The sequence below is a fragment of the Bacillus sp. AFS031507 genome, from assembly GCF_002584635.1.
GTDB lineage: Bacteria > Bacillota > Bacilli > Bacillales > Cytobacillaceae > Neobacillus.
The window spans coordinates 230,685-346,027 of record NZ_NUOW01000025.1 but is presented as its reverse complement, the minus strand read 5'-3'; the positions used below and the strand labels follow the sequence as shown (position 1 = coordinate 346,027).

Genomic DNA, 115,343 nt, shown 5'->3' with positions numbered 1-115,343 from the left:
TTTTCAAACGTTTGCTGTCCCAGAAGGTCAACAGGCGATTGACGAAATTGGGGATTTTGTTCAAAAGCATTTGGAGTATTAGTTTTCCTTCAATTCATTAACTTTTTAAGAATATAGCAAGTTCCATCTTCGGCAAAAAATAAAGATTCCCCTTCTTTCACGTTGAAATTAACATTTTTTTTGTCATAAATCAGTTTTGCTAATTTTTCAAATTTCTCAACGACTTCTTTTGATGGGTTTACAATGATATCTTGTTTTCCATGTGTCGTAACAAATCCTTTCGGGTTATATTTCCTTTCGGGCTTTAATTCTGTACTCCAACTGCCATCTAGAAGAACGGAACATGCGGTAAACTTTGTTTTTCTGGTTTGAACAGACCAAAGCTTTCGACAATTACAACGATGTATTTTGAATTTCATCACCCAATACCCTCTTTCAACTGAAAAATTCAAAATATGATTATTGTAAATTGTATTCCCGCAGTTTAATAATTATTTATAGTAGTCTGATTGAAGATAGGTCCTCCAAAGAATTTGATATTGTTCCAGTTAATGGTATAATTGCCATTGAAGTTTATTACAAAGGGGTTATCGCAAATGTCAGTTGATGTTTATCTTAATTTTAATGGAAACTGTCGTGAGGCAGCAGAGTTTTACGCGGTGGTTTTTGGTACAGAAAAACCACAAATTATGACTTTCGGGGAAGCGCCTCCAAACCCAGAATATCAACTTCCAGAAGAAGCAAAAAACTTGGTTATGCACACACGACTGAACATTGATGGAAGCAACGTCATGTTCTCTGATGTTTTTCCTGGAATGCCTTTTGTAGCTGGTAACAACATAAGCCTTGCTATTGTAAATAAGGACTTGGATAAAATTAAATCTTATTTTAACAAACTTCAAGAAGGCGGCACGGTAGTCATGGAGCTTCAAGAAACATTCTGGAGCAAATGCTACGGCTCCCTAAAAGACAAGTTTGGAATTGAATGGCAATTTAATTACGATAATGGCGAAAGCGTAATGTAATTGGGTTTAATAAGGAAGACCGGGCAAATTTGCCCGGTCCTTTTTTGTTTATTTTGAATTTTTTATAAGGGCATCATACGCTTCCTAAGGGTACCATTAAACCTCGATTTGCTGACTTACTTTTGATTGCTCTTCGTCTTGTCCCCACCCTTTGCAAACATCAATCCATTCTTTAGCAAATGAATACTGATATAATTCATCTTTCGTTAATTCGATTGCAGAGTTCGTGCTGCCACAAGCGGGGAAAACTGTCTCGAAGCGCTGCATTGATACATCCAAATAGACTTCAAGCTCATTATTAAGCCCAAACGGACAAACACCGCCAATGGCATGACCAGTTTGTTCGAGAACTTCATCTGGTGAGAGCATCCTTGCTTTGAATCCGAATTGATGACGAAACTTCTTATTATCAATTTTTGCATCACCTGCAGCAACAATTAAAATAGCTTTTTCCTCGCTCCCTCTAAAAGATAAAGTTTTCGCAATTCGAGCTGAAGCTACTCCGATGGTCTCGGCAGCCTGTTCCACTGTGGCACTTGAGGTGTCAAATTCCATTACATCTCCATCACGATCCCATTGTTTAAAATGGGCCATCACACTTTCCAATGACATCTTATACATCCTTTCCCTAACGTATTATTAGAATAATATCATACTTTAAAGGGATAAAGCGAAAAGACGTCTTGTACCAGTAAGTTAGGTAATGTTTATATTTTTATTACCAAATTTTATATTGATTTTCAATATTGTCAAAATCAATTCTTCCTTTTTTCATCTTTGGAGGACAAATCGAGTTATATTTCAGGATTATTTCATTAATGGCATCTATCAAGTTCATTATTTCAAATTCAGCGGATTCTAGTTCTTTTAATGATATGGCTTTAGAAATCTCATATCTGATTTCCTTTTGTAAAATTACAAATGGGGGGAGATAACCAGCATCGCTAGCTGTGTTGAGGAAATTGGAATAGACATCCCCAGAAAATAGAAGGGATGGAATGGGTTTGCCGAATCGCGGGTGCTTTTTGATTTCCTCATCTAATTGGGAATCACTTACTATTTGATCCATCAAATCTGCATGACCAGCTTTCTTATAGACCATAAATTCTCTTCTCCTCTCAACTTCAAACATATATTTTCTTTATTCGCTACTCCCCTCATATAATCCTTTCATTAAAAATGATTTTTCCATAAGTTTTTTAAACTAGTTTCCTAAGAAGTGTTATAATCATTGTTATATTTAAAAGATTAGGATATTAGTATTGGTTCATAACGGAGGGATCAAATGAATTCGCAAGTAGCAGTAATGTCCTCCCCAAGGATAAAAGGCATTTTTTTAGTGCTGATTGCTGCGACATTATGGGGTGTTTCAGGAACTGTCGCTCAATACTTATTTCATCAACAAGGATTTAGTACCAACTGGCTAGTTGTTAACAGGCTGATTTTTTCAGGTTTTGGTTTGTTATTTTTTTCTCATACGGTGGGGAAACAGAATATCTGGACCATTTGGAGAAATAAACAGGATATCTTCCGCCTAGTAATCTTTGGTGTTATTGGCATGTTTGGCGTACAATATACGTATTTCGCTGCCATCGAACAAGGAAATGCAGCAACGGCAACCGTTTTGCAGTACCTTGCACCAGTGATTATTGTCTGTTATTTAAGTTTTCGTGCAAAGGAATTACCCAAAATACATGAAGTAATTGCGATTGGATTAGCCATCTTCGGAACCTTTCTACTAGTGACGAAGGGTAATATCCATTCACTCTCCATTTCATCCTCTGCCTTTACATGGGGAATTCTATCTGCTTTTGCACTCGCTTTTTATACACTCTATCCTGGAAGTTTGTTGAATAAATGGGGGTCGCTTCTTACTGTTGGCTGGGGAATGATGATCGGTGGGATTGGCTTTAGCTTAATTCATCCTCCATGGAAGTTTCAAGGCCATTGGAGCTTAACGTCCTTTCTAGCTGTAGTTTTTGTGATTATTTTCGGTACTTTAATCGCCTTTTTTTGTTTTATGGAAAGCCTTAAATACATTTGTGCTTCTGAAGCTAGTCTTCTCGCTTGTGTCGAGCCATTATCAGCGGCCTTTTTAGCCGTAGCCTGGCTCCAAGTATCATTCGGCCCTGCCGAATGGATTGGGTCCATTTCAATAATTTCAACTATTTTTATTTTATCTGCTGTTAAACGGTAATCATAGCTTTAAAAATGGTGCCTGACACCACTAAGTAAATAAAAGAAGCAGACNNGTCTGCTTCTTTTATTTACTCACCTAAATCAACGTTATGGTACACTTGTTGAACGTCTTCTAGGTCTTCTAATACATCAATCATTTTCTCGAATTTAGCTTGTGCGTCTTCAGGAAGGTCAATTTCATTTTGCGCAAGCATCGTTAGTTCAGCCACAGTAAAATCAGTAATCCCCGCATTTTTGAATGCTTCCTGCACGGCATGGAATTGTTCTGGCTCAGCATAAACAATCACCGACTCATCTTCTTCAATGATGTCACGTACATCAACATCTGCTTCCATCAACAATTCAAGTACATCGTCCGCCGTTTTTCCTTCGACGCCGATAACAGCAGTTGCATCAAACATATAAGCAACTGATCCACTTACTCCCATGTTTCCGCCGTTTTTACCAAATGCAGCACGTACATCGGAAGCCGTGCGGTTCACGTTGTTTGTTAGGGCATCAACAATAACCATCGACCCGTTTGGACCGAAGCCTTCATACCGAAGTTCAGAATAGCTTTCCTCAGAACCGCCTTTAGCTTTTTCAATTGCTCGGTCAATAATGTGTTTGGGTACATTGTATGTTTTTGCACGCTCTAATACGAATTTTAAAGATTGATTCGATTCAGGATTTGGTTCACCCTGTCTAGCAGCTACATAGATTTCAACACCAAATTTCGCATAAATACGGCTCGTATTTGCATCCTTTGAAGCTTTTTTTTCTTTAATATTGTTCCACTTACGTCCCATTATGAACACTCTCTTTCCGCTTTTGAATCTACACAAAATTATTAATATGAAACTAGATCTACTTCAAGACATGTTCCAAATAATAATTAAGTGTTCATTACTTATTTGATTGTTTCTATCATTGACAAATAATATTATACAGTAATTGCATCATTTGTTAAGAGTCTATTACTTAAATTCAGTTAAGAAATTGCTTTTAGTATAGATTAAATGACAAAAAGAGGTCGAAACCGATGAGTTTCGACCTCTTCATAGTATTAGATAACTAAACCAGCATTTGAAACAGCGTACTATCTTTATTGACTTCGCGATATAAAAAGCCCTTCGCTTTGATTCGTTCAATTAATGGTGTGTAGTCTTCCTTATCCTTTAGTTCAATTCCAACCAAGGCTGGACCTGTTTCTCGATTATTCTTTTTCGTATATTCAAAATGGCTAATATCATCGTTTGGTCCAAGGACATCATCCAAAAACTCACGTAACGCACCCGGGCGTTGCGGGAATTGAACAATAAAATAATGCTGCAGTCCTTCATAAATTTTTGAGCGCTCTTTGATTTCCTGCATCCGACCAATATCATTGTTACCGCCACTTACGATACAGACAACCGTTTTGCCCTTAATTTCATCTGCATACATATCCAAGGCTGCTACAGAAAGGGCTCCAGTCGGCTCCACAACGATGGCATTTTCATTGTATAACGATAATAATGTCGTGCAAACCTTTCCTTCCGGAACAACAAGAATATCATCAACGATTTCTTTGCAAATGCTAAAGGTCATTGATCCCACCGTCTTCACAGCTGCACCATCCACGAACGGGTCAATTTCTTTCAATGAGGTAACTTCCCCTTTTAAAAATGATTCCTTCATACCAGGTGCACCTTGTGGCTCGACACCAATTAATTGCGTTTCTGGAGAATAGTGCCTTAAATACGTGCCTACCCCAGATAAAAGCCCGCCTCCGCCAATTGCGGCAAACAGATAGTCAATTTTTTCAGGGCAATCATTGAGCAATTCAACGGCAACCGTCCCTTGTCCAGCAATCACATCGGGATCATCAAAGGGGTGAATAAATGTCCGATTTTCCTCTTGACTGCATTCCCTTGCTTTTTCATAAGCATCGTCAAAGGTATCCCCAACCAAAACAATCTCAACATCATCTTTACCCCAAAATTTAACTTGTTTTACCTTTTGCTTTGGTGTTGTACTTGGCATAAAGATTTTCCCATGAATATTTAAGAGATGACAAGAATAAGCAACCCCCTGCGCATGGTTTCCTGCACTTGCACAGATAATTCCATTCTTTAACTCATCTTCATTTAGTTTCTTAATTCGATTATATGCGCCGCGGATTTTAAAGGAACGAACGCTTTGTAAATCCTCTCGTTTTAAGTAGACATGGCAGCCGTATCGTTCTGACAACAAGTGATTGTATTGCAGGGGAGTTGGTGAAATAACATCCTTAATGGTATGGCTGGCAATAATAATATCCTCCACATTAAACACTTTCTTATCAACTTGTTGATTCATCTTCCTTTTCCCTCCTAATTTTTTGCATCCATAAAGAAATTTTCATTAGAATAAATACATTTTTTAAACACAAAAAACTCGCCCCCAATGTATAGGGACGAGTTAACTCGCGATACCACCCTACTTCCGCAACAAACAAACACTGCGGCTCTCGATTAACGTACCATTCTAAGTACGTGTTCCATTGTAACGGCGGAATTTCCGGTCTAGCTTACTTAACAGTTTCAGCTACACATCTCCGAGATGATCTTCGAATACGTCCTGACATCGACTTTCAGCAACTGTCGACTCTCTGTAGAACAAGGGCTTAATCTACTTTTCTCATCATTGATTCATCTTCAATTTTTATAAGGTTACCACTGAAAAAATAACCTGTCAATATTTTTTGACTATTTTAATTATTTAGTTAATTATAAAGCGCTTACATCGTTTTTAGGGTTCTTTCACCTATTTCATTCCCTTAAATTTTATATTTTATTTCGCCATCGATGATCGTCATTTCAATTTCAGTTTGGAGTAGATCATCAGGATTCTCCATTGTAAATAAGTTTTTAGAATAAACCGTTAGATCCGCTAGTTTTCCTCTTGAAATCGTACCTTTTTGATTTTCTTCATTGGTGGCAAATGAGCCCCCAACTGTAAATAACTTAACGGCATCAATCATCGAGAGCTTCTCTTTGGCGTTCCAGCCTTCATGATGATCCCCAGGAGTTCTACGAGTTATCGCAGCATGGATGCCAAGCAGAGGGTCTATAGGTTCAATTGGTGCATCGGACCCGCCAGCACATAATACGCCCGAATCAAGTAACGTTTTCCATGCATATAAATATGGCTCCCTCTTTTTGCCTACTCTTTCTTTCACCCATGGATAATCACCCACCACGAACCTTGGTTGAATATCAGCAATCCGACTCGAATCAACTAAGCGGTGAATTAAATCATTCCGAACCAGGGATGTGTGAATAATCCGATCACGATATTCCACTCTTGGCAATTGATCAAGTACATCTAGAACATTTTCTAACGCCTTGTCACCAATCGTATGTACAGCTAGTGGCATGGAGTAATCTCGTACCTCTTTTACCACTCTATAAAGGGTTTCTTGGTCAAACATGGCATCCCCAAGCTGGTTTGGCTCATCGTGATAGGGTTCTGAAAGTAGCGCAGTTCTTCTCCCAAATGCTCCATCAGCAAAAATTTTTATTGCTCCTATTTGTAATTTCTCATTTCCATAGCCTGCATACAATCCTCTTTCTTTCAATTGATTAAGATAGGGGTAATCAATGAGCAGATTACAGCGTAAGCCTTGGGCTTCATGGTTAATTAATTCATCATACATTTTATACGTTGATTCCAAACCGCCTAAATAAGCAGGATCATTGGTATGTACACTTGTTAAACCCTTCTTCACTGCAAATTGCATCGCTTGTTGCAAGCCATTCTTTAACTCTTGATATGTTCGTACCGGTATGTATTTTGTTATCAGCTGGGAAGCCGATTCGAGCAGCATCCCTGTCGGCTTTTTGGTAATCGGATCAAGTACAACTGTTCCGCCAGTTGGAATATTAATCTCCGGATAATACTGGCTCATTTCAAGTGCCTTGCTATTCACTAAAAAGGCATGGTGACAAATCCGTTTTAGATAAACAGGACAGTGTGGTGCAACAAAGTCTAACTCTCCTATTGTAGGAATAGTTCCTCCTTTAAAAAGGTTTTCATCCCAGCCCATACCGACAAGCCACTTTCCAGGCGCAACTTTATTCGCCTTCTCCCTAATTTTATCAAGCATTTCGCTTTTTGATTTTACACCCGTTAAATCAAGGTCTAAAAAGTTGAAAGCTACACCTGAAAGATGCAGGTGGCTATCAGTCAATCCAGGTGTAACCATTTTCCCCTGTAAATCAATTATGTTTGACCCTTTTCTACCCCATTGTAGGATCATCTCGTCGTGAGAACCTATATCTACAATTCTACCTTTCTCAACAACCACAGCTTCCACTACCGGCTGATTCGTTTCCAAAGTATAAATTGTTCCATTTGTAAAAATTGTCTTTGTCATCAAAACCCTCCTACCTAAATAGAACTTATCTCCTATTATAATTATGAGCGATTATATTATTTTTATAATTAAACGGTTGAACCCTTTTAGTATACAGCAAAACAAATTTTAAAAAAATTCATGAAAAAATTATCGCAAACATGCAAAAAAACTCTTTCCGGTCGAATGGAAAGAGTTTTTTAACAGCTTATCGAGTTATTTAATCAGATCCTGTAATTAACAAATCATCTTGGATGGTTGCTAGGGCTGTTTGAGTAGTAACTTCTTGGCCCTTCTTAATAGGTATAGATGTGATATACCCGCTGATCCCGATCGAAATCTCTTCAATTCTACCATTCTGGGTTTTTATTAAAAACAGTTTTTCCCACTCATATACATGGTCGTTTTCCTCTGTTAAAACAGTTTCCACGGTCCCAGAACATGGACTGAAAATAACTTCTTCCACTACTACTGACAATTTTCGTCACTCCTTTTTTAATTTCGTACAGTCATAGAACAGATAGAGATTTTTCCGTCCATCCTTGTAGGGAGATTTCAATCATTTAAAGGTTACTCTACTCCTTTTAAACCCATCCTCTGAAACGAGAGGCCTCCGCAACTTTCTTTATTCCAACCATATAAGCTGCTAAACGCATGTCTACTTGATGTGTTTTAGAAGTTTGATAGATAGTATCAAACGAGCTAACCATTACCTTCTTCAGCTTTTCTTCTACTTCTTCCTCAGTCCAATAATAACCTTGATTATTTTGCACCCATTCAAAATAAGATACAGTTACCCCGCCTGCGCTTGCAAGGATGTCAGGAACAAGAATAATACCACGTTCCGTTAGTATCTTTGTTGCCTCGATTGTTGTCGGACCATTCGCTGCTTCCACAACAATCGCTGCTTTAATATTGGCAGCATTTTTGGCTGTGATTTGGTTCGAGATAGCTGCAGGCACTAGAATATCACACTCTAATTCAAGTAGCTCTTGGTTTGTGATCGTATTTTTAAATAGTTGCGAGAAGGTGCCGAAGCTATCCCTTCGATCAAGCAAGTAATTAATATCAAGTCCGTTTGGATCGTATATAGCGCCATACACATCGGATACAGCAACAACCTTAGCACCTGCATCATGCATAAATTTGGCCAAATAACTTCCCGCATTCCCAAAGCCTTGAATGACTACACGGGCTCCTTGCAACTGTTTCCCTATTTTCTTGACTGCTTCTTCAATACAAATTGTTACACCACGGGCAGTCGCTGTTTCACGGCCTTGAGAACCTCCAAGGACGATTGGTTTCCCAGTAATAAATCCTGGTGAATCAAATTCACGTAAACGGCTGTACTCATCCATCATCCATGCCATAATTTGTGAATTCGTATAAACATCCGGTGCTGGAATGTCTTTTGAAGGTCCTACGATTTGGCTGACCGCACGAACATAGCCGCGGCTTAAACCTTCCAGCTCTCTAAAGGACATATTTCGCGGATCACAAATGATACCGCCTTTACCGCCGCCATAGGGAAGATTCGTGATTCCACACTTTAAGCTCATCCAAATGGACAACGCTTTTACTTCTTCTTCATCCACTTCAGGATGGAAACGGACGCCGCCTTTAGTTGGGCCGACCGCATCATTATGCTGGGAGCGATAGCCCGTAAATATTTTGACAGAACCATCATCCATTTTTACGGGAATACGGACTGTTAACAATCTGATCGGTTCTTTTAGTAATTCATACATTTCGCTATTATAGCCCAATTTTGATAATGCTTGTTGAATAATCGTTTGGGTTGAATTGAATAAATTTAATGATTCTTGTTCTTTTTGTTGTTCTTTTTCCATTTCAGTTACTATCGCTTTAACAGACATGACTTACACCCCGTCGTATAATAGATTATTAGCTTTTTTATTTAGGCTCTGTTATATTTGGCTGTTGATTTCCGCTCCAGGCGCTTCGCTTTCCGCGGGCGGTCCGGGGAGCCTCCTCGGACCCGCCCTCCCGCAGGAGTCTTCGCGCCTTCCGCTCCAATCAACATGTGCCAAAATCAACAATAAGCTTTAACATAGCCTTTATTTAAAAATTAACTTAAAACTGTTTTGATTTTTTCAAAAGCCCAATCGATTTCTTCTTTTGTAATAGTAAGCGGTGGAGCAAAACGAATAACGGTATCATGTGTTTCTTTACATAATAAACCTTTTTCTTTTAACTGCTCACAATAAGGTCTTGCAGCTTCTGTTAGTTCTACTCCGATAAATAATCCTCGGCCTCTTATTGTTTTAATTTTTGGATTATCGATAGATTGTAATTGTTCAAAGAAGTATTTACCTAATTCAAGTGAACGTTCGGCTAGTTTTTCTTCTTCAATTACATCCAAGGCTGCAAGCGATACTGCGCAAGCAAGTGGATTTCCCCCAAACGTTGAACCGTGGGAACCTGGATTGAATACGCCTAATACATCCGAATTGGCAACAACACAAGATATTGGGAACACACCGCCGCCTAGTGCTTTACCTAGTATCAACATGTCAGGGTTTACATCTTCCCAATCACATGCAAACATTTTTCCAGTACGTGCCAAGCCTACTTGAATCTCATCAGCAATGAATAATACTTTGTTTTCTTTACATAAATCAGATGCCGCTTTCAAAAATCCTTCTGGTGGTAAAATAATTCCTGCTTCACCTTGAATTGGCTCAATTAAAAATGCTGCTGTGTTTGGTGTGATCGCTGCTTTCAATGCTTCGAGGTCACCGTAAGGAATTAAGTTGATTCCAGGCAGCATCGGACCAAAACCACGCTTATATTCCGGATCAGATGATAAGGAAACGGCACCCATTGTACGGCCGTGGAAATTCCCTACGCAGGCAATAATTTCTGCTTGATTTTCAGCAATCCCTTTTACATCATAACCCCAGCGACGTGCTGCTTTTAGTGCTGTTTCAACAGCTTCTGCTCCAGTATTCATTGGGAGTGCCATATTTTTATTGGTTAACTGACAAATTTTCTCGTACCATGGACCAAGTTGATCATTATGAAATGCACGGGAAGTAAGCGTTACTTTATCGGCTTGGTCTTTCAATGCTTGAATAATTTTTGGATGACGATGTCCTTGGTTAACAGCAGAATAAGCGCTTAGCATATCCATGTAACGATTACCTTCTGGACTTTCTACCCAAACTCCTTCTGCCTTTGCAATAACGATTGGCAGTGGATGATAGTTATTTGCACCAAATTTATCTGTTTGTTCTATGATTTGATTTGTTTTAGTTGTCTCAGTTACTGTCATTATAGTTCCTCCTTCAAATTTCCTCGACAGGTTGAGTAAAACCCACCTCCACCTATCGAGGCATCTAAGCTGTAGTTTTTATAGTGTTTCAGATGTTGTTTTTGCCTGCATGTGAAGCAGTAAATATTCAGGACCGCCTGCTTTGGAATCTGTACCCGACATATTGAAGCCGCCAAACGGTTGATAACCAACAATCGCGCCGGTACAGGTGCGGTTAAAATAAAGATTTCCAACGTGGAATTCGTCACGTGCTCGTTCAATATGCGCACGATTATTTGAAATTAATGCACCTGTTAATCCGTAGTCAGTGTTATTTGCAATGGTCATCATATGATCAAAGTCACGTGCTTTACTAATACCAAGAACTGGACCAAAAATTTCTTCCTGCATGAGGCGTGCATTTTCATCTAAATCAGCGAAGATTGTTGGTTGGATGAAGTAACCTTTAGAATCATCGCCTTCTCCGCCAGTCATAAGCCGGCCTTCTTGCTTCCCAACTTCAATATAATTCATGATTTTTTTGAAGGATTTTCCATCAATAACAGGTCCCATATATGTATTTGCATCTTCAGGGTTGCCAAGAGTTAGTGTTCTTGTTAAAGCAACCACCTTCTCAAGTACGACATCATAGACATCCTGATGTATAACTGCACGAGAACCTGCCGAACATTTTTGACCTGAAAAGCCGAAAGCGGAATAGACAATGCTTGCTGCCGCTAACTCTAAATCCGCATCATTATCTACTACTACGGTATCCTTACCGCCCATTTCAGCAATAACTCGTTTGATCCATTTTTGGCCTGGATGAACCTTGGCAGCACGTTCATTAATGCGGCAGCCAACTTCACGAGAACCGGTAAAGGATACGAAGCGTGTTTTTGGATGATCAACAAGGTAATCCCCGATTTGCGCGCCGCTGCCTGGAACGAAGTTTAGAACTCCTTTTGGAAGTCCTGCTTCCTCCATTAACTCAACGAATTTTGCTGCTACTACTGGTGTCGAGTTAGCTGGCTTTAGAAGAACTGTATTCCCAGAGACGATGGCTGCTATTGTTGTTCCTGCCATAATCGCTAATGGGAAGTTAAAAGGTGAAATGATAATCCCCACACCTAGTGGAATATAATTATATTGATTGTATTCTCCGTCACGGCTTTGTACTGGTGAGCCCTCTTTCAATCTCAGCATTTGACGGCCATAATATTCGATGAAGTCAATTGCTTCTGCTGTATCGGCATCTGCTTCTTTCCATGGCTTTCCGGCTTCCTTGACAAGATAAGCAGAAAACTCATGTTTCCGGCGGCGCATAATTGCTGCTGCCTTGAACAAAATGTTGGCACGATGTTCCGGCTTCCATGTTTTCCACGTTTCGAATGTGGTTAATGCGGCATGCATAGCCTTTTCTGCTAACTGTTGATCAGCCATGGAAACTCTACCAATGATTTCTTCTGTATTTGCTGGATTAATAGAGATAATTTTTTCATCTGTTGTAATTGATTCCCCTCCAATTACAACTGGATAATCCTTTCCTAACTGCGATTGAACGTAGTCAAGAGCAGCTTGAAAAGCTAGTTTATTTTTTTCATCTTCAAAGTTTGTAAATGGTTCATGTGTATACGATTTCAATTGTTTGTTCCCCCTTGTCATTTGTTACAGTTAATTATAATGCAAGTTCCGTGCCAACATTAATTTTGCATGAATAAAGGATTTCTTGTTCAATATGTGCCAAAATATTTTGCGCAAAATATATAATTAATTGAAAACAGCAAAAAAATTTTGCATTTTAAAAAATCAATACTAAAATAGGTGCATACAGATTGTTTTAATCGAAGGAGCAAAAAAGAGTTCATAGGAAATGAATAAATACATATAAGACATCTTGTCTTTGATTTCATGATATATTTAGATTAATAGAAAGATAATTCAGTTATTTAAAAGGAGAGATTTATATGATTATCCCCTACAAAGGAATTTCCCCAGATGTTCATGAATCAGTTTTTGTGGCACCTGGCGCTTATTTAATTGGTGATGTGAGAATTGGAAAGGATTCATCTGTCTGGTTTAATGCGGTATTACGTGGCGATGACGGGCCAATTATCATCGGTGAACGCTGCAGTATTCAAGATAATTCAACGATTCATTTATTTGAAGGATTCCCAGTCGAAATTGCTGATGATGTGACAATTGGACATAATGTTATTTTGCATGGCTGTAAGGTCGGCAATCGATGTATTATTGGAATGGGTTCAACGCTTTTAGACAATGTAGAAGTTGGAGAGGATTGTATTATTGGAGCCAATACGCTGCTATCTGGAGGCATTAAAATTCCCCCTCGCTCACTTGTGTTGGGTTCTCCAGGAAGGGTGATCCGCGAAATTACTCAGAAGGACCTGGACTTGTTACAAATGTCCAGCGAGCACTATGTCCAAAGGGGAAAAGAGTTTAGGGAAATACTTAAATAAACCAACCTTAAGAATAAAAAAGTGGTGCCTGACACCAACAATTGCTGGGTGTCAAGCACCATGAAGTTTAAAACTATTTACTCTCACTTAAAGCAGTTGTTTTAGCTGGAATGACAAAGCTGAGTACAATCGTAATTAAGCTCAAACAAAGGGCATAAAGAAACACGTTTTTCATTCCAATAACGATGCTTGCTGCCTGATTGATGATGAGTCCCATGATGGTAACCCCAATCGATGTCCCAATGTTTTTTAGAAACATTTGAAGCGAAGTGGACATGCCTCTGATATGGGATTCAGCAAATTCTTGGGAAGCGATCGTTCCAACCGCAAATAATAATCCAAAGGAAACTCCTTGGATAGTTAAGATTAGAAACAGGCCGAGATAAGATAAATCAGTGATGAATAGGTATAATACTAAGCCTGAAGCAGTTGTGATGAAGCTTCCGATAATAAATAAGCTTTTATAACCATAGCGTATAATCCACTTCCCTGCCGGGGTACTGCCAAACATCCAGCCCACCGCAATACTGAGAAGAATTAGTCCACTTTTATAAATACTCATATCATTTCCTTCTTGGAGATACAATGGAATAAAGTTGGATGTTCCAAAAAAGGACAGACAGTAAAATAACATGAAAAGGTTAGTCATTAGGATTCCTTTGTTTTTAAACAATGATACTGGAAGGAACGGATGTGCTTCTTTCCTCTCCACCAATATGAAAACAATCAAACCGGTAATCCCAATGATAATGTACCAAATAGAATTTTTTACATTCGTAGATAACAATAATAGCGTAATCGAAATCCCAAATAAGAAGAAACCTTTGTAGTCGATATGTGTCTTTTTAAATTCGATTTTTTCCTTATAAGGAATCATACAAAGAACCGTTGCAATGCCAATGGGAATATTGATAAAGAAAATCCATCTCCACGTTAGTGCTTCAACAAAGAAGGAACCCAATACAGGTCCAACAATGGATGAAATTGCCCATATGCTGCTAAAGACCGCTTGAATTTTCCCGCGGTTTTCTATTGTAAACAAATCACCTACGATGATCATGGAGAGAGGGATCATCCCGCCTGCCCCTATTCCTTGAACACCTCTAAAAATAATCAGCGTACTAATGGAATTGGCCATTCCACAGAGAATCGAACCTAGGGTAAATATTGAAACAGCGATAATTAACAGCTTTTTCCGACCATACATATCAGATAATTTCCCGTAAAGCGGGACCGTAACCGTACTTGCTAACATATAGACAACAAATATCCAAGCAAACAGCTCCATCCCTCCGAGCTGTTTCACTATGGTGGGACTTGCCGTTTGCATAATATTTGCATCAAGTGCTGATATTAGGGTAGATATTACAAGACCCCAAAACACATACCTATTCTTTTTCATACATTCCTCCGACACAGTTTAATTAAAATTCCTAATTCCTTTGTTGAACATAACCAAAATAGATATAACTACTATTACAATACTAAAAGTAACTAAGGTGAAGATTTCACCGATCCCTTCAGCTAACCACCCCGTAACTAAATAACCAACAGGCAGTAAGGAAAAGGACCCCAGCATATCTAAACTCGCTACCCGTCCGAATTTGTCTTCGGGAACAAGTTCTTGAAGACTAGTTTCCCAGATCAATCCAAATAACATAATCCCTGCACCCTCTAGAAACATACATAGCATCAATAAGGGGATGCTCGACACGAATGGCTTAAACAGTAAGGCAAGACCGCTTATCGCCACACCAACATATGCGAGCAATCCTCTTTTCTTCCATTCTTGCCGTATTCCAAAGACAAGCCCGCATACGATGGCACCAGCCCCTGAAGCGGAAAGGACCAAGCCATACACAACTGGTTCAAATTCATAATATATATTAATGAGCCATGGAATTAAGATTCGAATAATCCCGCCTGAAAAAATATTAATTAACGAGAAAGCCAGAATGGTAATCCAAAGCCATGACTCCTCCTTCAGTACCACGATCCCTTCGAAAAAATCTTGTTTAAGAGAATTTTCTTTCCAAGCATCTCTGTGGGTTTTTGAAAAGACAAAGAACGCAGGCTAAATAAAAAGAACAAAGAAATTATATATGTTAGCGCATCAATACCAAAACCCCAGGCCGCTGAAAAAGAGGTGACAATCAATCCACCAATGATCGGACCAAATATTCGTAATGCCTGCACACTTACTTGAGTCATGGAGTTTGCAGCATTGCGAATATCCTGGGTAAACACCTTCGCTCTTACTGCAGAATACGCTGGCTGAAAGAAGCTATCCATTGTTCCCATAATAAACATTAAGACAAAAAGATAAATCATATTTAGCTGATCCAAAATAGCAAAAATAGCTAAAATCATCATCAGAAAAAAACGAACAATATCAACAACAAACATAATTTTGACTTTGTTCATTTTATCGACAAGTACACCTGAAAATGGGAGAAGAATAACAAATGGCAGCATATAGATTGCCATGACAGTACCCATCATCGCCGTTGATTTTGATACTTGAAGGACTACAATCGGGAGAATCACATTTGTAATCGAACTTCCTAACAATGAAAAAATTTGGCCAAAAAGCAACGCGGTAAAATGTTTAGATTTCCTAAATATTTGCAAATAAGAAACCTCACGAAGCATCTGTTTAGTTTGTAACAAACCCACAACCCCCCTCCTAATCTCTTGAATCATCTCTGTCTATTATGATATTTTATCATTTTTTCAAGTAAATAGAATAAGCCATTCGTTATGAATGGCTCACTTCCATCTTCAATAATGGCTGAGTAATTGTTGGTAAAATTATTTCAATGGTGGTTCCTTCGTTAATTTTACTATAGATGTTTAGTTCCCCATTATGGCCTTCGATAATTTTGTAGCAGGTCATTAAGCCAAGTCCAGTTCCCTTTTCCTTCGTAGTATAAAAAGGTTCCCCTAGAGTAGAGATCCGTTCCTCCGGAATCCCAACCCCCTGATCAATGATTTGTACCGAAATTTTCCCATCTTCTTTTTTCATAACGTATACATTAATATTTCCGCCTTTAGGCATTGCTTCAATCGCATTCTTAAGTAGGTTTAGAAAAACTTGTTTTAGTTGATTTTCTTCGCAGCTAATCAACGGCAAATCATTGTCATATTCAACAAAGATTAGAACATTATTTAAAAGAGACTGGTTGTTAATTAAAGTGACAACATCCTTTAATAATATCCTTATATCCTTTGAAATGTAAACGGCAGCTGTCGGTTTGGCAAGCACGAGGAACTCCCCGACGATATCATTGATCCGGTCAAGCTCTGTTAACAGAATATCAAAGTATTCCTCTTTCCTAGTGTTGGTCCTTAGGAGTTGGATAAAACCTTTTATAGATGTGAGTGGATTTCGTATTTCATGGGCTATACCTGCCGCCATTTGTCCTAATAATGCCAATTTTTCAGACTTTTGAAGGAGACGTTCTGTTTCTTCCATTTTTTCAGTAATATCCTTGCCAATGGACAACACCGCCTCTTTTCCCCCAAAAACGATAAACAAGGAAGATACTTCAAAGAAAAATGGTGTTCCATCCAAACGTTTTGCTTTGTATTCGATTGTGTTTACGGGCTGCTTTTCTTTCTTTATTTGTTTAAAACGTTCAAACAAACGACTGTTATAGTCTGGAATAATAAATTCAAAAATGGATTTCCCCATTACATCTTCTAGTTTGGTAGCACCAATCAAGTTCATGGCAGCCTTATTTACATATAAAAACCTATGATTACTCGTAATATAGACGGGTGCAGGCAATGAATCTATTAACTTCTTATAGCTCTCCTCACTAGCACGTGCCTTTTTTTCATAATAGCGTGCTTTATCATATTGCCAACCCACTATCCATGCAATAAGGGTAAAAAGAAAAAAGTCTATCGAAAAAAAAGGATGATGATCGTAAATCTTTTGGTAACTGCTATATACAACCGAAATCAGCACCAGGATAATTTGACCAGATTTATTCATTATTCCGCCCTCTTAATCAGGTATATTTACTTATGCTATTCGACATAATTCTATTTAATCCTCCATTAAAATTTATTAATTATAGTTATTATTATGGAGAGAAACAGAAAAAAATCCACCAAATTTCAAGGACAATGATTTTTAGTTCGACGATTTTCGAATTTTTTCTGATTGTAATATCATATTTTATCACAAAAAAAGAGTCTATAATATTTAACTATAAACTCTTACAATCTCATTTTTTTATATAAGTATCTTTTCTTTGATTCTTTCCGGAAACCAGGATAGTTTTTCAGATAGTTTGACAACTTCTCCGATGACTATCATGGCTGGATTTGTGATTCGATTTTCATTTACAACTTCAACAATCGTCTCAAGTGTACCGACAACTGTCCGTTGATTTCCTGTTGTCCCTTGTTCAATTACAGCTATAGGTGTTTGAGACTCCTTTCCACAGGAAATTAGTTGGCTGCATATAAAAGGAAGATGTTTGATACCCATATATATGGCAAGTGTATCGACACCATGGGCTAGATGGTCCCACCGAATGTTTTTAGGTTTGCCACTCAAACAGTGCCCTGTAATCATAGCAAACGATTGACTCCATTCTCGGTGAGTGACAGGAATTCCCGCATAAGCCGGGGCAGCAATACCAGAAGTGATCCCAGGTACAATTTCAAATTCGAGCCCATTTTGAACAAGCACTTCCGCTTCTTCACCGCCTCTGCCAAAAATAAATGGGTCTCCCCCTTTTAATCGAACAACTGTTTTACCTGCCAAGGCCTTATCTACTAATATTTGATGGATGGATTCTTGGGAAACACAATGGTTTCCCGGCTCTTTTCCGCAATAGATGAACTCAGCGTCGCTCTTACCGTATTTCAGCAACACCGGATTAACTAACCGATCATAAAGAATAACGTCTGCCTGTTCAAGACATTTCGCTGCTTTAACCGTAATTAAATCAGGATCACCAGGACCAGCTCCAACAATATAGACTTTCCCCTTTGTTTGAATCATAAAGACCTCCATTTTACTGAACTAATCGATTAAGAGAAATACTTCTTCCCCTTCTATTCTGGTTTTATAGGTTTTCACACAGCCTGCATCCGGCTCTTGTACCTTCCCATTATCCAAACATATTTTCCAATCATGCATGGGACAGAAAACAAATTCGCCGCTTACCATTCCTTCGCTCAAAACCCCGCCTTTATGTGGACAGCGATTTTCAACGGCACGCACGCTACCATTTAATAATTTAAATACAGCCACTTCTTTATCCCCGACACAAACAGTCTTTCCTAATCGTTCTGGAAGATCCCGTACAGAACCGATCGACACCGCTTCAACACTTTTCTTTGTCATTTGACTATTTCCTCCTTTAAATGTAAGTACTTACGACATTACTACACTCTCAAACAATTCTTTTCTTACTTTTTCATCCTCTGTTATTGTCTTCCATGGGTCCTTAATTACAGATAATGCGTCATCCATACGTTTATTTAATTCTTGACGTTTTCCCTTATCATCAAGAACCGTTCGTACATGTGTTAACCCCACACGTTCAATCCATGCCGAAGTACGTTCTAAATAGTTGGCTGTTTCACGGTAATATTGAAGGTACGCACCGGTAATTTCCATCGCCTCTTCTGATGTTTTCACGGTGTATAGTAAATCTCCCCCGCGTACATGGGTTCCGCCGTTCCCGCCGACATAAAGTTCCCAGCCCCCGTCAATTCCAATAAACCCAATATCTTTAAACCCCGACTCCGCACAGCTTCTCGGACAAGCAGAAACGGCCATTTTCACTTTATGAGGTGTTTGTAGTCCTTCAAATTTCTTCTCGAGGTCGATTCCCAGCCCCATGGAATCTTGGGTTCCAAAACGGCAGAACTGTTCACCGACACATGTTTTCACTGTACGTAGTGATTTTCCGTAGGCAGATCCTGAAGGCATATCCAAATCAGTCCATACTTTTGGCAAGTCTTCCTTTTTTACCCCGAGTAAGTCAATCCGTTGTCCTCCTGTTAGTTTTACTAATGGTATTTCATATTTATCTACCACGTCAGCAATCCGGCGTAGGTCTTGTGAATTCGTTACACCACCGTACATTCGTGGTACAACAGAATATGTTCCATCCTTTTGTATATTGGCATGCATCCGCTCATTGACAAACCGGGACTCTCTTTCGTCCGTATATTCAATCGGATGGACCATCCCTAAATAGTAATTCAAAGCAGGGCGGCATTTTGAACAACCTTCTTCAGTACTCCACCCAAGAACATTCATCACTTCTTTGATATGGGTCAAACCTTTGGTTTTAATCTCTTCCACTATTTCATCTCTCGAAAAATGAGTGCAGCTGCAAATCGCTTCTTTCTGTAAAGTGCCGTCATACGCTGACCCAAGTGTATGTTGTAACACTTCTGCCACAAGTGGCTTACATCCCCCGCAAGACCGAGAAGCACTGGTACAAGCTTTGATTTCATCAACTGATGAACAACCCTGATTCTGTATCGCTTGGATAATAGTTCCTTTGGTTACACCATTACATCCGCAAATAATGTCCTCCTCACTCATGGAAGCTACTAAACTGCTCCCGAAATCATCATTTAGTGGCTGTAAAAGTGATACCTTCGTGGTAAAGGAGACATCTGCTTGCTTTTGAATCATCGAAAAAAGGCGATTTCCATCACTGCTATCACCAAACAGCACGGCGCCAACAATTTTATTGTCTTGAATCACGATCTTCTTATAAATGCTGTCATTTCCATCAAAGACTTTAATGGCTTCCTTTCCTTCACCTTCCATAAAATCTCCGGCAGAGAATACCTCGACCCCAGAAACCTTCAGTTGTGTAGACAAAACAGAACCATGATAGCCATTGGTCTTCGCTCCGCAAATGTGATGAGCTAATACTTTTCCTTGGTCAAACAATGGTGCTACAAGACCGTATACCGATCCGTTGTGTTCGGCACACTCTCCTACAGAGTAAATATTAGGAACACTCGTTTGTAGGAAATCATTCACGACAATACCGCGATTAATAGCAATACCACTTACTTTGGCCAATTCGATATTTGGCTTAATACCAACAGCCATCACGACTAAGTCTGCATCAAGGACCGTTCCATCGCCAAACCTTACACCTTCTACGCGGTCATCTCCAACAATTTCTTGCGTTTGTTTTTCTAATAAAAACTTCATTCCTTGTTTTTCTAATTCCGACTGTAATAGTTTCCCTGCCTGCGGATCTAATTGTCTTTCCATCAAATAAGTGGCGAGATGTATAACAGAAACATCCATTCCTAGGTTTAAAAGTCCTCTAGCAGCTTCGAGCCCGAGTAATCCACCGCCAATTACGGCCGCTTTTTTATACTTCCTCGAGGCCTCAAGCATCACTTCGGTATCCCTGATATCCCGAAAAGCTGTCACACCGATCTTTTCAGCTCCTGGAACCGGAAGAATAAATGGGAGTGACCCTGATGCAATGATCAACTCATCATACGGTTCGATTCTTCCTAAGTCAGTTACAACGACTTTCTTCATCGGATCAACTTTGATCACTGTTTCACTTGTAAACAACTGAATATTGTTTTCTGTGTACCAATCCCAGTCATTAAGCGTAATGTCTTTTACCTCCGTATCACCTTGTAAAACCTTTGAAAGCAGTATTCTATTATAATTCGGATGTGGTTCGCTTCCAAAAATGGTAATCTCAAATAACTCCTTAGATAGTTTTAAAATCTCTTCAATGGCTTTAACTCCCGCCATTCCATTACCTACAAGAACCAACTTTTTCTTATTCACGTTAGGTTTCCTCCCTTAGAATGTTTCTTAAACTATAGCACAGAGCATTCAATAACTAACTCAATGTGTAAGGTCTTCTAACATAGAAATTTTAATTTAGGAAATCCTTTACTGGACTTACCTTTACAACACTGACTTTAAATCCAGGCATTTTACAGGAAGGATCCAATTCTTTTGAAACGAGGAGATTAATATTTTGTGAATCTGCCCAGTGAAAAGGAACAAAAATGGTATCATGACGAATCGTTTCCGACCATTTGCTTCTAACCACTATACTTCCTCTTCTGGATTCAATTTTCACTAATGATTGATCATGGATCTGAAATTTCAATGCGGTTGCAGGGTGAATTTCCATAAATGGTTCCACGTTCCTTGCCGCTAAGGCTGGACTTTTTCTTGTTTGCACTCCTGTTAAGTAGTGTGACATGACTCTTCCTGTTGTTAAATAGAGTGGAAACTCTTCAGATAGTTGTTCTTTTGGAACCTCAGGGATGTTCGGTACAACCACCATCGCTGCCTTTCCATCTGAATGGGCAAAGGATGTCTCAAACACTCTTTTCGTACCTCTATGGTCAGGAGCTGGGCATGGCCATAATATTCCGCCTTCCTTTCTAAGACGTTCATATGTCATTCCAAAATAATCAGCATTACCCCCACAGCTTGCCATTCTTAATTCAGTAAAAATTTCCTCAGCAGATGAAAAGGAAAAATATTTTTCTTTTCCAAGCACACGGGCAATTTCGCAAATGATTTGCCAATCATGCTTCACTTCTCCCGGACAAGGATAGCTTGCTTCCCGTAATGTTACCCGCCCCTCTACATTCGTCATCGTTCCTTCATCTTCTAGGTAGGAAGAAGCCGGCAATATTAAATTGGCTAATCTTGCTGTTTCTGAAACAAACAGCTCCACCGCGACAAAAAATTTTAATTTTTTAATTGCCTCTTTGACGAAGTGGGCATTTGGATTGGAGACCATCGGATTGGAACACATCAGGAACAAGCCCTGAATTTCACCTTCATGGATTTTCTCGATCATTTCATAGGCAGAAACCCCTTTACGTGGTAAATCGTCCTTGTTAACTCCCCAGACACTGGCCACATATTCTCGATGTTCTTCATTCTCAATCGAACGGTATCCAGGCAGTTGGTCTGCTTTTTGGCCATGCTCTCTCGCCCCTTGGCCATTTCCCTGTCCTGTAATAGCACCATAACCGCAGCCCGGTTTGCCGATTTTCCCAGTTGATACCAGAATATTTAGGAAATTACGGACAGTCATCGAGCCATTTGTGTGCTGCTCTACCCCTCTCGCTGTAAATATCATTCCTGTTTCTTCTTTACCAAACCTTACTGCCGCTTTGCGAATGAGTTCAATTGGAACGCCGGTTATCTCTTCAATTTCCTCTAAATTAAGGGATAATACATACTCTCTAACTTCTTCAAATCCGTTCACGCGTTCTTGAATAAAATCCTTATCAACATAATTTTCTTCAATGATAACTTTCAATAACCCATTAGCTAACACAGCATCTGTTCCCGGTTTAGGTTTTAAATGCAAGTCTGCTATTTTCGTTGTTGCTGTTTCCCGAGGATCGATAGCGATAATATAGGTACCATTATCTTTCGCTTTTTCAAAATAAGGCATAATCGTTGGCTGACATTCAGCAATATTCGTTCCGGCTAATATAATGCAACGAGTCGATGGAATTTCTGCCAAGCTGTTCGTGAATCCTCGGTCCAACCCAAAGGTTTGACTTGCCGCTGAAGCAGCAGCAGACATACAAAGGCGTCCATTATAATCAATGTATTTTGTTTTTAAAGCAACCCGGGCGAATTTACCCAATAAGTAAGCTTCTTCATTTGTGATTGACGCGCTCCCATAAACTGCTAAGGCATTCAGTCCAGATTCTGCCTGGATTTTAGTAAAGTTTTCTTTAATTTCATTCAAGGCCGTCTCCCAAGAAACACGAACAAATTCTCCATTTACTTTTAATAATGGATATTTCAAACGGTCCTTATGAAATGCATGTTGATGGGCGTTCATACCTTTAATACATAAACGCCCCTCCGAGGTTGGATTCTCTTTACCAATGGTTATATATTTTTTTCTCGTAACAATCGATTGTTCAATCAATTGCATTTTACATTGCATACTGCAGTATGGACATTGAGACTCGTATTTTTTTTCTGATTTCACTTCTTGTTCCTTTGTACGAAAATACTTTAAAAATGCTTCCGTCAAAATAGCTCACCCTTTTCTCGCTTTTTTCGTAATAGTTAACTTTAACGAACGTTCCTTACAGGACGGTTGATGACCTGGAACTTTTTACTAAAAGCTTTTTTCGTAAGAAACGATCTTTCTCTAACCGCAGCAATAATTGCTGGCGATGTTCTAAGTCAAAGAGAATTTCGCGCACATGCACTAAACCAACTCGTTCGATCCATTGCCATGTACGTTCAAGGAAATTGGCCGTTTCACGGTAATATTGAATAAAGGCACAAATAATTTCGATCACATCATGATTCAATGATTCAAGGCATAATAACTCTCCTGCGCGTACATTTCGTCCGCTGCTGCCACCGACATAAATTTCCCAGCCAAGACCTGTTCCAATTACACCAATATCTTTCGTAGTTGAACCTGCACCATTATGCATACAAGCAGATATGCCCATTTTCACACGGTAGGGCGTGGTGAGAAATTCCAATTTTTTTTCGAGACTGACAGCCAGTTGAATCGATGATTGTTTGTCACATCGGCAAATATGTTCACCGATACTTGTTTTAATATTTTGAACTATATTTCCATAAGTCGAACTAACATCCATGTTCAAATCAGCCCAAACATCAGCCAGATCCTCTTTCTTCACCTCCATCAAATGAATTCTTTGTTCACTTGTTATCGCAACATTAGAGATTCTATATTTCTCAGCAACATTGGCAATCGTTCGCAATTGTTCTGCTGTCGTTTTTCCGCCGTACATCTGTGGGACAACGGTGTAAGTACCATCTTGTTGAACAATTGCATTCATTTGTTCGGATACAAAAAGTGTTTCTTGTTGGCTCTCATACTCCGGATAGATCATTCCTAAATAATAGGCCAAGGCAGGACAACAGGTAGTACATCCTTCCTTACTTTTCCAATCAAGCACCTCCATTACTTCTTGTACCGTAGTGCAGCTTTGCAATTGCATCTCATAAACCACTTCATCCTCTGTTAATGATGTACAAGGGCACATCGATTTTTGTTCAATGACCTCATCAAATTCATCGCTCTGGATATAGGAAAGAAGATCGGATACTAACGGTTTACAGCCGCCGCACGAGCTGGACGCCTTGGTGCACTTTTTTACTTGTTCCACGGTCGTTAAACCATTTTTTAGAACCGCTTCAATAATTGCCCCTTTCGGCACTCCGTTACAATTGCAGATCATTTCACTATGTGCCATAGAAGCGATGGAATCTCCACCTCCGCTTAAAGATTGAAACAAAGTAACTTTCTCTACGTCCGACACATCTTGTTTTTTCATGATCATATCTAGCAATCTTGTACGATCCCTTGTATCGCCAAATAAAACGGCGCCAACTATTTTAGAATCTTCAAAGACAAGCTTTTTATAAACGCCAGCTAACTCATCATGAATTTCAATTGATTTAAGACCATCATCACAAGTAAACTGACCAGCTGAAAACACATCCACACCCGATATTTTTAATTGAGTGGAAAGAATAGTTCCTTCGTATCCTTTAGATTCCAACCCGCAAAGACGTTTGGATAAAATCTTCCCTTGGTCATAAAGAGGTTTTACCAATCCATAGACAATTCCTCGATGCTCCACACATTCACCAACAGCATAAATATTCGGTATATTCGTTTCCATATAATCATTAATGAGGATGGCACGGTTAGTTTCGATTCCACTTTCCTTTGCTAACTGTATATTCGGTCGCACCCCTACTGCCATTACAACCAAATCAGCTTCTACTTCGGTACTGTCCTTAAATGACACTTTTTCCACGCGCTTGCGTCCCCAAATCTCTTTTGTTTCTTTTTCAAAAAGAAAATGAAATCCTTGCCTTTCTAACTCTGTTTGCAACAATTTCGCTGCGCCTTCATCCAGTTGTCTTTCCATTAAATATCGGGCATTATGAATCACTGTTACTTCCATACCAAGATTGAGCAAACCTTTGCCAGCTTCCAAACCTAAGACTCCACCTCCAATGACTACCGCTTTTTTATGTTGCTTCGCTGTTTCAATCATTTTCTGACAATCTTCCATGGTACGAAACGTGATGACTCCTTCTTTATCAACACCTGGCAGAGGAAGCTGAAATGGAACAGAACCTGTTGCGATAATTAGTCGGTCATAAGGAACCTCCTGATTTTTATCCGTCTTAACAAGTTGTTTTTCGGTATCAATTATTTTCACCGTTTCTCCGGTAAACAGTCTGATATTCTGTTGGTTATACCAATCTCGATCATTGATTGTAATATCTTTAAACGATGTACCACCCTGCAAGACGGCTGATAATTGGATCCGATTATAGTTAGGGTGTGGTTCGCTTCCGAAAATCGTAATGTTAAAGGAATCAGGTGAATGCTTTAAAATCTCCTCAATGCACCGCACCCCTGCCATTCCATTACCTATCAGTACGAGTTTTTGCTTATTCATTCTAAAAGCCTCCGTATGTTCGATATTTGGGTAACTGCAACGATAAATATCACCTATTATTCCATAAAACTCATCAAAAGAAATTCAATGTGTCACATTTTCTAACACAATAAGTTTTATGTTAGAGTTCCTTACACGCTATGAGACATCTCCTGTTTCAATACGTTATTGTTTAACAAAGCAAGGGAAACACAAATACCAACAATGTTAAGGAGGGAAAGTGATGAAAAACAATATCGGTTTATTTTCATTCTTGGTTTTACTAGTAAGGGTCATGTTTTCAAAAAATAGCTGTTTTGAATGGTAATAAAAGTAAAAATGTATATTGGAAGTTAACTATGATACAAATTGAAGGGAGAACAACATTATGAGGTTATCAGATCTAAAAAAAAGCGGGCATACGCCATCATTAGCAGCGTCATTTTTATATTTTGATGTTAGTTTCATGATTTGGGTGATTTTGGGGGCACTAGGGGTTTATATAACAAAGGATTTTGGACTATCTCCCGCTCAGAAGGGTTTCATCGTAGCTGTTCCAATCCTAAGTGGATCGTTTTTCCGGCTCATCCTTGGAGTCTTAACGGATCGTATTGGTCCTCGAAAAACAGCAATAAGCGGGATGCTCGTCACTATCATCCCGCTAGCTTGGGGCTGGTTATTCGGACAGACGTTAACCGAACTTTACTTGATAGGAATCCTACTCGGAGTAGCTGGAGCAAGTTTTGCGGCTGCCATACCAATGGCAAGCCGTTGGTACCCGCCACACTTACAAGGACTAGCGATGGGGATTGCAGGTGCTGGGAATAGCGGAACACTTTTTGCTACATTATTCGGTCCGCGTCTTGCAGAAAATATTGGCTGGCATAATGTAATGGGATTAGCTATTATTCCTCTTTTGATTGTATTTATCTTGTATATTCTTCTTGCGAAAGATGCACCTTCACAACCAGCAGCAAAACCGGTGGTTGAATATTTGAAAGTATTTAAACAAAAAGACACATGGTTTTTTTGTTTGCTTTATAGTGTTACCTTCGGAGGATTTGTCGGTTTGTCCAGTTTCTTAAGCATCTTTTTTGTGGATCAATACGATTTATCAAAAGTAAGAGCAGGTGATTTTGTCACTCTTTGCGTAGCTGCAGGAAGCTTTTTCCGGCCGGTTGGGGGTTTCATAGCCGATAAAATCGGCGGCGTACGTCTTCTGACCTTTTTATTTATCGGGGTAGCTCTTACTATGTTCGGCGTGAGTCAGCTTCCATCTTTGGCTATTGTGACAACCTTATTGTTTTTCGGAATGCTCTGCCTTGGAATGGGAAATGGTGCAGTCTTTCAATTGGTTCCACAGCGCTTCCAAGAAGAAATTGGAATGATTACCGGGATTGTCGGAGCAGCTGGCGGGGTTGGCGGATTTTTTGTACCAAATATTCTTGGATCACTTAAGGAAATTACCGGAACGTACGGATCTGGATTTATCGTTTATACAGGGGTTGGAATCACGGCTTTAATAGTGTTACTTATTGCACAAATGTCATGGCGAAAAACCTGGTCGCCAAAGGAAGCTTCCATAAAAAATTAGAGATAATTTTTTATGGACAGCTACTAAATAGTATTAAATAGTAAGAGAAAGAAGCAGAACCTGAAGAAGGCTATTCTTGAACCTAACTGGGTCCTAGAATAGCCTTCTTCAATTTAACTGCTTCTTTGCATATGATGCCTTCTTCAATCTTCTAAAATCTAGGTTGTGGGTTAGCGCTTGTAAGATGCGCATCAAACATATCAATAATTTCAAGAAATCTATCAGCCTCACGAAATACATGGTCTGCTAATAGTGGATGGATGATACTCTTTATTTTACATTGCTCAATTAAATCACGTGCCGTTTTCTTGAAGTCCCGTAGAGAGGAGACCGACACACGATTCTGATCCAGGAATTGATCTAAAAGAGGAACGGTTTGAGATTGTGGTTTCATAGATTCTAAGTCTCTTGCTTGATACATCAATTGATCAAAGTCATTGCTGAAATTTTGGGCTATATCAATTAACTTCCTTTCGGATGGATCTAGTAGATGACCAATAAATTTAGCATGGTCTGCCATAATTCTTAGGAAGAAGACATTTTCCTTTATTATGGCATCTGGAAGGGGTTTTAATTTACCTTCGTTTAATTCCACTAATCGTTTTCTAAAATAATTAGCTTCTCTACTTGTATGATCAACTAATAGTGGAAAATTATTTGCCCCCGGCAATTTACATGTAAGTATTAAACCTAGTACTTTTCGTTTAAATGCAAAAATGCTGGTTGCAGCTTGTTGTACTTCCGAATTAAATCTTCTTATTTGTTCAGGATCTGCTTGATTGGAAGTGGAATGTGCAGTTTGTTCGATGCGTTCAAACAATTGATAAAATTGATTAGCCTCTTGGATTAGTTGAGTATCCTCTGCTCTAAAGCCTAATCGAAGAAATAAAGAATGCTCTTTCATGATCCTAGACCAAAAACGTATTTCATTTAACGATCGCTCAACAAACATTCCGGATGTAACACCTGTATCAGGATGTTGTAAGTTTTCATTCCCATTCATTCAAAAACCCCCCAGTAAATACTTCATTCGTTCTATTCTTATTAATAAATTCATATAAATATACCGCAATAAAAGGTTCAAAAGTTTCCTCCTTAAAACATAATGAAATAAAGCGGAATTTCATGGATTATAAATGAAGTGAACATACATATATTTATTATTGTAGAAATGGGAAATTAGGGGGTATAATAATGGGTTTTTATTGGGTTGGCCTTGTTTTTGGTTGTTAATTGTACATATTCCTTTTTTTCTTCTCATAAAATGGACAAGGAGTGATAGTCCTGAGGAGGTATTTATGTGGAAGTGAAAAATACAATTGATATGGTTTATTTCTTTAAACAATGAAAAGAACTTATTTAACCTATTTCTGCATTTTATTTGGGGCTACCCTTCAGGGCATGTCGATGTCCTTGTTTTTATTTCCTCACTCCATCCCTTCCGGCGGGGCAGCAGGACTTGCGATCTTGGTAAATCACTGGTTTCATTTATCTCTTGGTTTCTCTTTATGGCTATCTAATATTGTTTTTCTACTTTTCGCTTTAAAGTATTTTGGATACACCTGGACCATTCGAACGATTCTTTCGGTAGCTATTACCTCCACGACCGTAACTTTTCTAACAGCCCTAGTTCCACATATTCATATCCATATTATGGTGGATATACTATGTGGAAGTGTTTTCTTTGGTATTGGTGTTGGATTATTGATTCGAGCGGGGGCATCCAGCGGCGGAATGGTCATTCCAGCATTAATGATCGCTTCCTATAAGAAATGGAGTCCTGGAAAAGTAATGATGGGAATAAACTTTTTGATTTTTTTATTAACCGCCCTTGTGATTGATTATAAAATTGTTATTTTCGCGGTTATTTGCCAATTCTTTTCGACGAATATTATTGATTTTATTTTTGAATTAAAATTACAAAAAATAAGATTCCTAACGACAAATTGGAGAAAAAGATAAGAAGATCCTAAAGAATCTTCTCTTCCTTTAAATAGGCTAAAATTTTTTCAACTGATTGATCAAGTGTCATTGTATTAGTTTCAATCATGATTTCTGGATCAATTGGAACCTCATACGGAGAGGATATTCCCGTAAAGTCAGGGATTTCTCCATTTCTTGCTTTTTTATATCAGGCCGCATCTATTTCCCATTTCATCTCCCCTCTATTTTCTACAAATGGTTCGACTTAAGGGGTCTCCAAACGGCGGGTTTCATCTAAGTAAGCTTCTTTCATTCCTTGGATTAGAATTTCGACCACTTCAGGCCGGCTAAATTCCTTTGGCGGCTGTTCCCCGTTTTTTAACATACCTCTAACCTTTGTACCTGATAAAATTACGTGTTGCTGTGAATCATGAGGACATGTTTTTTCAGAGGCCATGTTTTCACATTTTTTACAATAAAAGCTATGTTCAAAAAAGAGCGGTTTAATGCCGAGTTCTTCGTCAGTGAAGTGACTAAATATTTTTTGGGCATCATATGTTCCATAATAGTTTCCTACTCCGGCATGATCTCTCCCTACTATAAAATGAGTACATCCATAATTCTTCCGGACGATGGCATGAAAAATAGCTTCCCTAGGTCCAGCATATCTCATCGCGGCAGGAAAAACAGAAAGGAACACCCGATCTTTCGGGTAATAATTTTCGATTAAGACTTGATAGCTTTTCATACGGATTTCACCGGGAATATCATCCGATTTGGTCTCACCCATCAACGGATTTAAGAAAAGGCCATCGACAGTCTCTAATGCTGTTTTTTGAATATATTCATGGGCCCGGTGCACGGGATTTCTAGTTTGGAAACCAACTACCGTATTCCAACCTAATCTCCTAAACTGCTTCCTTGTTTGGATGGGGTCCAAATAATAGCTTTCAAACTTACTTTTCTCAGGTGTTTTTATCAGGGTAATGGGACCTCCGAGATAGATATCCGGTCGTTCTAACAGCCTTTTAACCCCTGGGTGATGAATATCGGTTGTTCTGTATACCATCTCAGCTTCAAACTTTTTATCAGGGATAAATAATTCCTTCACATCCATTACACCATACACAGTGCCTTTATGGATTAGATTGATCATCTCACCGGTTTTAAGTTCCTTCGCTTTATCTTTGTTGATAGCTAATGTAATCGGTAACGACCACGGGAGTCCATCGGACAATCTCATATTTCTAACGACTGAATTATAATCAGATATGCCCATAAACCCTGTAAGCGGACTATAGGCACCATTTGCAATTAACTCCAAATCACTTAATTCAAAATTTCCTAGTTCTACATAATTACGAGTGTAATCAATTGGAGTATTTAGGTTGATCCTATTTACCAATTCACCCCCATGGGGGACACTTTCACTCATTTTGCTCCCTCCCTAATCTCTTGAATTTGCCTTTGTGGCATATTATGTTTCATGTAGTCCGCATTCAGTTTTCGATTGACCAGCCCACCGTCCGGAACGGGAGTCTCTTGAATCTGCGACAGGCTTTGTACAGGGAGCACAGCCAATACTTGGGTACCCTTTATCGTGTAAGGGATTGTAGGGTAAATGATTTAGATGAATATAAGTCATAATGTCTTCCCATGACCAGTGAATGAGGGGGCAAATTTTTATTTTCTTAAATTTTTCATCCTTATTTATATATTGGGTGTTACTCCTTGTGGAGGATTGATCTCGCCTTAGACCTGAGATCCATGCTTCAACATCCTGTAATGCTTCCTTAAGAGGAACCACCTTTCTTAAATGACAGCACAGATTGGGGTTACTCTGCCACAATTCGTCTCCATACCATTTGGTTTGTTCATCCAACGATATCCTTGGTTTAATAAGATCGATCTGCAGCGATGGGTAGCTGTTCCTAACTTCCTCAATTAATTGGTAAGTTTCTGGAAAGTGGAGGCCGGTATCGAGGAAAATTATTTTCGCATGTTTATTTACTTTATGAATTAAATCGATTAAGACCATTCCTTCAGCGCCAAAGCTGCACGAATAGACAATTCTGTCTCCATAATTTTGGTATGCCCATTTTAATATATCTAGAAAATCACGAGGATGGTCCAAAAGGGTACCTACCTTTTTTTCATCCCAATTTTCATACGTCAACAGATCAGACAATTAAGGTCACCTCTACTTTCTATTCACGAAGATTGGAGTTCAATGCGAGTGTAATACAGGCATTGTTTTCGACAATTATTTTATTCATGTGATTAACATCGCCAAACTGCGAATAAGAAATCATTGCCCTAATCCACGATCCATGGCCAAACACTAAAATATTGGACAACTTTTTATATTTTTCAATAAACAAAACAACCCTATCTTCTAAATTCTTAATACTTTCTCCTAAAACGAGATCTTTTGGATTATGAATCCAAAGCTCACGATATTTCTCGAAAAGTTCTTCCTTTGGACGCCCTTCAAATGGACCAAAATCTAATTCATCTAATAAATCCTCTGTTTGGTATACGTGGCCATACAACTGAGCTGTTTGATGAGTTCGTTTCAGGGTGCTGGCCAAAACAAGTTCAAATGGTGCTAATTGTTTTAGCCGCTGCGCATTCTCTTCGATTCCTAAATATAATTCATCTGTTAATGGGGATAGTTCTATATCTCTCCTGCCTTGCAGCCAGGTTTTTTTATTCCATTCTGTGGGAAGATGTCTGATTAGCGTTATTTGCATTCATTTCCCTCCAAAAAAAATGTTTCACTTCTAAGACCACAGCGTTGCGCTTCTAATATTAGAACATCTCGTATTTTCACATTTCCTAAATTGACATTCGGTCCAATTTCTTTAATAAAATACATTTGATGTTTTGCCGATGGTGCTTCAAAGATGATTTTTTTGCTGTCAACATCGCTGACCAACTCTTGTATTAAATCGGACTTAAGATCACCACATTTTTCATAAATACCTGATGTCCCAGATTCCCTCCCTTCTGTAATCACATATTCACATCCGGCTTCTAAGCAGATCGATATTTCTTCTTTCCACCCAGAAATAGACATTTCCTGATTAGGATCTTTGGAACCAACCTCGGCGATGATATGAAAGTCATTTTTTAATTGTGAAATTAAACGAAGGCGTTCATTTATCGGAATATCTAGTGTCCCATTAGATATTTCAAGCCATTCAATCCCTAAATCCTGTAAAAAGGATAAGTATTCAGGAATTTTTTTTTGGTAAAAGCATTTTTCAAATAATGTACCGCCACAATAAGTCCTAATATGATATTCCTTGTAAAGCTGAACCTTTTCCTTTATGTTTGGCGTTACATATGCTGAACCAATCCCGATCTTAGCTATATCAATAAAGCTGCCATAATCAGCTAAGATATTCTTTAATTCACCCAGCGGGGTCCCCAAATCGATCACAGATGTTAGACCGTATGATCTACTTCCTGAAGTCCTTTCAGGAATGGTTAAAAAACTCATAGGGAATGCGCCTCCTCTATTTTTCTAGAATAGATTATTCGAAAAATGGGTGAATGTGTATATAATGGGCATTATTCCTAGGAAGTAAGCAATTGCGATTGTATAATCTGCTGTCTCATTCCAAACAATAATAGGGCTTAATTTTACAGTTAGGGGTGTACATACATTGCCGAAGCAAAAGCATAAAGGCTTGACGATTACTGCAATCAGTTCAATCCCACTTATTTTGGTGTTAGGAAACTCAATGCTAATCCCAATTCTCCCAAAAATGAAATCAGAACTGAATATAACTCAATTTCAAACTAGCTTAATTATCTCCGTATTTTCGATTGCAGCGGCAATATCTATACCTGTATTAGGATATTTATCTGACCGATTTTCACGTAAAGCGATTATTATCCCAGCACTTATTTTATATGGCAGCGGAGGCCTTTTAGCTGGAGCTGCAGCTGCCTGGTTCTCCAATTCTTATACATGGATTATAGCAGGGAGGATTTTGCAAGGAATGGGTGCTGCTGGTACGGCTCCAATTGCCATGGCGTTAGCAGGCGATTTATTTAAGGGTGGAGAACAAAGTAAAGTTTTAGGTTTAGTGGAAGCGTCGAATGGATTCGGGAAGGTAATCAGCCCAATTATCGGTTCGCTACTAGCCCTTCTGTTTTGGTACGCAGCATTTTTTGCCTTTCCAATTTTTTGTGCCCTATCAGTCCTCTTTACCATCTTTTTTATCAAGGAAAAGAAAGCAGAGAAAGAACCTCCCCCTTTAGGGAAATATGTAAAGGGCCTTGTTTCTGTTTTCAAAACAGAAGGACGCTGGTTATTTGCCGCTTATTTCACAGGTTCCTCCTGCCTTTTTACACTATTTGGGATTTTGTTTTATATATCCGATATTCTCGAGAAAGATCATCAGATTGATGGTTTACTAAAAGGTGCCATTTTAGCGATCCCCCTTTTATTTATGACAACAACCTCATATTTTACAGGCAGTAATATTGGGAAAAAAATGAAGGTAATGAAAAGATTAATCGTCATTGGCTGTTTATTAATGACTGCTTCCTTTGCATCATTGGTCTTCTTTACGAATTTACTGCCATTTTTTGCTGTTTTAGTCATAAGCAGTATTGGAACTGGGCTCGTTCTTCCATGTATCAATAGCTTTATTACTGGTTCCGTACCGGCAGACCGGCGTGGATTCGTTACCTCCCTCTATGGATCCGTTAGATTTTTAGGTGTTGCCATTGGTCCACCTATTTTTGGGGCATTAATGGAATGGTCCCGTTCAGGGATGTTCTTATCTACAGCAGGTTTAACATTATTATGTGGATTGTTTTCCATGATGCTCATCCATGTTGCTAAAAAGGAGCCTTCAGAAGAAAGTGATTCCTTGTTTGAAAAATTATCTTTCACATAAAATTGAAAAAGGTCCGTTTAGGAGAGGTTACTTGACAATGGAGCAAGATAAAAAGGAGTAGATGTCATTGCAAATTTATTTTTCTCCTGAGGTAATCACACCGCAGTTTCAGGTATTAAATGTGGTGGATGGAAAAAACAAAGCAGTAGGAAACGTGGCTCTTCTATTTGATGAAAAAAAGCTTTATGTTTATGGAATTTTAGAAGAAATAGAAGTTGGAGCGGATTTTAAGGATTTAGTCACACCTTATATAAAAGGATTAGCTAAGGCTCGGCCCGGATTAGATATTTTCTCTTGTTTATATGTCGGATGTAAAAAAATAAATTTGAATGATGAAGAAAAAGATAAATAATGATTTAGGTGGACTCCAAGCTGGGTCCACTTTTTTTTTGGCATACCTTCCATGTCACAGGTGTCTAACTCTTTCATATTTTAATGTTATAAGTCAACATTAGATTAGATATTCGGGGTGTGCGTGAATGAGCATGGGGATCATTGTAATGGGTCTTTTAATTGGCTTTATGGTCGGATTAACAGGTGTTGGAGGGGCCGCTTTGTTGACACCAATTTTAATTTTATTAGGTATCAGCCCTTCAATTGCGGTAGGTACTGATCTTGTTTATAACTCCATAACTAAACTTTTTGGTTCAATTCAACATTGGAGGCAGAAGACGATAAACTTCAAGTTAGTAAAGTATCTAGCGATTGGGAGTATTCCAAGTGCGATCTGTGCAGTAGGAATTCTCCATCTTTTTGATTCTTTTTTTCATAATCAAGAAGTGGTGATTAAACACGCATTAGGTTACGTTTTAATATTGGTAGCATTGACTACCTTGTTTAAAACATTTATGAAAAATAAATTAGAATGGAATCATTTTCAAAAGAAGCCGATCCATGAAAAACGTAGCTTAACTATTCTGATTGGTGCTATATTAGGTTTTATTGTAGGCTTGACATCGATAGGATCTGGTTCATTGTTTGCATTAGCTATGATTTACTTGTACAGATTGAGAACTCCAGAATTGGTTGGAACCGATATCGCTCATGCCTTTTTATTAGTCTCCGCAGCAGGGATTATGCACGCAGGAATCGGCAATGTTGATTATCTATTAGTGTTTAACCTATTAATGGGGTCAATCCCCGGCGTTATTTTAGGAAGCACCTTATCCTCTAAGTTACCCGCAAAACCTCTAAGAACAATTATGGCACTGATGATTTTGATTAGTGGGTTTAAACTAATTTAATATAAGCAATTAACTTCTGTAACAGCTAAAAAGTCTATCAAATTTGATAGACTTTATTTTTATTGCCTTGTTCTATCTTGTGGCGTTAGGATTGCAGCCCTTGTATTATTAAGCGGGATGGGCGTCCGAGAGAGCATTATCCGAAAATCTCGTGGATTAAATGGAATAAACGGATACAAAAAAGGTGTATTCATGCTCTTAGTTACAACAAGGAGCATGATCCATAACGTTATTCCTATGATCAACCCTGGAACTTTAAATAAAGCAACCATGATTAAAAAGAAAACCCGAAAAAGTCGATTGGCAAGGCTTAACTCATAACTTGGTGTGGCAAAAGTTCCAATTGCAGCAACAGCCACATATAGGACGACCTCATGAGTAAAAATCCCTACCTTTACAGCTACATCTCCAATGATAATTGCAGAAACGATACCAAGTGCTGTAGCAAGGGCATTCGGGGTATGAATAGCTGCCATTCGCAAAATTTCGATTCCGACTTCAGCAATGAGAAATTGCCAGATTAAACCAATCTCCCCTTGATCTTCTACACCGATAAACTTCCATCGATCGGAGAGTAATTGTTCATTGGTCGCATAAGTATACCAAAGTGGTAAGAGAAATAAAGAGGATAACACAGCGATAAATCGTGCCCATCGTAAAAAAATCCCAATTACCGGCTTTTGACGATATTCCTCAGCATGCTGCAGGTGATGCCAATAGGTTGCTGGACAAATCATTACACTTGGTGACCCATCCACCACTATTAATACATGGCCTTCCATTAAATGAACGGCACTTGTATCTGATCTTTCTGTGTATCGAACTAATGGATATGGATTATAATTTCGGCCAAATACAAATTCTTCAATCGTTTTTTCCGCCATAGGAATCCCATCTATGGATATTTTTTCAAGTTCATTCCTTAACATTTTTACATTATCCGGGTCAACAATGCTATCTATGTATACTAATGCAATATCTGTTTTGGATCGCTTTCCTACTTGGACGTATTCCATTACAAGGGATCGATCCCGTACACGCCTGCGAATTAACGCTAAGTTAAATACAATCGTTTCAACAAAGCCATCACGGGGTCCCCGTACAACCCGTTCAATATCGGGTTCCTGAGGAGAACGGATTGGATATTCACGTGAATCAATCAGGATTACTTGTTTCCCGCCTTCAACGACTACTGCAGTTTGTCCTGCAAGAATTTGGGCAATTGCCTCTTCTAAATCCTCTGAAGTAATCACCTCTACATGAGGAATAAAACTTTTAAATAGCTTATCAATGGGATTATTTCCAAAATCCTCTGGTTTCCGTTTCTCAATTTCCTTCATAATTAAAAGTAAGAGATTAGCTGAAGCAAACCCATCTATCAAAAACATCCCGAACCGGAGTCCTCCGTATTCCAACGGTCGATGAATCACATCAAAGCTTTTTCCAATTCGTAATTCTTTTATTAAGTATTCTATATTATCTTCAAACTTTTCCTTAACCGGAATTTGAGTCCCCTTTTTTCCCAAACATGCCAACTCCTAAATTTTCATTATTGGTATTTTGCAACATGTTTGAGGTTAATATTCTCTTTTCAATATCATTAAGGAGTTCTCTACATTAATGTTTAATGATTCGGATAAACTATTTTCGTGCTGTACTTAAAGAAAGGTGGCACTTGGAGATGAATAAAATTTCTTATACACTAAGGAGGGCAACAATGGGAATTTTAAGTGGAAATCCTAAGGAAGAACCTTTACATTACGGTGAAGTCTTTGATATTTGGGCTTCTCAACTAGTTGGAAATAGTATGATAGCTGGTTATCAAACGATGTTAAACCATACCGGGGACGATGATTTAAAAAAGTTATTAGTTGAAGCTATTGAAACCTGCCAGCAACAAAAGAAACAAGTGGAAGAACTTTTAAAAGAAAATGGTATTGGATTACCACCTGCAGCACCTGAGCCGCCAGAAGCATGCCTAGAAGAGATCCCGGTTGGAGCAAGAATCCCGGATCCAGCCATTGCCGCTACACTTTCAGCAGATTTAGCTGCTGGTTTAGTTGCTTGCAGCCTGATTATAGGTAAATCCATTAGAGAAGATGTTGCCATGATGTATGGTCAATTTCATATTCAAAAGGCAGCACTCGGAGCTAAAGCCCTTCGCTTGAACAAAGAAAAAGGCTGGTTAATCCCACCTCCACTGCATCTAAATAAACATCATGATTGTTAAACAGTGTTTTAAGAATACGAGTTACAACATTCAATAATTAATTCAAAAAATCCACCATGTCAAATTCAGGTGGATTTTTTTGTGCATATTTCAAAAATCATGTTATTACCCAACTTTTATCCAATGATCTGGAATTCTTAAAGCAGATGGTAATTTGGTAGTACTATCTCCCAATGCCGAATTGACTTGTGCTTGTGTGAGAAAGATACTTCCGGTGAGATCAGCACCACGTATATCAGCATCTCTAAAGTCTGCACCAATCAGATCTGTTACTCTCATATCAGATTTCCTGAGATCCGCCGCAATTAGCAACGCTCCTCTTAAATTAGCTCCCTTTAGGTCAACACCTTTTAATTTTGCACCAAAAAGGTCTTTCCCCCTTCTTATGTCTTTCTTAGGTGAAACTTTAGCACGGACAAGTTCACTAGTGCGGAGAAGTAAATCATTAACGACCACTCGATGCGCTTGTACATTAAGCTCTATGATAGATTTTGGATTCAGATGGGTAAGATGCTCCGTTTCTTCTAGTACTGACTGCAAATCTTTATGGATAGGCTGTGCATCTTCTAAGCTAAGCGCTTCATTTAAGTAACAAAGCATCTCGTGAAGTTGTTGCATAATTGGAAATACATTAAACATTTCTTTAGCTATGGCTGGGTCATCCCGCCAATCCCTTCCATCGAATGTCACTTGTGATACCTTTTGACCTGCACCAAAGCATTCATATCCAACACAGCCTCTAAATCCTTCTTTTCTGAGATTTTTATGGATACCACAGCGATAATCTAATTGTAAATTGGGACAAGGAGTACCTGCTTCTTTATCAAATGCAAAATCAGCCGATTTAGCATAGGGCAGCGCAACACAGCATAATCCAAAACAATTTTCACAGTCCGCACTAAATTTTTTAAGATTAGTGTTGTTTTCTTTTATTTGACTAGACATTCCTTCACATCCTTTAATGTAAATCAGCTTTGCGCCAAGTTATTTATAAATCTTCTATACTTCTAATTAAACACAAAATACCCTCTTATCCGCAATAGATAAGAGGGTTTATGACCAATGAATCATTCAGGAAAGTGCTTTTCTCTTTAGCGCCCTACTATTTAAATTATTACCATTCCAAAAAGCCATACTGGTAGCAATTAATAATAAGATACCTGTTACAATAAAAACACTTTGAACCGGGAACATTCCACCGAGGAACCCTCCAATCATCGGCCCAATCATCCCGCCTAGTTGGTTAGCAGTTTGATTCAAACTAAATGCTCTGCCACGGAAATCCTCTGGGGTCGACTTTACAACGAGCCCATTTAACGCTGGGAAGACTGCACAGAAAAATATCCCAAATACAAAGCGAATGAACGAAAATCCCCAAATCTCACTAAATAATACTTGAGCAATGGTTCCTAATCCGCCGCCCAATAACCCGATAAATAAAACACGATGAAATCCAACTTTGTCCGCCCATTTCCCCCATATTGGAGCAAAAAGAGCACTAGCGATTCCAGGCAAAGAGAACACTACACCCGCTAATAATGAGGCATTTTCAGACGACCCACCCAGTTTCACGATATATAAGGGGAGCACGGGCTCAATCGTCATTACGGAACAACTAGTGAGAACAGTTAGAATAAGGACGAGTAAAAAAGGGCGATTGGACAACGCTACTTTAAAGTCAGTCTTAATAGAACCCCGAACCTTACTTGGAGTGAAATTTTCCTCAACTACCCAAAAAATGATGAGGAGGGTGGCAATGAAAACAATCATACCCGCAGTCGCAAAGGCCCAGCGATTTCCGACTAAATGAGATATCCCCCCACCTAACAAGGGACCAAGAATCGTTCCTGATGCTGATGCGGTAGAAATCAAGGAAAGGGCATACCCTACCTTATTATTAGGAGTATTGGTCCCTATCAAAGCGATTGAACCAGGAATGAATCCACTAAGTAATCCTTGCAAAATGCGCAGAACTAATATTTCATAGGGATTCGTAACAAAAGCCATTAACGTATAGATGACAAAGAGAACAAATCCTGCACGGATAATCATCGGTTTTCTTCCATACTTATCTGCCATCCTCCCCCAAAACGGGGATGCAATCGCCCCTGCAAAAAAGGCGGAACTAAATAATAACCCTGACCACATTTCCGTATGTTCGTGCACACCAATTTGCAGAAGAAAAATTGGTAAAAAGGGAATGACCATGGAAAAGCTTGCGGCTGTAAAAAAGACCCCAACCCAAAGTACCCATAAATTCCGCTTCCAGTTTAGCATGCATTCCATCTCCAATGTTTGATCAAATTAGTACCAATTTTCTTCCTTACCAATGATCATTTTATTTTGGTTAATAATAACATACTGTTCATTTATTTTCACTTCCGAAATATTTGAATACAGAAATATATGGATTCTATGAAAGAATAGCTTTTCTTTCTACCACAAAAAAAAGACCAGGATTCCTGATCTTTTGAGCTTGATATTTTAATTAAAGGGTTTTTTCTTTTCCGGAATTTTTCCTGACTGCATGAACCAGGAATGTACCTGAGAATACCGCAATTAATATGGAAAAGAAAACAAATTCATCTAATTGGTATCCAAATGCAGAAATGATCATTTTTATCGCGATTATCGCAATTAAGATAAACGCGGTAGTTTCTACTTCAGGAACCTTTTCAATCAATGTTAGGAATAGTTGAGCTACCCCTCGCATCATTAAAATCCCGATCACACCACCTAGAAAGAGAACCCACTCTTGATTAGAAACTCCAAATGCCGCAATTACACTGTCCAAACTAAAGGCAATGTCCATTAACTCAACCGTTAACACTGTTCTCCAAAATCCCATTTTTTTATTCGGGACTTCATCTTCGCCTTCATTATTCTTGATAAAGTTTTGAATGACAATCCAAAGTAAGTAATGACCGCCTACAATTTTTATCCAACCAATATTAATTAAAGTAACTCCTACACCTATTGCTAAAATTCGGAATAGATACGCACCAAAAATACCGTAGAATAGGGCTTTCTTTCGTTGATCTTTAGGTAATTTTTTCACTAAAATAGCTAAAACAAGGGCGTTATCGGCAGATAATAGCCCTTCAAGAACAACAAGAGTCCCAATGACTCCCCAACTAGCTGGATTAGAAAATACCTTTTCAAATGCTTCTAGTGAATAAAATGAACTATAGCTATTGATAATTTCCTGTAGAAATTCCATTTTTTCTCCCTTTCCATTACTTTTTTTACTTTAAGCTTCTCAGTTCAAATTCTATACTTCCGGTGCTTGTCCCAATAAACAATCATTCACCCCATTGATGTTGTCCCTTTTCTCGCATCCTACTTTATATGTATGTATAGCCCTGATATTAATGAACCAAAAACATCCCTAACTTTGAATGAGATTATATATTTTTACTATTTGATTGAAAAATGAGCAACAAAGGTACTATCGCGGAAATGCCAAGCTAAATGTATAAATTTATCCTAATCAAAAAGACGATTCGGTCCCGAATCGTCTTTTTTCATTCCTTTTACTGTAAGTTTTTTTCTATATAGTTAATTATATCACCGAAACATTCATACTAATTTTTTACTCATGTTGTACCAAATCACTCCGCCATGGTGGGAGCTTGAAACACCATTGTTGAGGTATCCATGGTTTTCATAGAAGCGAATTAAGTCAGCTTTACAGGTGAGGGTCATCGTCTCACGATTTTTTTCACTTGCTTCTGTTTCTATATGTGCAAGTAACGCTGATGCCACACCTCGTTTTTGAAAATACGGGGACACCGCTAATCCTAAAATACTTTGATGCCCGCCAGACACAGGGTTCTCCCTTATATCACTAAAGAGGTCATCTGTAATGTGTACTTGATTAATGACAGGACCATTAACAAGACCAGCAATCACGCCCTCCTCTTCAGCTACAAAAAAACTATCTGAAATAAATTGAATGCGCTTTTCAAATGCTTCCTTCGTCGCAGCCTCTTCTTTTGTAAAGCAAAGATGTTCAATTACTATTAGTTCAGGTAAATCTTCCATTTTTACGTTTCGAATTTTTAACATATCTATCATACCTCCAACCTAATAAATTATATAAATAATTCATTAAATAGCAAATAGTAACACAATACAAAAAGAATGAACGGTTTAGCCACTCTTTACCTATGATTAATAGGTTTCTATGGAAGTAAAATGTTCTTCAGAGATATCAAATAAATTTACCTAAGTGTCCTTTACGGGCTCGTCATATTTACATACACTAAAACAATTCAACAGTTTGGGAGTGAAATAAATGTATTCTAACTTAGTTACAAATGTTAGAACAGCCTTGGCTTACACGGTACAGGCCATTCGATATGCCGATAGTGCCTTAATCCTTTTTTTAGAAATGTCCGCATTTCCTTTACCACCGAATCCAATTAAAGTACAATTCTACCAAGATGTCGTCGATAATCTCACAGAGGCATATCTTGCCATGAAAGCTTTACCTTTCGATACTCATTTTCCTAGTGATCCCGTTTTTCCAAATGCCCCTATTGTTCCCCAAAGCCAAGATAACCAACACCTTATTCAACTATCCGATAACCGTATCTCACTGGCATTAGATAAGACGGAAGATACCATTAACTACCTTGACCAAGCAATTCTGTTAAGCGGTAAAAATGATCGACTAAATGGGCAGCTCTTTTTCATTAAACTAAGTTTAGAAGCCGCTCGAGACGCACTCGTTTCAGGTTTAAATGAACCGGATTTTGATAACCATTAATCTTTACCGACGACTCTATTTTTCTATTTTGACGGGCACGATTAACCCCTAATTGTCAAAGTTGACTCCTTTTTTCTATGGTGGCGGGCACAATTAACCCTAATTGTTACCGTTGACTCCTTTTTCCTATGGTGGCGGGCACAATTATCCTCTAATTGTTACCGTTGACTCCTTTTTTCTAAGCTGACGGGCACAATTAACCTCTAATTGTTACCGACGACTCCTTTTTCCTATGGTGGCGGGCACAATTAACCCCTATTGTTACCGACGACTCTTTTTTTCTATGGTGACGGGCACAATTATCCTTTATGAAGGACATAGGTCTACGCTGAAGCTATAGATTTGTCCTTCATAAGTGCCGCTTAATGATGCTTTTAATTTCCCATTAATAATTCCTCCTTATTTTCCTACCAACTGAATGAAATGCCTTTATATAGGTTGACCTAACTTCTGGCAGGATGTATAATTCAAACATAAGTTTAGACTTTAAACAAAAGTTTATAAGGCCATTTTTCTTAACCAAGCAAACATCATAAGGGGGTACATATTTTGAAAAAACAAAAAGTTGGAATGGCACTATCACTTGTTCTTGCTGCAGGTACACTGTTAGGAGCTTGTGGAAAAAGTAATGACAACAAAGGCGGTGGGAATGATCAAACTTTCACTGCTGCAATGGTGACTGATATCGGGGGTGTTGATGACAAATCATTTAACCAATCATCTTGGGAAGGTCTCAAAAGTTTTGGCGAAGAAAACGGTTTAAAAAAAGGTAAAGGCGGTTACGATTACCTTCAATCCAAATCGGATGCCGATTATACAACAAACTTAAATAAACTTGCTCGTGAAGGATTTGACTTAGTTTATGCGATCGGCTTCTTGATGCCAGCAGCAGTTGAGGAAATTGCAACCCAGCAAAAAGGTTCCAAATTTGCAATCGTCGATGCTGAAGTAAAGCAGCCAAACGTTGCAAGTATTTTATTCAAAGAGCAAGAAGCTGGATTCCTTGCTGGAATAGCAGCGGCTAAAACAACAAAATCTAACCATATCGGATTTATTGGCGGCATGGAAATTCCAGTGGTTGAACGTTTCGAAATTGGTTTTTTAGCCGGGGTTAAAGCTGCTAAACCTGAGGTAAAAGTGGACGTGCAATATGCAGGTGCGTTTGACAAGGCAGAACTTGGTCAATCAATCGCTTCTAAAATGTATTCTTCTGGTGCGGACGTAATTTTCCACTCCGCAGGGGGAACTGGTGTCGGTTTATTCAAAGAAGCAAATGACCGAAAAGCAAAAGAACCTGGCAAAGATATTTGGGCTATCGGTGTAGACCGCGATCAAGCTGATATGGGTAAAGATGTGGTTCTTACATCTGCTTTAAAACGTGTTGATGTAGCTGTTAAAGAACTGGCAACAAAAACAAAAGAAGGTAATTTCCCAGGCGGCGAAGTTGCGCTATTTGGTTTAGCAGAAGATGGTGTTGGCTTAGCCCCTATCAATGCAAAAGCTACAAACAAAGCTGAAATTGAAGCTGCCATAAAAGAATGGGTTGAAAAGATTAAATCAGGTGATGTAAAAGTTCCTGAATCACGTAAAGAATTAAAAACTTTTAGTCCAAAGTAATCGTACTGATTAGGAAGATTAAATGGGGTGAGTTTGTGCCTGAAAGAATGAATGATAAAGAACAATTGATTATCGATTTAATACGTAAGAACCCCTATGTTTCTCAGCAAGAACTGGCTGAAATATTAGGCTTATCTAGGCCTTCCATTGCAAATATTATTTCTGGCTTAATTAAAAAAGGTAATATTCTAGGAAGAGCTTATATTCTTAGTGAATCACAACATGTTATTTGTATAGGCGGGGCTAATATTGACCGTAAATTCCATATCAAAGACAAAGCGCAGTTAGGTACATCCAATCCGATTTACGCCACTCAGAATGCCGGCGGGGTTGCCCGGAATATCGCTGAAAATCTAGGGCGACTTGGAATGGACGTATCACTTATTTCTACATGCGGCACCGATAAGGACTGGTCGGTCATTGAAGATTCATCATCTCTTTACATGAACTTAGAAACCGTGACCCAATTTCCTGAAAAATCAACAGGTTCCTACACGGCTGTTTTAGACTCTAACGGAGAATTAGTTATTGCGTTAGCGGATATGGAAGTGTATGAGGCCATCACACCTGATTTACTGCTTAAACATGACATACAATTAAGTCACGCCAAATGTATTATGGTCGATTTAAACTGTCCGAAAGAAACGATTCAATTCTTGTGTCATTTCGCAAATAGCCATGATTTACCGATTGTGTTAATACCCGTTTCATCACCAAAGATGAATCGATTACCAGATAATTTAGAAGGTGTTGCATGGCTCATTACGAACCGAGATGAATCAGAAACTTACTTCCAAACTGAAATCAAGAATGAGGAAGATTGGAAGAACGCACTAGAAAAATGGCTGGCACTAGGGATAGCCAATGTGGTTATTACGAATGGAAAACAAGGCTCGATGATAGGTAATAAAAAAGAAGGAATTTTTCATGTACCTTCTATTGAAATTACTGAAGTCGTCGATGTAACGGGTGCAGGAGACGCTTTTTCCTCCGCTGTTATTTACTCTTGGTTAGAAGGTAAATCGTTGGTCGAAATTGCTAAAGCTGGGAGTATGAATGCTTCTAAAACATTGGAATCATCTTATACAGTTAGACAGGATTTATCAGCAGAACAACTACAAAAAGACATGGAGGAATTATCATGAAACAATACATTACATTATCTGAAGAAGTGCATATCGCCAAGGAACAAGGAAAACCAATCGTTGCCTTAGAGTCTACAATTATCTCTCATGGAATGCCATACCCACAAAATGTGAAAACCGCACGTGAAGTGGAACAAATTATCCGTGATAATGGTGCTGTTCCGGCAACAATTGCAATCGTTGATGGGAAAATTAAAATTGGATTATCCGACGAAGAGCTAGAAATGTTCGGTAAAAGTACAGATGTAGCAAAAGCATCTAGACGTGATTTAGCTTATTTACTCGCTACAAAAAAACTGGGGGCAACAACAGTAGCCGCAACGATGATTTGTGCCGAGGCTGCAGGAATTAATATCTTCGTAACTGGTGGTATTGGCGGTGCTCACCGCGGTGCAGAGACTACCATGGATATCTCTGCAGACCTAGAAGAACTCGGACAAACCAACGTGGCTGTCATTTGTGCAGGCGCCAAATCGATTCTAGATTTAGGGTTAACAATGGAATATCTTGAAACAAAAGGCGTACCTGTTATTGGTTATCAAACCGATGTACTCCCTGCCTTCTATACGCGCAATAGCGAATTTTCAGTGAACTTCCGTGCAGACGATGCGGAAACAATCGCCTCTACGTTAAAAGTTAAATGGGATTTAAACCTAAAAGGCGGAGCTGTGATTGCTAACCCAATACCTGAAGAATTCGCTATGGATGAAAAAACCATTACTAACGTAATTGAAGCCGCTTTAAAAGAAGCAGAAGAAAAACACATATCCGGTAAAAATGTAACGCCATTCTTACTAGGTAAGGTGAAAGAATTAACTGAAGGTAAGAGCCTAGATGCAAACATTGCTTTAGTTAAAAACAATGCAGTTGTGGGAGCTCAAATAGCTGTAAGTTTTAATGGTATGAAATAAGGATTGAAAAACACTTTTTCCGGCAGCAGCCTCATGCTTGCAGACACAATCTAGCTTCTAGATGAGTCTGCAAGCTTTTTTCTTGATATAGGATTCTTTTGGAAGTTTAGCTGCTATTTTACACAAGAAAATATTAAAAAGAGTGGAATCCTCATCCTCCTTTTATACTCACTTTCATTCCTAAATTCTTCTGGCCTTGGAGTACCTTCTCTTAAATCATCAATCTTAAATCCAGTTTGTTTTAAAAGTTGATAGTATTCTTCAGTTGTTCGATGATATTTAACAACATTTTTATCTATCCACGGCTCAACCCTTTTACCACTCGTAAAATAATCATCGACGATCCAATCTGTTTTTAAGGATGATGCCTCTGCACCTTTTATGGATGAAAGTAATAATGGATGCTGGACACTGAATATGAATCTTCCGTTTTCTGTAAGAGAATAATGGACTCCTTTAAATAGATCCTTTAAGTCTGCTAAATAATGGATCGCTAATCGTGACACAATTAGATCATATTGATCTGGTTGAAAATCCCATGTTTCCATTGAAGAAAAATGTACTTTTCCCAACGAACCATTTAGATTCTTAGTAGCTTCTTTTACCATATTTTTTGAGCCTTCTACTCCGTCGTACGAAATACATCTTTTTTGCAGGAGTTCAATACCAAATTTAGCGTCACCACAACCTAAATCTAACACCTTTTTTCCTTCTATATCACCAATTAGTTCAAGCAAGATAGGCTTTTCAATCATATTATTGGGACTTTCCTCACGATTTCTTCGTGTGATGTAATTTTCAAAAAATTGATCATTGTCGTAAGCCGATGCACCACTAAACTCCATTAAATCTCCCCCTTATTAAATTAAACCTTGAAAATTATATGGTGAATTTGAAATATTTTATAAAAATTTTTTAATTATTTAGAAATCTCTATTTCCTCAACCTACCCTTATAGTAGAACAAGGAAAGTGCGATGCTTTTTAATGCATCGCACTTGCTCTTAAACAATCTTAATTAATTCCAACTGAATGACTTCTTCTTTCTAACAATACCGTATCACGCCATACGCCATCCATTTTTCCAATACGATCTCGCCTTCCAACTTTCCGAAACCCAAACTTAAGATGTAATTTGAGACTGGATATATTTTCAGGAAAAATCCCAGATTGTAATGTCCAGTACCCGTACTGTTCACTAATTTCAATTAAAGATTTTAATAGTTTACTACCAATACCCTTTCCCATACTATTTTGTCCAACATAAATACTAACCTCAGCCACACCGGCATAAACACATCGGCTGGAAACTGGGCTTAACGCCGCCCAACCTAGAACTTTACCATCTAAACGTGCGACAAGACGACACTCTAAGATATGCCCCATATCCCAATCTTCCCATGTAGGAGGCTCTTTTTGAAATGTTGCATTTCCAGTCGCAATTCCTTCTTGGTAGATTTCACGAACCTGATCCCAATCCTCATTTTGCATATTATCTATAATAATAGAATTTTCCATTGTTCCACCTGAATTAAATTATTTATTTTGATTTAACTTCTTCAATAATAGATTCCCCTTCACTTTGATCGGAATCTGTCCATTTCCACTTCTCATGTAATCTAATTCTTCCATCTGGCAGAGTTTCTGGAGTAGAGAAACATTGTCCGCCTCTTATTTCGTTCTTTGTATTTACATGGTTATATCTAAACTGTAAACTGCCATTTTCCTCAACTATTCCAATAAGTGATCCTTTTACAATGTCTCCTCCATAATATGTAGCTGAAAGTATGTTTCCCTCTTGTTGGTACTCAAAAAATGATTCTAATGAAACCTCACCGTTAGCTGTATTTTTGACTGAAACAAATTTTCGTCCATTGTAATTTATCAACATTCTACCTCCCTAGTAAGGAAAAATGGTTAATGTCTGAGTTAATAAAAAGAAATCTTTCTGTTATTGATATCTCATATACTGTAGTTGGAACAGGAGGAAATGTTTATATTGATATTAAGAATGAACAAAAATAATAACACCTATCAAAGTCGAATATTTTCAAAATGTTCAACAGTTGGAAATGGGTCATAAAAACGATGTAACAGTTTTTTCCATACTTGGTACTCGTTTGATTGCCTAAACCCAACTGTATGATCTTCTAATGTTTCCCACTTTACCATTAACAAATATTTCCCTTTAACTTCTATACAACGTTGTAGTTCGTGAGATATGTAACCTTTCATAGATGCAATGATTTCTGATGCCTGACGAAATGCTTCCTCATATTCCTCTTCCATTCCTGGTCTAACCTTAAGCATAACTGCTTCCAATATCATCTAATTCCCCCTTAAATAGATTTGCCTTTGCCGTTTAGTGAAAAATTCGACATAAATCTATTTTTTTCCTTTATTACAGTCGAATAATTATTATGAAAGTCGCTTATATGTATTTTTCATCACATCTTCTTTTAACAATCGGATGTACAATCGTAGTGAATCTATTAAAAGAAAAGGAGCAATGTCTATTTATTTATCGGAATCTATACATAAAAGTTTAGGAGGTTGTTCTTTTGTTCAATTTACTAATATTCGTTTTAATTGCTATTACTCTAATCTTATTGAGTCTTTTTATTGATGGACTGCTGAGGCTGCATAAGCAAGAAAAGGAAGATAAAAAAAATATTGTCAGAGATGGCATGGAAGGTTGTTTAGATCAAACATTTGGAATTGGACCGGTGAAAATATTTAAAACAATGTTTGATGCCGATGGCAATGTAAGATATTTGGTTTATTTGCCGCAGTACGAATGGTTCAAAACCCCAAATTACAAATGGTATGAAGTGTATGCCACCAAAAATGGCTTTCAACATATTGAAATCGAAAGATGATTTCGTTCATATTGACAAAGAACGCCCCATTTCTATGGGGTGTTCTTTGATTTATCAGGTATCTGGCCTTGCATGGGTCAACTATTTTAAACAGTAATATTTGGTAAAACTATTTTATCATTCTGTGGATTGGGCTTTAGATGTGTTTTGTACTTGTGTTACGGCCGTTAAAGCAGACGAAATTTCGTTTGATGCCTGTTTCATCGCTTCCTGGGCGAGAGTAGGATCGGAATTTGCTTTTTCAATTGCTTTTGTTAACAATTCTTGGGTTAGTGTTACATATGCTTTTGCTTGGTTTAGTTGATTTACATCAATTTGTGGCATGAGTTTCTCTCCTTTTGTTTTAAATTACTTCTATATCATCACCATGCATTTTATTTTTATTTAAGGTAAAAATTACCTCGAAAAAAAATGCCTCGGAGTTTCCTCCAAGACATTTTTTACAATTTTTATTCATTCTTACTTAACATTTTCGATAATGGTTGCTACACCTTGTCCTCCACCGATACATAACGTAGCTAAACCATAGCGGTTTTCTCTTTTCTTCATTTCATGAATTAAACTCACCAAAATTCTTGCCCCACTAGCACCGATTGGGTGACCAAGTGCAATCGCACCACCATTTACATTTAACTTTTCTTTATTAAATTGAAGCTCGCGATCTACTGCAATAGATTGTGCAGCAAATGCTTCGTTTGCTTCAATTAATTCAATGTCTTCTAAAGATAAAGACGCTGTTTTTAGAGCTTTTTTAACAGCAGGGACAGGACCAATTCCCATAATACTCGGATCCACACCTGCAGAAGCATTCGCTTTAATGGTTACTAGAGGGGTTACGCCTAATTCCTCTGCCTTTTTACGGCTCATAACAACAAATGCTGCCGCGCCATCGTTAATTCCTGAAGCGTTAGCAGCAGTAACGGATCCATCCTTTTTAAATGCAGGACGAAGCTTACCCAATCCTTCTGCTGTCGTTCCAAACCGTGGGAACTCATCTTGGCTGAATAATGTTACTTGTCCTTTGCGGCCAGGTACCTCAACAGGGACAATTTCATCAGCAAATCGATTGGATTCAATCGCTGCTTGTGCCTTTTGCTGACTCCATGCAGCAAATTCATCTTGTTCAGCACGTGTGATTTCATATTTCTCAGCAAGATTTTCAGCTGTAATACCCATATGATAGTCATTTTCAGCACACCATAATCCGTCTTTAATCATACTGTCTAAAATTTTCTGATCGCCCATTTTAAATCCATTACGACCGCCTTTTAACAGATATGGAGCTTGACTCATATTCTCCATTCCGCCTGCAATAACTACTTCTGACTCACCCGCAAGAATCGCTTGTGTTGCTAAGTGAACAGCCTTTAATCCTGATCCACAGACCTTATTAATTGTCATTGCTGGTACCTCTTGAGGAATTCCTGCAGCGAGGGAAGCTTGTCTTGCTGGATTTTGGCCCGCTCCTGCTTGTAAAACATTCCCCATGATCACTTCATCTACATCATTAGGATTAATTCCAGCTTTTTGAATGGCAGCTTTAATTACAGTAGTCCCTAACTGTGTAGCTGAAACATTTTCTAAACTTCCTAAAAAAGTACCAATTGCTGTTCTTACAGCACTTACGATTACAACTTCATTTACAGTCATTCTGATTTCCCCCAAAAAGTGATTTATGTATTCGAATAATAATTCCTCACAAATTCTACTACATTTCGCGGTATTTTTCATGACAAACTATTCGACAAATTCAGAGTTTTTTTATTACGCTAAAAAAAAATTATGAACTAAACTCGACATATTCAACGTTTATCCCCTTTAAAAAATGCCTAGAGAATCCACTTTTATCAAAGTAAAAGGTGTAATTACATCAATTGAAAATATTAATAAAACAGGCGAAAAAATTCTGTTGAACTTTAGAACAATTTGACATGTTTTGTAGAAAAACTTTTGAGATTATACTAACTTGTCATTTGAACATATGAATCGACGATAAGAATATGACCGAACCTCCAAATATTGTAATATAGTAATTTAGTAATAGCGGTTACCATAATAAACCAAAAAGAGAGAAAATCATTATTTTCTCCCTCAATTTGCAGCTATATTTTTTAAATAACTAATCCGCCATCCACACTTAAGATGGTTCCGTTAATATAATTCGCCTTATCCGAAGCTAAAAATACATACGCTGCGGCAATATCTTCTGGTTTGCCAAGCTTCCTAAGCGGAGTCTTTTCCTTCATAAATTGAAGTACCTTATCTGGCACCGCTGCAGTCATACCTGTTTCAATGAAACCTGGAGCTACTGCATTGACTCGGATCCCCTTAGGGCCAAATTCTTTCGCCCAGCTTTTCGTCAGTCCGATGACTCCCGCCTTTGTCGCAGCATAATTCGTTTGACCAATATTCCCATATAAACCAACGACGGAAGATGCGTTAAGAATAACTCCCGACCCCTGTTTTAACATAGTAGGAGCTACAGCCTTCGTGCATTTAAAAACACCTGATAGATTGACAGAAATGACTCTTTCCCAATCCGATTCCTCCATCTTTGTTAAAAAACCATCAAGTGTAATTCCGGCATTGTTAATTAAGATATCGATTTGGCCATGCTTACCTATTGTGGATTGAACCATCTCTTCTATCTGGCTGGTGTCCGTTACATCGACTTGATAAAATTCTACTTTTTCATGATTCAATTCTTCTAATGCAGATTTACCAGCCGACTCATCATAATCACAGATGACGACACTTGCACCCTCTTGGAGGAATTGCTTAGCCGTTTCTTTTCCAATCCCCTGTGCACCACCTGTAATTAACACAACCCTCTTATTAAATTCCAAAATATATCACCTCGTTTTTTCTTTTCAGAATAGACCTCTGCACTTTCATCATCATCCCTAGGCAAATGAGAAAAGAATTCCAAAACAAAAAAGTGGCAATGATACTAGACTTTGGACAAAATTAAATCCATTTTTACCCATATTATGATGGATTATCGCTAATTATCACTCTTGTTAAATTACTTTACAATTCGCAAGAAAGTGAGAAATTTGTCAAAAAATGAAGAAATGTATTTTGATAATTTTTAATCTTTCTCCTTTTAAAATTTCGATGAAGTTAGTATGATGGATAGGTCAACAAAACAAATGCAGGAGGAAAAAAATGAGCACAGACTTTAATTTTTATGATATGTGGAAGGATCTTTATTCACACTCCAGTAAGTTTTTCGATGAGAAAGTAAGCAATGATTTCCCTTCTCAAGGCATGGGACAGGTATTGGAGATGAATCTTCAATTAAAAAAAATGATTGATGAATCAACGTTAAAATATTTAGAATTTATGAATGTACCATCTCGAAATGACATTGCCAATCTTTCTTCTCTGATTGTTAATGTCGATGCAAAAGTAGATGATTTAGAAGAAAGATTGGAAGAGAATTTGGATAACCAAGACCAAGAGTCATTTAAGGTTGAATTGTCGAATTTAAAAAAGGATATGAAGAATTTAGATAATAAAATGAATCAAATCATTAATTTGTTAAAAACACCAGAAAAAGCGAAATAGAAACGCATTACATAATGCATGTAAAACCAAGTAATTTAGTAAACTATCTGGATTATTTTTACAACTACAATAGATGGGGTGGACAACAATGACAGAATTAAGAGATAAAGTAGCAATCGTAACAGGCGGCAGCAGAGGAATCGGTGCATCAATTGCATTGGAACTGGCTAAAAACGGCGCGAAAGTTGTTATTAACTATAATATTCGTAAAGAACTAGCAGATAAAGTAGTCGCAGAAATAAATGAATTTGGCGGAGAAGCATACGCAGTTCAAGCAGATGTTTCAGAAAGTAATGAAGCAGCATACCTTGTACAAGAAACAATCAACCATTATGGCAAATTAGATATCCTGATTAATAATGCAGGAATTACAAGAGACAGCACGTTCAAAAAATTGAAAGAAGAAGATTGGAAAAAAGTAATTGATGTTAATTTAAACAGTGTTTTCAACAATACATCTGCAGCATTACCTTATCTTCTTGAATCAGATGCAGGCCGCATCATCAACATTTCTTCTATTATTGGGCAAGCAGGCGGGTTTGGCCAAACAAACTATGCTGCAGCAAAAGCAGGACTAATTGGATACACTAAATCTCTCGCTCTTGAACTTGCTAGAAGTAAAGTAACAGTTAATGCGATTTGCCCAGGATTTATTGGAACCGAGATGGTCCAAGCCATTCCTGAAAAAGTTCTTGCAGGAATCGTTGAAAAAGTACCACAAAAACGCCTAGGCAAACCAGAAGAAATCGCTCGTGGTGTTGTTTTCTTATGTAAAGATGGTGACTATATTACTGGTCAACAATTAAATATCAACGGTGGACTTTACATGTAAGTGTCATGAATGTACAAACTTCTTTATATATTAAAAGAGTAAATAAATCATGTAAGGAGTGAATAGTCATTAACGTTCTTATGAAAGAATGGAACGAGGTGCTTGAATTGGCACCTCAAAAATATCAAGAGATGTATCAACGTGTAACAAGGGCATCTCAAGTGTTAACGACCGATCCCGAACCGGAAGTAGCACCTACACCGAAGGAATTAGTTTGGACTAGAAATAAAGCGAAGCTCTATCGGTATATATCCGATCACCCAAAAAAACATAAAACTCCACTTCTTTTAGTTTATGCTCTAATTAATAAACCCTATATATTGGATCTAACCAAGGGTGGAAGCTTAATAGAATTTTTGGTTGAACGTGGGTTTGATGTTTACCTTCTTGACTGGGGTACACCAGGTTACGAAGATAGACATATGAAACTGGATGATTATATTATGGACTATATACCACGTGCCGTTCGTAAAGTAATGAGAAGGTCTAATGTTGAGGAAGTATCGATCCTTGGCTATTGCATGGGTGGAACGATCACGTCTGCATTTGCGGCATTACACCCTGAATTGCCAATCCGTAACCTCATCTTTATGACTAGTCCTTTTGATTTTGAAAATAGCGGCGCATATGGTGCGATGCTAGATGAGCGATACTTCAATATTGATAAAGTGGTAGAAACCCTTGGTGTAATTCCACCAGAAATGATTGACTTTGGAAACAAAATGATCAATCCAATGGGAACCAACTTTGGACCATTTATTAGTCTTGTTGAGCGTGCTGACAATGAAAATTTCATAAAGAGCTTTAAACTACTGCGAAAATGGTTAAACGACGGAATTTTATTCCCTGGTGAAGCCTACCGTCAGTGGATTAGAGACTTTTATCAAAAAAACAAACTAATAAAAGGTGAAATGGTTATTCGTGGTCAAAAGGTCAAACTGGAAAATATCAAGGCAAATGTGCTCAACTTAGCTGGGGTAAACGACCTCATTGCCCCACCTCATCAAGTTGAAGCATTGATGAACGCGATTTCCAGTGAAGATAAACAATTTAAAGTTTTACCAGTTGGGCATACCTCCATTACTTTTGGAAGTCAAGCAACAAAAATAACTTATCCAACCATTGGCGACTGGTTAGAAGAACGATCCAACTAATCATAGAGAAAGTCTAATCAATGAGGAATTTCTTTAACATTAGAAGAGTGTCCCGAAACACGTGGGGCACTCATTTTTTATTATATCTAGTAGCAAACACTTCTGCGAGGAAAATAAGTTATTAGTAGTGGTAAAATTAATTATATGCAATTTTCAGAGAATTGACAAGAGATAAATAAATAAAATATTCTATTAATTCAGCAAATACTTTTATATGGCTTAATAGAGTTTTTTTCCTTCCTATTAAAATATTGCCGGGATTTAAACTAAAGAATAAATCAATTAAAACTGGAAGATCCCTCCTAGTTTATCATTCATGTAAAAATAGGAAAATTGTTTTCTACTCAAAAAAAGGAATGGTTGAACTTATCTATTTTAGACTTGATTCTTATAGGTCCTTCTCAGCGGAGAAATTGAACTTGGGGACCATGTTATGGGAGTAGCAAAGCAATTCGAAATCGCTCTGTTTCGGTCGTTCTCCCCTTCCCTACCCGTGGTTCGAATCTGAGAAAAATAGCCCAGGTTTTCAAAAGCTGTTGCACTGTAGGCGATGGATGATTAATTGGGCGACCATACCGGAAAATAGGTTTTTCGCAAGCGGTCCTCCCCTCACTTCATTTACTCTTTCCGTTGAAAGTTCTAGGGTGTAGATAATCGAAATGCTTGCTCCGGAAGAAGTATCCAATACCTATGTGCCATTAGGGGAAAGACGTATATCATTAAATCGACCTCCGCTGTTTTGAGTGATTTGCCGCTTTCTGGTTCCACTAGTTCCTGATTAACTGATTTTCCCCACTAAACGGGCATCATTCAATTTTCTCGCTGTACAGACAAATAAAAAAACGCCACAGTATCCAGTACTGTGGCAGAATAACCATTAACAACAATAATCATACGGATGCAGTGGAGGATTCGCAGGAATTGACCACTTTGGCTGCAAGGATGGATCCTTCCAATGCCAGGCCCCTAATGCTGCTGCACAGGCATCAATTAAATGACTTTCCTCATCAATAAAAACAGGAAGCTTAGTTAACTTTTGCTCACCAAGCCAGTTCCGAATCCAACTTCTCGCTGATAGACTTTGTTTGTAACTCAAAACATACTCCAATTCTTCTTGAGAGAGTCTTGAGCCAATCACTGCACCTGGATGCACTTCCACGATTGAAATCGGATAACTAGAAGATAGATACCCTATTTCTCTACTAAGCTTTATTCCTCGTAGTGTAAGATAAACCATTCGATTTAAAGTTGGCGGCATAATTGATCCAGGCTTCATCCCAATAGAAACAATAAACTGACGCAGCAGTTTATCACCTAGTCTATCTCCTCCGCCGTCCTGATAAGATAAAGGGGCATCTATTCCGATAACGACTTCATCTAAGTGACTTTGTGCCTCTATTTCTTTTAAAATGTCCAGATCCCCAATATTGCTTATTAACTTAATAAAATTTAATTGATCATTTTGTAATTCAAATACCGTCAAAACAGTATCTTTATGATTACTTGGACCGGACAAATCAATCCCTATTACTCTCATCAGCAATCTTCTCTTTCTTTTGGTTTTACTAGAGTTAATACATCAAAATTAATCATCTCCAAACCCAGAAAATCCGATCGATGCAGAGGCAAGAGCTTGGTCCCATTCTTGTTTTTGTTGTTTTTGCTGCAGTGATTTTAAGTCCGCACAAAGTCTCTTCACATCAACCTGCTGTTCGTAATGCCATTCAAGGGCAATCGATGTATACAATTCATTGAGCTGTGCATAAGAGAAATCCTTTGTTGAATCAACTACTTGCTGAATCTCTTCCTCTGAAAGAATTCGAGCAATATTCTTGTTTAATAGATACTGATAGCGAAGCTCTTTTGTTGGTACATGGATCTCATATGCCCGGTCAAACCGGCCAGAGCGGTTCATAAGGGCAGGATCTATTTTTTCCGGATAATTCGTTGTCCCGATGATGAAGATTCCTTCCTTCGAGGTAGCACCGTCTAATATGTTCAGGAAGACGGACCGGACACTTGCTGGCATGGAATCAATATCTTCAATGACTAACACTAATGGTGTCAATTTTAATACAGACGTAAAGACCTCTTTAATCGTATAGCTTGATGTAAATTCAGTGATCTGCCAATACGCTACCGGAGCATTAATGCTGCTGGCGATAGATTTCACAAGAGTGGTCTTTCCATTCCCAGGTTTTCCGTAGAGAAGAATCCCGCGTTTGTAGGGAATATCATATGTTTTGAAAAACTGACCGCTCTCCGAAAAAAATTCGTCAATCGATCGATAAATTTCTCTCTTTAAGGAATCCTCTAAAAATACATCTTCTCTTCTTACCAAAGTAGTAATACTATCAATCTCTGTTTCTACCCCATCTTCTGTATCCGTAAAAACAGTCACATAGTTTTTAATATAATCTCTTTTTCTTTTAAGAACATATTTCAAAAAGGTAACTAAGCAAGCATCATTTTTGGCAAAAATGAAATCCCGGGTCATTTCTCCGTCACTTTGAAAAATGACCAATCTGGCCAGCGCAACCTGATAATTCGGATAGTAAAAAAGACCGTTGGTGATCCGTGGTTTTACAATGAGCTCCATCGCTTTATCGGTATGGTTAGATGAGATCGTTTTGGTCTCGCCTTCTTTATAAACATGACAAATTAATTGTACTTCGGGAGATTCCTCCTTTAAGTCTTCCTCAAGGATATCCCAAATCTCATTTGAGGTATCTTCATCCGAGTACATATGAAAATCGATTCCCACTTCGTCTATTAGTTTCTCCTGAAGTGTAGAAACAATTTTTGCATAGTCATAATAATACGGCAATGCCTTACGATCGATTTTATTAGTGTCAAACAGAACATTAGTTTTCATCTAGTTCTCCTTAGCATTAGTAATTTCCATTTGTATATTATGATAGCATTTTTATCACTATTAGGTTAACCTAGTTTGCTTTATAAGACTATATACAACTTTTTTCCTGTATAACTATTATCTACGTACCATTTCCCCCCTTTTAATAAAACCATCTTCCTAATCTAAATTTGTTACAGCACATACTTTTAGAATAGGAAACAATAAGGATTGATTTTCCTTATGCCGAAGCCACAGGTGTTCTCGACTGTAAGAGTAATGACCTAACTGGAAAATAGCACATATGCATCCTTAAATTTGTATATAATGCAATAAGTCATTTTTTGGAAAAGCAAGGGAGGATGCCACATTACATGAATTCTCAACTAACTGATCATCAAATGCTCAAAATTATTAGGGATGGTCTAAAAACATCACAAGTTCCTAGACATATTCTTATAATCGGTGCAGGCATGGCTGGACTCGTCGCTGCCTCTTTATTAAAGGAAGCGGGACATAAAGTCACAATTCTGGAAGCCAATGATCGAGTTGGAGGACGTGTTTACACCATAAGGGCCCCCTTTAGCAATAACTTATATTTCAATGTCGGACCCATGCGAATTCCCGAAAAACATCATTTAACCTTGGAATATATTAATAAATTCAAATTGCCTACAAATCTATTTATTAACCGGACTCCTAATGACCACATATACGCAAATGGCATCAACACACGTCTGAATGTATATGAAAAAAATCCAAGCATTATAAAATTCCCAGTTACTCCAAATGAAAGCGGGAAATCGTCGGAAGAACTTTTGTTTTCAGTCATTCAACCAATTATCAATTTTATTAACAAAGATCCTAAAAAGAATTGGCCTCTAATAGAAAAACAATATAGAAATCTAGCCTTTGGTTCTTACTTAAACTATTATTTTTCAATCGGTGCCATTGATATGATAGGTGTACTTATTGATTTGGAAGCATATATGGGGATGACCTTTGTTGAAGTCATACGAGAACTGATCATCTTAACAGAAACAAAGAAATTTTATGAAATAACGGGTGGCATGGACCGATTGCCAAAAGCATTCCTGCCGCAATTGAACGAGGATATTCAGTTCAACCAAAGGTTGATGAAAATATCTCAATCTCAAAACAGTGTAACGATTCATTGTAAAAACCAAAAAACCGACGAGAGTTTCAGTATAACCGGTGATCTTGCGATTGTAACGATACCTTTTTCAACCTTACGATTTGTGAAAGTCGAACCATATGAGGCTTTTTCCTATTATAAAAGGATAGCGATTCGCGAACTCAATTATATGGCCTCTTCAAAGATCGCGATCGAGTTTAAAAGTAGGTTTTGGGAAAAAGTAGGTCAATTGGGTGGTAAATCAATAACGGATTTGCCGATTCGATTTTCATATTACCCAAGTTATGGTATTGGCACAACCGGACCTGCGGTAGTTATCGCGAGCTATACATGGGCAGATGAGGCTTTAACATTGGAAAGCTTATCTGAACGAGAGCTGATCCAATATGCTCTACTGAACTTGGCAGAAATTTTTGGGTATCAGGTTTATTCAGAATTCGTTACAGGGGCTTCTTTTAGTTGGAGTAAGAATCCATATTCTTGCGGAGCATTTACTGCTTTTGAACCTGGACAGGACTCGGAGCTATATCCTTATATTTCTATACCTGAAGGAAGAGTGCACTTTGCTGGGGAACATACTTCACTTACCCACGGTTGGATACAAGGTGCAATTGAATCAGGAATACGAGTCGCAAACGATGTAAATGACTTACCAAAATAATCTTAGTAAAAAAAGGCTGCTAGACAGCCTCTCACTTTTGAAAAAATAGATGAACAATCTAGGCTTTATAAGATTGACTCACTTCAACTTTTATTTTTTGTTTTTTTATCACTATTACAAACAGACTTGCTAATAAACAAAACATTCCTGCAAGTACAAATGCCGATGTATATGAGGTGAAGATTTTATATATTATCCCGGCCCCACCTGCGGCAACAGCTGAACCTAATTGGTGGGCTGCAAAGATCCAGCCATATACCACTACACTTTTTTCAATTCCAAAGATTTGCCTTGAAATGTTAATAGTTGGCGGTACAGTCGCAATCCAATCTAGTCCATAAAACACAGAAAAAATAATAAGTAGAGTAATAGAACCTTCATTTAGTGCAAAAGGAAGAAATACAAGTGAAGCCCCTCTTAGACTATAATACCAAAACAGCAACCAACGGTTATCGAAACGGTCTGATAACCAGCCAGAAAGAGTGGTTCCAATTAAATCGAAAATCCCCATAAATGAAAGCATAGAGGCCGCTGTAACAGCAGTAAATCCAAACCCTATACAATAAGAGATGAAATGGGTACCGATTAATCCACTAGTCGAAAGTCCGCATATAAAAAAGCTGCCTGATAATAACCAAAATTCCTTCACTTTTACCGCTTCAAATAAAGTGCGAAAGGCTATTATTATGGGGTTATTCTTTTGGACTACTTGCTTCACAGGTGATTCTTCTTCAAGTCCATATGGAAGGAGTCCTACTTCTTTTGGTGAATTTTTCATAAATAATAGGATGATTAACAACATAATAAAGCTAAGGATAAGAATAAAACCAATCGCCCATTTCCACGAATACGATTCTATAATAATAGCTAATAACGGAAGTAGGATTAATTGTCCAGTCGCTGTACTTGCGGTCAAAATACCAACTGCAAGTCCTCTTCTTTTTTCAAACCAATGATTCGCAACATATGGGCTTAATATCGTTAAGAATAACCCAGATCCTAAGCCGATAATCAATCCCCAAATTAAAAGTAATTGCCATGGTTTCACCATAAAAAGGGTGAGCAAAACACCGACCATTAGCGTTGTCATAGCCAAAATCATCATTTTCTTTAATCCAATTTCCTCCAGCAGCGCAGCCATAAAAGGACCAGAAATCCCGTATAATAGAAGGTTAATCGCAAAGGCAATGGAGATTAATGAACGATCCCATCCGAACGCATTTTCAAATGGGACAATTAACACTCCTGATGAGGAGCGAACAATTCCTGCTACAATAATAGAAAAAAATGTTATCAATAAAATAAACCAACTATAATGAATACGTCTCAATTCCTTACCCTCCAGTTGTTGTGAATATTCAGAATAAATTAATAGATCCCACTTGTCAACACTGGAATGATGTGTAGAAAAGCGGCATAAAATACCGCTTTTAATTGATCCATTTTCCTTCATTCATTTCGTTATATTTCAATTTTTTCATTGTCAATATCCGATATGTAAATCAGCGATCGAATAGAGTGCTGCTTTTCCTGCCATCTTCACTCGTGTACCTTCATGTTTACAATATAGCGTACCGCCTCTACTGGATAACTGCTTTGCGACCATCTCTCGTTTTTCTAATCTTTCGGACCAGAATGGAATCAAGCTGCAGTGCAAAGAACCAGTAACGGGATCCTCGTTGATTTTTAACTTTGGAAAAAATCCTCTAGAAACAAAATCATATTCGCTTCCTTTTGCGGTAATACAGACGCCAAGACCTTCTGGTAATTTTTCTAATTTTGAAAAGTCAGGATTGGCATTTTTCACAGCTTCTTCTGATTCTAATACAAATACTAAGTCTCTATTTAAATAGGTTTCTACGGGCCTAACTCCCAAAGCATCGATCATCTGTTCCGTGATAGGCAATTCTTCTGATGGAACAGCTGGGAAATCCATTTCATACAATTCCCCTAATTTGTTTACTGTCAGCACTCCACTCATCGTTTCAAATTGCAAGGTATCCACTTGCATTTCTATATAGTTCATAATGACGTATGCAGTAGCTAACGTTGCGTGACCGCATAGGTTGATCTCCCCACCGGGAGTAAACCAACGAAGCTGATACATTTTCTCTTCCTTTACCGCAAATGCCGTTTCCGATAGATTATTTTCAATCGCTATTTTCTGCATGATCTCCTCCGGAATCCAATTCTTCATAATACATACTCCCGCTGGATTTCCTTCAAAAACTTTTTCTGCAAAGGCATCGATAACAAAATATTTCATTGATAATTCCCTCCTAGTGTTATAATGTAAATTAATTATTTATGGGTATTTTATATTGAACACTATATAACACTCAATACAGATGTATAACACTAAGGGGATATTCATGATGCAAATCGAAATTCAACGAAATGCTGATGTTTCACTATCAAAGCAAATATATCAATCGATTGTGGATCGCATCCGTTCAGGACTATTGCAAGAAGGGTTACAATTACCTTCTGTGCGCATCTTATCGAAACAACTTGGAGTTAGTTTGGTTACAGCAGTGAAGGCCTACCAGCAATTGGAGCAAGATGGGTTTATCACATCTGTCCAAGGAAAAGGAACGTTTGTAAAAGTGAAAAGAATAGCGGTAGAGGAAAGAAAAGAAGAGATTTTTTCGTTTGATTGGCAGCTATCTGTTCAAGATTATTTACCTAGATCACAATTTGGCCGATTTCATCTTGTCCCTGAAAAGATTAACCTTTCCTCTTCTATGGTTGATCCCGGACTTCTCCCTAATCGATATTTAGAACGTGAAATTCACCAAATGCTTTCGGAAAACCCCAGAATTTTGTCTCAATACGGAGAGATTCAAGGAGACACACATCTTAGAAAGGAAATGGCTGAGTATTTGAAAAGTTCAGGAGTTCCTTCTACACCTGAGAACATTTTAGTTACAAGTGGTTCACAACAAGGGATTGATCTTGTTGCCCGTACATTTGTGGGGCCGGGAGATGTAGTAGTAATGGAAGCTCCTACCTATCCAGGAGCGATTGATGTTTTTCGAGGGAGAGGAGCTACGATACTCACTGTACCTGTTGATAAGGACGGAATGCGCGTAGATATCCTCCAAAATTTATGTGACAAACATAAACCGAAAATTATTTATACGATTCCTACTTTTCATAACCCAACTGGTGCCGTTATGACTTCTAAACGCCGCAGACAAATTCTTGATATAGCACAAAGTATCCAGAGCCTTATTATTGAGGACGACCCATGTAATGAGATTTACTTTGGTAAAAAGCCGCCGGCTCCTATTAAAAGTATAGATCATAATGGTCATGTGATTTACTTGAGAGGCTTAAGCAAAACACATGCGCCGGGTTGTAGAATTGGAATATTATCTGCTTCTGGCTCCGTATTCAATCGTTTATTGGCCGCCAAGGCAAATACTGACCTGGGAAGTCCTTTACTTACCCAAAAATCCATTTTACCGTTTATCAACTCTAAAAGAATGATGGATCACAATAAAAAATTGAGAACAGCTTTAAGGATTCGACGTGATTTGGTTCTTGAATTACTTTCACAACATATGCCTGATGGCGTATCATGGGTAATTCCAGAGGGGGGATTAAATCTATGGATCAGTTTACCTTCTTGGTTAGATAGTAATCATGTTCTAATAGAAGCAAAAAAACAGCAACTAACCTTCTTGCCCGGATCAGCGTGTTATCCGGTTGAGCAAGAAAATCATCACCTACGAGTGAGTTACTCTTATATGAACGAGCAATTATTACAACAAGGGGTTACAACATTATGTAATATTCTTCATTCCCAAATTAGATCAAAAACAGTCCATGACTGCTCACCATATTTTTGATACAAATCAGGTGTAAAAGGCTTTGGAAGTAAATAATTTAAGGACAGCCTGCTTACACTTCAATCCTGAAGTAAAATCGGGCTGTCCTTAAATTTCTTTTTTCAACTGGGCCTTTTGTTTTTTATAAAACTCTGTTAAACTTGCCTGTTGATTTCCGCTCCAGGCGCGTGCGGTTCGCGGGTACTAACCGCCTGCCTCCTCGTCGCTGCGCTCCTGCGGGTCTCCCCTGCCCCGTCCTCCCGCAGGAGTCTTCGGCGCCTGGAACGAAGGTCAACAGGGTGCCAATATCAACAAAAAGCTTTAACATAGTCTTTTATAAAAGAAGGTTGAATTACTTTTTACTTCTTAGAATTTCATTTACTGTCGTTTTCATGGAATAAATCACGGTTTTTTTGTACCGAACTGCTATAAGTAGCACTCTTATCTGTTCGGATCGGGAGAGATGTTTAAAACGGGGTTCTTGTTTCAAAAAGGAGCGTACGATTGACCAGCTAGTCGGCATTAACGGAAAGTCATCTAGGGGTTGTTTGTTTCGGAAACGCTGAAGCCATGATATCATTCCGTTTGAACTTCTACTTTTATCGACTATACATGGCGCATAAATATTTTTAGTGTGTTTTTTAAGGGATTCAAATCGATCTTGCCCGCTAACAATGATGTAATTGTCATCCTTCCGATTTTTTTTGACAACCAAAACAAACATGCAGTCCCACATTAATCTCTGCAGTTTTTTGATGTGCTCTGTAATTTTCACCGATAAATCAGGTTTGATTTTGTTCAGTGGTATATACTGTATTGTGAATTTCATTCTCAGCCCCTCCTGTTTTTCATTTACCTCTCCTCAAATGCTTAGGTTTACTTACAGCAGGTGCGTCAAACTGATGAATGGAAATTACCATTAGACTTTTCTAGGGTTAGTGTTAATTATCGTTATGAAAAACACATGATTAAACTGAAATCCCTATAGTTCATATGTATGAAATGGGCGCATGTCACATACGAAGTAAGCAAAAAACATTTAACAATTTGTTTTACCTACCTTTATATGTCTTATTCAAGTTTCCAGATAAATTACCCACAATAAGAAAAAGCCTCCTAGAATGGAAGCATGAAATACTTGGAGAGGTTGGCAGACTGAAATAGAAAGACCAACATTTATGTGTAGTCAACCTATCCTGGTCGGCACCAGATTGCTCAGTAAAATTGCTTCTTCCCCTAGCTGAAAGACCTGCTCCACTCATCTTTAGATCGTACTCAGTTTATCGAATAACCATACAAGATGATTGTATTTACCACAGGATTGTATGTGATCTCTCTCGATCAGGATACGTTCCATTGCAATCGAGTCGTCGCCGAACCCGGTATTTTGAACTAGGTTAACAGGGGGACGGTTTTCAGCAATATTTATACGAATTTGATGAAGTAATGTTATGATTGCTTTGTTAAATTCATGAAACTCATCGGGAAAGCTTGCAGTAAGGGATTGATGTTCTAATATAATCTTTTCCATGAGTCCATAATCCGTCGGATGAATAGAGTGCAGGGCTCTAATGGATACATCAAGAACCGGGTGCTTTAGTTGAAACAACAGACGATTTAAGTTCATATCTTCCTCCTTCGTTTTCGAAGGCGGATGTTCTTGATGAAACGTTTCTAAATCATCTTCGATAATAAAATTAGCATTGGCCTTATATAATCTATAAGCAAGCTCAGCATCCTCGGGTCCCCATCCTTTGAAATTCTCTTCATAGCCGCCGACTTGCTCCATAAAACTTCTTTTAATAGAAAGAAAACCTAAGCAAGCCATCCAACGCAATGGGCTGCTATAAAAATGTTCCCTAAGGTATTTTAATAAATGATGAGCATAACTTCTGTATTTTACCATCGAGTATAAATTTTTTATATCGTCAATATCCTCTCTATTAACCACTTGTTGGGGCTCTTGTAAATGCCTAATATGAGTCGTTAAGCTACTAAGTGTCTGTTCTTGCGATACCACCTCTTTAAGGCGTTGGTTGAAGAGAGAATTTTTTTCGCTCCACTTATAAATCGCGTTGATTTGATTATTAGTAAAATCCGGGGATAAAAAAGTATAAATGCGCCCCCGCTTGCTTCCTGCAATAACAACGGATTTCTCGTGAGTTAGATGATGCTGGCGGTTAAGGGTAACATAGTTAGGGGAAACGATGGTTTCTGCATCCAAAATGATAATAATCTCTCCCCTCGCATGCCTAAGTCCAATATTTCTTGAAGCAGCAACACCAACATTGGTGCTATTGCGAATATATTGAAAATGGTAGGGAGGGCAATATTCCTTAATTTTTGGGGTCTGGTCGGTAGAGGCGTCATCAATCAATATCACTTCCATTTTGGATAAATCAAAGCACTGTTTCTCCAATGCATAAAGGCTAAGCAGATTAAGGGGATAGCGGTTATATGAAGGCATGATGATTGTGACTTCAATTTCCATGTGTTTACTCATTCCTCCTTGAGAGCCTATAGCTCGAACAATTATAAAGTTCGGCTTAATTTGTTTTATTTAAAACTAGTATTTAACGAAAAGATATACCGACAATAATTAAAAGGATGAAAAGCACCACGAATAAAGCAAAAAATTAACGCCATAACCATCTGACATAATAGATCACCACCTTAATTATTTGATAGAACATCGTATGTCAGAACATTAAAAATCGAATTGGACAAGGACAAAAATTTACATATATTTACATAATCTTAATATTTAAAAATGCTATTAGCTTGCTCCACATTTCAAAGATATTTTGCTTATTCAAGTAACCTGCCACCTTCGAATAAGAAAAAGGATCGCCGCAGCAACCCTTTTTGAATTCAAGCACCCATTAGCCTAATAGGAAATTTCTTTAATCAGTTCTGAAAGTCTTATTAGCCCCTTATTTAATTCGTGAAGTGATGCATAGGCATAGGACAAACGAAGATGAAAGTGATTATTACTGTCGTAAATATTTCCTGGGTTTAGTAAAATCCCCTCGTTTAGTGCTTTTTCAAATAATTTTCTAATTGAAATTTGTTTTTTGATTTGCAGCCAAATATAAAAACCACCCTGTGGGATATTCCATGTGGCTAATTGCTTAAAATGTGTATTTAGTATTTCAAGGGTGAAATCTCTACGGAATTTTAGTTTTGTCCTTATCTTCTTTATATGTTCATCATATAAACCACTTGATAGCCACTCTGCGACGATGAATTGAGATAAAGAACTTGAGCCATAATCAGTTTGCATTTTTATATCGGCTAACCGATCTATCACTGGTTCGGGTCCAACGATCCAACCAATTCGTAAGCCAGGACTCAGAGTTTTAGACATACTCCCTATGTATAAGATAAGTCCTTGACCATCAATTGATTTTAATGGATTCGGTGGCGGGTTCTCAAACCATAAATCTCCGTATACATCATCCTCAATAATTGGCAGCTTTTCATTCTTACAAATATCCAACAATTCCTTTCTTCTATTAGCTGACATTAAAATACCCGTGGGATTATGGAAAGTTGGGATGGTGTAAAGTAATGCACCATTATGCTGCTTTTTTAACCTCTTAATCGACTCGGGTCTAATCCCTTCATCATCCATGGGAATTCCAAGTAAGTTCATTCCTGCTGATTGAAATACATGCACTGAATTTAGATATGAAGGAGTTTCAAGAAAAATTGTTGAATCACGGTACAATAAACCTAATGAAATCAATTGCAATGCCTGTAGTCCTCCTGAAACAATCATTATCGATGTTGGAGAAACTTCTATTTTCTTCGTTTTTAAATAATTGCTTATCATTTCTCTTAAATAGAGACTTCCTTTTGGCTCCGAGTATCCTAACGAAATCGTATGGGGAGAATGCCTCTTGAACATTTGTTCCATTTCTTTGACAGGCAGCAACTCTGGTGAAAGTTCTCCCGTTCCAAGGCGTATTACTTTTGGATTAATTTCTGCTCTATTAATTTCTTGAATTGTTTTGTTATTGGGTTGGTAAGATCCCGACTTAACGTAGCTGTTCCAATCAGGTGGCGGGGGTGAAGCAAGTAAACTCCACGTATTATTGACCACAAATGTCCCTTTTCCAACTTTTGATTCGATTAACCCATCAGCTGATAACTCATCAAGTGCATAAACAATGGTACTCCGATTCACATTGAATTTCTTTGCTAAACCTCTTTGCGTAGGAATTTTAGTTCCAACCGTCCATTCACCGTTTATTATTTTTCTTTTCATAAACTCATAGATTTGTTGATGGAGTGGAATCAAGGAGGATTTGTTTAGGATCCAGTCTTTTTCTATCAAAAGGAACTCCCCTATCATTTTTATATTAATTATAAATGATTGGTTGGGTAATATTCCATCCAATTGGTTGGAGACGAGTGTAATCAAATCTAATACAATGCAGTTATTACATATCAGGGGGAGAAAAATGTTAGAAGCAATTTTACACGGCATGATCTTAGCATTAGGTTTAATCCTACCTTTAGGGGTACAAAATGTTTTTGTCTTTAATCAAGGTGCAAGTCAGCCCAAATTCGTGAGAGCACTGCCAGTCATTATTACCGCAGCTATTTGTGATACTTTGCTTATTTCAATAGCGGTCTTAGGAGTGTCAGTCGTTGTACTTGGTTCTTATTGGATAAAAATAGTTCTTTATATAATTGGTAGTTTATTTTTACTCTACATGGGTTTTGTTGTATGGAGGTCTAAGCCTCAAAATGTACAGGAAGTAGGATTAGCTTTTTCATACAAAAAACAAATATCTTTTGCTATGTCAGTGTCATTACTAAACCCACATGCCATTTTAGATACCGTTGGTGTAATCGGAACAAGTTCCTTAAAATACATAGGCTTTGAGAAAGTAGCATTTGCTGTGGCATGTATATTCGTTTCGTGGGTATGGTTTGCAGGATTGGGCATAACAGGAAGAATGCTCGGAAAAATAGACAAATCAGGTAATTACCTAGTGGTCCTAAATAAAATTTCTGCTATCGTCATGTGGGGTACAGCTGTTTATATTAGTTCTTCACTTTTATAAAATAATTTCTGGCCATTAGACAGCTCTCCAACAAGCGACCCCCTCCTTACAAGGACAAGTCCATGAAAATCTTCGTTTTTAATTTTTTTACTAATTCCAGTCTGAATATCTTTAACTAGAATATCTTTTAATTTGAGGGTCTTTAGAAAGATTTATCAGTTTAATGGATTAAATGGAGAAATTCGAAGGCAATTAGGAGGTTAATTATGAAGGCTATCGTTTCTAACAAATATGGTCCACCTGATGTGCTTGAATTAACAGAGGTGGAAAAGCCTATCCCAGAGGACAATCAAGTACTTGTGAAAATTCATGCAGCATCGGTGAATTATGGTAACATAGTCCTTTTGAAGGGTGAACCGTTCTTAGCACGGTTTGCTTTTGGTCTTCTGAAACCAAAATACCCTATACCTGGAGGCGACATAGCAGGTATGGTTGAAGCAGTTGGCAAAGATGTTACACAGTTTCAACCAGGCGATGAGGTATTCGGAGACCTATCTGGATGTGGTTGGGGTGGTTTTGCCGAATATGTTTCTGTTCCCGAAAATGTATTAGCCTTGAAACCAGCCAATCTTTCATTTGAGGAAGCTGCAGCTGTACCTATGGCGGGAGTCACTGCGTTACAGGGCCTCCGTGATAAAGGCAAGATCCAGTCGGGACAGAAGGTATTGATTAATGGTGCCTCTGGTGGTGTGGGAACTTTCGCCGTACAGATTGCCAAATCCTTCGGGGCTGAGGTAACTGGGGTGTGCAGTACGAGAAATTTAGATATTTTGCAATCGCTTGGAGCTGACCATGCCATTGATTATTCAAAGGAAGATTTTTCTCAAAAAATGCAGAGTTATGATCTTATTCTTGGGGTGAACGGACATAAACCACTTTCAGACTATAAGCGTACATTAAGTCCCAATGGAATTTTTGTTCACGTCGGGGGTTCCGGAGCACAAATGTTTCAAGCAATGGTCCTTGGGCCTTGGATTTCAATGACCGGAAGTAAGAAAATGGGTACTTTTTTACAAAGGTCAAACCAAAAAGATCTGATATATATTAAAGAACTGCTTGAAGCCGGTAAAGTAAAACCCGTTATTGATAAACGTTATAAGTTGAGTGAAGTGCCCGAAGCTTTCAGGTATTTTGAAGAAGGTCATGCTCAGGGAAAAGTTGTCATTACTATGTGAATCATCTTTAAAAGAATAATAAAGTAGTAGAAAGAAGTCAATTTGTTAGATAATTTAAGGCTTTGTGGTTCAGTTAGCAACCCGACTCGTATATACGTTCATTATGACCGCTTCAGTGATTTTATCAGCGCAGATGGGCTTTATGAACCCTTCTTATGGACCGTTTCAATGATTTTCAGCGCAGACGGGCTTTACGAACCCTTCTTATGGACCGTTTCAATGATTTTTCAGCGCAGATGGGCTTTATGAACCCTTCTTATGGACCGTTTCAATGATTTTCAGCGCAGACGGGCTTTATGAACCCTTCTTATGGACCGTTTCAATGATTTATTAGCGCAGACGGGCTTTATAAATACTTCTTATTACCCATCTCCTAAAATTATTAAACCAAGCGGGCTATATAAATCGCTTTTATCAATAACCTCGGTCTTTTATTAACTGAATTGTATTTGTTATAAGAATAATCAAAAATCATCTTTAATTATAAAGAGAACGCACATTTAGACCTAACTAAAGTTTGCGTTCTCTCTATGTTTGTTATAACTATCAAAGGAAAGTTCGTTATCTGTCCCTGAAACGGATTAGAGCGTCTCCGATTCTAGTCGAAATCCTTCCACGACCACATCTTCATCAATCTCCAATAATAGGCACCGTTTTCCTTGGTACATAATATATTTTACATTTTTCAGCTCTTTCGGGCTGATGGATACATCTGCCACTTTCGTATTGATTTTTATGGATTTAGGAACTAAACTGCTTGCTTTGAATTCATGTTTTTCGTCATCAACGACAGCTTTGAAGGCATGTTCCACTTGGGCAGTCTCGACATTTTCAACCCCGCTTACTGTTAAGATGCGTTCGATGTCCCGATAATCCAATGTAGGAGCTTCACTTTCTTCGCTTTCTTCATTTTCCTGCACCATTTTATCGATTTCCTCATAGACATTCGAAATGACCTTGGAATCCACTTGGTCTCCTATTACTTTTTTTAAGATCTGTTCGAAGCTGTCCTTATCTTCCTGGGCAGTAATGATCTCTTCGCAATTGAGGACCACTTCAATAAATGTCCCATCTGGTTGATTCGCTTTTCCTGCACAATAAAGAATATGGTTTACATCTGCAGAATTGTCATTAAAAGCAGGGAACAGAAAGCCTGACAACGGAGACGCTAGATTGATAATTGGATCAAAGACGTTATTCGATTTGAATTCTTTCTCGATATAATCAAACAGCAAGGCTTTTTTCGGCTGATCCGTTTTATTGAGACTGCAGAGGATAAACTCGTTGGAATAAACTTCATCATTCCCACCTTCTTCGGATTCTAGGTCTCGTTTCCTGGTAACCTTTCGATATTCTCCTCGAATAAATGTCACCATCGTATCAAACTCATAAACCGTATGAGCAAACATTTTTCCGACAATTTGCAGCATGTTTTCTTTCCAATCTTCTGTTGAATCAGCTCGTAATCCATCGAAGAGGATATGTTGTGTACTGTCTTCTACATCCCGGATAAATTTCAGTTCAAACAGTTTGGCATCGAGATAACCAGTCAAAACCTTTTTAAAGTTGGCCAAAAACAATTCTTGTGCTTCTAGTTCTAACATTTGAAACGGTTGACTGACATGATGGTAAATCTCACCTGTTTCTTTCTGAACATAAACATTGAAGATTTCTCGAATTTTCATGAGATCATTGTCGAATTTAAATTGCTTACGGATATCAGCGATATCTTTTTTATTCATATGTATCAGCTCCCCTTCATGATTATACTGTTCAGACAGGAAAATAGGAATACTCTTTACCATCTCCTACCTGTTCTATTTTTCAATTTTTGCTAAAAATAAATAAACCATTCGTAAATGCTCGCTTTTACGAATGGTTAACTGACATTAGCAGCTATTAAATATTTTAATCAAAAGTATCTTAAAAAACATTGGATTGATGTTAATTACGTTATAATAATCTATTCGCCCGTTGATGTTTGAAGTATATTTACCCTATAACAGCATGTAAACTAGGTCTGCGGATTACTAAAACATCACATTTAGCTGATCGTACAATTGCTTCAGAACAGAACCAGTCAAGAATCGTTCAACAGCATTTAACCCTGTAGCGCCACACATAATTAAATCTGCCTTAACTACCTTTGCAATATCTCCAGTAATGATCACTTTTGATCCCATTTCACTAACAATACTCGTAAACGTAGAACCAGCAATCGTACCTTCGCGTTCAAAGTCAACTACTAATTTATCAATCATCGCCTGTGTGGCTTCTTGAGTAGTTGGAAACCGTTTGAAAGTGTTATCAATATCCGCAGTAATCACTTCCTTTATGGACTGAAGGCAAGCAATTAGTAATTCTTCTTTTCCATTTGGAAAGTGATGATAAAACGAACCTTTTGAAATATCAATGCTTTTAAAATTTCGGTTAAGCCTACACCTTTATATCCTTTTTGCTGGAAAAGCGTAGTCGCAATGTTGATTATATGTAGTTTTGTATCCATTTCTGTTGAAAAACTCCTTCATACGGACCGGTCTTTTTATTACTATATCAATAAAGTTTTCCATATTTCAAGAATTTTAAGGTAATTTCCATCAAAAAAGGAGTAAATCATTTAATTAGATTAACAAAGCGGGGGTTTTTTGCTATTTTTTATATCTTCCAATCTAACTTTAATATACCTTTTAGAATACTTACTTGTTCAGTCCCTATTTTTTCTGCAATTTTATTCTCAAGTTGGGCTTTAAGGGCCGCGTTTTTTTCGTAGCATTCTTCTCCTAAATCTGTTAACTGGATACACTTTTCTTTCTTGTTGTTTTCTACATTGTTGATTTCAACTAATCCTTTTTCAGAAAGCTTTTGGATAAACTTATGTATCGCCTGACGTGAAATTTCTACATTTTTTGTAACATACGAAATGCTAGGCTGTTTTTTATAAATCCTAGCCATGATATACCATTCAGAATTTGAAATATAAATCTCACTTTGATCGTTCCAAGCTTTCTCTGAGATACTTCGGACCAAACTATGACGCTCACTTAATAAGTCGATAAGATCTAAATTTTGTAATTCAGCGTTTGAAATCAAATGATTCACTCCAATCATAATCCTCGCACCTACTATACAAAATACGGTAATGGTTGTCAATTTGGTTTACTTCCATAGCCCGACAAGGTGCTAAAGAAGATAATAACCTTAGCTAAATCTTTTCATTTTCTCAAATAAATACTGCACTCCATATAAAATATAAATTCTTTATATAGATAAAACTTGTCCTCATGAAATGTTTGTTTAATGCCTATTCGCTAAAATTTCTTGCATCTTGCGTGACACGAGGGGATAAAAATTGTTAATCGCGCTAGTTGTGGAATTTCCCCCGAAAAATCCTGTCCCTGGGCACGTTTTTACATTATAATCTGGCCCTCTATCTAGCACTCTTTCCTTCGTTCTCAAATTCCACCAATGATGATAAGTAATAGTATCAATGGAAGGAGTTAATCCGAATTTTATAGATAACATGGCGGTAATATAAACAATGGTTTCCTTCTGTTCGGCAGTCATAACATCATGACCTTTATCGAAGTTGCCAACATTTTCGATGGTAATCCCTGTTTTATTAGCCTTTGGCCCAATAGTGCCTTCGGGGGCTATGTTAAAAGGCCTTGAAACAGCTACTTCTCCATCCGGAAAGGTGGTAATATTCTGAGCGATATTACTCCAGCCCATTCTTCTCTTATGGAAATTTTCCATCCCCATCAACATTCTAAAATGATTGGATCCATTAAAATGCTTATATGACGGTAACCATGTGTGATGCTGCTGAATGATAGTTACCTTCCTATTAATTCTAGCGTTAAATAACCAGTCCCTAAATTCCTCCCTCGTCATCAGGATATGCTGACCTTGCATGGTCATTTTTTTAGGAGGAATCTTTAATACTTGCCCGATATAAAGGTCTTCTGATGAAAGTTGATTGTTTGCTTTTATACTGTCGACTGTAGAATGAAAGGCTAATGAAATTCCCCTCAGGGTATCTCCGGCAATCACTTCATACATGATTGGAACCCACAACTTCTGCCCCACTAATAATGAATTGGATTGCAATCCATTGGTTACCTTGAGATCATTAACTGAAGTGTTATATCTATTTGCTATTCCAGGTAAAGTATCCCCTGATTTCACCAAATAAATATTACTAGGTTTATTACCAGCACCCTGAGCAGGAAATGGATGAATATGATTACAATCAAACCAAAGACAATGACAAAATTATTTTTCATTTTACATATCCTTTCAAAGTAAATCAGTTTAATCTTGCAAACTTAAAAGGAACGTGAAATAAAATAGCATTAAAAAAAGCATACTTGCATTGTATTCTTTCGAACTTTTCATGACTTTTACCTATTATTTTGTACTACTTTTAAGTAATTATGTCGTTTCTGTGAACATTTTGTTTTTAAGAGGGTACTACACGATTGAATACATAAATTGGTATTTAAGTTTGGCTACTTTATTGATAAACTAATTTCTGACAAAAAGAGATAAAAAGTGGGGATTTAATTGAATCTAACAATAGATAATTTAGACTTTCACCAAATAGTTGAGAATTCCCTTAACTCGATATTGATTGTTTGTGAAGATCAAACGATCCGCTACTGTAACAAAGCTGGTTTACACTTACTAAATCTTCCATCTCTAGATCAAATATTAAATAAAAAAATAAGTCAATTCCTCCCTCCAAATCTTCATGATATGTGCAATGAAGGATTAACCAGGGTTATCGAAAAACAAGAAATCATTAAAGAAATGTATATAAAAATTATTAAAAATAATGGGGAAGTTGCAGATGTTGAAATGATGACCATTCCGTTTTATTTTGAAATAAAGTATTGGCTCAGGTTATTATTCAAGACATTACCAAGAGGAAAATTGCAGAGAAACGGTTGAAAGATCGTGAAAAATTAGCTTCACTTGGTCAATTAGCAGCTGGCATTGTTCATGAAGTTAAAAACCCCTTAACGGCAGTAAAGGGATTTTTATAATTAATTAAAGAATCTCATAATCATCCTTATTTAGATACGATGGAAAGCGAATTAGAAAAAGCATTACAAACACTACAAAATTTATTGCAGGTATCAAAACCCGACTTATAAGACGAACCTCTGATATTGATTGACTTATGTAAAGAGTTAAATTCTATATTGCTTTTATTCCAAGAAAAACTTTATTCCGTTGAGGTTGAAATGGACTTAAGAGATTCTGATAAGAGATTTTATGGAAAGAAAAATTTACTCTTAAAATCTTTTTTCAATCTGATCAAGAATGCCATTGAAGCAATAATGGCCGATGGAAAAATAAAAATTGAGCATTATTATCATGAAGGTTGGATTCATATTAAGTTGAGTGATACAGGGCAAGGTATTCCTGAAGAAAAGTTGGTCATTTTAGGAACACCTTTTTATTCTAGTAAACCAGATGGAACGGGAGTAGGATTGACGCAAGTGTTTACAACGGTACACGAGCACGGGGGAAATATTTCGGTTCAAAGCTTGGTTGGAAAAGGCACAACGTTCCATATTCAACTTCCAGTTAAAAAGGTCTAAGATTTTTTATGATTTTGGCTCTATTTAATACCATATTAAAAAAATAGCTTGGCAATCGCCAAGCTACTCCCTCTACAGTACTTGAAATTAATCAAGATATTTATAGTAATCCTGGGAATGGTAACTTTTAAATCCACATGATTCATAGAGCCTTAGGGCATGGGAATTTTTGGCTTCAACCTCTAGAAAAATAGGCAGCCCTTTTTGATGTTCCATTTTTACCACTCTTGATAAAGCGTTTCTCCCAATCCCTTTTCCCTGAAGCTCTGGAAAAACAGCAAAACCATAAATCCATGCTTCTCCATTGGATTCGGAAACACGCATTTTTCCAGCAGTTTTTCCTTCTACTTCAATAAGTAAACGTTGATCACTGCTGTTCTCCCGAATCAACTGATTAAATTCCCTTGCTGCATTTTCATTCAATCCAAATCCCAAGACTTCGAGTCGTATTTCTGCTTCCCAATCCTCATTTGTAAAGGACTTCCTTAAGGTTATATTGGGATCCATAGACAATTCAGTTTCCTGCCATTTCATTTGATATTCTGCTAACGAAAATACACATGGAATATTCTTTAAAAACTGCTTGGCAGATTGTGATTCTGTTGGAGCATTTAACAAAACAGTGGTAAAACGTTTTTTCGCTTCTCCAAGTCCCATTTCTAGCAACTTAGAAAATAACCCTTTCCTTCGATAATCCGGGTGCACCATCCCGCAAAGCTCCACTTTATCTCCAAAACCATAGCATCCAAGAAAACCGACAAGCCTGCCATCTTCATAATGGAAGAAGTCTTCCTTTTTATTTCCTAACCGATTTTCAAGCATATCAAAATTCAGCTTGAGCTGAAATCCTCCCTCTTTTTCACAAACCTCTTGAAGTTCTTTTATTTCTATCAATTCTTCCTTTGTTAGCATTCATTTCACCTCTTTTCATATTCACCTATTCCTATTCTTGACCATGCCGTGTCATTCCTTCTTTTCAAAAAACAAAATACATTTAAGGTAATTTGCATGCCAAATAGTTCAAGAAAAGAGCGTTCAGTTGTGATGAGGTCTTCGAAAATACATATAGTTAGTTGGTTAAGGCTTTGAAATTGGAATTTCTAACGTATTTATTTTTGATCCATCTTTTGCTGAGTAAACAAATAATTCAAATTTAGCATTATTAGAAGATACTAACCCTTTTTCGAAAGTGATTTTAAATTCACCCCAGGCAGGTGCACCCGCTGTTTGGTAGTTACTTTCTTTGACCACTTTCTCGCCATCGTAAAGAGCATATTGAAACACCCCTTCAAATACTTGGGCTTTTCCGGTTATTGTGAGTGTATCTGAAGTTTCCGTGACGACAACATCTTTAAACACTTCATTTTGATACACTTTTTCCTCTGGTTCAGGTGTAACAGGCTCTTCAGGTTTGGATGGATTTTCTCCCTTTGGTTCAGTTATAGGTGGTTTATCTTTCACCACGTCTTTTTGTTGGTTACAAGCCGCTAAACTGATTGCAGCTATTATCATCGCGAACAAATAAGCAATTTTCTTCATCATTTTATCCCACCTATTTTTCTTTTAACTTATTATATTGTATTTCTTTTCATAAAAACCCTGTTTTTAAACATCGAAACTAAAAAAAATATAATCCGTCTATATTTTTGAGGTGGTAATATGCGGAAATCAAAAAGTCTGTTATTTTTATTAATGATTGATGGTCCTAACAGGCTGCCAGACATTAGGCCAACATACAGTAATTGATTGATTGATTGGGTTGATTTTATTAAGTGGGATGATAAAGAGTATGATGGGATTTATTATGGTGTTCTTGCTGATGAAAATTATATAGGAAAATTTCGCACGAACGTTCATTCGCATATAATTAATATATGCCTTACTAAGGAGGAATTTTTATGAAGTCCATCGATTTAATTATTCTAAACTTTAATGAAGTAAGAAGGAGAAGCATAAAGGTCTGGACATCTATTCCTGAAGAAAAGCTTCTCTGGAAGCCAGATGATGAAGCAATGAATTGCCTAGAAATGATTAGGCACGTACTAGAAAGCGAACATTACTATGACCTTGCAATTAGAAATAGAGGTAGTTTAGCCGCTTTCGATTCCCCTTTCGAAAATCAGCCCTTCACTTCTGTAAATGCAGAATTGGAATTTGCAGAACCCTACCGAAAGCAATTCATTGATACTATTAAGTCATTTTCTGAAGGTGATTTAGAAAATATAAAAATTGACCGTTCTGAATCGGGGTACATAAGAGATTTAGGGGATATGTTTTTACGTGTTGCCTATCACGAATCCGTTCATACTGGGCAGTTATTGGATTATTTAAGGACCGCAGGGGTTCCAAGAATCCGTATCTGGGATTAAGCAATTCCATCTTGGATAACAAAAAAGTGGTACACCTTTATTATTACACAGTTTGTGTCAAATGTGGCATTAACGAGATAGATATTTTCATTTCTCTTTTTCCACTAACTTGCCCGGTAGTGGAAAAAGAAAAAAAGGCTGCCGCAGCAACCTGAGTTTCAATTATTGCACCCGTGCGTTAGCTCAACAAGCACCAGGTTTTTAATTGAACTCTTCCGTGAACCCTTAGGGGTGAAATTTTGTAGTTTGAATGGATTTATTATTCACGGATAAAATATAAAGGTTAAAACTAATCGCTCATTTATTTGCTTAAGGAGAAAAATAGAGGTGCAAAATGAAGAAATCAAAAATGCTATTAATATTACTGTTTGTTCTTCCCTGGCTTTCATTCCCTCTATTAGGTCGGAGAACAATAATTAGATTTTTACCCGCCACTATTTTAATTAGTGTCATCTCAAAAATATTATACACGATAGGTAAAAAGCGTAGGTGGTGGTTGTTTTATACAAAAGTAAATCCTAAAATAAGCGGTGACACTGCATTTGTATTTGGTCCTTTCTTTCTTTCAGCACTCTGGATTCTTAAATTGACATACAGTAGATTTCCTTTGTATCTAATTACAAATATCATAGTTCATATTTTATTTGATGTTTGGGGATTAAAACTTTTAAAACGAAAACGAATAGTTACATTAGTCAGAATAAATCCATTCCAGCATTTTTTGTTCCTTCAAATGAGAGCCTTGCTTTTATATAGCTTTCAATTATTGTTTGAGAAAATAAGAAAATATAAAAACCCTTTATTGAATAAAATGAACTGAGATCCATAAAATGGACAGTCTAAATAAAGACCGAATATTTTAAGCTGCTAATAAGTGACTCCGGTATTGTGCCGGAGTCATTTTATTTAGGCTCCATTGATATCCTTTCTAGATCCGATTCGTGTTGTACATTTGGATTCTGTTCTAGTAGTTTCATTTGAATTTCATTAAAAATAATTTTACTCATTATATGTCCTCCGCTCACATCATTGAGTTTGATTATAAACGGGTTTTTGTGAAATGGACACAGAAAAACCCGAATAAGGGACTTTTTATAAAGTGTCCATTATTCGGGTTATAGTTCACGGTAGATACTGTCCGTCTTTGTTTTATAGATGGTTACTTTTTAAAAATAGTCGCGATGACTTGATCATAGGTCATTTCTGTATCGACAGTGAAAGTACCCGGACGCAAATTTTTCTCGACACCTTTTTTCTCTACATCTCTTGAGAATTTAAAATCATCAGGTACGATTTTTGCTTTTTCAAGCATTCTACCGACATCGATGCTGGTCATCCCTTGTGTCACTGAAATAACTGCTCGATAGACGATCTTTTTGGAATTATTATTGGCTGAAGCTGCTGAAGCTGTTGAAGCAGCTTTTTTGGTTGCCTCTATTGTCTTATCATAGTCTGCCTTCGGTTGAACAATATACCCAGCTGTTAAAAGCTTATCTTTCATCTCTGCTTCAGTTGGCTGAAGGACTGTTTTCTGCTCGCTTTTGGTAGGTTTGGGAGCTGCTTTTGTGACTGCAGGATCTTCAGTGAAGTAAACAGCACCACAAATGGTCGAAGCTAGAAGAATTCCGGCCGCAAAGCTGCTCACTACATTAAATTTCATTTGCTATTTTGCTCCTTTCATCCTTTGCTGCTAGATAAGGTGCAAGGAATTGGTTAATTTCACTCTCTGAAACTTGTTTTTTCTGAGCAATGGTCTCAATCGAATATTTGCGTTTATATAAATCTAGTACTTCACGCTTAAATATCATTTCTTCTGGAGTCAGTTGAACGCCTGCTTCCTTTGTGACCACTTCTATATCAAGTTCCAAATTGCGAATTTGCTCGTGCACGTTATTGATATCTTTCATAACAGCCACATGAACCATATCAATTTCCTTATGTTTTTGTTTTTCTAAGTTGCGATTCGATATAATTGAAACGATTAGCAACACAGCTGATATCGCAATCAACAGAATTATAGTCCATTCCATCATATTAGTTTCCTCCTTTTTTACATAGCAATCCACAATTCCCTATTATACATCCTAAATATAAATATTTCGATTAAAACCGACTAAATGAGACACAAGTCGGATGGATTTGACAAATCGAACCTCCTTTTCAATAAAATTACTACACGAAAAAAAGCAATGCAGGTACGAATGCATTACTTTTTTCGTGGTTTTATATTCATCCTCACATTTCAAACTCCCATTCATCCTTAAGAATTAAATAAAGGACAAGAAGAGTGTTTTCTAAATCAGAGGTTTTTTCCCCTTCTGGAACCAGGCCGATTTTCGGAAATAACAGTTCGGCGATTTGTTCCGTGAGTTGATTTCTTTCCATTAACGGGATTTGCAAAAAACGGCTGGCATATGTACTGACGAGCTTCCAATCCTTAGTTCCCAAGGATTTCAGCGTCCATTCATCAATAGTGAGATCTTCCTTGGTAAGCCCTCTGTTGTTGATTTCTTCTTCGAGAGATGTTGGTTTCTTATTCCGTTTTGCCTTGCGCTCATGAACGACAATCGTCCCAGCGACAAGATCGCCGAGCCGTTTATGTTTAGAATGGAAAAAGATCATAATAATACCTAGAAAATAAGCTGTCGGCAAGGAATCAATGATTCGGATCAGATTCCGGATAAAACTGGAAAGCAACGTGATACTATGACCGTTTTCCTGAATGACCCGGATTCCCATTAACTTCTTCCCAAGTGTTCTCCCCCCCGAGAAATACTCAAACGCAAAAAAGTAGCCCCAATTAACGAGAAACAACATGATAATCGTTATTGCAATAGGCAGTGAATTCCCGATCAAAACAAATTCCATTTTTGACATCCCGTCCAGGATGAAAAAAAGAACAATCAAGGACAAAATATTAAAAGCCATTAATAGTAACTGGTCAATGATAAAGGCTGCAGACCTGCTGCCTAAACCAGCGATTTGAAACTGAATCGACACGAATTCGGGTGTTTTTATATCTACATGATCTTCATTCATAAGCTTCCCCCGTCACATGGTTGATTATTTCTATTTCTATTTTTCTACAATATTACTATAATAAGGAGAATAAAGACAAAATTAATACATAGCCCCATTAAAGTAGGTGTCAGGATGAATGTAAAACAATTTATAAAAATACATCGTGAAGAATGGAAACAGCTCGAACAGTTAATCACAACAATAAGCAAGCACAGAAATAATATAACAGGTGACCGAATCACTCAATACCATCGTCTCTATCAAAAGGCGGCCCAACATCTTTCCTACAGTCAAACTTATTTTCCTAATGATGATGTCACCCAATATTTGAACGGACTTGTAGCTAAATCACATAATCTATTGTATAAAGACCAGGTATCAAGCTTCAAACAAATCCGTCATTTTTTTAGTGAAAAATTTATTGGGCTCTTGTTAGAGCAATGGAAATTTGTCATGTTTGCAATGGTCTTATTTATGATTGGTGCTTTGGGAAGCTTTCTTTCAGTCATGAATGACCCTCTGCATATCTATTCCATTCTCCCAGCGGAAATCGCAAAAGGTGTGGACCCGGAACAACTTGGGAAGAGCCATGATGCGGTGGACTCATCCCTCATGTCGGCAAGCATTATGACAAATAATATCAAGGTCGCGATCTTTGCTTTTGCCGGTGGTATTACATTTGGGCTTGTGACCGTTTATTTGATGGTCTACAATGGCATCATCATTGGTGCGCTCGCTGCCCTATTTTGGCATCACAGTAAATCGTATGACTTTTGGGCATTTATTGTTCCCCATGGGATAATTGAGCTTACAGCCATATTTATTGCCGGAGGAGCTGGTCTTTTAATGGGCTATAAGCTGTTTGTCCCAGGGCAATATTCAAGGAGTTTTCAATTAAAGCAGCAAGCGATGCGCTCTGTTCAACTTCTGCTTGGAACAATTCCCTTGTTTGTTATTGCTGGCATTATTGAAGGGTTTATCACACCAGCAGATATTTCATTAGAAGCAAAGTATATTGTTGCATTCTTAACGGTAATCGGGTTGCTCCTTTATATTGTAATTGGAAAGCTAAAACTTACAAAGGTTATAAAAGATTCTGATTGATAGTGTCAATATAATGCGAAACAGCTGTAATCGCCAACTTTTCCTCACGGGCCTCAATCATTTGGAGGCCTTGTTTTTCCCATTTGATTTTTTCTCTTTTCTTAACAAGAATTTGCTGCTGTGCAATACTTTTTCGCATCGCTGCTTGGACCGTATTCGGCTCCTCTTTGACTCTTCTTAAAAGTGTCTGATCCTCAATCCCAATCATTAAAAATAAATGCCGTTGTCTTAGACGTCTTAATAGCATAAGAGCACTTTCCTCATGAAGAAAGGTGCGGACATCACTAAATAATAGGAGCAGACTTCGTTTCTTTTGAACCATTTCTAAATATTGCAGGATGGCAGCATAATTAGACTCGGCTGCATCCACTTTTAATGAATAGATTGCTTGAAGGATGGTCTGTAGATGGGCGATCCCTTTGGCAGGGGGCACAAAGACCTTTATGTCCTTTGAAAAGGCAAGTACCGACACATAATCTCCCTTTTGGAGTGCTGCCGCTGTAACGGTTAATGCCGCTTCTAATGCTTTTTCTAAGCGATTCCCCTTCGATAATTCTGCCCCCATCATTCTTCCGCAATCAATTAAGATCGTAATATACTTTCCATGCTCCGGTTCATATTCATTCGTCATCACTTCACGAAGCTTCGCTGTTTGGCGCCAGTTGATTTTACGCGGATCATCCCCGACGACATAATTTCTAATCTTGGAAAATTCGCCCACTCCACTGCGCTGTCTTCGAATCTTTAACCCTTCGTAAACCAAATACTTCTGTGCATTTTCTAAATACTGTTTGGTCTCGGTTAAATCAGGAATGACTTTCACTGTATCCGCTAATTCAACTGTCATTTGCTTTTCCCACAAACCCAGTAAACTCGCATAACGAAAATATAGCTTATTGATTTCGTATTTTCCCCGCATCAACGCACTCGTACGAAACGAAATCTCGACCGTTGATTCCTTAGATATTGATCCAATGATAGGAAACGGCCTTTCGAAGGACTGCGGCAAACCATCGACCATTCGGTATGAAAAAGGATATGGAGAGTCATTCTGAACCTCAATTTTTACTGTATATGAAATTCCTCTTTCAAACTCTTCCGCCATCAATCGTTGAAAGAATAGTTGCTTCTTTTTGGGTGAAAAAAACAAGTCTGTCAGACTTATGAAAAGCACAATGATATTAGTAGTAATAACAAAACCCCAAGAAATTTCCCAAATCGTACCGAGACCTAAACCTAAAGATAGTATTAGGAAAACAAGTAGTAATCGTTTAGTTGGTAAAATCCCTCTATCTTGGAACAGGAACCGAGCCCACCAGCTCTTCAATGATTTGGTCAACGGTTGCTCCCTCCAATTCTACATGCGGGGATAACTGAATGCGATGGCGCAGGGCCGGTTTGGCGACTATTTTGATATCGTCTGGCGTCACATAATCCCTTCCTGAAAGGTAGGCCCATGCTTGTGCTGCCTTTCCTATCGATATTCCTGCTCGGGTACTGGCACCAAATCGGATGGCATCTGCATCCCGCGTTTTTCTGACAATTTTCATCATGTAATCTAATACATTCTCACTAACAGTAACTTTTTCGATTTCTTTTCTAATCCTTAAAAAATCTTCCATATCTAAGATGGGTGAAACAACCTTTTCGTTAAAGCTGTTTTCAATTACTTGTTTTAAGACATTTTTCTCTTCCTCATAGCTTGGAAATTCAATTCTCAGTTTAAAAAGGAATCGATCCTGCTGTGCTTCTGGAAGCGGGTAGGTACCTTCAAATTCAATCGGATTTTGAGTGGCGACAACAAAAAACACCTCGGGTAACGGATACGTTTCACCTTGGATCGTCACCTGTTTTTCTTCCATTGCTTCTAAAAGGGCAGCCTGGGTCTTTGCAGGTGTCCGATTTATTTCATCAGCTAAAAGGATATTTGTAAAAATTGGTCCCTTTAACGTTTGAAAAGTGTTTTCCTTCATATTGTAAATCGTGCTTCCGGTAATATCACTTGGCAATAAGTCAGGTGTGAACTGGATCCGATTAAAGGTACCTCCTAAAAGATTCGCTAGAGTACGTACCATTTGAGTTTTTCCGGTGCCAGGCACTCCTTCTAGCAAGACATGCCCTCCTGCTAAAATAGCGGATAAAAGGAGTCTTAAATTTAGACTCTGACCTAAAATCCTCTCTTCATATTTTTCCAAAAAGGATGTTAATTCTGTTTTCATTCTTCAACCTCTCTCCTTAATTGCTCAAGCTTTTTCGACCATAATAAGTATTCCTGTTTTGTGATTTTTTCTTTTTCGAGGATGTTTACTAACCCTATTAGAAAAGGTCTAATTTCATTTGCAGGCACTTTAGTCCATTTTCTTTCAAAATAACTAGATAAATCATTCCATTCCCGATTATATGGAATTTGCCATCGTTCCTGGAGAAGCAGTTTGACATAGTCTGCTTGGATAATGATTGAATCACGATAGCGTTTGCCGCGGAGAAACCAGGCAGCTACTGCTTGGATTCCCTCATCACTAAAACGAAACGACTCTTCCCTTGGGACGAAAATAGGTCCGAAACGCTTTCCCTTCGACCATAACCAGAGAATCATCAATAGTCCCCCTTGCAAAACCAGGAGTAAAAACCACTTCGGGTACACATTCAAAAAAGTAGACGCATTGTCTCCACCATGAATGTATTCATCAAACAGAATCTTATCCGTGGACCCTTCATTGATCAGATAGAGAAGAAGTCGTAAATGGTCTTTTTTTAATAGATCCTCATTTGTCATCCACCCAGGGGTTATCGCCACAATTAAATGACCATTTCCATATGATTGTTTAACCGCAATGGGACCAGCCTCATCATATATTAATACTTCCTCTTCCTTCTTGGTCTGCAGACGGATGACTGAATCGATTTGAGCACGGTAAGAAGTATGACCTTGAGTGTAAACCTTCATTGTTTCTTGTGTGTCAACTGATACTGTTTTTAGGTCAAACATCCCTTGTGGATCGTTTTGTAATAACAAGATGGTGTTTCCGGCCTTCATAAAATTGATATAACCGTTCATTTCTTCCTTTTCAGGAATAAAAGCAGGTTCAGCCATAACTAGTAATTGGTGGTCAGCTGTTGCTTTTAGTAAATCTGGTGATTGACTCCAGATTTCCCCAGCTTTATCTTTTTTTACATATGTATAAAATGCCTTCACACCAGTCGGCGAAGGTGAATCAGTAAGATATGCTGGGAAAACTTGAGATTTAGGCGAATAGCTAAAATAGCTGAAGACTAGAAATAAACTGAGCAGGATCAAAAGCCCGATCCAAGTGCGTATTTTGGAAAGAGATTTCATAAAATATTCTCCTCCCCTGTTTCGCCAAGTACTTTTCTTGCTTCATAATGAAACTGGGAGTATTCTTCTTTCTGTACGTTGCGTTCCCCATAGGTCACTTCCTCAAAGAAGTGTGCAAGCTTAAAAAAGAGTTCTGCCTTTTGTGAATCTACTTTTCTTAGTTCATCATAATATTCCCAATTCGTTTTCCAAATTCTAGCCTCCAGCAATCCCTTTTCATGAAAGTAAAGAAGCAGTGCTAAAAACAAATGGCGGGTGGAAAGTGTATATGCTCCTAACGCCTCTTGTTTTTCTGCCTCTTCCAGATGTTTTTGATACGTCCAATTCATTTCCTTCATCGATTGAAGCGGCTTTTGTTTGCGAAGGAGCCGAGTTCGGCGAGTATGACGGATGAGAAAAAAAGTAGATAAAGCTAACAGGATGATGATAACCACTATGATTGAAATAAGAATCGGACCGGAAGCTCCGCTTGCTGAATCGATGGCAGGAAATAATTTTTCGAGCTGTGCTGCGATCCAGTCTTTGGCATGATCCCACCATGTTGCAATGAAACCCTTTGATTCGTAATAAACTGTATATTCTTTTGTTTCTAATATTTCTTCAAGGTCATCGCGTGCCTTGTTTGCATCTAACATAATCATCACCTAACATAATAGGTTTTTTATTAAACAGTCTTATAGTCTTCTAGCATCTCTTTGATATCATCCGCATCGTGTCTTGTTTTTAAATCAAGATACATAACCCCATAGCCCACGGAGAAAATCATTGTCGTAACTAGAGTGACGAGGTTTGAAATCAAGGTTAACAACACACTATTACCTAAAACCATTCCAAACGTTACTTGGACACCAAAGCTGATACTTGAAATAATAAAATAAAACACGATATAGAGACCCATCAACACCCATGTACGCTTCCTTGACAATCTCCAGCTTCTTCCTAAACCAGGTGAATCCTTATCCAGTACGACAGAGCCAAAATAAAAGCTCCAGCGGGTTAATAATAGTCCAATTCCAAGGGCAAACCCCAGAAATAGGACAACTCCTAGAAGGATCCCTAAAACCGGATTTACTGTCGTCGCAACCACACCACCGGTGACTCCGACGATCGCGAGTGGAATAATGATAATCCCCATGGTAATCAGAAAGAATAAGATACTGCTGCCAATCATCGGCCAAAATCGTGAAAAGGCTTGTTTAATTACGGAACCGACGGTATATTCTTCATTTTTTCGAACATGATTGATAGTAAATAGGATCGCTGCCTCCGCAACAGGTGCCAAAATGGCACTAATCAAGCTAACTACGATTAATCCGATGTCTGCGCTCAAACTGCTGGAATCGAAGGTCCCTGATTCTTCAAAGCTCGTAAGTATTTGCTCAAACCAAGCACCATCGCTGCCAACCTCTCGAAAAAAACTGGTTCCAGCCATGAGCTGGAGTATCGCTTGAAGCAAGTAAACCGGTCCCATGAAAATCAGTAAAATCATAAAAAAGTCCTTAAAGCGATTTTTAGTTAAATGAAAAGTATGATCGAGTATTTCTCCAAAACCTTTTGGGCTAGAAAACTTTTTATCCACTGGTAATATCCTCCTAGAATAATTATCAATAAGAATTATTTTAACATTATTCAGATATATTTAGTGTAAAAAGTTGTCAAAGATCGTAAATTATGGACTGCTTCCAAAGTAATTATACGTAGGAGATCTGTTTTTCGAATAATATTGTAATTTTTGTCAAAGAATAAATAATGGTTTTGCTTTTTACATATTAGTAAAAGTAAGAAAAAGAGGGACAGAAAGTTGAGGTATAAAACATGCTATGGAAATGGAAACAAAATCAGCAAATAATGAATTATAACGCTGAAGGATATTATATCGTTGATCAAAAATTAAACACCCAGCGGAATCCCACATTAGTTTCTGTCATTACCCCCGTTTATAATGCTGAAAAATATCTGAGAAAAACGATTAACTCTGTCCTAAATCAATCCCTTGGCATGGAAAATTTCGAATATATATTAATCGATGATGGTTCTACCGATTCCTCAAGAGATATTTTATTAGAATACTCTTCAAAATTTGATAACATCATTGTCGTTTTTCTTAAAAAAAATACTGGTACACCTGGTCGTCCGCGTAATATCGGTATTCAATTGGCTAGCTCCAAATATATGACTTTTTTGGATGCGGATGATTGGCTTGAACCCAATGGACTCGAAGTATTATCGACCATTTTAGAGGAAACAAGTGATGATTATGCAGTTGGGAAAACCATTCAGATTCAGGCAAAAGGTAAGACAATTATTATCGGAGAGCATGAATCATGTAAAGAAAGAAGAAGTGAATCACCATTTACGATCCCACATATTTTTCATCATTTAGGACCCAGGGCACGAATGATAAAAACGAGTGTAATTAAGGATAATCAGATTTTTTTTCCTGAAATGAAATTTGCTGAAGACAAACAATTTTTCATTGACGTTTTAACGCATTGTCATTCAATTTCCACGACGCAACATCCAATTTATTATTTGAATCGAATCGATAATCAAAACACTCGTTTGTCAAATCAGACCAACATTATCCAAAAGACAAATTGTAATCTTAAAGTGATTAACCATATTATCAACAAGAATTTAGAAATAGAAAAAAAGAAGATGGTTTTAAATCGATTATATGAATTTGATTCAATTACGAGATTTTTCACTACACCTCATTTTCAAAAAACAAGACTTAAGCGCGTCTATTACTATAAGTTTAATCAAGTGTTAAAAACAACGAAAAAGTTAAATTATGAGTTTTCAGGGGAATTCTTTCAACCAATGAACAAAGTCGTATATAACTTGTACACAGATCGAAAATATAAGCAACTTGAGAACCTTTTTGCGTGGGATAAGAATGAAAAAATAAAGGATGTTATCATTAAAGATAATCTTCCCTATGTTGTTGTCCCCTTTCTAGAAGACCCATTCAAATATATAAGAATTCCAATGCATTCGACATTTGAAGAAGAATATGTTGATAAGAATAAATATTATCTTAAATTTAAGGTATTTGGTGATCATCTGGATTCACTCACAGATGGACTGATTCGTGATACAAACAATGGCCTGCTTGAATCTTCCCTGCCTGTGAACGTTGATAAGAGTGGGAATGGGATATTAGAGTTGGATTTAGAGCTACTAAACCATTATCCGTTATCAAATTATGCTATCTTTCTACGTTTCAATGATTATTTAAAAATTAATATCAGAAAACAGATCCAAAGTAAGAACCAATATCAATATAAGAATCGTGATTTTACTTTTTACAATACCACCTACTCGAACGTTGGCTTAAAAATATCTTCCATAAAATAAAGGGTCAGTGGTTACTGTCCCTTTAAACTTTATTATTAAGCCACTAGAAAAAGACTAGTTCTCTTTTTTCACAACTTGATCATTATTTTCATATACCAGCCAATCTGATCCATTGATTTTGTTGGAACCATCAATGATTTTCTGCTTGACTCTTTTCCATTCTGAGCCAGTTAATAACGTAGGTTGATAATCATTTCTCGAGGAAACCGAAGAAATCGAAAATGGAATCACATTAATTTCTTTGGCATCTGAAAGTACTCCATTTTTCAAATGAAAGGTTTGTTGAAAAACAAACGTATCCTTGTCACTTGGATTTCTATTCCCGCCAAACATAAAGTTGCCGAGACTATAGACAATAAATTTCCCTTTGTATTCTTCAATCCCTTGGACTACATGAGGATGATGTCCAAGTATAAGGTCTGCACCGCTATCGATGGTAAACCGTGCTAATGACTTTTGAGAGCTGTCAGGGACATAATGCCGTTCACTGCCCCAATGATAATGAACGAGAACAATTTGGGCACCTTGTGCCCGTAAATCCTTAATATCCTGCTCCACCTGACTGCGTATTTCTGGTGTGTCCGCCCACCCCTCATAACCTAAAGCGCCAATTTTCGAATCTTTGACAGTCGTAATATATTTATGATCATAACCAAAGTAACCAATTTTCTCATTTTGCAATGAAGTTATAGTATCCTGATAGCCTTTATCTAGGTAATCATGGATATGATTATTTGCTAGATTTACCGCTTCAATTCCGCCCAATTCTAAAATTTTCGCATAGGATGGATCACCTTTAAAACGAAATGTCTTCACCGCTTTTTGGGTTGCATTTGTTAGTGTCGTTTCCAAATTGACCGTTGTGAAATCATCATTTAAAAAAATATTATCCAAGCCTTTGACAAAATACGCTAGTCCATTGTCAGAAGCTGCTTTGATGAAGGAAGAACTATAATTAAATGATTCATCCGACCCAAGTGTAAAATCACCAGCAGCACTTATTTTTATCGTTGTTTCTTTAACTGGTTCAGGTTTTACTTCCGGTTTAGTTCCTTGCTTTGGTTCCTCTTTTATCTTCTTAACAGGTTTTTCCTTAATCTTGGTTGTTTTTGAAACAGCATTCTTTTCCTTCATACTACTATTTAAGTAAAAACCACCAGTAATAAGTAATATAACCGCAATGATAATGAACGGTACCAATGATTTCATTTTTCCTCGTTTTTTGTCTTTTCTACTCATCATAGTACCAATTACCCCTTTTATTTACTGAACTTTCCTAATTCTACAATAAGTTCAAAATTTCCTCTATAAAAAAATAACCCACGTTAGTTTCCTTTAGGAAGACAACATGGGTTTTTTTGGAGTAGTTATTTTTACATTCGCGAGAATTCTTCTACTAATTCACCAAACCGTTTCATAGAATTTTCAATTGGATATGGAGTAGTTAGGTCGACGCCGGTCTTTTTTAACAGTTCAAGCGGAAAATCCGAACTACCGCTCTTTAAGAATTCCAAATAGGAAGTTAGCGTTTCTTGGTCGCCTTCAAGAATCTTAGTCGCCAAATGAATCGCAGATGCAAATCCTGTGGCATACTTGTAAACATAGAATGGGCGGTAGAAATGAGGGATTCTGGACCATCCAAATTTTACTTCCTCATCAAAGACAACCTCATCCCCGTTGTATTCCCGGAATAGTGTCTCATAGGTTTGATTAAATACTTCCACATTTAAAGGCAGCCCCTTTTCAGCCATTTCATGTGTCTTCATCTCAAACTCGGCAAACATGACTTGTGTGAAAAATGTCCCCTTAAATTGATCGATAAAATGATTAACTAAATGTTTTCGAACATCAGGATCTTTCTCGTTGTTTAGTAAATAGTTAATTAACAGAACTTCATTGACGGTTGACGCCACTTCGGCCACAAAGATGCTGTAACGAGCCGTAATCTGTGGCTGGTACTGCGAACTCAGCCGGCTGTGGACACCATGCCCGCATTCATGGACCAGCGTGAATAAACTGTCCAAATCATCCTGATGATTTAAGAGAATATAGGGATGGACCCCATAGACACCAAGATTGTAGGCACCTGACCGCTTCCCAGGTGTTTCCCTAACATCAAGATAACGAGCATCTTTAAACTCCTTAAGCATCTGGATATAATCTTCCCCGAGCGGTGCTAAAGCTTTACACATCGTGTCATAGGCTTCATCATATGAAATCACTTGTTTGACTCCACTGACAAGCGGGACACTCATATCATATTGACGTAGTTCATCTAGCTCCAATTTTTCTCTGCGGATGCGTGAATATTGATGGAGTGGACCGATATTTTGTTTGGTTGTTTTGATTAGATTCTCATAGACTTCTTTTGGTACCTTATCCCCAAATAATGCCTTTTCTAATGCAGAAGGATATTGTCGGATTTTAGCAGTTGTCACATTATTTTTGATAGCGGCGGATAGGGTGGCGGCAATCGAATTTTTCAATTGCAGGTATGGTTGATAATAAGCTTTATAGGCCTCTCTTCGCTTTTCACGATCTTTTTCTTCGATTAATTTTGAATACATGCCCCTTGTTAATTCCACCCGTTCCCCGTTATCACTGGTTACTTCCCCAAACTTAATATCAGCGTTATTCATCATTCCAAAGATATTACCTGGGGCCGAGAGTGCTTCACCTAATTGGGAAAGAACTGCTTCCTGTTCCTTTGTTAATACATGCTGCTTGTATCGAAACGACTCCCATAAATCCTCTTCAAAGTAATCCAGCCTCTTTTCAGATGATATGTACCCTGATAAAGTCTTTTCATCCAGGCTTAATAAATAAGGCATAAAGAAAGAGGTGGCAGCACTAACCTTAACACTCAGTTGTTTTGCTCTGTCTAAGTGGGACTGTGCCTGGGTATCCCTTGTATTTTCATCTACACTCAACATAGCATAGGCATAAACTTTGTTGAATAGAAAAGATAACTCTTCTCTTTGCTTAAGATATTGATATAGTGAGTGTCCGTCTTGAATGGTACCATCATATTGTTTTAGGTTAGCTGCCATCTTTTCTATTAGCAGATAATCTTCTTCCCATTTCTTGATATCCGAATAAATATCAGTTAAGTTCCACTTTTCATGCGCTGGGACTTCTTTTCGATTTGTATAGGTTACCATTTATCCAATTCGCTCCTCTCAATGTAAAAAATTACAATCAACTTATACTCTCTATCATAATAAATCTATTCTTAAATTCCTATTCGTAAACCTTAAAAAAGAAGAACAAAAAAAGCAGGCCATTAATTTTGACCTACTTCTTAAATAATACTTATATGGTTAATTCTTTCTCAATCACCGCTAATCTTTCCTTTACCTCATCTTCGCTTAAACCGTGTTGTGCAACATAACGGTTGCGAGGATGAACCCGGCACTCATGCGAACAGCTTCGTAAGTGTTTATGTTCGTTTTCCTCAGAGCAAAGAATTTTTCGATTACATGCTGGGTTAGCACAATTTACGTAGCGCTCGCAAGGCTCACCAGTGTAATAATCCTTCCCGACAACTACGTGCTCTTTTTGATTAACAGGAACACTTATTCGCTCATCGAAAACATAGAGCTGACCATCCCATAAATCCCCTTTAACTTCTGGGTCTTTTCCGTAGGTAACAATTCCGCCCTCTAGTTGCGATACATCCTCAAAGCCTTCTTTCAATAACCAGCCTGAGAATTTTTCACAACGAATGCCACCCGTGCAATAGGTAAGTATCTTTTTGCCTTCAAACTCCTGCTTATTTTCTCTTATCCATTGTGGGAGGTCACGGAAGTTAAGAATATCCGGTCTTACAGCCCCTCTAAAATGACCTAAATCATATTCATAATCATTTCGAGCATCGATGACAACCGTATCTTCCTTTTGCATTTCCGCAAAGAATTCTTTTGGTTTCAAATGCTTACCGGTTTGCCAATTGGGGTTCACGTCATCTTCCAAACGCAAAGTAACAAGCTCCGGTCTAAACCGTACCTTCATTTTTTTGAAAGCATGCTCGGACACTTCATCAATTTTAAAAATAGTTCCTGCAAAAAGTGGATGCTCATCCATATATTTCATGTAAGCGTCAGTTTGTTCAATGGTGCCTGACACCGTTCCATTAATTCCTTCCGCCGCAATGATAATTCGACCCTTGAGACCTAGTTCATTACAGTAGTTAAGATGTTCCTGGGTCACTTCTTCAGGATTCTCTATTGAGACATATTTATAATACAATAACACTCTATAGTCTTGATTCATGTTTACCACCTTACAATTTTATATATATTAAATACATAATTTTTAACATTAACCTTATGATTATAGCAAAAACCAACAAATAAATTCAAATTATTTTACTCTTCGAAGGCTGCTGTACCTATATAGGTTGATATTACCAACCGTTCTTGCTCGTTTTTTCTGTTACAATTTTTTATATGAGAAATAATAAGGAGGAACACAATCTATGAATAAACGTCATCTCCTCCTTGGTCTGGTAATTGCGGTGACCTTCATTGGAGGAATACTAACTGGAGTCATTTTCACTAAAAATAATGAAAAGCAAGATCGTCCCAATACGCAAATATTAGAAGATGCACCTAAATCGGCCATTAAGCCAAATTCAAAAGAACTCCCTAAATTGAAGAAGGCATCATCAAAAGTGATGATCGGCTATGTTCAGGATTTTCGTGATCCAAACATGGTTGATTATTCCAAATTAACACATGTCATTTTCTCCTTTGTTCATCCTACTAAGGATGGAGGAATTTTATTTAATGGTGATCAAGCTTTAAAAAACCTTAGAGCTGTTGTTAAAAATGCAAAAAAGCATGACACGAAAGTGATGCTGGCGATTGGTGGATGGTACCACATCAAGGGTGGAGAATCCTATAATTATTTTAAACCGGCGATTTCTGATCCTAAATCAAGGGCAAAGCTAGTTAAAGAGCTTACTAATATCGCAGTCCGTGAAAAGCTGGATGGGATAGATATCGATTTTGAACACCCTCGTTCAACAGAGGATGCACAAAATCTCTCTGCTTTTGCGAAAGAGTTAAGTGCCCAGCTTCATCCAAAAAAGAAAGAGCTATCCATTGCTGTTAATTCAAAGATTCATGCGGTAACGTTAACGGAAGTAGCCTTTATTCAGTATGATCCATCTATGTTCAAAACGGTAGACCATGTTAATATTATGGCGTACGATGGTCAGTATGACGGAAGTTACAATGCGGCAAATTTATCGCCCTATCCCTATACAGAGAAAATCGTAAACTATTGGACGAACCTATTTGAAACTCAGAAACTTTCAAAGGAAAAATTAGTATTGGGCGTCCCGTCTTACGCCACACCGGAAGATCCTAAAATCAAACAGGTATCCTTTGCTGCAATAATTAACAATAATCCTGCCAATGCTGGAAAGGACACTGTTCAAATGAATGGTACGACCTACCATTATAATGGCGGTGTTACGATGATAAAAAAAACACGTCTGGCCCTCGATCACGGCTTTGGCGGCATGATGATGTGGGAAGTTGGTCTTGATGCACAAGGGTCACATAGTCTGACAGGGACAATTTTTACAGAACTTAAAGCATTGGGTAAAGAACCAGTTAAATATTATACTGCAAATGGATATTAACAAGAAAAGGCTGTTCCCACAGGATCGGCCTTTTTTCGGACGTCAATAGCCTCCATACCTTCGACTGAAGCCTCATTCCCCTTTTCAAACAACTAGGTGCCTGACACCCATTTTGACACGAAATTGTAATAAATATTGGTATTTGTCGTATATTTTTCCAAACTTTTTGAAGGAGATTGTCGAAAAAGAGAGAATCAAGTTAAGGAGGTTAAATAAAGGAGGAAATAGATATGAAGAAATTGCTAACAGTTTTATGTGGAATCATTATTGCATTATCGTTGTTTGTGACTACTGGGAATACGGCAAAAGCAGAAGAGTTAGTGCAAGCACCAGAAGAATCCCATGAATGTGGTTGCGTTGTTTCACAAGTTTTTGGAGCTGAAAAAAATAAAATTGTTGCTGATTTAATAAGTAGTCAAGAGTTTAAGAATGTAAAACACTCGTTTAAAAGCGACGGATATAGATGGAGAGGAATAAAAAATATCGAGGTATTTATCAATCATACGATGGGAGAAATGATAATGGTCGGAGTACCTTTTAATAAGGAGGATGGAACTATAGAGATGGCTGTTTTTTTTAATGGTATTTATATGGATCCAAACCTTCTTGGAAATTAATATTTTATTAATAAAAAAATCCTTCCCAAGGAAGGATTTTTATGTTGCTTTCATTGGTACAGATCACCCAAACTGCCAACCACTATGACTGAGGTTTCCATATCGAAAACTGCGATGCAGCAAAGTAGCTTTTTGACTATCATCGGCTGCTCCCATCGCATAGAAAATCGGGATGAAGTGTTCATTGCCATAGCGAGGTACGGCATATTCAGCATTTGGAGCAAGTGAATCATACTTAAATAAGGAATCCAAATCCCAATTATTCAGATGGGTTGCCAACCAATCATCAAACTCAAGAGCCCATTGATCAATCTCGTTATCTGCCCATTTCACCGCGCGGAGATTGTGCACTGTTCCCCCGCTTGCAATAATTAAAACATCATTAGCTCGTAATGCCGATAAACTTTTGCCGATTTTATATTGTTCCTCTGGTTTAAGTTTCGGGTTGACTGACATCGCAATGACCGGTATATCAGCATCTGGATAAAGTAGACGAAGAACCACCCATGCCCCATGATCCAAGCCGCGTTTTGATTCGACATCAAATGGAACACCGTTTTTTGCAAACAGATCCTTAATTTCTTGTGAAAGCTGCGGATTACCTTGAGCTGGATACTTAATCTGGTATAAAGCTGGATCAAATCCACCGAAATCATAAATAGTATCATACGTATCAACTTCGCTTACTTTTTGCATTGAAGATTCCCAATGGGCCGAAAACAAGATAATTGCCTTTGGGCGGGGCAGATTTTGCCCGAGTTGATTTAGAAACTGAGTATATTCATTGTTCTCAACCGCAAGTAAAGGTGCACCATGAGCAATAAAAAATGATGGCATCATACTACTTCCCCCTCTTTATGATTAATTTCTTGTTAATGAAGTTGAATCTGTTCGTTGACCTTTAAAAATAATCTGATCTAATGCAAACATTTTGCTGCCATTGATGGCAATAAACACAGCCATCGCCATTAAAGCTAAATCTAATTCATAACCAGCCATTTGTCCATTCCCTAAAAAGCCTATAGCTAGTTTCACTTTGATTGTTGCACCAATCATTAACAAAGCCAATAAAGCTGAAACGATTCTACTGCCTAAACCTAAAACTAATGCAGCTCCACCGATCATTTCTACTAAAGCAACACCATATGCTAAGAATCCAGGTAAACCAATGCTTTCAAACCATCCTACGATATTTTCGATTCCGCCTTGGAATTTAACTAACCCATGAACAAAAAACGTCACACCTAATATTACTCTTAAAATTAATGTACTTGCCTCATATTTTTTTAACATTATTATTTCCCCTTTTTAGTAAATTTGTTTTTATTTCTCCACTTTTTCTAATAACCATTGCGTGAAATCTTTATGGTTTTCTACTGATACTGAATGTCCTTCTTGATACGTTTTAAAAGTTACCATCGCCCCGAGCTTACGAAAATATTCGTTATTAGCTAGACCCCATTCAAATGGAAGCACCTGATCCATCTCACCATGTGAAATAAACAAGGATAATTGTTCGACGGGCAGAATGTTGTACTCTTCTTTGACAAAAGCAGGTACGTAACCGCTGAGGGCAATTATACCCTTGATCCGATTTCCCAGTGATAGGCCAAGCGCCATAGAAAGGATTGCTCCTTGGCTAAAGCCGAGTAAGAATATCTGACTCTCATCAATCGAGTATTCGCTGCAGGCGTAATCAATAAAACTAGTCAGTTTACTAATTCCTTCATCGAACACTTCCCGATGAGGTTTTCCATATCCCTGAATAGTAAAATATGCATAGCCTGGCGGCTGCGAAAGATGCCCGCGGACACTAAAAATAAAGAAGTAGTCTTCTAACCCGTTAACCAAAGACAGCATATTTTGTTCATTACTTCCAATTCCATGCATTAGAAACAGTGCAGGATATTTTTTACCAGGTTCAATTTGTGCTGGTCGACGAAGTTCATAAATCATCGGTGAATTCAATTCCATCATCCTTTCTTAAAAAATTCACTCCTAATACCATTAGGGTGGCTGTTTATTTGAATACTTAACCTCTATAAAAGGTAAATATCTTCTAACGGTATCAACCCTTAAATACAAATAAATAAAAATGATTCATATTAAGAAACAAATAGGCAAAAAAAGAAGATGGCTCACTTGTTTTTATATATGAATATTTATTGTTTATAGGATAACAAAGAACTAGTCAGATTGTCAATAAATATTTTCTAATATAAAAATTTGTTTCACATTAGAAAACACATAAAAAGAGAAACCGAATTGGTTTCTCTAAATGGTATCGATAATCTTTCAAGATACTTATATAGTAGACACAAAATCCTTTATCTCTTTAATCAGATCATGTGGATTCTCATACATACTCATATGACCGGAATCTTTTATGATTGATTGTTTAATATTCGCTCTGCTGACCGAAAATGTCTTTTCTGCCGGAATGATTTGATCTTGTTCACCTGCGATTAATAGAACGGGCATGGTAGAAGCTTCTAATACTTGATTACGGTCAGGACGGTCTTTCATTGCATTTAATGCATCGATCGCGCCCTCTGCGGAAGTAGTATAGCCTATTTCCATTGCTGCTCCAACATAATTCTCATCCTGGTTAACAGGCGAGAATAGTTTCGGTACCAAGCCGTCGATAAGCGAATAAATGCCTGACTGGTTTACTTTCTCAATATTTGACAGCCTGCCTTTTTTCGCTTCCTCCGAATCTGGAAAGGCCGTGGAATGAATGAGCGAAAAGCCGTTTAATTGATTGCTGTACTTTTCTGCAAAGGCCAGGGTGATATAGCCGCCTAAAGAGTGACCAAACATCGTTACTTCCTGTAAATTTAATTCAGCCAAAAGGTTTTTTACTTGATCCGCAAGATTCTCAATCGTACTGCTTCCTTTTAGAGGTCCTGACTGTCCATGTCCCGGAAGATCAAGAGCAATCACTCGGCAGCTGTCTGACAACACAGGAATAACATGTTCCCAGTAACGGGAGCTTCCACAAAAACCGTGCAAAAGAACGATTGGTTTCCCTTCACCCTTATCTATGTAGGCTATCGTTGAATCTTGAAGCGTAACTTTCTTAGATTCCATATTGGTACCAGCTCCTTTTCATTTTTATTTTATTCAAAATTGCTGCTTACTAGTTTTCATTACTAAATATTCGAGTCTTCCTTGGTATTTCCTTTAAAAATCTTCACTTTCAAAAAGAGAGAGCATAATTGCCCTCTCTTTAACTTTTCTATATTTAACTTTTCAACTAATTTGCTCTTCACTATTATCAATACTCAGTAAGGTTCTTTTACTTGGAATTTGCGTTAAATTTGATTTTTTCAATAAATACGTTAAATGTTCAATCGGCATGGAACCGTGACCTTTGCTATCTGCAAGTATGAATTGGACAGTAACACCATTATAACTTTTGACAGTCATTGTCTCAGCTGAATTAAAAAAACCTTTAATACCTTGTGAAATTTGATATTTCATACCTTCTTCAATTAACATTAGATTACTCCTTTTTATATGTTTTTCATAGGTAGTATGCCAAGAAAGATTTTATACATACATAATTTTCCCAATTGAATCAGGAAAAAATAAAAGAGAGATTAATTAATCCCTCTCAGACCAAGGCATATTACTCTCCCTTTTCCTCTTCTTCGTCCATTATTTCATCAAATGCTGCAGACACCTTTTCGAACTCTTCATCACTTTCAATCGCGGAAAAATCACCATCTTCATCTACCTTCAGAAAGAAGATATCAATATCTTCATCGGATTCTTGTGCGACATCTTCAGCAAATCCGACAGCCACATATTCATTTCCTTCTATAGTCATTACCCCTAGCACTTCCACTTCTTGTTCTTCGCCGGTTTCATCGCTAATGGTAAAAATTTCGCCTACTTCAATTTTACTCATCTATACGTTCCCCTTTCATATAAAAAGTATATACTTAACACAGTATCCCTAAAAAGATTAGTTTTCATTCGAAAACATGGTTTACCACTACATATTCGACAAAAATCTAATATAATAAGTTTATAAAGCTTTCTAAGGAGAATCTCAATGAATCAAAAACAGCTAGAAGAAAAGATTATCGAAAACTATCGCGGTGAAGAGAAAATGATGATTCTTGTATTTGCTCAATGGTGCGTGAATCATGATCTTGATCCGGAAGAGTTATATTTGCGAGCCTATCCGAATCAGTCTACCAATCCTACCTTAAAAGAAGCCATTGAGCTAACCGTTTCGAAAGAAGAAGCGGGAGAAGTAGGTGACCAGACGTTGCTCGGTGTATTAGCGTTGTTTGGCAATGATGATCTGGCTTTTGTTGTTACGGAGGAGTTAAACAAACTGAAAAAATAAGTTTTGTGTGATTTTCGGGTGGTTATGTGCAGATTAGAAAGGTTTTTGTGCAGAATTTCACGGCAGATATAACAAAAAAAGCAGACATACTCTCGGGGCTTATGTCTGCTTTTTGTCATTAATAATGATACTCTCTGTTAACTGGTGAAGGCTTCAGTAAGAAATCCTTTAAAGCCTCCCTATTTGCCTCTATGTTTATTTCAAGAACAGCTCCAGCATGAGGATAGGTTTTATTTACATAGCTATTTTGGATTGGGATCCGTAACCTATCGATATTCTTGATTGGATAAAAGACCAGTTTAGATAAAACTGATAATATCTCTCCTTTGTCCATATCTGACTCTACATGATTTAAACTCTCCTCCACAAAATCTGGAAGAGCTGCTAACGACTCAATATGACTAAACTTATTTTTTAATTGTTCCTTTACCTTGACAATGACTTCCTGTTGTCGTTTCACTCGGCCAAAATCACTCTCGTCATCATGTCTAAACCGGACATATTTTAACAATTCTCTTCCTTTCAGCGCATTTTCTCCAGGCTTTACGTCCATTTTGAAATCGTCAATCATCTTTTGACTAACATTCACAGTTATACCTTCTGGAGCAATCAGGTCAATGAAGTTCGCAAACCCTTCAAAATCAATCGAAACGGAGTGGTCCACTTTAATTCCGAAATTATCATTAATCGTCTTTTTTAATAATTCATTTCCGCCGATAAAATAGGCCATGTTAAGCTTGTCGTACCCTTTTGGATGCCCGGGAATTTTGACATAACTGTCTCTCATCAAGGAAATTAACTTGATATTACCTTCTTTAGGAACATATTGGGCAATAATGATTGCATCTGAGAAGGATTGAGGTTCGCCTCTAGAATCGCTGCCAATTAAAAGAAAATTCATGATTCCTTTTGAATCTTTATGTGTACTGTCTTCAATTTTTGATGGTGAAGAGGGTTGAACTTGATTTTGATCACTTAAATCTCCCGCTGAACAACCTCCTAATAACAAGGAAAGTACAATTAATTTGATTAATTTCACACTTTTCACCAACTTTCAATAATATTCGCTCAAAAATAAAAGTTGCTACCATCTTAATTTCTCATTTATTACTTTTGTTTATTCTTCCTACCATTATCTTTCCTATTTTCTATCCTTGGAAAATTTGCATAAAAATTCCTATTCTACACAAAATAAAAAAAAATATTTTGAGGGATACCAATGACACCCAAGGCAGAACAACCAGGCAAGGAAGGAACTCCGCAAAAATCTAACGAACAAGATTGGCTCCAACGTTTATCAAAATCAAATGACTTTGTTCATGAGCATACTTCCATAAAAGAAGATCATCCTTTTTGGCTTTCGTATTATCGCACACTGATTTCATCTGACATCCTCCATCAGGATGTTTTGCCCTTTTTGAATGAGCAGCTATCATTAGAGGAATTAAAAAGTGTTATACCTGTACAAGAAATTCTTTGTACAAATGATCCTAAGGTAATCATTGAAAACCTGATGCGGGGATTCTTGGTGATACAAAAGCATGACCAAGATAAAGATTGTCTATTAATTAACATTGCTAACAGTAAATTCCGTGATGTTAGTATAGCAATGATGGAATCGTCGACAGTTGGACCACAAGTTGGTTTTATTGAAGAATTAGACACCAATATTAATCTTATTCGAAAGCGATTACCTGTCCCTGAATTGCTTGTCATCGAAATGAAAGTCGGCGAACTTTCAAAAACAAATGTTGCCGTTATCTATATGGATGGGATTGCGGATCCGGAAAATGTGAACACGGTAGTTCAAAGAATCAACGATGTTCAATATGATCATATCCAGGACAGTGCTTATCTTTCTTCAATGATTGAGGACAATACGAATTCCTTGTTCCCCCAATCGATTTCAACTGAGCGAGTAGATCGTGTAGCTGCAGGGTTAACGGAAGGCAAAATAATCATTGCAGTGGATGGTTCCCCAAATCTAGTCCTTGTTCCAGTTACTTTAGTTGAATCGTTTATTGCGATGGAAGATTATAGTTATTCTTGGATTATTGGAAATTTCTTTCGACTCTTACGCTTTGGTGCTATGTTCATTTCTGGGCTTGCTAGTCCATTGTATGTAGCGATCATGACGTATCATTATGAATTGATTCCTGCCCCATTGCTCGAAACTCTAGTTGGTTCAAGGGTAACTGTTCCTTTTCCTCCTTTTTTAGAGGCATTAATGTTAGAAATCATGATTGAAATGGTAAAAGAAGCAGGGATTCGTTTGCCCTTTAAAATCGGACAATCTCTTGGGGTTGTGGGTGGTATTGTTATCGGACAGGCAGTGGTTGAAGCGGGGTTAACTAGTAATGTATTGCTTATTTTAGTAGGGCTCGGTACCTTAGCTTCCTATACGGCGCCGGTTTATAAATTTAGCAACACTGTTCGGTTTTTTAAGTTTCCAGTAATTATTCTTTCCCAATGGTTTGGATTGTTTGGGGTGTTTTTAGGATTCCAATTTACAGCTATCCATTTAATACGGTTAACTTCTCTCGGGCGTCCTTATTTAAGCATGTACCCAATACGATCAACATCCTTTCAAGACCTTTGGTTTAGACTTCCTTTTTCTAAGCAGTTAGAAAACCCAACCACCCTTAGACCACAAAAGAAAAGAAAATCAACTGGGAGTCGAGAAAACCCAGAACCAATGAACGATTTTTATGAATAAATCGTAAAGGGGTATTCCATTGCAAGTGAATAAAAGGCATCAAGTTTCTCCCTATTTAGTTTTCTTTATTGTTTACAATTCACAAGTTGGGATTGGTATATTAGGGTTCCAAAGAACGATTGCTGCAAAAGCAGGATATGATGCATGGATTGGTGTAATCTTGGCAGGGAGTTTAGTTCAACTATTCATATGGATGATGTATAAACTGCTCGATAAAGCAGATGGAGATATTGTTAATGTCCATTCAAAAGTGTTTGGGAATATTCTTGGTAATTTTTTTAGTTTCATCATTATGATTTATTACTGGTTGGCCAGTCTCTCGGTCTTGCTTGGTTTTATTGAGATTATTCAAGTATGGATGTTCCCTACATTACCCTCATGGATACTTTGTTCATTAATCTTAATTTTAGTTTATTATTGTGTGTCTGGAGGATTTCGGGCTGTTGTTGGTGTTTCTTTTTTGTCATTTATTTATCCACAAATCACCCTAATCGTCCTTTATATTTTTCCATTGAAGGCTGCTCATATTACCAATTTACTGCCAATCATGAATCATTCTTTTTTGGATATGCTGGATGCAGTCAAAAGTTCTATGTATACGTTAGCAGGAACAGAAACGTTACTCATGTTCTATCCATTTATAAGAGATCCAAAATCGTCAAAAAAGTTCGCTCATTTAGCTGTATTGTTTACTACCTTACTATATACGGTTTCTGCGCTTGTATCATTTATGTACTATAGTGAAAGACAATTAAAAGAAACCATTTGGCCAGAATTAACTTTAATAAAAATTATCCGGCTATCTTATTTAGAGCGCTTTGAATACCTATATATCTCCATGTATTTAATTATCGTTTCATCGTTGATCGCTCTTCTATTATGGTGTTCGACACGAGGTCTAAAGAGAATTTTTAAAAAGAAACAAAAGAACTTTTTAATCATTTTAAGCCTACTTAGTGTGGTTATATCTCAATTAATAAACGAACAATGGAAAGAAACACTGGATAAATACGTTACCCAAATGAATTTATGGATCTTTTATGGCTACATCCCAATCCTCCTAATAATTTTCACAATACTAAGAAGGAGAAAACAAAATGGCTAATCGAACCTTAATAGGAATATGGGTTACTATTTTCTTATTATCCGGTTGTTCTCTGATACCCACCAATATCGTTAATCAAATAAACATGATCCAGGGTGCAGGATATGATTGGGCCGGAAAGAATACGATAAAAGGAACCATTACCTATCCAATTTATAAGAAGGATCAGCCCTCTACCACTGAAGTCAAAATAAGCTTAGGTGAAACGAGTAAAGAAATTCGGAGCAACATAAATAATGAGTCACGGTATCCATTAGTCAGCGGTCAATTACGGGTTGCACTTTTTGGAAAATCACTAGCCAAAAAAGGAATTACTGATGTGGTTGACACCCTAAACCGTGACCCTGCCATTGGCAGTATTATTCAAATGGCTGTTGTCGATGGAGATGCCAGTGAGCTACTTAAAATGGAGAAATTCAAAACAGAAAATGTTTCGTTGTTTGTACAAGAATTGCTGGATCAAGCTATGAAATCAGATAATCTTCCTAAATCAAATTTACAAACATATGCATTTCAATTTAACCAAAATGGGCAGGATCCCTACTTGCCATTAATCAAACAGATAGAAGATAATATTAAAATTATTGGCCTGGCGATATTAAAAGATGATCGATATGTCTTTCCTATTTTTATGGAGGATGCATTCACATTTAAATGTTTAGTTGATAAATATATACAAGGCTTACAGCGTTTCACTTTAGAAAATGGTGAAATGGTCGTTCTAGATAATCTTCATTCAAAAGCACACTATCAAGTAAAAATAAAAAAAGGCCGACCGGAATTTACGATTAATCTTAAGTTGAAAACAAGGCTTCAAGAATTCACATCTCCAAAGAAAAAAAGGGTAGCATTGGATAAAAAAAAGATCCAAAAAGAAATTGCCGAGCAATTAGAAGAGCACTCATTAAAACTCATCAAAAAGTTTCAAAAACATGGCGTGGACCCTATAGGTTTAGGTGCAAAATATAGAGAACAGGATCGCGATTTTAATGAAAAAAAATGGAAGAGATTCTATCCAACAGCAAAAGTTCATGTACATGTAAAGGTGAATATCAAGCAAACTGGGACGGTAGATTAATTTATTAAAATGAACCAGATAATTTAATGGAATATGGTCAAAATAAAATCAGGGCTTGTAGCTCAAGTGGTAGAGCAACCTGTAGTCCCTCTTGTTGACTGCAGTGTGTCTTGTGGGTTCAAATCCCACCAAGCCCAAATATCTTTCAGCATTAGTAAAGGGACTGACAAAAGTGTCAGTCCCTTTTAAACATTTGTTATAGCGATTTTTATAGTAAGCCAAAATATCTCACGGTTTGTGTAATAATAAGTGGGACAAGGATCGCGATAACGGTCGGTATAAGGAAGGCAAGAAATGTCCATTTCTTACTCTTTGTTTCTTTATAAATATTAATCAAGGTCGTGCCGCATGGATAATGAAGAAGCGAAAATAACATCATATTCAATGCTGTAAGCCACGTCCAACCGTGATCAAGAAAGATTTTCTTCAAATCTACCATGCTATCAACTTCGGTTAAAGATCCTGTTGATAAATAACCCATCAATAGGATTGGAAGAACAATTTCGTTTGCTGGTAAACCTAAAATAAACGCCATCATGATGTAACCGTCAAGGCCAAGCATTTTTCCAAATGGGTCCAAAAACTCGACAGCATACATGAGAATACTTGTGTCACCAATGTAAATATTTGCGAACACCCAAGTTAAAATCGCTGCTGGAGCGGCAACTTTAACGGCGCGAACTAACACAGACCAGGACTTTGTTAAAGACGACCGAATCACGGTATCAAATATCTTCGGTTTACGGTAAGGCGGTAGTTCTAATGTGTAATGAGTTGGTACTCCTTTAAGGGCCGTTTTCGACAGAACCCAAGAAACAAAAAAGGTTACCAAAATACCAAATAAAACAATACCTACAACTACCCCTGTTGTAACAAGTGATGCTAGCCCCCCTGTAAAATTGGCAGCCATGAATAACGAAGCTAAAACAATTAATGTTCCCCATCGGCCATTACATGGAACAAAGTTGTTTGTAAGAATGGCCAGCATCCGCTCTCTTGGGGATTCGATAATCCTTGTTGAAATAACAGCTGCCGCATTACATCCAAACCCCATCGCCATTGTTAACGACTGCTTCCCATGGGCCCCAACCCTTTTAAACAGACGATCCATGTTAAATGCTACGCGAGGTAGATAACCATAATTTTCCAATAGTGCAAATGTTGGAAAAAAGATCGCCATCGGCGGGAGCATAACGCTAATCACCCATGTTGTTCCTCGGTATAAACCAAGAACAAGGACTCCGTGCAACCAATCGGGTGCATGCAGGTAGGTAAAAAATGATGTAATATACCCTTCTAAAAATCCGAAAAACTCAGCTATCATGGAGGATGGGATATTTGCTCCAGCGATTGTTAAATAAAATAGAACTCCTAACATAGCAATCATGATGGGAAAACCAAAAATTGGTGAGGTAAAAACCGCATCTAGTTTTTCGGTTCGAGTATCCCTCTTTGATTTGGTATAGGTGATTCCTTCGTCACATAATTTATGACTGCGGTCATAAAGATGTTGAACAATGTCATCTCTTAGCTTTGGTGTCGAAAGCTCCTGAGCTTCAGCATAAAGCTTTTGAATATTCATTCTCTATACCACCTCCTGCAACCAATCGGTTACTAATTTCATTCAGTAATGTTTCGTCTCCATCTAGCAATCTCAAAGAAACCCAACGAGCGGATAGTTGATCTCCAACAAATTCTCGTACTTTAGGTTCAATTTTTTTAATTTTGGCTTCGATTTCAGCAGGATACGTCACTTGAACCGGGTTGCATTCAATCACCCCTGTCACAATGCGATCAATCGTATCTAAGAGCATAGGAAATCCCTTTTTGTTCCTGGCAGAAATCTTGATGACGGGAACCCCTAACCGATTGGTCAACAATCGCTCATTAATCTGAATTCCTTGTTCTTCCGCAACATCAATTAAATTGATACAAATGATAACATTTGTTGTCATCTCTAATACCTGCAACGCTAGATTCAAATTCCGCTCTAATGAGGTCGCATCTAGTACCACAACTGTCACATCTGGTTTTTCAAAAACGATATAATTTCGCGCTACTTCTTCATCCGTTGAATTCGAGAATAGCGAATAGGTGCCAGGAAGGTCAATAAGATTAAACGTTTTATCTTTATGCTGAACAGTCCCTTGCGCAAGTGAAACGGTTTTCCCTGCCCAATTTCCGGTATGCTGTCTTAGGCCCGTTAAGGCATTAAACAAGGTGCTTTTACCCGTATTCGGATTTCCAGCTAAGGCAATTCGATATTCATTACTCATAAGACACCAGCTCCCCCTCTATTCTTGAACTTTCCTCTCTCCGGAGAGCAATCGTTGTTTGACTGACACGAAAGGCAATCGGGTCTCCCAACGGACTTTTACGCATGACCTCAACTAATGCACCTGCCACAAATCCTAAGTCTAATAATCTTCTTCTCATCACACCGTCCAGATTTAAAGAAGTAATTTTAATTAAATTGCCTTTTTCACCATTTACCAGTTTGATAATGTTAGGGTTATCCATCTCTCTTTCCCCTCCTTCAAAGTTTTTACCTTGTGCAACTTTTTATTAATTATATGTTTAATTTCCAAAATTGTCACCTTTTTTGTAAAAATAAATATTATCTGCGTGTTGGAAACTAGGATTTTATCAAAAATTTAACTAAAAAAGCCCTTATGGATATTTTCCATAAGGGTTTATTTGCCTTTTAATAGAGGTGTTTGTGGATAACCAACTGTATACTGCTGCCATTCCAGCGGCATGAGCATTTGATACTGTCGCTGGAGGAATCGGTCATCGATCAATACGATGGTTCCGTGGTCCTCCTCCGAGCGAATCAACCTTCCCCCTGCTTGCAGCACTTTATTCATGCCAGGATATACGTAGGCATAGTCATAACCGTTTTTGTCTTTTTGATAAAAATGTTCCTTAATGAGGTTCCGCTCAAAACAAAGTTGTGGCAATCCTACACCTACAACGACAACCCCATTTAAACGATCTCCGATTAAATCAACGCCCTCCGAAAAAATACCGCCGAGGACAGCGAAGCCCAGTAATGTTTCTGTTTGATTGGGTTTAAATGCCGCCAAGAAAGCTTCCCTTTCAGTTTCGGTCATCCCTGATGCTTGGATGATCGTATTGGTTTCTTGGTCTTGTTGCTTGAACTGGTCATAAACAGAAAGTAAATACTGATAGGATGGGAAAAAGATAAAGTAATTCCCAGGCCGGTTTTTAATCAAGGCTTGGATTGCAGATACAATTGAACTCTTTGTCTGTTCCCGGTCTCGGTAACGAGTAGATAATGGATTGATAAAGACATCGACTTGATCGCTTGAAAATGGTGAAGGGATGGATATTGCATAATCATCGTCCTGCCCACCAAGGATATCTTGATAATAGGATAAAGGAGACAATGTGGCCGAAAAGAATAGTTTTGACCGATAGCCCTTCCCCATTTGTTTAAGAAGCTTTGAAGGATCAATGCAAAAAAGCTTCACAAGTAAATCGTTTTTAATTTTTTCGGCATAAACGACATAATGTTCATCGAGCAACTCAGTAATTTTTAAAAAATTATTTACCACAAAGTATGCTTCCAAAAGAGTTTGTGACGTTTCTGTTTGAAGAACCTGTTCTGCGCTTTCTACAAATTGAATCAGTTGTTCAATTAATTCTTCATCCAAATGATCAATGTTGAATTCATATTTATCTATATTTTCTTTTTTGAGGGAAATAAACCAAGCATTTAGCTTGGTTGCAGACTCATATATTGCTTTATTGACACCCTTAAAATCCTTTTTCAATTGGAGAAATAATTCTTTGTTTAAGGTTGCTGAAAACATCTCACGCCCCCGGTCCACTAGATTATGTGCCTCATCAACTAGGAGTGCGGTTTGTTTTTTTTGCTCTTCAAACAGACGTTTTAGCGATACCCGCGGGTCGAAAATATAATTGTAGTCACAGATGATACAGTCCACTGTATAGGCAAGGTCAATCGAAAATTCAAATGGACAGACCGTATGTTTCCTTGCATATATTTCAATTACTTCACGGGTCATGCCAGTTTCATTTGTTAGAATATCATGAATCGCGACATTGATCCGATCATAATAGCCATTTGCAAATTCACAATAATCCTTTTGGCAAACAGTTTCCTCTTTAAAACAAACCTTGTCCTTGGCCGTAATGGTCAGCGTGTTCATACAAAGACCTGAAGAGCACATTTTTTTAAACGCCTCTTCGGCAGTTGTACGGGTAATCGTTTTAGCTGTAAGGTAGAAAACTCGATTCAGAAGCCCCTCCCCGATAGCCTTTACTGATGGAAAGAGTGTCGATATCGTCTTGCCGATTCCTGTTGGCGCTTTAGCGAACAGATTTTTTTCATCTGAAATCGTCTTATAAACCACTCCAGCTAATTTCCGCTGTCCCTCGCGATAGGAATCAAATGGGAAGGCTAGCTCTTTACAGCTTCCATTTCGTTTTTCCCGATGCTCGTGCAGCAGCTTAGCGTAAGGGGCATAGTCTTCAATTATCTTTCCAACAAATGCTTCAAGTTCTGAAATCGCGCACTTCTTTTTATAATATGTTTTCACTTCTGTTTCAACATGGACATAGGTAAGTTGGACAAAGATTTCCTCTAACACCTTGTCCTTGGCATACATATAGGCATACATCTTTGCCTGCGCCCAGTGCACAGGATACCCTCCATTTTGTATCTGCTCTGACATCTGGGAAAATGATTTGATTTCGTCGATGATCACTTCATCCCCACGAAACAATAACCCATCACACCTGCCATCAATAATGAAGGAAAGCTCTTCAAATGGGACTTCCGCACGGAAATACACTTCTTTTTGATCAGCTTCTTGATACGTTTTTTGAATCTTTTGATGAATCCTTGTCCCATCCAGAAGCGTCGATTGAGAGCGGAAACTTGAATCAATACTGCCGCTCTTGAAAACATGTTCAACGAGCGTTCTTACCGATATTTGAATAGCCTCTGACATTGGCCCACCAACTTACTAGAAAATCAATCATGAGAATATATGTTCGCTTCTTAAAGTATACCATATTTTCATAACCATCTGATAGCATCGACCGAAAGCCAATTCAAATAAAAAACAAGTAAGGACTAACCAGCCTCCTTACTTGTTCTTTTCTTGAAATGATTATGACCGAATCTGACCAGTGCCACGGACAATCGCTTTTGTCGTTGTGAGTGCACGTAGCCCCATTGGTCCACGAGCATGAAGCTTTTGTGTGCTTATTCCAATTTCTGCCCCATATCCAAACTGCTCACCATCTGTGAACCTAGTCGATGCATTATGGTATAACACGGCTGCATCAACTGCCTGAAAAAACAAACCAACATTTTCTGGATTTTCACTGATAATTGCCTCAGAATGTTTTGTTCCATATTGATCTATATGGTCAATTGCTTCCTTCACATCACTTACCAGTTTTACCGCCAAAATTGGTGCTAAAAATTCTGAGCACCAATCTTCTTCTGTTGCTTGTTTTACAAATGAAAAAGCAGAAGCTAATTCTTCATCTCCACGCAACTCCACCCCATGGTCATGAAGCGAACTTAATAATTCAGCTGCAAAAGGCCACTTTTTGTGAATAATTACGGTTTCGGCTGCATTACAAACAGATGGACGGTGCAATTTTGCATTAATTGCAATATCTATTGCCATCGTTTCATTTGCTGTTTCATCAATGAAAACATGACAGTTGCCTACACCCGTCTCCAAAACTGGAACCGTAGCGTTTTGGATCACTGATTGAATTAACCCCGCTCCGCCGCGTGGTATGAGAACATCTAGGTATTGATTCAATTTAAACATTTCTGAAGCTGTTTCACGGCTCGTGTCCTCCAATAGTTGAACGGCATCGACAGGTATAGCCGTTTCTGCAAGTGCCTTGCGCATTACATGGACAAGTGCCTTATTGGAATGAATGGCGGAAGAGCTCCCTCTTAAAAGAACTGCATTTCCAGCTTTTAAGCAAAGACTTCCCGCATCAACGGTAACATTGGGTCGTGCTTCATACACCATTCCAACCACCCCGAGAGGAACACGGATCATCTCTATTTGTAAACCATTCGGACGGTCCCATGCTTCGATTATTTCACCAATTGGATCCTTCAAATCAATTAACTGGCGAACTCCATCCACGATCTGCTCGATTCTTTCTTCTGTTAACATAAGTCGATCCAACAGTGAAGCGGAAAATCCATTTTCTTTTCCTGCTTCAATATCCTTGGCATTTTCAGTAATTAACCATTCTTTTCCTGTTAATAAATGGTCAGCCATCATCAATAACGCATTGTTTTTTTCTTCCGCTGACAGCATTCCCAATTGTTTAGCGGCTTTCTTTAATTTACTGGCTTTTTCTAACAACTCACTCATTCCGTTTCACTCCTTTGGCATTGTGACCCAATTGTCACGATGTATGACTTCTGCTTTTTTATTAATGGAATAATCCTTCGATTGTTCACTTGGCAAGCCTTTTACTTTTAGTAAATTCTTAGAAGAATAATAAATTTGGCCTTTCCCGACAATTTTACCTTTTTGATTCTGGACAACGACCACATCTAAGGCGTTAAACTCACCAATGACATTCGTGACACCCACTGGAAGTAAACTTTTACCCTGGAACACAACGGCCTTTTCCGCGCCATCATCAATTTCGATCACACCACCGACCTGAGAGTGGTAAGCAATCCATTGTTTTCTCATTTGCATTTGCGTCTGGAATGGTCCGCCGATATACGTCCCATCTCCCTTACCAGTTAAAATATCAACCAGTTTTTCTTTTCCAGCACCAGTGCCGACGAAGACACTGACACCAAGGGAAAGAGCTTTTTTTGAAGCTAGTAATTTTGATTTCATTCCACCTGTTCCAACAGAAGAACCACTTTCTCCGGCAACACCGAGGAGTTTTTCAGATATTTCAGGAATAAAATGATATTTTTTTGCCTCTTTCGATGATTTTGGATTGCCATCATATAAACCATTCACATCTGTTAAAATAATCAATGCATTCGCATGTAAAAACCCACTAACGAGCGCTGACAGCATATCATTGTCACCGAAAGTCAATTCCTCAATCGCAACCGAATCATTTTCATTAATGATCGGTAAAACACCTTTTTGAAGTAACTCATGAATGGTATTAAAGAGGTTATGAAACCGAACCTGGCTGTAAAAATCTTCACGAGTTAATAGGATTTGGGCTGGCACTATCGCAAACTCTTTAAATAATTGAATATAATTCTGCATCAACAGCCCTTGCCCAACAGCAGCGGCCGCTTGTTTCCCAGCAACTGTCTTTGGACGAGATGGATATCCAAGTGAGCCAAATCCTGCTGCAACTGCTCCGGATGAAATAAGGAGAACATCATGCCCCTGCTCTTTCAAAAAGGCAAGTGCTTCTACATGGTCTCGTATTTTCTCTTCAGAAATTGTTCCTGAGGCATTTGTGAGCGAGCTGCTCCCAATCTTTACAACCACCAGCTGTTTTTTCATCGCATTCCGAACCTTTCTTTTTGTAAAATAAAAAAACGACTCTTCTGTCCTAAAAAAAAAGGACGGAAAGTCGTTTCCGCGGTACCACCTTTATTGATGCCATGCACCCACTTTGAACCCGTAACGAGGGGTGACGGCTTATGTTTGCATAAGCAGCGTGTGAGGGCAGGTTCAGACTTTTTTCCGTGAGAAACCTTTCAGCCAACGGGTTTCACTCTCTATCACGTTCCAAAGATTTACTAATCCCAAACTGTTTTCGATTTATATTTCTTTGATTATCCTTAGAAATTGGATAAAAGTCAATAGAATATTTTAAATTATTGAAAAAAGAGCTAAATAGATTAGCTCTGTTAAATGAGTTTTTTATACCATTCCGCTGCTGCCTCAACTTCATCAAAGGTTAATTGATGTCCATTATGCTCCCAATGAAGATGGACCTTCGCCTGAGCCTGCTCCAACATCTTTTCGAGTTCGCCTGATTCCAATGGTGAACAAATAGGATCATTTGTTCCAGCACCAATAAAAACGGATGTTCCTGATAAATCAGGCAAAGAAATCCCTCTTAAAGGAACCATTGGATGATGGAGAATGGCTCCTTTTAAGGCATCTTGATAATGGAACAACAAACAGGCAGCAATATTTGCACCATTTGAATACCCAATCGCAATGACATTGTTTCGATCAAATTCATATTTTTTAGCTGCATCATCTAGAAATTCATATAATTCTTTTGTGCGAAAAATAAGATCCTCTTCATCAAAAATACCCTCCGCTAATCTTCGGAAAAAACGCGGCATCCCATTTTCAAGGACATTTCCACGCACACTTAGAAACGAAGCCTCCTCATCAATTTTCCCTGCTATAGGAATCAAATCTAATTCTGTTCCGCCTGTCCCATGCAGCAATAAAAATGTTGGTTTGCTTGCGTCTTTCCCTTTTTGAAAAATATGTTTCATCGTCGTCCGTCCCCTTCCTCAATTTAAAAAGTTTCCTTACAGTTATTGTTAGAAACTTGGCCATTTTCTAATCGTCCTAAAATGTTCATCACTTTTTTAAATATCTCGAATACGAGATAATAGTAATACTAAATGATTTTTCCGTCAAATTTTTTGAAACCTTCCGATAAATAATAAAAAATCACCCACTCAATGCTTACGTAATTACAACTTTTAACAAAATGCCAAGTGTGATTCCTAGAAACATTGAGGAAAGTGTTCCCAGCAGAAAATATTCTGCCCAGTCCCTGTCATCCATTTGTTTAAACCGGGCAATCGATTTGGCAGTGACAATAAATCCTATTGCTGGATAGGCACTATAAAACGTAAGCAATAAAACTAGTAATCTCTCAATATAGCCGATTAATTTGCCACGCGAAAGTTCATGCTTACTAAATATAGTATAATTGTATACCTCGGTTAATCCGTTTTTACCCTTATGTACAAACGCTGCTTCATTTCGTTCATTTTTAAATGTATATTTCCCCTCAAAGGTTAATAGCTGGTTGGGTAAAGAGCCTAGGAGAATTTTGATCATATGCCCGCTTACACTTGTTGCTAAGATGACAATGATGACTATAAATAGGACAGAATCAATAAAATTCAGGTCCGCTTGCTTCTGAAAAAAACGTTCAATTTTAAAATCAAAACACAACTCACATGCTAAAATAATTACTCCTAGATGCAGTAACTGATCTAGAACGAAGAAACCTAACCGCTTCATGTTTTCTTCGTTAGTCAATTTTATATTTTCAAACAGTTTAATCTTTAAAAAATCCACCAAAAGATGCGTCAGCACGATAACAATCAAGGGGATTAATAGGTTTATAAGGACATTCTCAACATTGAACTGGAAAATCCAGAAACTGATTAGGACAAGTGCAGTCATGAAAAAATGGTGAACGATATGCTTTCGTAAATTCTTTCGTTTTTCAATGACCATGTCATCTGTTTGTAAATAAAAATCAGCAATTAAGTGTGCAATAACTAGACAGAAAAATAACATGGTTTCTCCTCTCTCTATGTTGGAATCTAAGAATCAATGAATGTATTCATTCTTCCCTTCAAATCATTCCGGATGCTTTTAGTTAATTTTTCATTTATCTGTTGTGGATTGTTTGTACATTCAGGGTAGGCCTTTTCCTGTAATGAATGCAGTATACTAATAATTTTTGAAAAAGTATCTAGGATTTCTTCACTATTTCCCTTTTTAAAATGGCTCGATATTGTAGGAGCCGTTCTCCCTAGAAGCTTTCCAATCGCCTTTTGCTGATTTAAAATAAGGTAGAGTGAACATACGAGCTCCTGAATTTCCGTTTGACTCCTAATAAATTTTAGCTGCAAATTTAATAACGTATTCATCATTGTCTCAAATTCATTTCTGAACTGGTGATATGGTAACGAGTAATTCATATCACTTGGGTAAAACTGGTCCAGTTCAAACTTAAATAGCGTTCTGTTCTTTTCTTGTTTTATTAAATCATTTGCATATCTAGCCTGTTTGACTAATGGATGGATCCATTTTTCAAGATCTACTTCCTTTAATTCCTTTTCAATATCACCAAATGCCAAGCCAAAATAAGGCATATGATCCTTGTATCTCCATATCCTGCTTACAAAAAATGCAATCGTATAAGCGGTCGAATAACCAGGTCCAACAAAAATAATTTCATCTCCAGCACGATGCTTTATTTGAATAGGACCAATATTCTTTGTCCAACAAGTAATCCTGTCGACTAACTCATCCAAATAAACGGTGAGTTCCTCCCCCATTTTTTCTGATGAGGAATTGCTTACATCCAGTATAAAAATTGATATAGGATAATTCATTTTTTATCCCCTTTAACCAAATTAATTAGATTATATAATCTAATTTTAATTAAATTAGGTTATTTTGTCAAACTATAAACAAATTAGATCATTTAGTGAAATTATCATTCTGGTTATTTAAAAGTGGAGGGACTCCCCTCCACTCAAACTTACATTACAACTACTCCCGAGCCTGAAACTGTCCCATAAAATACTCACATACCTTCTCTGAATTGAGTCTAGCTGCAATATAAGGCGGTTGTACACCTTTTGCCGCCTCAACCGGTAAACCTAACCACAAAAGCTGCTCATCAATCATAATAAATGGAAACGACAGGCTTTCGTGCAACAATTGATTTGGTTGCAACTCCGCCCAAGGCTCTCCTGAAAAGACAGTTAATTTTACAGAATGACTCCTATTTTTCAGCTGATCCTTCCATTGTGCGGAAAGAAATGTTTGTTCTGGTAAAGAAATAATGATCGATGATCTAGCAGAATCAATGTCTCTGAATACTTTCTCTAACTTAAGTGCATGGATCCATTGTAATCTTGGGTGCTGATCCTTTATCCATTTTCCAATATCTTTTGTCCCGATAGTTTGCTGATTTCTTTCTTGATGTTCTACAAGCTGACGCATTGTTTTACGATTATAGACATGCTTCCGGATAAAAGATTGATTGCTGACATGAATGAACTTGCCCTTCGTTCTTGTGATCGCAACATTGATTAACCGTTCACTATCCTTGCCAGTTAGAAGCATCCCAGCCCGTGTTTGTGGCTCACTGTCAACGGTGTCAAAAACCATGACATCACGCTCACTGCCTTGGAATCTGTGTACGGTCGCAGCAATAATATCGGCTGCTAAGAGTTCTTGTTCATATAAATCTGATAGAATCAGCTCCATTAAATTGGCTTGAGCGCGGTATGGTGTGGCATATCCAATTGATCTTGACCCAGCCTGGTAGGATTCATGGATTAATTGAAAAGACAATAATACCTGCCACAAATTCAACCGTGAATTTGACCCCTTTTCTGTCATGCAATGTGCCCCGAGATGACTTGTATCAAGAAGTACCGCTGCCATTCCTGGAAAAGGCGCAAGGTCGACGATTCTTTTTCTACTTTTTAGAACACTTTCATGATCCCCCACAAGCGAATGATAAATAGTCTGATTCGTAAACGCAGAAATATCCGGGTGCATTCTCCGTTGCTCTTTTAATAAAAATAAGTGCGGATGAAGCATCCCATTCTTTACCCAATCGACAACGCCTGCCCGGTGGAAGATGTCCTCTTTTAGCCACATCGTGACTAACGGATCTCGAGAAGAGGCAATTGGTGGTAATTGTTTAAAATCGCCACA

At 37.8% G+C, this 115,343-nt stretch carries 109 protein-coding genes, 1 tRNA gene, 4 pseudogenes and 1 other annotated feature (2 of these 115 cut by a window edge); of the genes and pseudogenes, 35 read left to right on the top strand and 79 right to left on the bottom strand.

Annotated elements, in window-relative coordinates; genetic code table 11:
* Window positions 1-82, top strand: partial view of an alpha/beta hydrolase gene (locus COE25_RS23020; RefSeq protein WP_098934277.1) — the final stretch only. 812 nt of this gene lie to the left of the window's left edge; only the last 82 of its 894 coding nucleotides appear in the window; its start codon lies beyond the left edge, outside the window; the stop codon is at window positions 80-82.
* Between the two features lie 7 nt (window positions 83-89).
* On the opposite strand, the gene COE25_RS23015 is transcribed toward COE25_RS23020, so the two are convergent.
* Window positions 90-419, bottom strand: a complete 330-nt coding sequence (locus tag COE25_RS23015) for a hypothetical protein (RefSeq protein ID WP_088087763.1) — start codon at window positions 417-419, stop codon at window positions 90-92.
* A 177-nt stretch (window positions 420-596) separates the two neighbouring features.
* Between COE25_RS23015 and COE25_RS23010 the strand changes: the two genes are divergently transcribed.
* Window positions 597-1,025, top strand: coding sequence for a VOC family protein (locus COE25_RS23010; RefSeq protein ID WP_088087764.1), 429 nt, complete (start codon window positions 597-599; stop codon window positions 1,023-1,025).
* Between the two features lie 96 nt (window positions 1,026-1,121).
* Here COE25_RS23010 and COE25_RS23005 read toward each other — a convergent pair whose 3' ends face one another.
* The gene (locus COE25_RS23005; RefSeq protein WP_098934276.1) at window positions 1,122-1,637 is read right to left on the bottom strand and encodes a YbaK/EbsC family protein; all 516 of its coding nucleotides are present in this window, start codon (window positions 1,635-1,637) and stop codon (window positions 1,122-1,124) included.
* A gap of 106 nt (window positions 1,638-1,743) precedes the next feature.
* Entirely contained in the window at window positions 1,744-2,127 is a 384-nt protein-coding gene (locus tag COE25_RS23000; RefSeq protein WP_098934275.1) for a hypothetical protein, read from the bottom strand.
* A 183-nt stretch (window positions 2,128-2,310) separates the two neighbouring features.
* On the opposite strand from COE25_RS23000, the gene COE25_RS22995 reads away from it, so the two are divergent.
* The gene (locus COE25_RS22995) at window positions 2,311-3,222 is read left to right on the top strand and encodes a DMT family transporter (protein WP_098934274.1); all 912 of its coding nucleotides are present in this window, start codon (window positions 2,311-2,313) and stop codon (window positions 3,220-3,222) included.
* A 70-nt stretch (window positions 3,223-3,292) separates the two neighbouring features.
* Here the strand turns inward: COE25_RS22995 and COE25_RS22990 are convergent, their stop codons facing one another.
* The 7 genes from COE25_RS22990 to pruA all read right to left on the bottom strand — a co-directional run bounded on the left by COE25_RS22990 (window position 3,293) and on the right by pruA (window position 12,520).
* On the bottom strand, window positions 3,293-4,012 hold the full coding sequence (locus COE25_RS22990) for a YebC/PmpR family DNA-binding transcriptional regulator (protein WP_088087768.1): 720 nt from the start codon (window positions 4,010-4,012) through the stop codon (window positions 3,293-3,295).
* Window positions 4,013-4,277: 265 nt separating this feature from the next.
* Complete coding sequence (gene ilvA, locus COE25_RS22985) at window positions 4,278-5,543, bottom strand: threonine ammonia-lyase IlvA (RefSeq protein ID WP_088087769.1); 1,266 nt, start codon at window positions 5,541-5,543, stop codon at window positions 4,278-4,280.
* Between the two features lie 90 nt (window positions 5,544-5,633).
* Window positions 5,634-5,880: a binding site (T-box leader), on the bottom strand.
* 123 nt (window positions 5,881-6,003) lie between these two features.
* Window positions 6,004-7,602 carry an amidohydrolase gene (locus COE25_RS22980; protein WP_098934273.1) on the bottom strand — a complete coding sequence of 533 codons (1,599 nt, stop codon included), beginning with the start codon at window positions 7,600-7,602 and terminating at the stop codon, window positions 6,004-6,006.
* A 199-nt stretch (window positions 7,603-7,801) separates the two neighbouring features.
* Window positions 7,802-8,059 carry a biotin/lipoyl attachment domain-containing protein gene (locus COE25_RS22975; protein WP_088087771.1) on the bottom strand — a complete coding sequence of 86 codons (258 nt, stop codon included), beginning with the start codon at window positions 8,057-8,059 and terminating at the stop codon, window positions 7,802-7,804.
* A gap of 106 nt (window positions 8,060-8,165) precedes the next feature.
* The gene (locus tag COE25_RS22970) at window positions 8,166-9,431 is read right to left on the bottom strand and encodes a Glu/Leu/Phe/Val family dehydrogenase (RefSeq protein ID WP_256942571.1); all 1,266 of its coding nucleotides are present in this window, start codon (window positions 9,429-9,431) and stop codon (window positions 8,166-8,168) included.
* Between the two features lie 239 nt (window positions 9,432-9,670).
* Window positions 9,671-10,876 (bottom strand): ornithine--oxo-acid transaminase, encoded by a 1,206-nt coding sequence (locus COE25_RS22965; protein ID WP_098934272.1) that lies wholly within the window; start codon window positions 10,874-10,876, stop codon window positions 9,671-9,673.
* A gap of 78 nt (window positions 10,877-10,954) precedes the next feature.
* A complete protein-coding gene (pruA, locus tag COE25_RS22960) occupies window positions 10,955-12,520 on the bottom strand; it encodes an L-glutamate gamma-semialdehyde dehydrogenase (protein ID WP_098934271.1) in 1,566 nt (521 codons plus the stop codon).
* A gap of 302 nt (window positions 12,521-12,822) precedes the next feature.
* Between pruA and COE25_RS22955 the strand changes: the two genes are divergently transcribed.
* Window positions 12,823-13,335, top strand: coding sequence for a gamma carbonic anhydrase family protein (locus COE25_RS22955; RefSeq protein WP_098934270.1), 513 nt, complete (start codon window positions 12,823-12,825; stop codon window positions 13,333-13,335).
* A 73-nt stretch (window positions 13,336-13,408) separates the two neighbouring features.
* On the opposite strand, the gene COE25_RS22950 is transcribed toward COE25_RS22955, so the two are convergent.
* The 8 genes and pseudogenes from COE25_RS22950 to nirB (COE25_RS22910) form a co-directional block, all read right to left on the bottom strand.
* Window positions 13,409-14,737 carry an MDR family MFS transporter gene (locus COE25_RS22950; RefSeq protein WP_098934269.1) on the bottom strand — a complete coding sequence of 443 codons (1,329 nt, stop codon included), beginning with the start codon at window positions 14,735-14,737 and terminating at the stop codon, window positions 13,409-13,411.
* An 18-nt stretch (window positions 14,738-14,755) separates the two neighbouring features.
* Window positions 14,756-16,038 (bottom strand): annotated as a pseudogene (locus tag COE25_RS32360) (MFS transporter).
* Between the two features lie 55 nt (window positions 16,039-16,093).
* On the bottom strand, window positions 16,094-17,335 hold the full coding sequence (locus COE25_RS22940; RefSeq protein WP_180247572.1) for an ATP-binding protein: 1,242 nt from the start codon (window positions 17,333-17,335) through the stop codon (window positions 16,094-16,096).
* Window positions 17,336-17,578: 243 nt separating this feature from the next.
* The gene (cobA, locus tag COE25_RS22930) at window positions 17,579-18,355 is read right to left on the bottom strand and encodes a uroporphyrinogen-III C-methyltransferase (protein WP_098934266.1); all 777 of its coding nucleotides are present in this window, start codon (window positions 18,353-18,355) and stop codon (window positions 17,579-17,581) included.
* 21 nt (window positions 18,356-18,376) lie between these two features.
* Entirely contained in the window at window positions 18,377-18,700 is a 324-nt protein-coding gene (gene nirD / locus COE25_RS22925) for a nitrite reductase small subunit NirD (protein WP_088087779.1), read from the bottom strand.
* Between the two features lie 30 nt (window positions 18,701-18,730).
* Window positions 18,731-21,145: a nitrite reductase large subunit NirB gene (nirB, locus tag COE25_RS22920; protein WP_098934265.1), complete on the bottom strand. Its 2,415-nt coding sequence runs from the start codon at window positions 21,143-21,145 to the stop codon at window positions 18,731-18,733.
* Window positions 21,146-21,236: 91 nt separating this feature from the next.
* Window positions 21,237-23,384 carry an assimilatory nitrate reductase catalytic subunit NasC gene (gene nasC / locus COE25_RS22915; protein WP_098934264.1) on the bottom strand — a complete coding sequence of 716 codons (2,148 nt, stop codon included), beginning with the start codon at window positions 23,382-23,384 and terminating at the stop codon, window positions 21,237-21,239.
* 55 nt (window positions 23,385-23,439) lie between these two features.
* Window positions 23,440-25,815, bottom strand: a complete 2,376-nt coding sequence (nirB, locus tag COE25_RS22910; RefSeq protein ID WP_098934263.1) for a nitrite reductase large subunit NirB — start codon at window positions 25,813-25,815, stop codon at window positions 23,440-23,442.
* A 367-nt stretch (window positions 25,816-26,182) separates the two neighbouring features.
* Between nirB (COE25_RS22910) and COE25_RS22905 the strand changes: the two genes are divergently transcribed.
* Window positions 26,183-27,388 (top strand): MFS transporter, encoded by a 1,206-nt coding sequence (locus COE25_RS22905; RefSeq protein WP_088087783.1) that lies wholly within the window; start codon window positions 26,183-26,185, stop codon window positions 27,386-27,388.
* A 151-nt stretch (window positions 27,389-27,539) separates the two neighbouring features.
* Here COE25_RS22905 and COE25_RS22900 read toward each other — a convergent pair whose 3' ends face one another.
* Complete coding sequence (locus COE25_RS22900) at window positions 27,540-28,391, bottom strand: DUF2935 domain-containing protein (RefSeq protein ID WP_098934262.1); 852 nt, start codon at window positions 28,389-28,391, stop codon at window positions 27,540-27,542.
* Window positions 28,392-28,732: 341 nt separating this feature from the next.
* Here COE25_RS22900 and COE25_RS22895 point away from each other — a divergent pair, with 341 nt between their 5' ends.
* Window positions 28,733-29,350, top strand: coding sequence for a YitT family protein (locus COE25_RS22895; protein ID WP_098934261.1), 618 nt, complete (start codon window positions 28,733-28,735; stop codon window positions 29,348-29,350).
* 7 nt (window positions 29,351-29,357) lie between these two features.
* Here the strand turns inward: COE25_RS22895 and COE25_RS22890 are convergent.
* From COE25_RS22890 to COE25_RS22870, 5 genes and pseudogenes are all read right to left on the bottom strand, one after another.
* Window positions 29,358-29,519: pseudogene (locus tag COE25_RS22890) on the bottom strand (adenylyl-sulfate kinase); the annotation flags it as partial.
* Between the two features lie 57 nt (window positions 29,520-29,576).
* Window positions 29,577-30,746, bottom strand: a complete 1,170-nt coding sequence (sat, locus tag COE25_RS22885; protein WP_098934259.1) for a sulfate adenylyltransferase — start codon at window positions 30,744-30,746, stop codon at window positions 29,577-29,579.
* A gap of 42 nt (window positions 30,747-30,788) precedes the next feature.
* Window positions 30,789-31,490, bottom strand: coding sequence for a phosphoadenylyl-sulfate reductase (locus COE25_RS22880; protein WP_306572864.1), 702 nt, complete (start codon window positions 31,488-31,490; stop codon window positions 30,789-30,791).
* A 28-nt stretch (window positions 31,491-31,518) separates the two neighbouring features.
* Window positions 31,519-32,064, bottom strand: a complete 546-nt coding sequence (locus COE25_RS22875; protein ID WP_098934257.1) for a histidine phosphatase family protein — start codon at window positions 32,062-32,064, stop codon at window positions 31,519-31,521.
* A complete protein-coding gene (locus tag COE25_RS22870; RefSeq protein WP_098934256.1) occupies window positions 32,055-32,816 on the bottom strand; it encodes a phosphosulfolactate synthase in 762 nt (253 codons plus the stop codon). The genes COE25_RS22875 and COE25_RS22870 overlap by 10 nt, the downstream gene beginning before the upstream one ends.
* Before the next feature lie 166 nt (window positions 32,817-32,982).
* Between COE25_RS22870 and COE25_RS22865 the strand changes: the two genes are divergently transcribed.
* The 3 genes from COE25_RS22865 (at window position 32,983) to COE25_RS22855 (ending at window position 35,471) form a co-directional block, all read left to right on the top strand.
* Window positions 32,983-34,227, top strand: a complete 1,245-nt coding sequence (locus COE25_RS22865; protein WP_098934255.1) for an MFS transporter — start codon at window positions 32,983-32,985, stop codon at window positions 34,225-34,227.
* A 61-nt stretch (window positions 34,228-34,288) separates the two neighbouring features.
* Complete coding sequence (locus COE25_RS22860) at window positions 34,289-34,579, top strand: hypothetical protein (RefSeq protein WP_306572854.1); 291 nt, start codon at window positions 34,289-34,291, stop codon at window positions 34,577-34,579.
* Between the two features lie 127 nt (window positions 34,580-34,706).
* Window positions 34,707-35,471 (top strand): sulfite exporter TauE/SafE family protein, encoded by a 765-nt coding sequence (locus COE25_RS22855; RefSeq protein WP_088087793.1) that lies wholly within the window; start codon window positions 34,707-34,709, stop codon window positions 35,469-35,471.
* Window positions 35,472-35,530: 59 nt separating this feature from the next.
* On the opposite strand, the gene COE25_RS22850 is transcribed toward COE25_RS22855, so the two are convergent.
* Entirely contained in the window at window positions 35,531-36,997 is a 1,467-nt protein-coding gene (locus tag COE25_RS22850) for a spore germination protein (protein ID WP_098934253.1), read from the bottom strand.
* 191 nt (window positions 36,998-37,188) lie between these two features.
* On the opposite strand from COE25_RS22850, the gene COE25_RS22845 reads away from it, so the two are divergent.
* The gene (locus COE25_RS22845) at window positions 37,189-37,701 is read left to right on the top strand and encodes a DUF3231 family protein (RefSeq protein WP_098934252.1); all 513 of its coding nucleotides are present in this window, start codon (window positions 37,189-37,191) and stop codon (window positions 37,699-37,701) included.
* Between the two features lie 105 nt (window positions 37,702-37,806).
* On the opposite strand, the gene COE25_RS22840 is transcribed toward COE25_RS22845, so the two are convergent.
* The 4 genes from COE25_RS22840 to COE25_RS22825 form a co-directional block, all read right to left on the bottom strand.
* Window positions 37,807-38,646: a pentapeptide repeat-containing protein gene (locus COE25_RS22840; protein WP_098934251.1), complete on the bottom strand. Its 840-nt coding sequence runs from the start codon at window positions 38,644-38,646 to the stop codon at window positions 37,807-37,809.
* Between the two features lie 126 nt (window positions 38,647-38,772).
* Window positions 38,773-39,978: an MFS transporter gene (locus tag COE25_RS22835; RefSeq protein ID WP_098934250.1), complete on the bottom strand. Its 1,206-nt coding sequence runs from the start codon at window positions 39,976-39,978 to the stop codon at window positions 38,773-38,775.
* 211 nt (window positions 39,979-40,189) lie between these two features.
* The gene (locus COE25_RS22830) at window positions 40,190-40,921 is read right to left on the bottom strand and encodes a DUF475 domain-containing protein (protein ID WP_098934249.1); all 732 of its coding nucleotides are present in this window, start codon (window positions 40,919-40,921) and stop codon (window positions 40,190-40,192) included.
* 359 nt (window positions 40,922-41,280) lie between these two features.
* A complete protein-coding gene (locus COE25_RS22825) occupies window positions 41,281-41,769 on the bottom strand; it encodes a GNAT family N-acetyltransferase (RefSeq protein WP_098934248.1) in 489 nt (162 codons plus the stop codon).
* 229 nt (window positions 41,770-41,998) lie between these two features.
* On the opposite strand from COE25_RS22825, the gene COE25_RS22820 reads away from it, so the two are divergent.
* The 4 genes from COE25_RS22820 (at window position 41,999) to COE25_RS22805 (ending at window position 46,145) form a co-directional block, all read left to right on the top strand.
* Complete coding sequence (locus COE25_RS22820) at window positions 41,999-42,472, top strand: hypothetical protein (protein WP_088087802.1); 474 nt, start codon at window positions 41,999-42,001, stop codon at window positions 42,470-42,472.
* 549 nt (window positions 42,473-43,021) lie between these two features.
* Complete coding sequence (locus tag COE25_RS22815; protein WP_098934247.1) at window positions 43,022-44,089, top strand: BMP family lipoprotein; 1,068 nt, start codon at window positions 43,022-43,024, stop codon at window positions 44,087-44,089.
* A 47-nt stretch (window positions 44,090-44,136) separates the two neighbouring features.
* The gene (locus tag COE25_RS22810; protein ID WP_098934310.1) at window positions 44,137-45,234 is read left to right on the top strand and encodes a carbohydrate kinase; all 1,098 of its coding nucleotides are present in this window, start codon (window positions 44,137-44,139) and stop codon (window positions 45,232-45,234) included.
* On the top strand, window positions 45,231-46,145 hold the full coding sequence (locus COE25_RS22805; RefSeq protein WP_098934246.1) for a pseudouridine-5'-phosphate glycosidase: 915 nt from the start codon (window positions 45,231-45,233) through the stop codon (window positions 46,143-46,145). Before COE25_RS22810 ends, COE25_RS22805 begins: the two co-directional genes overlap by 4 nt.
* Before the next feature lie 113 nt (window positions 46,146-46,258).
* On the opposite strand, the gene COE25_RS22800 is transcribed toward COE25_RS22805, so the two are convergent.
* From COE25_RS22800 to COE25_RS22785, 4 genes are all read right to left on the bottom strand, one after another.
* Window positions 46,259-46,990: a class I SAM-dependent DNA methyltransferase gene (locus tag COE25_RS22800; RefSeq protein ID WP_098934245.1), complete on the bottom strand. Its 732-nt coding sequence runs from the start codon at window positions 46,988-46,990 to the stop codon at window positions 46,259-46,261.
* Window positions 46,991-47,158: 168 nt separating this feature from the next.
* Entirely contained in the window at window positions 47,159-47,662 is a 504-nt protein-coding gene (locus COE25_RS22795) for a GNAT family N-acetyltransferase (protein ID WP_098934244.1), read from the bottom strand.
* A 22-nt stretch (window positions 47,663-47,684) separates the two neighbouring features.
* The gene (locus COE25_RS22790; RefSeq protein WP_180247576.1) at window positions 47,685-48,032 is read right to left on the bottom strand and encodes an avidin-fold protein; all 348 of its coding nucleotides are present in this window, start codon (window positions 48,030-48,032) and stop codon (window positions 47,685-47,687) included.
* A 146-nt stretch (window positions 48,033-48,178) separates the two neighbouring features.
* On the bottom strand, window positions 48,179-48,472 hold the full coding sequence (locus tag COE25_RS22785) for an antibiotic biosynthesis monooxygenase family protein (RefSeq protein ID WP_098934243.1): 294 nt from the start codon (window positions 48,470-48,472) through the stop codon (window positions 48,179-48,181).
* 233 nt (window positions 48,473-48,705) lie between these two features.
* Here COE25_RS22785 and COE25_RS22780 point away from each other — a divergent pair, with 233 nt between their 5' ends.
* Entirely contained in the window at window positions 48,706-49,023 is a 318-nt protein-coding gene (locus COE25_RS22780) for a hypothetical protein (RefSeq protein WP_098934242.1), read from the top strand.
* Window positions 49,024-49,140: 117 nt separating this feature from the next.
* On the opposite strand, the gene COE25_RS22775 is transcribed toward COE25_RS22780, so the two are convergent.
* The 3 genes from COE25_RS22775 to fabG form a co-directional block, all read right to left on the bottom strand.
* On the bottom strand, window positions 49,141-49,347 hold the full coding sequence (locus COE25_RS22775; RefSeq protein WP_098934241.1) for a hypothetical protein: 207 nt from the start codon (window positions 49,345-49,347) through the stop codon (window positions 49,141-49,143).
* 135 nt (window positions 49,348-49,482) lie between these two features.
* Window positions 49,483-50,673, bottom strand: coding sequence for an acetyl-CoA C-acetyltransferase (locus tag COE25_RS22770; protein WP_098934240.1), 1,191 nt, complete (start codon window positions 50,671-50,673; stop codon window positions 49,483-49,485).
* A 461-nt stretch (window positions 50,674-51,134) separates the two neighbouring features.
* Complete coding sequence (fabG, locus tag COE25_RS22765; RefSeq protein WP_098934239.1) at window positions 51,135-51,869, bottom strand: 3-oxoacyl-ACP reductase FabG; 735 nt, start codon at window positions 51,867-51,869, stop codon at window positions 51,135-51,137.
* Between the two features lie 322 nt (window positions 51,870-52,191).
* Here fabG and COE25_RS22760 point away from each other — a divergent pair, with 322 nt between their 5' ends.
* The 3 genes from COE25_RS22760 to phaC all read left to right on the top strand — a co-directional run bounded on the left by COE25_RS22760 (window position 52,192) and on the right by phaC (window position 54,579).
* Entirely contained in the window at window positions 52,192-52,593 is a 402-nt protein-coding gene (locus COE25_RS22760) for a polyhydroxyalkanoic acid synthase subunit PhaR (RefSeq protein ID WP_098934238.1), read from the top strand.
* A gap of 88 nt (window positions 52,594-52,681) precedes the next feature.
* Complete coding sequence (locus COE25_RS22755) at window positions 52,682-53,425, top strand: 3-oxoacyl-ACP reductase (RefSeq protein WP_098934237.1); 744 nt, start codon at window positions 52,682-52,684, stop codon at window positions 53,423-53,425.
* Between the two features lie 80 nt (window positions 53,426-53,505).
* A complete protein-coding gene (phaC, locus tag COE25_RS22750; protein ID WP_098934236.1) occupies window positions 53,506-54,579 on the top strand; it encodes a class III poly(R)-hydroxyalkanoic acid synthase subunit PhaC in 1,074 nt (357 codons plus the stop codon).
* Window positions 54,580-55,456: 877 nt separating this feature from the next.
* Here the strand turns inward: phaC and COE25_RS22745 are convergent.
* Both COE25_RS22745 and COE25_RS22740 read right to left on the bottom strand, forming a co-directional pair.
* Window positions 55,457-56,116 (bottom strand): DUF429 domain-containing protein, encoded by a 660-nt coding sequence (locus COE25_RS22745; RefSeq protein ID WP_098934235.1) that lies wholly within the window; start codon window positions 56,114-56,116, stop codon window positions 55,457-55,459.
* 48 nt (window positions 56,117-56,164) lie between these two features.
* Window positions 56,165-57,454 carry an AAA family ATPase gene (locus tag COE25_RS22740; RefSeq protein ID WP_098934234.1) on the bottom strand — a complete coding sequence of 430 codons (1,290 nt, stop codon included), beginning with the start codon at window positions 57,452-57,454 and terminating at the stop codon, window positions 56,165-56,167.
* A 353-nt stretch (window positions 57,455-57,807) separates the two neighbouring features.
* On the opposite strand from COE25_RS22740, the gene COE25_RS22735 reads away from it, so the two are divergent.
* Window positions 57,808-59,250 (top strand): flavin monoamine oxidase family protein, encoded by a 1,443-nt coding sequence (locus tag COE25_RS22735; RefSeq protein ID WP_098934233.1) that lies wholly within the window; start codon window positions 57,808-57,810, stop codon window positions 59,248-59,250.
* Between the two features lie 58 nt (window positions 59,251-59,308).
* Here COE25_RS22735 and COE25_RS22730 read toward each other — a convergent pair whose 3' ends face one another.
* Entirely contained in the window at window positions 59,309-60,580 is a 1,272-nt protein-coding gene (locus COE25_RS22730; RefSeq protein WP_098934232.1) for an MFS transporter, read from the bottom strand.
* 153 nt (window positions 60,581-60,733) lie between these two features.
* Window positions 60,734-61,516 (bottom strand): PhzF family phenazine biosynthesis protein, encoded by a 783-nt coding sequence (locus tag COE25_RS22725; RefSeq protein WP_098934231.1) that lies wholly within the window; start codon window positions 61,514-61,516, stop codon window positions 60,734-60,736.
* A 109-nt stretch (window positions 61,517-61,625) separates the two neighbouring features.
* Between COE25_RS22725 and pdxR (COE25_RS22720) the strand changes: the two genes are divergently transcribed.
* A complete protein-coding gene (pdxR, locus tag COE25_RS22720) occupies window positions 61,626-63,104 on the top strand; it encodes a MocR-like pyridoxine biosynthesis transcription factor PdxR (RefSeq protein WP_098934230.1) in 1,479 nt (492 codons plus the stop codon).
* Window positions 63,105-63,435: 331 nt separating this feature from the next.
* Here the strand turns inward: pdxR (COE25_RS22720) and COE25_RS22715 are convergent, their stop codons facing one another.
* The 4 genes and pseudogenes from COE25_RS22715 to pdxR (COE25_RS22700) form a co-directional block, all read right to left on the bottom strand.
* Window positions 63,436-63,912, bottom strand: coding sequence for a hypothetical protein (locus tag COE25_RS22715; RefSeq protein ID WP_088087821.1), 477 nt, complete (start codon window positions 63,910-63,912; stop codon window positions 63,436-63,438).
* Between the two features lie 435 nt (window positions 63,913-64,347).
* Entirely contained in the window at window positions 64,348-65,574 is a 1,227-nt protein-coding gene (locus COE25_RS22710) for a glycosyltransferase family 2 protein (RefSeq protein ID WP_180247571.1), read from the bottom strand.
* Window positions 65,575-65,656: 82 nt separating this feature from the next.
* Window positions 65,657-65,716 (bottom strand): annotated as a pseudogene (locus tag COE25_RS32355) (YjcZ family sporulation protein); the annotation flags it as partial.
* A 254-nt stretch (window positions 65,717-65,970) separates the two neighbouring features.
* The gene (gene pdxR, locus COE25_RS22700) at window positions 65,971-67,422 is read right to left on the bottom strand and encodes a MocR-like pyridoxine biosynthesis transcription factor PdxR (protein WP_373605367.1); all 1,452 of its coding nucleotides are present in this window, start codon (window positions 67,420-67,422) and stop codon (window positions 65,971-65,973) included.
* Between the two features lie 127 nt (window positions 67,423-67,549).
* Here pdxR (COE25_RS22700) and COE25_RS22695 point away from each other — a divergent pair, with 127 nt between their 5' ends.
* Window positions 67,550-68,158 carry a LysE/ArgO family amino acid transporter gene (locus COE25_RS22695; protein ID WP_098934228.1) on the top strand — a complete coding sequence of 203 codons (609 nt, stop codon included), beginning with the start codon at window positions 67,550-67,552 and terminating at the stop codon, window positions 68,156-68,158.
* 206 nt (window positions 68,159-68,364) lie between these two features.
* Window positions 68,365-69,333: an NAD(P)-dependent alcohol dehydrogenase gene (locus COE25_RS22690; protein ID WP_088087825.1), complete on the top strand. Its 969-nt coding sequence runs from the start codon at window positions 68,365-68,367 to the stop codon at window positions 69,331-69,333.
* Window positions 69,334-69,914: 581 nt separating this feature from the next.
* On the opposite strand, the gene COE25_RS22685 is transcribed toward COE25_RS22690, so the two are convergent.
* The 5 genes and pseudogenes from COE25_RS22685 to COE25_RS22665 all read right to left on the bottom strand — a co-directional run bounded on the left by COE25_RS22685 (window position 69,915) and on the right by COE25_RS22665 (window position 73,440).
* On the bottom strand, window positions 69,915-71,075 hold the full coding sequence (locus tag COE25_RS22685) for a DUF4317 domain-containing protein (RefSeq protein WP_098934227.1): 1,161 nt from the start codon (window positions 71,073-71,075) through the stop codon (window positions 69,915-69,917).
* Window positions 71,076-71,325: 250 nt separating this feature from the next.
* A pseudogene (locus COE25_RS32350) lies at window positions 71,326-71,519 on the bottom strand (universal stress protein); the annotation flags it as partial.
* Between the two features lie 167 nt (window positions 71,520-71,686).
* Window positions 71,687-71,839 carry a hypothetical protein gene (locus tag COE25_RS31795; RefSeq protein WP_257208930.1) on the bottom strand — a complete coding sequence of 51 codons (153 nt, stop codon included), beginning with the start codon at window positions 71,837-71,839 and terminating at the stop codon, window positions 71,687-71,689.
* 149 nt (window positions 71,840-71,988) lie between these two features.
* Window positions 71,989-72,441, bottom strand: a complete 453-nt coding sequence (locus COE25_RS22670) for a MarR family winged helix-turn-helix transcriptional regulator (RefSeq protein ID WP_088087829.1) — start codon at window positions 72,439-72,441, stop codon at window positions 71,989-71,991.
* A 186-nt stretch (window positions 72,442-72,627) separates the two neighbouring features.
* Window positions 72,628-73,440 (bottom strand): LysM peptidoglycan-binding domain-containing protein, encoded by an 813-nt coding sequence (locus COE25_RS22665; RefSeq protein WP_483861194.1) that lies wholly within the window; start codon window positions 73,438-73,440, stop codon window positions 72,628-72,630.
* 456 nt (window positions 73,441-73,896) lie between these two features.
* Here COE25_RS22665 and COE25_RS31790 point away from each other — a divergent pair, with 456 nt between their 5' ends.
* The 3 genes from COE25_RS31790 to COE25_RS31780 all read left to right on the top strand — a co-directional run bounded on the left by COE25_RS31790 (window position 73,897) and on the right by COE25_RS31780 (window position 74,939).
* The gene (locus COE25_RS31790) at window positions 73,897-74,283 is read left to right on the top strand and encodes a PAS domain-containing protein (RefSeq protein WP_257208929.1); all 387 of its coding nucleotides are present in this window, start codon (window positions 73,897-73,899) and stop codon (window positions 74,281-74,283) included.
* Window positions 74,280-74,378, top strand: a complete 99-nt coding sequence (locus COE25_RS31785; protein ID WP_257208928.1) for a histidine kinase dimerization/phospho-acceptor domain-containing protein — start codon at window positions 74,280-74,282, stop codon at window positions 74,376-74,378. Before COE25_RS31790 ends, COE25_RS31785 begins: the two co-directional genes overlap by 4 nt.
* 201 nt (window positions 74,379-74,579) lie before the next feature.
* The gene (locus COE25_RS31780) at window positions 74,580-74,939 is read left to right on the top strand and encodes a sensor histidine kinase (protein WP_257208927.1); all 360 of its coding nucleotides are present in this window, start codon (window positions 74,580-74,582) and stop codon (window positions 74,937-74,939) included.
* Window positions 74,940-75,026: 87 nt separating this feature from the next.
* Here COE25_RS31780 and COE25_RS22655 read toward each other — a convergent pair whose 3' ends face one another.
* Together COE25_RS22655 and COE25_RS22650 are read right to left on the bottom strand one after the other, a co-directional pair.
* Window positions 75,027-75,851 (bottom strand): GNAT family N-acetyltransferase, encoded by an 825-nt coding sequence (locus COE25_RS22655; protein WP_098934225.1) that lies wholly within the window; start codon window positions 75,849-75,851, stop codon window positions 75,027-75,029.
* A 165-nt stretch (window positions 75,852-76,016) separates the two neighbouring features.
* Entirely contained in the window at window positions 76,017-76,481 is a 465-nt protein-coding gene (locus COE25_RS22650) for a Gmad2 immunoglobulin-like domain-containing protein (RefSeq protein WP_088087833.1), read from the bottom strand.
* Window positions 76,482-76,837: 356 nt separating this feature from the next.
* Here COE25_RS22650 and COE25_RS22645 point away from each other — a divergent pair, with 356 nt between their 5' ends.
* Window positions 76,838-77,308, top strand: a complete 471-nt coding sequence (locus COE25_RS22645) for a DinB family protein (RefSeq protein WP_098934224.1) — start codon at window positions 76,838-76,840, stop codon at window positions 77,306-77,308.
* A gap of 1,159 nt (window positions 77,309-78,467) precedes the next feature.
* Here COE25_RS22645 and COE25_RS22635 read toward each other — a convergent pair.
* The 3 genes from COE25_RS22635 to COE25_RS22625 form a co-directional block, all read right to left on the bottom strand.
* Window positions 78,468-78,968 (bottom strand): aminodeoxychorismate lyase, encoded by a 501-nt coding sequence (locus COE25_RS22635; RefSeq protein ID WP_088087837.1) that lies wholly within the window; start codon window positions 78,966-78,968, stop codon window positions 78,468-78,470.
* Complete coding sequence (locus tag COE25_RS22630; RefSeq protein WP_306298951.1) at window positions 78,958-79,341, bottom strand: hypothetical protein; 384 nt, start codon at window positions 79,339-79,341, stop codon at window positions 78,958-78,960. Before COE25_RS22630 ends, COE25_RS22635 begins: the two co-directional genes overlap by 11 nt.
* A 202-nt stretch (window positions 79,342-79,543) precedes the next feature.
* A complete protein-coding gene (locus COE25_RS22625; protein WP_098934223.1) occupies window positions 79,544-80,347 on the bottom strand; it encodes an RDD family protein in 804 nt (267 codons plus the stop codon).
* 114 nt (window positions 80,348-80,461) lie between these two features.
* Between COE25_RS22625 and COE25_RS22620 the strand changes: the two genes are divergently transcribed.
* Window positions 80,462-81,433, top strand: a complete 972-nt coding sequence (locus COE25_RS22620; protein ID WP_098934222.1) for a stage II sporulation protein M — start codon at window positions 80,462-80,464, stop codon at window positions 81,431-81,433.
* Here COE25_RS22620 and COE25_RS22615 read toward each other — a convergent pair.
* The 5 genes from COE25_RS22615 to COE25_RS22595 are packed head-to-tail and all read right to left on the bottom strand — an operon-like array spanning window position 81,414 to window position 86,349.
* Window positions 81,414-82,772 (bottom strand): DUF58 domain-containing protein, encoded by a 1,359-nt coding sequence (locus COE25_RS22615; protein WP_098934221.1) that lies wholly within the window; start codon window positions 82,770-82,772, stop codon window positions 81,414-81,416. The genes COE25_RS22620 and COE25_RS22615 overlap by 20 nt on opposite strands.
* Window positions 82,723-83,652, bottom strand: a complete 930-nt coding sequence (locus COE25_RS22610) for an AAA family ATPase (protein WP_088087841.1) — start codon at window positions 83,650-83,652, stop codon at window positions 82,723-82,725. The genes COE25_RS22615 and COE25_RS22610 overlap by 50 nt, the downstream gene beginning before the upstream one ends.
* A complete protein-coding gene (locus COE25_RS22605; RefSeq protein WP_098934220.1) occupies window positions 83,649-84,770 on the bottom strand; it encodes a DUF4350 domain-containing protein in 1,122 nt (373 codons plus the stop codon). The genes COE25_RS22610 and COE25_RS22605 overlap by 4 nt, the downstream gene beginning before the upstream one ends.
* Window positions 84,767-85,405: a DUF4129 domain-containing protein gene (locus COE25_RS22600; RefSeq protein WP_098934219.1), complete on the bottom strand. Its 639-nt coding sequence runs from the start codon at window positions 85,403-85,405 to the stop codon at window positions 84,767-84,769. The genes COE25_RS22605 and COE25_RS22600 overlap by 4 nt, the downstream gene beginning before the upstream one ends.
* A 29-nt stretch (window positions 85,406-85,434) precedes the next feature.
* Entirely contained in the window at window positions 85,435-86,349 is a 915-nt protein-coding gene (locus COE25_RS22595; RefSeq protein ID WP_098934218.1) for a hypothetical protein, read from the bottom strand.
* A gap of 236 nt (window positions 86,350-86,585) precedes the next feature.
* On the opposite strand from COE25_RS22595, the gene COE25_RS22590 reads away from it, so the two are divergent.
* A complete protein-coding gene (locus COE25_RS22590; RefSeq protein ID WP_098934217.1) occupies window positions 86,586-88,130 on the top strand; it encodes a glycosyltransferase family 2 protein in 1,545 nt (514 codons plus the stop codon).
* A gap of 54 nt (window positions 88,131-88,184) precedes the next feature.
* On the opposite strand, the gene COE25_RS22585 is transcribed toward COE25_RS22590, so the two are convergent.
* From COE25_RS22585 to trhO, 3 genes are all read right to left on the bottom strand, one after another.
* Window positions 88,185-89,372 carry a CapA family protein gene (locus COE25_RS22585; RefSeq protein ID WP_257208926.1) on the bottom strand — a complete coding sequence of 396 codons (1,188 nt, stop codon included), beginning with the start codon at window positions 89,370-89,372 and terminating at the stop codon, window positions 88,185-88,187.
* A gap of 131 nt (window positions 89,373-89,503) precedes the next feature.
* Window positions 89,504-91,291, bottom strand: coding sequence for an oligoendopeptidase F (gene pepF / locus COE25_RS22580; RefSeq protein ID WP_098934216.1), 1,788 nt, complete (start codon window positions 91,289-91,291; stop codon window positions 89,504-89,506).
* Between the two features lie 151 nt (window positions 91,292-91,442).
* Window positions 91,443-92,402: an oxygen-dependent tRNA uridine(34) hydroxylase TrhO gene (gene trhO / locus COE25_RS22575; protein WP_088087847.1), complete on the bottom strand. Its 960-nt coding sequence runs from the start codon at window positions 92,400-92,402 to the stop codon at window positions 91,443-91,445.
* A gap of 205 nt (window positions 92,403-92,607) precedes the next feature.
* Between trhO and COE25_RS22570 the strand changes: the two genes are divergently transcribed.
* Entirely contained in the window at window positions 92,608-93,780 is a 1,173-nt protein-coding gene (locus COE25_RS22570; protein ID WP_098934215.1) for a glycosyl hydrolase family 18 protein, read from the top strand.
* A gap of 230 nt (window positions 93,781-94,010) precedes the next feature.
* The gene (locus COE25_RS22565) at window positions 94,011-94,397 is read left to right on the top strand and encodes a hypothetical protein (RefSeq protein WP_098934214.1); all 387 of its coding nucleotides are present in this window, start codon (window positions 94,011-94,013) and stop codon (window positions 94,395-94,397) included.
* A gap of 63 nt (window positions 94,398-94,460) precedes the next feature.
* Here the strand turns inward: COE25_RS22565 and COE25_RS22560 are convergent, their stop codons facing one another.
* The 6 genes from COE25_RS22560 to COE25_RS22535 all read right to left on the bottom strand — a co-directional run bounded on the left by COE25_RS22560 (window position 94,461) and on the right by COE25_RS22535 (window position 98,310).
* Window positions 94,461-95,237 (bottom strand): dioxygenase family protein, encoded by a 777-nt coding sequence (locus COE25_RS22560; protein ID WP_098934213.1) that lies wholly within the window; start codon window positions 95,235-95,237, stop codon window positions 94,461-94,463.
* A gap of 21 nt (window positions 95,238-95,258) precedes the next feature.
* Complete coding sequence (locus COE25_RS22555) at window positions 95,259-95,690, bottom strand: DoxX family protein (RefSeq protein ID WP_088087851.1); 432 nt, start codon at window positions 95,688-95,690, stop codon at window positions 95,259-95,261.
* A 30-nt stretch (window positions 95,691-95,720) separates the two neighbouring features.
* The gene (locus COE25_RS22550) at window positions 95,721-96,371 is read right to left on the bottom strand and encodes an alpha/beta hydrolase (protein ID WP_373605369.1); all 651 of its coding nucleotides are present in this window, start codon (window positions 96,369-96,371) and stop codon (window positions 95,721-95,723) included.
* A gap of 330 nt (window positions 96,372-96,701) precedes the next feature.
* Window positions 96,702-97,487, bottom strand: coding sequence for an alpha/beta fold hydrolase (locus COE25_RS22545; protein ID WP_098934212.1), 786 nt, complete (start codon window positions 97,485-97,487; stop codon window positions 96,702-96,704).
* A 162-nt stretch (window positions 97,488-97,649) separates the two neighbouring features.
* Window positions 97,650-97,898 carry a hypothetical protein gene (locus COE25_RS22540; RefSeq protein WP_088087853.1) on the bottom strand — a complete coding sequence of 83 codons (249 nt, stop codon included), beginning with the start codon at window positions 97,896-97,898 and terminating at the stop codon, window positions 97,650-97,652.
* 130 nt (window positions 97,899-98,028) lie between these two features.
* Window positions 98,029-98,310, bottom strand: coding sequence for a DUF1292 domain-containing protein (locus tag COE25_RS22535; protein ID WP_088087854.1), 282 nt, complete (start codon window positions 98,308-98,310; stop codon window positions 98,029-98,031).
* A 147-nt stretch (window positions 98,311-98,457) separates the two neighbouring features.
* On the opposite strand from COE25_RS22535, the gene COE25_RS22530 reads away from it, so the two are divergent.
* Window positions 98,458-98,757: a hypothetical protein gene (locus COE25_RS22530; protein ID WP_098934211.1), complete on the top strand. Its 300-nt coding sequence runs from the start codon at window positions 98,458-98,460 to the stop codon at window positions 98,755-98,757.
* A 118-nt stretch (window positions 98,758-98,875) separates the two neighbouring features.
* Here COE25_RS22530 and COE25_RS22525 read toward each other — a convergent pair whose 3' ends face one another.
* A complete protein-coding gene (locus tag COE25_RS22525) occupies window positions 98,876-99,796 on the bottom strand; it encodes an LCP family protein (RefSeq protein ID WP_098934210.1) in 921 nt (306 codons plus the stop codon).
* Between the two features lie 180 nt (window positions 99,797-99,976).
* Between COE25_RS22525 and COE25_RS22520 the strand changes: the two genes are divergently transcribed.
* The 4 genes from COE25_RS22520 (at window position 99,977) to COE25_RS22505 (ending at window position 103,793) form a co-directional block, all read left to right on the top strand.
* Complete coding sequence (locus COE25_RS22520) at window positions 99,977-101,473, top strand: spore germination protein (protein WP_098934209.1); 1,497 nt, start codon at window positions 99,977-99,979, stop codon at window positions 101,471-101,473.
* A gap of 25 nt (window positions 101,474-101,498) precedes the next feature.
* On the top strand, window positions 101,499-102,578 hold the full coding sequence (locus COE25_RS22515) for a GerAB/ArcD/ProY family transporter (RefSeq protein ID WP_257208932.1): 1,080 nt from the start codon (window positions 101,499-101,501) through the stop codon (window positions 102,576-102,578).
* Window positions 102,571-103,656 carry a Ger(x)C family spore germination protein gene (locus COE25_RS22510; RefSeq protein WP_098934207.1) on the top strand — a complete coding sequence of 362 codons (1,086 nt, stop codon included), beginning with the start codon at window positions 102,571-102,573 and terminating at the stop codon, window positions 103,654-103,656. Before COE25_RS22515 ends, COE25_RS22510 begins: the two co-directional genes overlap by 8 nt.
* A 51-nt stretch (window positions 103,657-103,707) precedes the next feature.
* Window positions 103,708-103,793, top strand: a tRNA-OTHER gene (locus tag COE25_RS22505).
* A gap of 71 nt (window positions 103,794-103,864) precedes the next feature.
* Here the strand turns inward: COE25_RS22505 and COE25_RS22500 are convergent.
* The 10 genes from COE25_RS22500 to COE25_RS22455 all read right to left on the bottom strand — a co-directional run.
* A complete protein-coding gene (locus COE25_RS22500; protein WP_098934206.1) occupies window positions 103,865-105,238 on the bottom strand; it encodes a nucleoside recognition domain-containing protein in 1,374 nt (457 codons plus the stop codon).
* Entirely contained in the window at window positions 105,213-105,932 is a 720-nt protein-coding gene (locus tag COE25_RS22495) for a FeoB small GTPase domain-containing protein (RefSeq protein ID WP_098934205.1), read from the bottom strand. Before COE25_RS22495 ends, COE25_RS22500 begins: the two co-directional genes overlap by 26 nt.
* Window positions 105,925-106,176 carry a FeoA family protein gene (locus tag COE25_RS22490; RefSeq protein ID WP_088087862.1) on the bottom strand — a complete coding sequence of 84 codons (252 nt, stop codon included), beginning with the start codon at window positions 106,174-106,176 and terminating at the stop codon, window positions 105,925-105,927. Before COE25_RS22490 ends, COE25_RS22495 begins: the two co-directional genes overlap by 8 nt.
* A gap of 173 nt (window positions 106,177-106,349) precedes the next feature.
* On the bottom strand, window positions 106,350-108,656 hold the full coding sequence (locus COE25_RS22485) for an ATP-dependent DNA helicase (protein ID WP_098934204.1): 2,307 nt from the start codon (window positions 108,654-108,656) through the stop codon (window positions 106,350-106,352).
* A 162-nt stretch (window positions 108,657-108,818) separates the two neighbouring features.
* Window positions 108,819-110,060 carry a glutamate-5-semialdehyde dehydrogenase gene (locus COE25_RS22480; RefSeq protein WP_098934203.1) on the bottom strand — a complete coding sequence of 414 codons (1,242 nt, stop codon included), beginning with the start codon at window positions 110,058-110,060 and terminating at the stop codon, window positions 108,819-108,821.
* Between the two features lie 6 nt (window positions 110,061-110,066).
* Entirely contained in the window at window positions 110,067-111,179 is a 1,113-nt protein-coding gene (gene proB / locus COE25_RS22475; protein ID WP_088090457.1) for a glutamate 5-kinase, read from the bottom strand.
* Window positions 111,180-111,529: 350 nt separating this feature from the next.
* On the bottom strand, window positions 111,530-112,135 hold the full coding sequence (locus COE25_RS22470; protein WP_098934202.1) for an alpha/beta hydrolase: 606 nt from the start codon (window positions 112,133-112,135) through the stop codon (window positions 111,530-111,532).
* A gap of 196 nt (window positions 112,136-112,331) precedes the next feature.
* A complete protein-coding gene (locus COE25_RS22465) occupies window positions 112,332-113,180 on the bottom strand; it encodes a DUF3307 domain-containing protein (protein ID WP_098934201.1) in 849 nt (282 codons plus the stop codon).
* Window positions 113,181-113,206: 26 nt separating this feature from the next.
* Window positions 113,207-114,004, bottom strand: a complete 798-nt coding sequence (locus COE25_RS22460; RefSeq protein WP_098934200.1) for a hypothetical protein — start codon at window positions 114,002-114,004, stop codon at window positions 113,207-113,209.
* 160 nt (window positions 114,005-114,164) lie between these two features.
* Window positions 114,165-115,343, bottom strand: the 3' portion of a protein-coding gene (locus COE25_RS22455; RefSeq protein WP_098934199.1) for an AAA domain-containing protein. 1,065 nt of this gene lie beyond the right edge of the window; 1,179 of the gene's 2,244 nt are visible here — the last part of the coding sequence; its start codon lies off the right edge, out of view — the gene reads right to left on this strand; its stop codon occupies window positions 114,165-114,167.

Coding starts and splice junctions, on each gene's coding strand:
- COE25_RS23015 (WP_088087763.1), bottom strand. CDS start 419: ATGAAATTCAAAATACATCGTTGTAATTGTCGAAAGCTTTGGTCTGTT.
- COE25_RS23010 (WP_088087764.1), top strand. CDS start 597: ATGTCAGTTGATGTTTATCTTAATTTTAATGGAAACTGTCGTGAGGCA.
- COE25_RS23005 (WP_098934276.1), bottom strand. CDS start 1,637: ATGTCATTGGAAAGTGTGATGGCCCATTTTAAACAATGGGATCGTGAT.
- COE25_RS23000 (WP_098934275.1), bottom strand. CDS start 2,127: ATGGTCTATAAGAAAGCTGGTCATGCAGATTTGATGGATCAAATAGTA.
- COE25_RS22995 (WP_098934274.1), top strand. CDS start 2,311: ATGAATTCGCAAGTAGCAGTAATGTCCTCCCCAAGGATAAAAGGCATT.
- COE25_RS22990 (WP_088087768.1), bottom strand. CDS start 4,012: ATGGGACGTAAGTGGAACAATATTAAAGAAAAAAAAGCTTCAAAGGAT.
- ilvA (WP_088087769.1), bottom strand. CDS start 5,543: ATGAATCAACAAGTTGATAAGAAAGTGTTTAATGTGGAGGATATTATT.
- COE25_RS22980 (WP_098934273.1), bottom strand. CDS start 7,602: ATGACAAAGACAATTTTTACAAATGGAACAATTTATACTTTGGAAACG.
- COE25_RS22970 (WP_256942571.1), bottom strand. CDS start 9,431: ATGGAAAAAGAACAACAAAAAGAACAAGAATCATTAAATTTATTCAAT.
- COE25_RS22965 (WP_098934272.1), bottom strand. CDS start 10,876: ATGACAGTAACTGAGACAACTAAAACAAATCAAATCATAGAACAAACA.
- pruA (WP_098934271.1), bottom strand. CDS start 12,520: ATGACAAGGGGGAACAAACAATTGAAATCGTATACACATGAACCATTT.
- COE25_RS22955 (WP_098934270.1), top strand. CDS start 12,823: ATGATTATCCCCTACAAAGGAATTTCCCCAGATGTTCATGAATCAGTT.
- COE25_RS22950 (WP_098934269.1), bottom strand. CDS start 14,737: ATGAAAAAGAATAGGTATGTGTTTTGGGGTCTTGTAATATCTACCCTA.
- COE25_RS22940 (WP_180247572.1), bottom strand. CDS start 17,335: ATGAATAAATCTGGTCAAATTATCCTGGTGCTGATTTCGGTTGTATAT.
- cobA (WP_098934266.1), bottom strand. CDS start 18,355: ATGATTCAAACAAAGGGGAAAGTCTATATTGTTGGAGCTGGTCCTGGT.
- nirD (WP_088087779.1), bottom strand. CDS start 18,700: ATGACAAAGAAAAGTGTTGAAGCGGTGTCGATCGGTTCTGTACGGGAT.
- nirB (WP_098934263.1), bottom strand. CDS start 25,815: ATGAATAAGCAAAAACTCGTACTGATAGGTAATGGAATGGCAGGGGTG.
- COE25_RS22905 (WP_088087783.1), top strand. CDS start 26,183: ATGAGGTTATCAGATCTAAAAAAAAGCGGGCATACGCCATCATTAGCA.
- COE25_RS22900 (WP_098934262.1), bottom strand. CDS start 28,391: ATGAATGGGAATGAAAACTTACAACATCCTGATACAGGTGTTACATCC.
- COE25_RS22895 (WP_098934261.1), top strand. CDS start 28,733: ATGAAAAGAACTTATTTAACCTATTTCTGCATTTTATTTGGGGCTACC.
- sat (WP_098934259.1), bottom strand. CDS start 30,746: ATGAGTGAAAGTGTCCCCCATGGGGGTGAATTGGTAAATAGGATCAAC.
- COE25_RS22875 (WP_098934257.1), bottom strand. CDS start 32,064: ATGCAAATAACGCTAATCAGACATCTTCCCACAGAATGGAATAAAAAA.
- COE25_RS22870 (WP_098934256.1), bottom strand. CDS start 32,816: ATGAGTTTTTTAACCATTCCTGAAAGGACTTCAGGAAGTAGATCATAC.
- COE25_RS22860 (WP_306572854.1), top strand. CDS start 34,289: ATGTCATTGCAAATTTATTTTTCTCCTGAGGTAATCACACCGCAGTTT.
- COE25_RS22855 (WP_088087793.1), top strand. CDS start 34,707: ATGAGCATGGGGATCATTGTAATGGGTCTTTTAATTGGCTTTATGGTC.
- COE25_RS22845 (WP_098934252.1), top strand. CDS start 37,189: ATGGGAATTTTAAGTGGAAATCCTAAGGAAGAACCTTTACATTACGGT.
- COE25_RS22840 (WP_098934251.1), bottom strand. CDS start 38,646: ATGTCTAGTCAAATAAAAGAAAACAACACTAATCTTAAAAAATTTAGT.
- COE25_RS22835 (WP_098934250.1), bottom strand. CDS start 39,978: ATGCTAAACTGGAAGCGGAATTTATGGGTACTTTGGGTTGGGGTCTTT.
- COE25_RS22830 (WP_098934249.1), bottom strand. CDS start 40,921: ATGGAATTTCTACAGGAAATTATCAATAGCTATAGTTCATTTTATTCA.
- COE25_RS22825 (WP_098934248.1), bottom strand. CDS start 41,769: ATGTTAAAAATTCGAAACGTAAAAATGGAAGATTTACCTGAACTAATA.
- COE25_RS22820 (WP_088087802.1), top strand. CDS start 41,999: ATGTATTCTAACTTAGTTACAAATGTTAGAACAGCCTTGGCTTACACG.
- COE25_RS22810 (WP_098934310.1), top strand. CDS start 44,137: ATGAATGATAAAGAACAATTGATTATCGATTTAATACGTAAGAACCCC.
- COE25_RS22805 (WP_098934246.1), top strand. CDS start 45,231: ATGAAACAATACATTACATTATCTGAAGAAGTGCATATCGCCAAGGAA.
- COE25_RS22800 (WP_098934245.1), bottom strand. CDS start 46,990: ATGGAGTTTAGTGGTGCATCGGCTTACGACAATGATCAATTTTTTGAA.
- COE25_RS22795 (WP_098934244.1), bottom strand. CDS start 47,662: ATGGAAAATTCTATTATTATAGATAATATGCAAAATGAGGATTGGGAT.
- COE25_RS22785 (WP_098934243.1), bottom strand. CDS start 48,472: ATGATATTGGAAGCAGTTATGCTTAAGGTTAGACCAGGAATGGAAGAG.
- COE25_RS22775 (WP_098934241.1), bottom strand. CDS start 49,347: ATGCCACAAATTGATGTAAATCAACTAAACCAAGCAAAAGCATATGTA.
- COE25_RS22770 (WP_098934240.1), bottom strand. CDS start 50,673: ATGACTGTAAATGAAGTTGTAATCGTAAGTGCTGTAAGAACAGCAATT.
- COE25_RS22760 (WP_098934238.1), top strand. CDS start 52,192: ATGAGCACAGACTTTAATTTTTATGATATGTGGAAGGATCTTTATTCA.
- COE25_RS22755 (WP_098934237.1), top strand. CDS start 52,682: ATGACAGAATTAAGAGATAAAGTAGCAATCGTAACAGGCGGCAGCAGA.
- phaC (WP_098934236.1), top strand. CDS start 53,506: ATGAAAGAATGGAACGAGGTGCTTGAATTGGCACCTCAAAAATATCAA.
- COE25_RS22745 (WP_098934235.1), bottom strand. CDS start 56,116: ATGAGAGTAATAGGGATTGATTTGTCCGGTCCAAGTAATCATAAAGAT.
- COE25_RS22740 (WP_098934234.1), bottom strand. CDS start 57,454: ATGAAAACTAATGTTCTGTTTGACACTAATAAAATCGATCGTAAGGCA.
- COE25_RS22735 (WP_098934233.1), top strand. CDS start 57,808: ATGAATTCTCAACTAACTGATCATCAAATGCTCAAAATTATTAGGGAT.
- COE25_RS22725 (WP_098934231.1), bottom strand. CDS start 61,516: ATGAAATATTTTGTTATCGATGCCTTTGCAGAAAAAGTTTTTGAAGGA.
- pdxR (WP_098934230.1), top strand. CDS start 61,626: ATGCAAATCGAAATTCAACGAAATGCTGATGTTTCACTATCAAAGCAA.
- COE25_RS22715 (WP_088087821.1), bottom strand. CDS start 63,912: ATGAAATTCACAATACAGTATATACCACTGAACAAAATCAAACCTGAT.
- COE25_RS22710 (WP_180247571.1), bottom strand. CDS start 65,574: ATGGAAATTGAAGTCACAATCATCATGCCTTCATATAACCGCTATCCC.
- COE25_RS22695 (WP_098934228.1), top strand. CDS start 67,550: ATGTTAGAAGCAATTTTACACGGCATGATCTTAGCATTAGGTTTAATC.
- COE25_RS22690 (WP_088087825.1), top strand. CDS start 68,365: ATGAAGGCTATCGTTTCTAACAAATATGGTCCACCTGATGTGCTTGAA.
- COE25_RS22685 (WP_098934227.1), bottom strand. CDS start 71,075: ATGAATAAAAAAGATATCGCTGATATCCGTAAGCAATTTAAATTCGAC.
- COE25_RS31795 (WP_257208930.1), bottom strand. CDS start 71,839: ATGGATACAAAACTACATATAATCAACATTGCGACTACGCTTTTCCAG.
- COE25_RS22670 (WP_088087829.1), bottom strand. CDS start 72,441: ATGATTGGAGTGAATCATTTGATTTCAAACGCTGAATTACAAAATTTA.
- COE25_RS31780 (WP_257208927.1), top strand. CDS start 74,580: ATGGACTTAAGAGATTCTGATAAGAGATTTTATGGAAAGAAAAATTTA.
- COE25_RS22655 (WP_098934225.1), bottom strand. CDS start 75,851: ATGCTAACAAAGGAAGAATTGATAGAAATAAAAGAACTTCAAGAGGTT.
- COE25_RS22650 (WP_088087833.1), bottom strand. CDS start 76,481: ATGATGAAGAAAATTGCTTATTTGTTCGCGATGATAATAGCTGCAATC.
- COE25_RS22645 (WP_098934224.1), top strand. CDS start 76,838: ATGAAGTCCATCGATTTAATTATTCTAAACTTTAATGAAGTAAGAAGG.
- COE25_RS22635 (WP_088087837.1), bottom strand. CDS start 78,968: ATGAAATTTAATGTAGTGAGCAGCTTTGCGGCCGGAATTCTTCTAGCT.
- COE25_RS22630 (WP_306298951.1), bottom strand. CDS start 79,341: ATGATGGAATGGACTATAATTCTGTTGATTGCGATATCAGCTGTGTTG.
- COE25_RS22625 (WP_098934223.1), bottom strand. CDS start 80,347: ATGAATGAAGATCATGTAGATATAAAAACACCCGAATTCGTGTCGATT.
- COE25_RS22620 (WP_098934222.1), top strand. CDS start 80,462: ATGAATGTAAAACAATTTATAAAAATACATCGTGAAGAATGGAAACAG.
- COE25_RS22610 (WP_088087841.1), bottom strand. CDS start 83,652: ATGAAAACAGAATTAACATCCTTTTTGGAAAAATATGAAGAGAGGATT.
- COE25_RS22605 (WP_098934220.1), bottom strand. CDS start 84,770: ATGAAATCTCTTTCCAAAATACGCACTTGGATCGGGCTTTTGATCCTG.
- COE25_RS22600 (WP_098934219.1), bottom strand. CDS start 85,405: ATGTTAGATGCAAACAAGGCACGCGATGACCTTGAAGAAATATTAGAA.
- COE25_RS22590 (WP_098934217.1), top strand. CDS start 86,586: ATGCTATGGAAATGGAAACAAAATCAGCAAATAATGAATTATAACGCT.
- COE25_RS22585 (WP_257208926.1), bottom strand. CDS start 89,372: ATGATGAGTAGAAAAGACAAAAAACGAGGAAAAATGAAATCATTGGTA.
- pepF (WP_098934216.1), bottom strand. CDS start 91,291: ATGGTAACCTATACAAATCGAAAAGAAGTCCCAGCGCATGAAAAGTGG.
- trhO (WP_088087847.1), bottom strand. CDS start 92,402: ATGAATCAAGACTATAGAGTGTTATTGTATTATAAATATGTCTCAATA.
- COE25_RS22570 (WP_098934215.1), top strand. CDS start 92,608: ATGAATAAACGTCATCTCCTCCTTGGTCTGGTAATTGCGGTGACCTTC.
- COE25_RS22565 (WP_098934214.1), top strand. CDS start 94,011: ATGAAGAAATTGCTAACAGTTTTATGTGGAATCATTATTGCATTATCG.
- COE25_RS22560 (WP_098934213.1), bottom strand. CDS start 95,237: ATGATGCCATCATTTTTTATTGCTCATGGTGCACCTTTACTTGCGGTT.
- COE25_RS22555 (WP_088087851.1), bottom strand. CDS start 95,690: ATGTTAAAAAAATATGAGGCAAGTACATTAATTTTAAGAGTAATATTA.
- COE25_RS22550 (WP_373605369.1), bottom strand. CDS start 96,371: ATGGAATTGAATTCACCGATGATTTATGAACTTCGTCGACCAGCACAA.
- COE25_RS22545 (WP_098934212.1), bottom strand. CDS start 97,487: ATGGAATCTAAGAAAGTTACGCTTCAAGATTCAACGATAGCCTACATA.
- COE25_RS22540 (WP_088087853.1), bottom strand. CDS start 97,898: ATGTTAATTGAAGAAGGTATGAAATATCAAATTTCACAAGGTATTAAA.
- COE25_RS22535 (WP_088087854.1), bottom strand. CDS start 98,310: ATGAGTAAAATTGAAGTAGGCGAAATTTTTACCATTAGCGATGAAACC.
- COE25_RS22530 (WP_098934211.1), top strand. CDS start 98,458: ATGAATCAAAAACAGCTAGAAGAAAAGATTATCGAAAACTATCGCGGT.
- COE25_RS22520 (WP_098934209.1), top strand. CDS start 99,977: ATGACACCCAAGGCAGAACAACCAGGCAAGGAAGGAACTCCGCAAAAA.
- COE25_RS22510 (WP_098934207.1), top strand. CDS start 102,571: ATGGCTAATCGAACCTTAATAGGAATATGGGTTACTATTTTCTTATTA.
- COE25_RS22500 (WP_098934206.1), bottom strand. CDS start 105,238: ATGAATATTCAAAAGCTTTATGCTGAAGCTCAGGAGCTTTCGACACCA.
- COE25_RS22495 (WP_098934205.1), bottom strand. CDS start 105,932: ATGAGTAATGAATATCGAATTGCCTTAGCTGGAAATCCGAATACGGGT.
- COE25_RS22490 (WP_088087862.1), bottom strand. CDS start 106,176: ATGGATAACCCTAACATTATCAAACTGGTAAATGGTGAAAAAGGCAAT.
- COE25_RS22485 (WP_098934204.1), bottom strand. CDS start 108,656: ATGTCAGAGGCTATTCAAATATCGGTAAGAACGCTCGTTGAACATGTT.
- COE25_RS22480 (WP_098934203.1), bottom strand. CDS start 110,060: ATGAGTGAGTTGTTAGAAAAAGCCAGTAAATTAAAGAAAGCCGCTAAA.
- proB (WP_088090457.1), bottom strand. CDS start 111,179: ATGAAAAAACAGCTGGTGGTTGTAAAGATTGGGAGCAGCTCGCTCACA.
- COE25_RS22470 (WP_098934202.1), bottom strand. CDS start 112,135: ATGAAACATATTTTTCAAAAAGGGAAAGACGCAAGCAAACCAACATTT.
- COE25_RS22465 (WP_098934201.1), bottom strand. CDS start 113,180: ATGTTATTTTTCTGTCTAGTTATTGCACACTTAATTGCTGATTTTTAT.
- COE25_RS22460 (WP_098934200.1), bottom strand. CDS start 114,004: ATGAATTATCCTATATCAATTTTTATACTGGATGTAAGCAATTCCTCA.